Raw genomic sequence first — 111190 nt, 5'->3', positions numbered from 1 at the left:
AGCCCGGCTTGGTGATCTCGCCGCGGAAGAGGAAGCGTTCGCCGCGGCCGGGCGACATCAGGTTCACCTTGAACTCGATGGTGAGGATCGAGGCGTCCGGATCGATGACCGTATAGGCGGCATAGCCGCAGGCGGAATCGAGCGCGGCGGAGATGACGCCGGCATGCAGGAAGCCGTGCTGCTGGGTGAGTTTCTGATCGAAGGGCAGCTCGATCTCCACCAGGGCCGGTTCGACGCGCGTCAGTTCGGCGCCGAGCATCGCCATCGCACCCTGCTTGTCGAAGCTCTGGCGCACCCGCTCGCGGAAATCGCCTGTGTCTCTCCCGTTCATCTTTCCGTTCCTTTCGCAGATGCGAAATTGGCATGGGGAAATGTGTTCGGCAAGCCGCCGCGACGGGTTTGGGAGAGAGTTAAGAACCTATGCGGACGATATGCTGGTCCCAGGCGACCTGGCTATGGGTGTCGTTGAACTGCCCGTCGTAGGAGGAAACGGCGATGCCAAGCGCTGCGGGAGCGACACCCGCCGCATCGCGGACCTTCTCTTCCCTGAGCACCGCCCCGGTCTTCGCATCGAGGGTCACGGCCGCGCCGCCGACCGGGGAGGTGAGGCCGACAAGTCCTTCGCGGCGGTTGACGGCGATCGCGCCGACATAATTGCCGAGCCGGATCGTCGTCTCCTGCGGCAGCGAGACGAAGGACAGGTCCTCGCCATGCCCGAACCAGCCCGCGAGCGGCGGCAGCGCGTTGCGCGGTCCTTCCCACTGGCAGGCGAACCAGATGCGGCCGTCATCGGCGATGTCGAGATGCCGGGTCGAAAGCTGACGGAGCGCCGATGGCAGGCCGTGCCGCTGGATGAGTGCGCCCGTCTTCGCGTCGAGCAGCACGAGCGACGGCTCCATGCGGTCGAGATTGAGTTTGGTGCGGCCGAAATCCGGATGGGTCTCGATGCCGCCATTGGCGATGACGAGAAACCGGCCGTCGTCGGAGACGGTCATGTCGTGGGTGCCGATGCCATGGGCGTCGAACTCGCCGACGCGCCGGAATTCGTCGCGTGCGTCGTAGATGCCGATCATGCCGCGATTGCCGTCGAAATCGTTCTCGCTGGCATAGAGCAGCGTGCCGTCCGGCGAAAAATGCCCGTGTCCGTAGAAATGCCGGCCTTCCGGCGAGGTGATGATCACCGGTTCGGCCTGCCCAGACGGATCGAAGACCATGGCGAAAGTGCCGGGACGGCGGGCGAAGGCGACGGCGCGGCCGGTCGCGGCGCTATAGGCCATGCCATGCGCGCGGGCGGGCAGCGCCACGCGGTCGACGATCTCGCCGCGTTCCGAAACGGTGGCGATGCCGAACGAGCCGTCCGGCGCGCGGAAACCCGAGGCATAGACGGCATCGGCGCGTTCGAGCGCCATCAGCGCGCCCGGCGAAAGCGTGGCGGTGAAGGCGATACCCACCGCCTTCAGGAAATCGCGCCGGTCGATGGCCTCGCCGCGCCAGGTCATGAAATCAATCCCCGTCCGCGAAGGAGAAGCCGGAGCTGAGGCCGATCGCGCCGCCATAGCCGTCGTTCAACCTGGTGATGACGTTCTTGCCGTCGGCCAGCAGCGTATCGAGCTTCCCGCGTTCGGCTTTGTCGGACACGGCCTTTTCGAGATCGGGCGTGATGGTGCCGGAAAGCTCGATCATCGATTTCAGCGTGGACTGGATTTCGGTAACGACCGGCCGGTCCTTCTCCTGCAGCAGTTCCACCATGCCGGATGTCTCCAGCAGCGCCGAAAGGCCTTCGAGATTGCCCTTCACGCTCGGCCAGGTGCTTTCGGAGCGCCAGAACAGCGCCTGCTTCGGAAATTTCGCCTTGTCGGCGCCCTTGTAGAAGGTCTCGATGCGCTGGTCGCGCACGGCCTCGGCGCCGTGCACGAGGATGCCGAGCAGCGCGGTGACCGCCTCGCCGCCGGTGCGGAAGACCGGATTGTCCGGCTCCGGCTGTTCCCAGGCCTTCTGGATGCCGTCCGGTTCGTCCCAGATGCCGGAAAGCTCGCGGGCGACATTGGCGATATTGCCGGCGACGGCCGCGCCGTAGCGGCAGCGGAAACCGTTCTTTTCGCTCGAAAGCGTCTCGGAACCGGTGCCGAAGAGGAGATATTCCAGCGCTCCGAAACCTTGCGTCGCCACGCTCTTGGTGGCGAGCGTGGCGGGATCGGCCGCCGTCTCGTCGGATTTGGAAAGCACGGCCTGCACCTGCTTCAACCCCGTGCTCTTGCGGTCGGGATAGAAGAGGATGCGCTCGAAACGGTTCTGCTCGATCACCGGGCCGACGCGCACCACCTCGATATGCGCCCAGCTCACCGCCGTATCGCGGAAGGCCGCCCTGGCGGCATCGTAATGAGCCGGGGAGGGCGCCTCGCAGAGCGTCTTCATGGCGGCGGTCATCTTTTCGGCCGATTGCCGGAAGGCGTCGTAGCCCGGCCGGATGAAGCCGTCGACCGCCGCCGTCATCACCTTCGTCACCGCCGCGTCGGGAAGCGTGACGGCGGGCGCGGTGTCGGCCTCCTGGGCGGATGTCACGGCGGGCAGGAGCAAGATGAGCCCGGCGGCAAGAATTGTGCGCATCAGAGTGACCCCTTAAAGAGACCCGAGGAATTTGACGAGGGCGGCTCGGTCGTCCTTCGAAAGCGCGGCGAAGGCGTCGCGTGCCTTTTGCGCTTCCCCGCCATGCCAGAGGATGGCTTCGGTGAGATTGCGCGCCCGCCCGTCATGCAGGAAGAAGGTATGGCCGTTGACGGTCTCCGTCAGCCCGATCCCCCAGAGCGGCTGGGTGCGCCATTCGCGGCCGTCCGCCACGCCGACCTGCTGCCCGTCGGCGAGGCCTTCGCCCATGTCGTGCAGCAGGAAATCCGAATAGGGCCAGATGAGCTGGAAGGCATGCGCCTTGTTGCCGGCATCGCGGCGGGTGACGAATTTCGGCGTATGGCAGGCGATGCAGCCGGACTGCTGGAAGAGCTGCTTGCCCTTCAGCACCGTCGGATCGGCGAGGTTGCGCCGGGCGGGTACCGCGAGGTTTTCCGAATAGAACGTCACGAGTTCCATGACCGGATCGGGCGCCTCGACGGGGCCCAGCCGTTCCTGCACGCCGGTCGGCATGGCGAGGCATTCGGCCTCCGCCTTGGTGCAGTCGCCATGGCTGTAAGGATTGTCCGGGGTGGAGATGCCCATGTCCCCGGCGAAGGCGGACGCGCTCTGGTCGCGGATCGTCGCGTTCTGCGCCTTGTAGCCGAAACGGCCGAGTTTCAATTCTCCGCTCCGGTGGTCGCGCACCAGCGCCGGCTTGCCGGAAATGCCATCGCCGTCCCTGTCGTCCGGATCGGCCTTGGCGAGGATGTCGCTTTCGTGGATCGCCTGGATGAGGCCCATGCCGATCATCGGCGGGGCGACGCGCGGCGAAACCGTCACGTCGCTCTCCAGAGGACCGTGGCTGAGACCGGCAACGGAATAGGCGGGTTTGCGCAGATGCACTACCTCGCCGCCGGCCAGCGTCACGGGGATTTCCTCATAGGAGATCTGCATCCGCCCCTCGGATTTGAGGCCCGGCACAGCAAGATCCTGCAACTGTTCGCCATAGGTCGCATCTGGGAAATTGAGCTTCCGGTAATCCGCGACGGCCTCTCGCTCCTCGTCGGTGCGGGCCGGGCGGGCGAGACGGAGGAACATCGACGTCGCGTCCGCGGAGCCTTCCGGCGGATGTCCGCGGCCGTCCTTCAGATGGCAGCTCTGACAGGCGCGGGCGTTGAAGAGCGGGCCGAGCCCGTCGGAGGCCTGCGTGGAGGAGGGCGCCGAAATCCAGAGCTTGGTGAAGAGCGCATTGCCGAGCTTGAAGGTCTCCTCCTCCTCGAAGGTGAGGTTGGCGAAAAAATGCGAGAAGGCGTTGCCGTTGACGATCGCCCGGCTGGTCGCAGCCCCGCCCTCCATCAGCTCGAACTGCTCCGGCTTGGAAAAATCCGTCGTCGGGCGCGTGACGGCCTCGACGCGCTTCTGGTCCTTCGGATTGAGGTCCGAGCGCGTCGTCGGGAAGATCGGATCGCCGCCCGCCGCGATCAGCGGGGTCAGAAGCAGGGCGCCCGAAAGAATCGGTAGGAAGAAAATCGGGATGGATTTGCGACGTATTGCAGGGGTCATGGATTGCCGGGACGATGCCCCTCCCCAGCCTCTCCACTCCGAGGGGAAACCATTGCACGTGAGCGACGAGGAGGGCGGCAAGCTCCCTCTGATCTCCCCCCTTGAGGGGGAGATGTCACGAGAGTGACAGAGGGGGGTGACAACGTCGTATCGAAGCCGGTCGATGAATGTGGCGGGAAAATACCCCCCTCTGCCCTGCCGGGCATCTCCCCCTCAAGGGGGGAGATCGGTATGCCGCGCAGTTTTCCGCCATAGGTCACCGGCTCGCCCTCGTCAGGAAGGCAGCCGGAAGGCCAGACGGAATGGCGGCTTGCTTTTCGCACGTTCATCGACGTTCGGGCCGCACACTCTTCGCCGCGGCCCGCCTTTTTCAGTTCATCATTTGAAGACGGCGTCGGGATTGTCGAGGCTGTCGGAACCTTCAAGCTCGACCGTGCCGAGATCCAGCGCCGCAATGACGCGCTCGATGCTCTTGGTCTGGTCGACCAGGCCGTCGATCGCCTTCTGCACGACCGCATTGCCCTGGGTGTTGCCCTCGCCGATCATCTGGTCGTAGGCCTCCACCTTCTGGGCGCGGTCGGCCATGGCGTTCATCGCGTCGAGCGTCGCGTCGAGCTTGCCCCTGACTTCCGTGTCGAGCGCCTTGTCCTTGGCGGCGACCAGTTCCGAAAGCGACGGGCCGGTCATCTTGGTGCCGTCGACACGGACATATTCGCCGGTATAGGCCGACTTGATGCCGATCGCGTCGTTGAGATGCGAGGCATAGGTATTATCGGAGAAGCAATCGTGCTCTTCTTCCGGATCGTGCAGCAGCAGGCCGAGCTTCATGCGCTCGCCGGCGAGCTCGCCATAGGAGAGCGAGCCCATGCCGGTCAGGATCGCGGTCAAGCCGGCCTTCGGATCGGCCTCGACATTCTTCGTGGCCTCGCCGTCCGGCGCCCAGGCCTTCACCATATCCTCGAGATCGGCAACGAGCAGCGTCGAGGCGGCCTTGAGATAGGCCGCGCGGCGGTCGCAATTGCCGCCGGTGCAATTGGCCTTGTCGTAGTCGGTATAGGGCCGCTCGCCGGCGCCCGGTCCGGTGCCGTGCAGATCCTGGCCCCAGAGCAGGAATTCGATGGCGTGATAGCCGGTCGCGACGTTCGCCTCGATCTCGCCGGCTTCGTTCAGGCCCCGGAGCGTCTCGGGCGTGATATCGGTCGCGTCGTAATCCTCGCCGTTGATCTTGATCTTCGGATTGGCGATCACGTTGGCGACGTAGAGCGGGTTGGAATCGCTCTCCGTGCCGTAGGATGGGTCGACATAATCGATCAGGCCCTCATCCAGCGGCCAGGCATTCACCTTGCCTTCCCAGTCGTCGACGATCGGGTTGCCGAAGCGATAGACTTCCGTCTGCTGATAGGGAACGCGCGCCTTGATCCAGGCCTCCTTGGCGGCCTTGAGGGTCGCCTCGCCCGGCGTGGCGATCAGCGCGTCGATCGCGGCGTCCAGGGCCTTGGCGGTGGTGAGCGAGTCCTGATACTTGGCTTCCGCGAGCTCGGCGTAGTGCTTCACCACGGAGGCGGAGTCGGCGGCTTCGGCCGGCGTGACGGTGAACGCCGCGGAAGCGGCGAGAAGCGCCAGCGTGGCGCCGAAAACGGTCTTGCGGATCATGTCCCTCTCCTTCGGCGGCCAGGCTTCCTGCCGCCCAAGACGCGTTCTTCGCGCAAATGGAAACTGGTGTCAAATGATCTAGTTTAGAATATTTTGAAAGAAGAAAGCATGCCTCGACCGCATTTGGGCCTGTTCAAACCTTGCGTTGCATGCGGCAGAAAAAGAATCCGTCCGTATCGGTACTTGCGGGCGTCAAAGTAACGGTCGATGCATCCTGCGATCGCGGCCGCAGAGCGTCCTTTCCGAAGATATCGTGCCAATGTGCCGCGGCGGGAGCGATGGAGAATTCGGGATTGTCGGCGCAGAAGCGCGAAACCTGCGCGTCGTTTTCCTCCGGCAGGATGGAGCAGGTGACATAGAGCAGCGCGCCGCCGGGTTTCACGAAGGCTGCCGCTTCCGCCAGCGCCTCCTGCTGCTGGGCGATGCGTTCGTCGAGGTTTTTCGGCGTCAGGCGCCATTTGGTATCCGGCCGCCGGCGCCAGGTGCCGGTGCCCGTACAGGGAGCGTCGACCAGCACCGCGTCGAGCTTGCCTTTCAGCGCGTCGAGCTGCCGGGCATCGTCATGGACCTGGACATTGCGGGTGCCGGCGCGGCGCAGCCTTTCGATGATCGGCGCCAGCCGCTTGCGGTCGGCGTCATAGGCGTGGATCTGTCCCTTGTTGTGCATGGCGGCCGACATGGCGAGCGTCTTGCCGCCGCCGCCTGCGCAATAGTCGAGCACCTGGTCGTGCTCTCCCGGCTGCACGAGATCGGCGACGATCTGCGAGCCCTCGTCCTGAACTTCGAACCAGCCCTTCTGGAACGAAAGCTCGGCTGTGACGTTCGGCAGCCGGGACGCTCCTTCGCCGGCGGCAATCCTGATGCCGTTTCTGGCGATGCGCGAAGGTTTCGCGCCGGAGCGTTCCAGCGCCTTGACGACCTTCTCCCGGCTTGCCTTCAGTGTATTGGCGCGGAGATCGAGGGTCGGACGGCCGGCCAGCGCCTTGGCCTCCAAAAGCCAGTCCTCGCCGAAATTGGCTTCGAAGGACGGCTGGATCCAGTCCGGGATGTCGCCCTGTACGTGTGTGGGCGCGTCTTCGAGATTGCGGGAGGCAAGCGCCGAGAGGTTCGCCTCGGTAAGCGCCGGCGGCGCGAAGCGGTCATCGGCGAACTCGGCCTGGAGAGCTTCAGGGGTGAGGCCCCATTGCCGGATGAGGACCGCGTGGGCGAGGGCAGTGGGGCTTTCGTCGTCCATGAGCCATGCATGCGAGAGCCGCATGCGCAGCGCGTCGTAGACGATGTTGCCGATCGCGGCCCGGTCGCCGGAACCGGCGAAACGATGCGCCAGGCCCCAGTCCTTGAGGGCGTCGGCGACAGGACGCTTGCGCGTCTCGATGTCGGCCAGCACCTCGATGGCTCCGGCCAATCGCCCGCCCAGTCGCATGTCGCTCTCCGTTTCGGTTGCACCCGTATGACTTGGGTCCTAACCGCTATCGGGCGGAACGGCAAGGGGCGGTGCCTTGCGGTCTCAGCCGTCGATGTCCTTCAGGCCCTTGCCGGCGACCTTCTGGTTCTCGGCGGCAACGATCTGGTAACAGACCTGCGCCGTGCCGGAGCGGACCATGCCGATGTTCTGCGCCGCGGCTTTGGAGACGTCGATCACCCGCCCGCGGATGAACGGACCGCGGTCGTTGATGCGCACGATGACGCTTTTGCCGTTTCGCTTGTTGGTCACCCTGACCTTGGTGCCGAAGGGCAGCGAACGATGTGCCGCGGTCAGTTTGGAAGGGTTCATCCGTTCGCCGGATGCCGTCTTGGAAGTCAGAGCGTACCAGGATGCGTGGCCGCACCCGGGCGCAGCGTTGGCCTGCGCGGAGCCGAGAAGAGCAAAGGTTGCAGCGGCGGCCGCGGCGCAAATCGAGCGTCGGATTTTTTTCAAAGTCGTCGTCCCCGTCGTTTGTCCCTGCACGTTGCGTGCAAAAACGGCTAAGCACGGCGAAAAATGGCGAAAAAGTGGGGTTTGTGATCACGGAACGTTACAGACTGTAACATTTGTGATTAGATTGCTTGCCATATTTTTAGGAAGCCAGCTAAATTGTGACAGAAGAAAACATTTAAAAACAGAAGGAAAGCGGAATGGAATTCCAGCCCGACTCGGAGCGGTGCCGCGATCACGAAAATTGCAGAAAAAAATTCATTGCGATGCAGGATTCTCTGCACGATTTGCGCAAATTCTGTGATGCCTTGTCCAAAATATTAAGAAATAATGATCGGGCAGGCCACGTGGATGGAAATTTCATCCGTTCCAAAGGGAAAATTCACCCTCTCCAGCGGTCCGTGGACCACATTTCGGCGAGCGACATCCGGTAGTTCGGAAAGCGGAATTGGTAGCCCGCCGCGCGGATCTTGGCGTTCGAAACGCGCTTGTTGGCGCCGTAGAAGGAGCGCGCCATCGGCGTCATCTCGGCGGTCTCGAAATCCTGTTCCGGCGGCGGCACGACGCCCATCAGGCGGGCCGCCTCGACGATGACGTCCTGCGGCGGACCGGGCTCGTCGTCCGTGACATTATATATACCGCCCATCTTCCCCTTCGCGAGGAAGAGCGTGGCGCCCGCAATGTCCTCGACGCGGATGCGGTTGAAGACCTGGCCCTGCTTTATGATGCGCCGCGCCGTGCCGCGCGCGAGATTGACGAAGGCGTTGCGCCCGGGGCCGTAGATGCCTGAAAGCCGCAGGCTGGCGAGCGGTATGCCGGCGGCCTCGCCCTCCGCCGCCCAGGCTTCCTCGGTATCCACCCTTTCGATGGAACGGCCCTGTATGGGCCTGCCGGGTGTCTCTTCCGTCACCCAGCCGCCGCCGTGATCGCCATAGACGCCGACGGTCGAAAGATAGCCGACCCATTGAAGCTTCGGGCAGAGCTTTTCGAGCTTGCCCGCGATCAGTTTGAGGATGGGGTCGCCTTCCTGGCTGGATGGTGGGGTTTCGGAGGGCGAGGCCCCCTCATCCGACCCTTCGGGCCACCTTCTCCCCAAAGGGAGAAGGCGAGATGCCGCGCCGTCGCTATTCCCTTCTTTCTCTGCGGGGAAAAGAGAGGAGGCTGGGAGGCCACTATTCCCTCCTCTCCCCTGGGGAGTCCGGAGGACGGGACGGGGCCGTCGACCCGTCCCCGGTTGGTGGCCGAGCGGAGCGGAGGCCGGGTGAGGGGGCGGCTCGCTCTTGACCTTTGTTGGAGGAATCGACTGAACGAGGTGCGTTACCTCTTTGAGCTCCACCAACAGTTCGTCATCGAACCCGCTGCCATCAAAAACAAACCCATTGATGCCCAGCGCCTCAAGTTCCGCGACCTTTTCCGCCGTCCGCGCCGTGCCGGAAACCCGGGCGCCTTCCGCCTTGAACGCTGCCGCGATCGCCTGGCCCGAATAGCCGCATCCGAAGATCATCACCCGCATCAACCCGCTCCCGCCAGTCGCCATTCTTCCCGCACGTCCGGATCGTCCTCCACGTCGCGCGTTTGCGCAAACCGGGCGAAGTCCTCCGGCCGCATCAGGCGTTTCAGAGCCCATATAGCCATGCCGCGTACCACAGGCGAGGGGTCGCGGGCGAGTTCGAGGCACTGCCCGACCAGAGCCGGATCGCCGGAATTGCCGGCCGCGATCAGCACGTTGCGGACGAAGCGGTCCCGGCCGATGCGCTTCACCGGCGAGCCGCTGAAGAAGGTGCGGAAAGCGGCATCGTCGAGCGTCAGCAGGAAGGCGATCGAAGGCTCCTTCAGATCCTCCCGCGCGCGGAGCTTCATTTCGGAAGCACTTGCCGCGAACTTGTTCCACGGACAGGCGGCGAGACAGTCGTCGCAGCCGTAGATGCGGTTGCCGATCAGCGGCCGGAATTCCGGATCGATCGGCCCCTTGTGCTCGATCGTCAGATAGGAGATGCAGCGCCGCGCATCGAGCCGGTAAGGTGCGGGAAAAGCGGCCGTCGGGCAGGCGTCCAGGCAGGCGCGGCAGGAACCGCAATGGTCGGTCTCCGGCGCGTCCACGATAAGCTCGGCGGTGGTGAACAGGCTGCCGAGGAAGAGCCAGGAGCCGTGCGTGCGGCTGACGAGATTGGTGTGCTTGCCCTGCCAGCCGAGGCCGGCCGCCTCCGCGAGCGGCTTTTCCATGACGGGCGCCGTATCGACGAAGACCTTGACGTCCTCGCCGGCACGGGCGGCAAACCGCGTGGCGATTTCCTTCAGCCGGCCCTTGATGACGTCGTGATAGTCGCGGTTGCGGGCATAGACGGAGATCGCCGCCCTGTCCGGCCTGTCGAGAATGCCGCGGGGATCTTCGTCCGGACCGTAGTTCAGGCCGAAAAGGACGATGGATCTGACCTCGGACCAGAGCGCCTTCGGATCGGCGCGGCGCTCCCGCGTCTCCGCCATCCACGCCATCGTGCCGTGGTGGCCCTCGTCGAGGAAGGTCTGAAGCCTCTCCGGCGCCCGCGGAATGCTGTCCGGTCCGGTGATGCGGCAGAGGTCGAAGCCTTGCGCTTCCGCTTCCTCGCGAATGAAGGCGGTCAGCTTCTCCCGCCGCCGGAGCGCCTTTTCGTCCTCTTGGTCCTGGTCAGAAATCAAGGTCCGCATAGTGGGATACCGGGGTCAGGCCGCGGATGCGCTCGGCAAGCAGCGGCCGGAAGGATGGGCGGGATTTCAGCCGCTGGTACCAGTCCTTGGCGACGGGGGTTTCGGCCCAGTCGATCTCGCCGAGATAGTCGAGCACCGAAATCGAGGCGGCTGCGGCGAGATCGGCATAGCTCAGCCGGTCGCCTGCGAGCCAGGGCCGCGAGCCGGCGAGCCAGGAGAGATATTTCATGTGCTGGCGGATATTGGCGCGCGACGTGCGCAGCACTTTCGAATCCGGCGCGCCGCCGCCATGCGCCGCGCTCATCTGCAGCTTGTAGATGCGCTCGCGGGTGAGCGGCCGGGTGACGTCCTGCTCCATCTTCTGCAGGAACCATTCGGTGAGGCGGCGGATTTCGGCCCGCTGCCAGGGGTCTTCGGCGAGCAGCCGGCGGTCGCGCTTCAGCACGCCGTGCGTCTCGTCCAAAAATTCCAGGAGCACGGAAGGGCCACAAAGTACCCGCATGCTGTCGTCCACATAGACGGGAAGTGTGCCCGCCGGGTTGAGCGTCAGGAATTCCCTCCGCTTTTCCCAGGGCTGCTCTTCGACCAGTTCCGCCTGAAAGCCGTATTCTGCGAGGATCAGCCGGACGAACCGCGAGGCCGAAGACATGGGATGATGATAGAGGGTGGGCATGGATAACTTCACGAATGGTGTATAGGGAGGATGTGGTCGCTTCGCGCGCCCGCCTGACATATGCCAGCTATATGGATTTGGTAGGGCCAACACAAGCAACGGCTCATAAAGTACCTCAAACTGCCCATATCTGCTCAATAAAGGATTAAGAATGGCGGATCAGTCCATTATCAGCGCCCTCGTTCTTGGCTTGATCGAGGGGCTTACGGAATTTCTTCCCGTTTCCTCAACTGCTCACGTCCTGCTCGCCGGCCATTTTCTCGGTTTCCAGTCCCCCGGCAACACTTTCGCCGTCCTGATCCAGCTCGGGGCGATCCTGGCGATTCTGCTCGTCTATGCCCAGAAACTGCTGGGGATCGCCATGGACTTGCCGACCAGCCCGAAGGCAAGGCGCTTTGTGCTGACGGTGCTGGTCGCCTTCCTGCCGGCGGCGGTGATCGGGGCGCTCGCCCACGATTTCATCAAGACCGTGCTGTTCGAGACGCCGATGCTGTTCTGCGTGGTGTTGATCCTCGGCGGCTTCGTGCTGCTTGCCGTCGACAAGATGAAATTCCAGCCGAAATATCACGACGTGATGGACTATCCGCTGTCGCTCGCCTTCAAGATCGGCCTCTGCCAGTGCGTGGCCATGATCCCCGGCACGTCGCGTTCGGGCGCCACCATCGTCGGCGCGCTGCTCATGGGCACGGACAAGCGCTCGGCGGCGGAATTCTCCTTCTTCCTTGCCATGCCGACCATGCTCGGCGCGTTCGTGCTCGATCTTTACAAGAATCGCGATGTGCTGAGCTTCGATGATGGTGCGGTGATCGCCGTCGGCTTCGTCGCCGCGTTCGTCACCGCGATCCTCGTGGTGCGCTCGCTGCTCGATTTCGTCTCAAGCCGCGGCTACGCGCCCTTCGCCTACTGGCGGATCGTGGTCGGCATCATCGGATTGATCGCCCTTCTTCTGGGCGCCTGAAGGGAAAGGCGGCTTCATGGCCGCCTGTTCTCCCGCTTATCTGTTTAGTGCAGGACGGAAGCCGTGCTGCAGGGATCGACGCCATAGGCGGGCGCGCATTCGCTCTTGCCGGCTGCGCCCGTTCTCGGGGCAATGAAGGAGCCCGCGAGAATGACCAATGCTGCGCACGCAAAAAAGAGCGCGATGGGCTTGCCCATGGAGGAATGCCTTTCAAAGGATGATTTGATCGTCACGGTTGCGTCTGTTCCGCGAAGGAGGGTGTATGGGTGGAACCGAAAGATTTCAATATAAGATTTTACTGAATCCGCCGTTAACGCGCGAGGATTTGAAACTGCGGCCTTTGTGCCACAGGCGCTGCCCGGAAAATGTGCGCAGAAATATCGCTGCCCGCTTTTTGAGCGGACTAACGCACTGGTTTGACGGCGATATAAGTGATTCCTAAAATGAAAGGATCAGGCGGCGCGGCCCGATCCCGTATACTGGCCGTGCGGCCTGTATTGTACCAGATAGGAGGGAAGGATCGAGGCGGCGAGCGTCGGGCGGATACCCATTCCTTCAAGCGTGCGGCCTTCCTTGGCGGCGGCCTCGGAAACGATATTGTCGACCTTTAGCAGCTTCACCTGGTCGGGGGTGATGGGCGGCTGAACGAAGGGGACGAGGGAGGCGAGGCTGCCGATCAGCGACGCGATGCCGAAGGGCAGCGAGATGAGCGCGCGCTCCCGGTTGGTGATGCGCTGCATGGTCTCGAGACACTGGCGGAAGGTCATGACCTCCGGACCGCCGAGCTCGTAGACCTTGCCCGGTGCGATCGTTCCGTCGACGGAACGGGCGACGGCTTCCGCAACGTCCTCGACATAGACCGGCTGGAACTTCGTCTTGCCGCCGCCGACGAGCGGCAGGGCGGGGAAGATGCGCGCCATGGCCGCGAACTTGTTGAAGAAGCTGTCTTCCGGGCCGAACATGATCGACGGCCGCAGGATCACGGCATCCGGCAGCAAAGAGAAGATCGTGGCTTCCGCACGGCCCTTTGTGCGGGCGTAGGATGATTCCGAATTCGGATCGGCACCGATTGCGGAGATATGGGTCAGCCTGGCGCCGGCGGCGCTGGCTGCTTCCGCGATCGAACGGGCGCCGAAGTCCTGCACGGCATCGAACGTGTTGCGGCCGCTTTCGAACATGATGCCGACGCAGTTCACCACATGGGAGGAGCCTTCGACGGCGCGGAAGATCGACTGGCGGTAGCGAAGGTTCGCCTGGACCAGCGAAATCTGCCCGACATAGCCCGCCGGCAGCAGGAAGCCCGCGAGATCGGGACGGCGCACCGCGACGCGCACGCGATAACCGCGTTTGGCGAGCGCCCGCACCACATGCCGCCCGACGAAACCCGATCCTCCGAAAACGGTGACGAGTGGCGGAAGGTTGCTGACGGTCATGATCTGCTCCGGGAGCTGCAAGGGAAGGATTGGCGCCTGTTTAACCGAATTGCGGCACGGGTGGAAGTGTCTCCGGTGCCGCAGCAGGTGCGGTTTTCGGGACTTTAAACGCCGTCCACGACGACCAGTTCGCCGTCGGCCGCTTCCTGGCGGATTTTTGCGGCGATCTGGTATTCGGGCGAATAGTAGCAGTCGACGGCTGCCTGCCGGGAGGGGAATTCGATCACCACGTTGCGGGCGCGCGCCTTGCCTTCCAGCTCGGTGATCTCGCCGCCGCGGGCGAGAAACTTGGCGCCGTATTTCTCAAAGGGCACCTTCGTGGCCGCGACATAGTCCTTGTAGCGTTCCGGGTCGCGGATATCGATGCGGGCGATCCAGTATCCCTTTGCCATGATGTTCCTCCAATGTGTGTTCGGATAAGCTGACTTCGGTCAAATCATGGGGCAAGTCAATATGATGCGTATCACCGCAGGCGCCCTCGCCGTAGCTCTTCCGGTTGTGACGGCGGTCGTCATGTCGCATCCCGCGCGTGCCGAAGCGGGAGCCTGTTCCGCCGATATCTATTCCGCTCTCCGCAAACTCGCCCCGGAAAAGGTAAAACCGGTGGAGATCGCCTGCGACCTGACCCTCGCGAAGACGGACGCCATCACCCGGCCCATCGCCTTTTCCGGCAGCGCGGCTTCCGGCGCGACGCTCGATTGTAAGGGCGGCACGCTGGACGGGAGGACGGCCAAAGCCCGGACGGTATGGATCCGCTCGGTCCGCCGGGCGGACGGAAGCTGGGATGCGCCGCGCAATATCCAAATCCGCAATTGCGTCATTGAGGGCGATGTCCGCATCGAGGGCCTCGGCAGCAACGGTCAGGCGGAAGAGGTTCGGCTGTCGTCCCTCGAAGCCGGTCATACCGCGCGGGCCCAGGCTGCGGCGCCAAGCGGCATCACGCTTGATGACATCACCTTCGTGGCGAGCGGCGGCATTCCGCTTTATGCGGCGCCGGGCGTGACGGAAATGACCGTCGAAAACTCCCGCTTTACCGGCAACACCAACGGCACGGCGATCTATCTGGATGCGGAATCTGCCCGAAACCGGATCATCGGCAATATGTTCGACATCCGCACGGCCCGGCGCGAGATGATCGCGGTCGACGGTTCGGCGGACAACCGCATCGAAGGCAATATCTTCGAGAACCCGATCAAGGGCGGCATTTTTGTCTACCGCAATTGCGGCGAGGGCGGCACGATCCGTCACCAGAAGCCGGAGCGCAACGTGATCACCGGTAACACGTTCCGCTACACGAATTTCTGGGCGGCGCGGCCGGCGGTCTGGCTCGGCAGCCGCCAGGCAACGAGCACCTATTGCTTCTCGCGGCCGGACCGGCCGTTCGGCAGCAGCCTCAGCCCCTATGACTACGCGCAGTATAATATCGTCACCGGCAACCGCCTGCCCGGGGGAAGGCCGGGCCTCATCGTCGATCACGACGAGCACAACACGGTTTCGGACAATCGTTAGAGGACGGACGCCATCTCGGCGAGGATGGCTTGCGCCGCCGCTTTCGGATCGGGTGCCTTGACGATCGGCCGCCCGACGACGAGATGGCTCGAACCGGCGCGGAGCGCGTCGGCGGGCGTCATCACCCGCTTCTGGTCGCCCGCGTCGGAGCCTGCGGGGCGGATGCCGGGCGTCACGACCGCCATGTTCGGCCCGACGATCTTGCGCACGGCGGCGGATTCTTCCGCCGAGCAGACGATGCCGCCCATGCCGGCGGCAAGCGCCTGTTCGGCGCGGCGCAGCACCAGCGTGTGCGGATCGTATTCGTAGCCGGCATCGACGAGATCGGCCTCGTCCATGGAGGTGAGCACCGTGACCGCGAGCAGGCAGAGATCGGAGCCCTTTGCCGCGTCGACTGCGGCCCGCATCGCCTTCGGGTAGGCATGCAGGGTGAGCATCGTGACGCCCATCTTGACGATGTTCTCGACGCCCTTCGCCACCGTGTTGTCGATGTCGAGCAGCTTCATGTCGAGGAAGACCTGCTTGCCGTCCTTGACGAGGTCGCGGGCGAATTCCAGTCCGCCGGCGAAGGCGAGCTGATAGCCGATCTTGTAGAAGGAGGCCGTGTCGCCGAGCCTGGCGACCATCTTTTCCGCTTCCGCGATGGTCGGGATGTCGAGGCCCACGATCAAACGGTCACGTGCGTTCATGCCCTGATTCCTTCCCATTTTTCGATAGGGGTCCAGTCGCACGAGACGGCGCGATCCGCAAGGGTAAAGCAGAAGAGATTTCCGCCGCCGGGCGGCTGGTCGCGATCGCGGGCGATCGGAATGCCGAGGAGGCGGCATTTCAGCAGGGTCCCGACGCCGCCATGGCCGACGAACGCGATCGGCACGTGCGGGTCATGATCCGCGAGGATGCGGTTGACCGCCGAGACCATGCGCCCCTGAGCATCGATCGCACGCTCCCAGCCTTTGAAGCTTTCGTCGGGGTGGGCGAAGAACCGGTTCGCGGCTTCCTCGAACGCGGGCGGCGGCAGAAAGCCGGTCGCCGAACGGTCGTTCTCATGGGTGTCTTGGGCGATCTCGATCGTGAGACCGGATGCGGAGGCGAGGATTTCGGCGGTTTCGATCGCCTTCGTCTCGCCGCTGGAAACGATCCGGCCGAGTTGCCTTGCCCATGATGATTTCGCCGCGGCCTCGGCACGGGCGCGGCCGATATCGGAAAGGCACCATTCCGGCACCGGGATATCCGGGTCGATCCGAACCTGCGGATGGGTGATGTAGAGGCCGAAGGTCATGTCAGGTCACGCTCGTGAACGGCCGGAACTTCGAGCCGGTTATCACCTAGGCGCGCGTATAGGTCCAGAGCTGCGCCGGCGGGATGTTGCGGACCACGAAATCGTAATGCTTGATCCTGTAGCGGTCCGGATTGGCGATGATCGGGGAAACGGGACCGTAGGTGATCTGCATCACGGGCCGCCCGGCGGGAATGCGGTCGAGCAGGTCTTCGAGCAGCGCGATGCGCCGTTCCATCGGGAAGCTCAGGAGCGGGATCGCCGAGACGACGCTGTCGAAGGTCTTGTCCTTCCAGGCGCCGAGCGTGCGTTCGAGATCGAAGGCGTCGCCGTTGATGAAGTTGACGCCCGCGAACGTGCGGACGAGATGCTGGTAGAAATCCGTCGAATATTCGATCGAGACGAGATTTTCCGGCGACACACCGTGCCTCAGGATCGCCTTGGTGATGATGCCGGTGCCGGGTCCGAGTTCGAGCACCGGCAGGCCGGAAGCCGTATCGATGACGCTTGCCATGCGTTTCGCCGTGACCGAAGAGGTCGGGCAGATCGCGCCGACGCGCTTGGGACCGTCGATCCAGCCCTTGAAGAACCGGATTTCCTCATCGAACTTGCGGCCAAGCCGCTCCTTCAGGCGCAACTCCATGGATATGTCCTCTCCCTTTCTGCCCCTATGTGGCCCCGCATGCCGCAAAAGCAAGAGAAAATGTCGCTGCGGGAAAATGCAAGGAAAAAGGCGGCTGGAATTTTCCCAGCCGCCTCAAATGGTTAGACGCGCATCGGCATCAGGACGTAGAGAGCGTCGTCTCCCGCCGTGTCGCGCACCAGCGTCGGTGAACCCGCATCCGCCAGCATGAAGATCGCGTCCTCGCCGGAAAGCTGGGCGGTGATGTCGAGGAGGTATTTGGCGTTGAAGCCGATCTCCATCGGGTCGGCGTCGTAGCCGACGGCCACTTCTTCGGTGGCGCTGCCGGAATCCGGATTGTTGACCGTCAGCATGAGCTGACCGTCCGTCAGCGACAGCTTCACCGCGCGGCCGCGCTCGGAGGAAATCGTCGAGACGCGGTCGACGGCCTTGGTGAAGCTTTCGCAATCGACCCGCATTTCCTTGTCGTTGCCGGTCGGGATGACGCGCTGGTAATCCGGGAAAGTGCCGTCGATCAGCTTGGAGGTCATCACGATCGTGCCGATCGTCAGGCGGATCTTGGCGTCGGACACTTCGACGGTGACGGCTGCTTCCGGATCGTCGACCAGCTTCTGGAGTTCGCCGACCGTCTTGCGCGGGATGATGATGCCCGGCATGCCCTCGGAGCCGGACGGCGCCTGGACGTCGGCGCGCGCCAAGCGGTGCCCGTCGGTCGCGACGGCGCGCAGCTTCAGGTCGCCGCCCGCTTCGATCGTATGGAAGAAGATGCCGTTCAGATAGTAGCGGGTCTCCTCCGTGGAGATCGCGAACTGGGTGCGGTCGATCAGCATCTTCAGATCGGTCGCCTTCAGCTTGAAGGTATGCGTGAAGCTGCCGGCGGTCAGATCCGGGAAATCCGATTCCGGCAGGCATTGCAGCGAGAATTTCGACCGGCCGGACTGCACGGTCATCGAGGCGCCGTCGGAGGTGGTGGCGAGCAGCACTTCCGATCCGTCGGGCAGCTTGCGGACGATTTCGTAGAGCAGATGCGCCGGCACCGTCGTGGCTCCGGCATTCTCGACCATGGCCGGAACGGATTCGGTGATTTCGAGATCGAGGTCGGTCGCCTTGAGATCCAGGCTGTTGCCGGAGGCGCGCATCAGCACGTTGGAGAGGATGGGGATCGTGTTCCGCCGCTCGACCACGCGATGCACGTGGTTCAGCGATTTTAAGAGGTTGGACCGCTCAAGAGTAATACGCATGGACGCTACCGCTTTCGACCGTGGCGGTCCGGCAAGACCGGACCCCGTATTTTTTGTCGGGTTTGTAGGCCGACTGTATGATGTGGACGGGCAAAATGGCAGACAACGGCGGCGAAAAGCAAGAGGTGAACGAGAGGTTACCGGACCAATTCCGCATCGCGGCCGGCACTTGCACACAGAAAAACATGCCATCGCCCCGCCGCCGGGCTTCACTTGCCGAAGCAGGCCGGCTCCATCATAAAGAGCCATGATTATCCGACCCCGCGTGACAGCCCGTGACCGATGACCTGAAGACCGCGCAGCGCGGCTATCGCGTCGCCAATACATTCGTGCCCGCAAGGCCGCTGGAGCCGGCGCTCTATCTGGTCGCCACCCCGATCGGCAATCTCGGCGATATCACGCTGCGTGCGCTCGAAACGCTCTCCGGCGCCGACGTGCTCGCCTGCGAGGATACCCGTGTGACCCGCGTGCTGCTCGACCGTTACGGCATCGTCAACCGGCCCTTCGCCTATCACGAACACAATGCCGAAGAGGCGGGGCCGAAGCTCATCGCGGCGCTGGAGGAGGGCAGATCCGTGGCGCTGGTCTCCGATGCCGGCACGCCGCTCGTCTCCGATCCCGGCTACCGGCTCGGCCGGATGGCGATCGAGGCGGGCCACAAGGTCGTGCCGGTCCCCGGTGCTTCGGCGCCGCTCGCAGCACTCGTGGGTTCCGGCATGCCGTCCGACGCCTTCCTCTTCGCGGGCTTCCTGCCGGCGAAGGACAAGGGAAGAAGGGACCGGCTGGCCGAGCTTTCGAGGGTGCCGGCGACGCTGATCTTCTTCGAATCCCCGCATCGCATCGGCGCGACCGTTGCCGCCGCCGCCGAGGTTCTCGGAAAGAGCCGCCGTGCCTGCGTCTGCCGCGAACTGACGAAGACCTTCGAGGAGTTCCGGCGCGGCACTCTGGAGGAGCTCGCCGCCTATTATGACGACGACCGCGCCGTGAAGGGCGAGATCGTCCTCATCGTGGCGCCTCCCGAGGCTGAAGAAGCGCCGGGCGAGATGGAGGTGGACGCGCTGCTGCGCGAGCTTTCTTCCGCCATGCCAGCCGCCAGGGCGGCGGCGGAAGCGGCCAGGATCACGGGGCTTGCCCGCAAGGACCTCTACCAGCGGCTCCTGGAACTGAAGGCCGGGGGCTGAGGGTGGCGGCGGACGACGACGCGGACCTGAAGCGCCGCAGGGCCGAGCGCCGGAAAGCCCAGCGCCAGAGAGCCCAAAGACGTGGCCGCGTCTCCGAATATCTCGCCGCACTTTATCTCATGGCCAGGGGATATCGCATCCTGGCGATCCGCTATCGAACCAGGCTCGGAGAGATCGATCTCATCGCCCGCAAGGGCGACCTCGTCGTGTTCGTGGAGGTCAAGGCGCGGATCGGCGAACGGGAGGCGGTCGACGCAGTCGGTTTCACGACCCAGAAGCGCATCCGCTCCGCGAGCGATCTCTGGCTGGCGAAACGAAAGGATGCCGCGCGATTGTCGCAGCGCTACGACGTCGTCGCCGTGCTTCCGGGCCGTCTGCCCCGGCATTTTCCGGATGCTTTCTGATGCCTCCGTGAAATTGCTGCATGGCTGTGCAATGTAACAAATCTGACATGAAACTGTTAAGGGGCTGTCACAGCCGGGCCCTATTGCGATCCTCGACCCCAACAAAGGTGGAGAGGACGTCAACATGTTCAAGAAGCTTTCGATGGCCGCATTCGCGGTTGCTCTGTCGGCAACCTCGTCGCTTGCTGCGACCGAAGTGACCTGGTGGCATGCCATGGGCGGTGAGCTCGGCAAGAAGCTCGAGGAGGTCGCCCAGAAGTTCAACGAAAGCCAGAGCGATTACAAGGTCGTTCCGGTCTACAAGGGCTCCTATCCGGAAACCCTGACCGCTGCGATCGCGGCTTTCCGCGCCAATCAGCAGCCGGCGATCGTGCAGGTCTTTGAAGTCGGCACCGGCACGATGATGGCCGCCAAGGGCGCCGTCTATCCGGTCTACAAGCTGATGGCCGATCAGGGTGAAAGCTTCGATCCGAAGTCCTTCCTGGCGCCGGTCACCGGTTACTACTCGGACACCGAAGGCAATATCCTGTCGCTGCCTTTCAACTCCTCCACGCCGATCATGTACTACAACAAGGATGTCTTCAAAAAGGCCGGCCTTGATCCGGAAGTCGCTCCGAAGACCTGGAAGGAAGTCGAGGAATTCTCAAAGAAGATCGTTTCCTCCGGCGCGGCCAAGTGTGGCTTCACCTCCGCCTGGATCACCTGGATTCAGACGGAAAACCTGTCGGCCCTGCATGACAAGCCGTTCGGCACGCTCGAAAATGGTTTCGGCGGCTTCGACACCAAGTTCGAATTCAACGGTCCGCTGCAGGTCAAGCACTGGGCGAACCTGAAGAAGTGGCAGGACGAGGGCCTCTTCAAGTACGGCGGTCCCGTCGGCGGCGACCAGGCCGCGACGATGTTCTACAGCCAGGAATGCGCCATCACGATGAATTCGTCGGCTGGCCGCGCCGGCGTCATCAACAATGCCAAGGATTTCACGCCCGGCTTCGCTCCGCTGCCGTACTACGAGGACGAGATCAGCGAGCCCAAGAACTCGATCATCGGTGGTGCCACGCTTTGGGTCCTGAACGGGAAGGACGATGCCACCTACAAGGGTGTTTCGAAGTTCTTCGCCTATCTCTCCAAGCCGGAAGTCCAGGCTGACTGGCACCAGGCCACCGGCTACCTGCCGATCACCAATGCCGCCTACGAACTCGGCCGGAGCCAGGGCTACTACGAGAAGAACCCGGGCTCCGACGTTTCGATCAAGCAGATCATGCGCGGCACGCCGACCCCGAACTCCAAGGGTGTCCGCTTCGGCAACTTCGCTCAGGTCCGCACCGTCGTGGACGAGGAATTCCAGGCGCTGCTGGCCGGCAAGAAGGACGCCAAGCAGGCGCTCGACAGCGCCGTCAAGCGTGGCGACGAGCTTCTGCGCGAGTTCCAGGCCGCCAACTGATCCTCAATTTCAGAATGCGGGAGGGGGCCGGCTCGCCGGTCCTCTCCTTGTTTGCAAGATTGTTTGCAAGACCTCGCGACGGCAGGCGGACGCATGGATACCAAACGCACGACATTCCAGAACCGCTGGCTGCCCTACGTCCTGCTGGCGCCTCAGCTGGCCATCACGCTGATCTTCTTCATCTGGCCGGCGGGCCAGGCGGTGAAGTCGTCCTTCGAGCGTGAAGATCCTTTCGGCTTCTCCACCGTCTTTGTCGGTTTTACCCATTATGCGCGTCTGATGCAGGATCCGGCCTATCTGGATTCGTTCATCAGGACCGCCGTTTTCGCGGTCGCCGTCACCGTCGTATCGATGGTGCTCGGCCTGCTCTTTGCGGTCGCCGTCGATCGCCTGATGCGGTCCGCCCGCCTCTACACGACGCTTCTCGTCTGGCCTTACGCCGTGGCGCCCGTCGTCGCCGGCGTCCTCTGGTTCTTCCTCTTCAACAGCACGACCGGGATCATCCCCTATTATCTGTCCTTCTTCGGCGTCCGGTGGGACCACACCCTCAACGGAACGCATGCGATGATCCTGATCATCATCGCCGCCGCCTGGAAGCAGATTTCCTATAATTTCCTGTTCTTCCTGGCGGGGCTTCAGTCGGTTCCGAACACCCTGATGGAGGCTGCGGCGATCGACGGCTCGGGACCCGTGAAGCGATTCTTCGATATCTCGTTGCCGCTGCTGTCGCCGACCACGTTTTTCCTTTTCATCGTCAACGTCAACTACACGATGTTCGACACGTTCAGCATCATCGACGCGACCACGGAAGGCGGTCCCGCCCAGTCCACCAATATTCTGGTCTACAAGGTCTACCAGGACGGCTATCTTGGCCTAAATCTCGGTTCGTCTTCGGCGCAATCGGTCCTGCTGATGCTGATCGTCATCGTCCTCACCGTCGTCCAGTTCCGCTTCGTCGAGCGGCGCGTACAGTATTGAGGAGCCGAGGCTCATGGTTGAGAACCGCCCTTTCCTGACGTTCCTCACGCATCTCTTCCTGATCTGCGGTTTCATCGTCGTCGCACTGCCTGTCTATGTGGCGATCATCGCCTCCACGCACGATGCGCAGACGCTGATGAGCAGCGCCGTCCCGCTTCTGCCGGGATCGCATTTCCTTGAGAACTACACGCAGATTTTCACCAACGTCTCGGCCGCCAACGGTTTGCCGTCCTATCCGCTGATGGCGGCGAACTCGCTGATCATGGCCGTGGTCATCACCGTCGGCAAGATCGCGATCTCCATCCTCTCCGCATTCGCCATCGTCTATTTCCGGTTTCCCTTCCGTCTTCTCGCCTTCTGGATCATCTTCATCACCCTGATGCTTCCGGTCGAGGTCCGGATCATGCCGACCTACAAGATCGTCGCCGATCTCGGCATGCTGAATTCCTGGGCGGGTCTGGTCATTCCGCTGGTGGCATCGGCGACCGCCACCTTCCTGTTCCGGCAGTTCTTCATGACCGTTCCGGAAGAGATGATGGAGGCTGCCCGGGTGGATGGCGCGGGTCCGATGAAGTTCTTCAGGGACATCCTGCTTCCCCTCTCGCGCACGAATATCGCGGCGCTCTGCGTCATCCTCTTCATCTACGGCTGGGTCCAGTATCTCTGGCCGATGCTGGTGACCACCGATCCCAGCTATTACACGCTGATGATGGGCATGAAGCGCATGGTCGCTGTCCAGGATGGCGAAATCCGGTGGAATCTCGTGATGGCCGCTTCGGTGCTGGCCATGCTGCCGCCGATCGTCATCGTCATCTTCATGCAGCGCCTGTTCATCCGCGGCCTCACTGAAACGGAGAAATAGCAATGGCTTCCATCGATGTCGAAAGCGTCGGCAAGATCTATACCGGTGGCGTGCGCGCCGTCACCGACATCAGGCTGAACATCGCCGATGGCGAGTTCATCGTGCTGGTCGGCCCGTCGGGCTGCGGCAAGTCCACGCTGCTCAGGATGATCGCCGGCCTGGAGACCATCTCCGAGGGCGAGGTGAAGATCGGCAGCCGCGTCGTCAACAATGTCGAGCCGGCCGATCGCGACATCGCCATGGTGTTCCAGAATTACGCGCTCTATCCGCATATGACGGTCTACAACAATCTCGCCTACGGCCTGAAGAACCGCGGCACGCCGAAGTCCGAGATCGACGCCCGCGTCGCGGAAGCAGCCCGGATGCTGGAAATCACCCAGTATCTCGACCGCAAGCCGCGTGCCCTTTCTGGCGGCCAGCGCCAGCGCGTCGCCATGGGCCGTGCGATCGTCCGCAAGCCGGCCGCCTTCCTCTTCGACGAGCCGCTTTCGAACCTGGATGCCAAGCTGCGCGTTTCCATGCGCGGCGAGATCAAGCGCCTGCAGCGCCGCCTCGGCACCACCTCGATCTACGTCACCCACGACCAGCTCGAGGCGATGACGCTCGCCGATCGCCTCGTCGTGCTGAACGGCGGCCAGATCGAGCAGATCGGCGCGCCGCTGGAAGTCTATCACGCGCCAGCCTCCACCTTCGTCGCGAGCTTCATTGGCTCGCCGGCCATGAATCTGGTCAAGGGCGAGCTGCATGGCGACAGGCTTGCGATCGGGCCGGCGGTGATCGGCCTCAAGGGTTTTGCGCCGACCTCCGGCGCGGTCACCGTGGGTATCCGCGCCGAGGACCTGCGTGTCGCGCGTGCGGATGAGGAGGCTTTGCCCTTCCGCCTCGAATATACCGAGGAGCTGGGCTCCCAGCGCCTTATCCACGGTGCGGTGGGCGATCAGCAGGTCACGGCTGCCGTTTCTCCCGAGACGGAGCTCGCGTCCGAGATGCGCATTGCCGTCGATGCGAGGCGCCTGCATTTCTTCGCGGCCGATACCGGCAGGCGACTGCCCGGCAACGTGCCGGCCGAAGCGAAGCTGGCGCCGGCCGAGCCGGTCGTTTGACGGCGAGCATCTGCCGGCTGCGCGGCGCTTCGGGCCTCAGGTCGGCCTTGCCGGCCGATAAACGGGTTGACCGGTTGCCTTTGAGGGCTCGCCATCCTACATCAGGCGAGCCAATTCTAGGGGACTGAAGTCATGGCGAAAATCCGCAAGGTCGCATTCCAGATGGACCATATCTCCGGCATCAACATTGCCGGCGATTCCACCTTCGCCATGGCGCTGGAGGCGCAGGCGCGCGGTTTCGAGCTCTTCCATTATACGCCGGACCGGCTGACGATGCGCGACGGCAGGATCTTTGCCGCCGTCGAGCCGCTGCAGGTGCGCGACATCAAGGGCGATCATTTCACGCTCGGCGAAAAGGAGCGCGTCGACCTGTCGGCGATGGACGTCGTCCATCTGCGCCAGGATCCTCCCTTCGACATGGGATACATCACCTCGACCCATCTGCTCGAACGCATCCACCCGAAGACGCTGGTGGTGAACGACCCGGCCTGGGTGCGCAACTCGCCGGAGAAGATTTTCGTCACCGAGTTCGCCGACCTGATGCCGGCGACCCTGATCTCCCGGGATCCGGCGGAGATCGCCCGCTTCCGCGAGGAGATGGGCGACATCATCCTGAAGCCGCTCTACGGCAATGGCGGCGCCGGCGTCTTCCATTCGGCCCGCGACGACCGCAATTTCACGTCGCTTCTCGAAATGTTCGGCCAGATGTATCGCGGCGAGCCCTATATAGCGCAGGCCTATCTGCCTGCCGTGCGCAAGGGCGACAAGCGCATCCTGCTGGTGGACGGCGAGCCGGTCGGGGCCATCAACCGCGTGCCGGCCGAGCACGACAGCCGCTCCAACATGCATGTCGGCGGCCGCGCCGAGCCGACCGAGATCACCCCGCGCGAAAAGGAAATCTGCGAACGGATCGGACCTGCTCTCCGTGAAAGGGGCTTCCTCTTCGTCGGCATCGACGTGATCGGCGACTATATGACCGAGATCAACGTCACGTCCCCGACGGGCATCCGCGAGGTGAAGAAGTTTGGCGGGGCCGACGTCGCAAGCCTGCTCTGGGATGCAATCGAAGCCCGGCGCGCCTGATAAAGCGGCTGCCGGCGAAGTGTGAAGCGGCTTTCCGTCCGTGATTGCGTAGAATAGGAAAGACTATTCCGCGGCCTGGACGGAAATTCTTTCGCCTCGTTTCGGATACGGATCGCCTTTGTTCCACGGATGCAACCGCATGCAACCCGGTTGCACCGGCGGCGCGAAATTGTTCGATCAATGTTCTTGTTTTATTCCTGATTCCATGCCAGATTGCAATCGCTGGCGCGGAAAGCGTGTATCGCCGACGTCCAGAAGGGGCTTGGGGGCAGGTTCATATGGTCGCGCGTGTCGGCACGGTTGCATTTCAGGGCATAGAGGGCGTTCCGGTCGACGTGCAGGTCATGGTCGGGCCGGGCAAGATGAACATGCATATCGTCGGCCTGCCCGACAAGGCGGTGGCCGAAAGCCGGGAGCGGGTTCAGGCCGCGCTGCATGCATCCGGGCTTGCGATGCCGCCGAAGAAGGTGACGGTCAATCTGGCGCCCGCCGATCTGCCGAAAGAGGGCTCGCATTTCGACCTGCCGATCGCGTTGGGCTTGATGGCGGCGCTCGGTGCCATTCCCCCCGATGCGCTTGCCGATTATGTGGTGATCGGCGAGCTGAACCTCGATGGAACGCTGGCAGCCGTGGCCGGCGCCCTGCCGGCGGCGATCGGCGCCAATGGGCTCGGCAAGGGCCTCATCTGCCCGGCGGACAGCGGCGCGGAAGCGGCCTGGGCCGGCGCTGAGATCGATATCGTGGCACCCCGCAGCCTGATCGCGCTCGCCAATCATTTCCGCGGCACCCAGGTGATCTCGCGGCCGCAGCCGGCGATCCGCGCGAACCCCGCCAATCTCCCGGATCTCGCCGATATCAAGGGCCAGGAAAGCGCCAAGCGCGCGCTGGAAGTCGCTGCGGCCGGCGGGCACAATCTCCTGATGGTCGGGCCTCCGGGTTCCGGAAAATCCATGCTGGCGGCGCGCCTGCCTTCCATCCTGCCGCCATTGTCGGCCGCCGAGCTTTTGGAAGTCTCGATGATCCATTCGATCGCCGGTCAGTTGTCCGGCGGCAAGCTTTCGGACCGCCGGCCCTATCGCACGCCCCATCATTCCGCCACCATGGCGGCACTCATCGGCGGCGGCACGCGGGCGAAGCCCGGTGAAGCCTCGCTCGCCCATCACGGCGTGCTCTTCCTCGACGAATTCCCGGAATTCTCGCCGCAGGTGCTGGATGCGCTCCGCCAGCCGCTGGAATCCGGCGAATGCGTCATCGCGCGCGCCAATCACCGTGTGTCCTATCCGGCCAACATCCAGCTCGTCGCCGCCATGAATCCGTGTCGCTGCGGCATGGCCGGCGAGCCGGGCCATTCCTGCGCCCGCGGGCCGCGCTGTGCTGCCGATTACCAGGCACGCATCTCGGGTCCGCTGATGGACCGTATCGATATCCGCATCGACGTGCCGGCCGTCTCCGCGGCCGATCTCATCCGCCCCGTGCCGGCGGAAAGGAGTGCCGACGTCGCCGGGCGGGTCGCGGCGGCACGGGAAAGGCAGCGCGCGCGTTTCGCGCGCGCCGGCTCTCCGGACATCCTCACCAACGCGCGGTGCTCCACGTCGCTGATCGAGAAATTCGCGGAGCCCGATCCGGGCGGCCTGCAATTGCTGCGCGATGCGGCCGAGAAGCTGAAGTTCTCCGCCCGCGGCTATCATCGCGTGCTGAAGGTGGCCCGCACGCTCGCCGACCTCGACGGCAAGGACATCGTGGGCCGCATCCATCTCGCCGAGGCGATCTCCTACCGCATGGCCGGCGAGCGGCTCGCCGTGGCGGTGGCGTGATTGCGAGAAGCGAATGGTAACGAGAAGCGAATAGTAAGTAGCGAATAGCGAATAGAATTCTCTCCAGCCGCTTGCGCACGGTTGTTTCTTGAGAAATCCTATTCGCTATTCGCTATTCGCTATTCGCTATTCGCTATTCGCTATTCGCTCATTTCACCCGCCCAGCCCCTCGAACAGCGCCGTCGAAAGATAGCGTTCGGCGAAGGAGGGGATGATGACGACCAGGTTCTTGCCGGCGTTTTCCTCGCGGCTGCCGACTTCGACTGCGGCGGTCAGCGCTGCACCGGAGGAAATGCCGACCGGCACGCCTTCGAGCCTGGCGACGAGACGGGCCATCTCCATGGCTTCCGGGCCGCTGACGGTGACGATCTCGTCATAGATGTGCGTGTCGAGGATTTTCGGCGCGAAGCCGGCACCGATGCCCTGGATCTTGTGCGGACCGGGCTCGCCGCCGGAAAGCACGGGTGATTCCTCCGGCTCGACGGCAACGACCTTGAGGTTCGGATTGCGGCCCTTCAGCACCTGGCCGGCGCCGGTGATCGTGCCGCCCGTGCCGATGCCGGAGACGAGGATGTCGACCTTGCCTTCGGTGTCGTTCCAGATTTCCTCGGCCGTCGTCCTGCGGTGGATTTCCGGGTTCGCCGGATTTTCGAACTGCTGCGGAATGATCGCGTCGGGCAGCGTGGCGGCGAGTTCCTCGGCCTTGGCGATCGCGCCCTTCATGCCCTTAGGCCCCTCGGTCAGCACCAGTTCGGCGCCGAGCAGCGCCAGCATCTTGCGGCGTTCGACCGACATGGTCTCGGGCATGGTGAGGATCAACCTGTAGCCCTTGGCGGCAGCGGCGAAGGCGAGCGCGATGCCCGTATTGCCCGAGGTCGGCTCGATCAGCACCGTCCGGCCGGGGGTGATCCTTCCCTCTGCCTCCAGGCTCTCGATCATCGCCACGCCGATACGGTCCTTGACCGAGGCGATCGGGTTGAAGAATTCCAGCTTGGCGAGGAGATTGGCCTTGACGCCCTTTTCCCTTGCGAGCTTGTCCAGCCGCACGATCGGGGTATCGCCGATGGTCTCGGTGATGGAGGAATAGATCCGGCCGCGGCCCGGCTTCTTCGACATGAGGCTTCTCCCTGGAAAGTCATCGAGATGCCGGAAGATATGTCCAAAGGTTCCCTGAGGCCAGCGGCTTTGCATCCGCAAGCCGTGCCCTTTCGCGGGTGCGACAGAAAATCGCTGCCGAAATATGGATGGGCGGCCATTGAAAAAGTGCCGGGGGGCGGCAGTTATTTCGAGATCGCGGGCTCCCGGTAGGCTCCGCATCCGACCTCGAAGGGGATTGATCCATGTCTGACAGCACTGCCAAGAACCGCAAGCTTGCCCCGCTCGCCACGCCTTCCGACCTCGGAACGAACGCGGTCAGGGATATCGCAGCCGCGCTCACGACGCTGCTTGCCGACGTCTTCTCGCTTTACCTCAAGACCAAGAATTTCCATTGGCACATGTCCGGGCCGCATTTCCGCGATTACCACCTGCTTCTGGACGAGCATTCCGACCAGATATTCGCGATGACGGACGAGCTGGCGGAGCGGGCCCGCAAGATCGGCGGCACCACCCTGCGCTCGATCGGCCATATCTCCCGCCTGCAGCGCATCCCCGACAACGACGCGGATTTCGTGACGCCGGAAGACATGCTGGCGGAGCTCCGGGAGGACAACAAGCAGCTCATTTCCCTGATGCGGGAAACCCACGATCTCTGCGACGAGCACAACGACGTGGCGACCGCCAGCCTGCTCGAGAACTGGATCGACGAGGCCGAACGCCGGACCTGGTTCCTCTTCGAGATCACCCGCCGCGAAAGGTGAGAGATCGCGACCGCCACGATGCCGGTGGTTGGGCTTCGGGTTTAGACGCCCGTTGACCCGAAGCCGCCGGCGCCGCGTGTCGTCGCCGTCGCTTCGGTGATTTCGGCGACGCGCACCCGGGTCACCGGCGCGATCACCATCTGGGCGATCCGCATGCCGCGGGTGATCACGAAATCCTCCTCGCCGAGATTGATCAGCAGTACCTTCACCTCGCCGCGATAATCGCTGTCGATCGTGCCCGGCGTATTGAGGCAGGTGATCCCGTGCTTGAAGGCGAGGCCGGAACGGGGCCTGATCTGGGCCTCGAAACCATCCGGGATCTCGAAGATGAAGCCCGTCGGCACCAGCGCGCGCCGGCTCGGGGCGATCGTCAGCGGCGCATCTTCCGGCACCGCGGCGCGAAGGTCCATTCCCGCCGCTCCTGCCGTTTCATAGGACGGCAGTTCGAGGCCCGCGCCGTGCGGCAGGCGGACGAGATTGAGCTTCGGCGGGGATGGGGCATGGATGTTCATGCGCCATTACTTTGTCCTCGCCGCCGGCAGGTCAATTGCAATGCGGTTCTTTAATCGCTAGATAGCCGGCAATTCACAGGATTTACGATATGCCCGAAACCATTGCCGAGGCGGTCGCCCGCCGTCGCACATTCGCGATCATTGCCCATCCGGACGCTGGCAAGACGACGCTCACCGAAAAACTGCTGCTGTTCGGCGGCGCGATCCAGCTCGCCGGCGAGGTCAAGGCCAAGAAGGACCGCATCCAGACGCGTTCCGACTGGATGAAGATCGAGCGCGAGCGCGGCATTTCGGTCGTCACCTCGGTCATGACCTTCGAATATGACGGCAACGTCTTCAACATTCTCGATACGCCCGGCCACGAGGATTTCGCCGACGACACCTACCGCACGCTGACGGCGGTGGATGCGGCCGTCATGGTCATCGATGCCGCCAAGGGCATCGAGCCGCGCACGCTGAAGCTCTTCGAAGTCTGCCGCATGCGCGACATCCCGATCATCACCTTCGTCAACAAGATGGACCGCGAAAGCCGCGACCCGTTCGAGATCCTCGACGAGGTGGAAGAGAAGCTGGCGCTCGATTGCGCGCCGGTCACCTGGCCGATCGGCCGCTCGAAGACCTTCTGCGGCTCCTATCACCTCGCGGACAACACGGTGCGCGGCTCCGATACCGAGGTGACGCCGACAAAAGTCAACGGCCCGCAATCGGTGGCCGACCGCCTGCCGGAAAACGAGCGGGCCGCCTTCGTAGAGGAGACGGAACTGGCGATCGAGGCCTGCAAGCCCTTCGACCGGCAGGCGTTTCTGGAAGGTCACCTGACGCCGGTCTTCTTCGGCTCGGCGCTGCGCAACTTCGGCGTCCGCGACCTGATCGATGCGCTCGGCGAATTCGCGCCGCCCCCGCGCGACCAGGTGGCGGACATCCGCAAGGTGCATGCGGACGAGGACCGGATGACGGCCTTCGTCTTCAAGATCCAGGCGAACATGGACCCGAACCACCGCGACCGCATCGCGTTTGCCCGCATCTGCTCCGGCAAGCTGGAGCGCGGCATGAAGGCGCGCCTGTCACGCACCGGCAAGCAGCTCGGCCTCACCGCGCCGCAATTCTTCTTCGCCTCGCAGCGCCAGCTGGCGGATACCGCCTATGCCGGCGACGTGGTCGGCATCCCGAACCACGGCACGCTCCGGATCGGCGACACGCTGACGGAAGGCGAGCCGCTGGTCTTCCAGGGCGTGCCGAACTTCTCGCCGGAAATCCTCCGCCGCGTGCGGCTGGAAGATGCCATGAAGGCCAAGAAGCTGAAGGAAGCCCTGCAGCAGATGGCGGAAGAGGGCGTCGTGCAGCTCTTTTCGCCGGAAGACGGGTCGCCGGCGATCGTCGGTGTCGTCGGTGCGCTGCAGCTCGACGTGCTGAAGGAACGCCTGTCGGCGGAATACGGCCTGCCGGTTTCCTTCGAGATGTCGCGCTTCTCCGTCTGCCGCTGGATCTCGTCGGACAATCCGGCCGATCTGGATAAATTCCTCAACGTCAAGCGCGGCGATATCGCCCGCGACCTCGACGGCGACCCGGTCTTCCTGGCCCAGGACGCGTTTTCGCTGCGCTACGAGGCCGAGCGCTACCCGTCGATCAGGATGGCCGCGATCAAGGAATATCACGTCGCCAAGGCGGCGTGAGGGGCGTCGGAAAATAGGGGTGGTGCTTATTTCCATAGCAAAGCGCTACCGTGTGATACCCCCCTCTGCCCTGCCGGGCATCTCCCCCACAGGTGGGGAGATCACGAGTGGCACGGCCACTCTCTCCAAGCCGACCGCTCATCATGTAGCAACCGAAGCCTTCGATGCCGGAGTCATTGTTTGGGGAAGCCGGTGCACCCAGCCGATCTCCCCCCTTGTGGGGGAGATGCCCGGCAGGGCAGAGCGACTGTCTTGCCGGTCAAGCGTTTTGCCATGGCTTATTGTCCCGGATGATGGCGTTGAGGATGGTGAGGAGCTTTCGCATGGTGGCGACGATGGCGACGATCCTGGGTTTGCCAGCGGCGACCAGACGGTCGCGGAATACCTTGAGCATCGGGTTGTGGCGGCTGGCGACGAGGGCCGCCATGAACAGCACGGCCCGTACCTTGCCCCTGCCGCCGCCGATGAAGCTTTTGCCCTTCCACTGGCCCGATTGCCGCGTCCAGGGCGCAAGCCCCGCCAGCGAGGCGATCTGTCGTCGGTCGAGACTCCCCAGTTCAGGCATCTCGGCCAGAAGCGTGCGCGCCGTGGTCGATCCCACGCCCGGAACCGAGACCAGCAGCCTCTCGCGCACACGCCATATCGGCGACTTGCGGATCTGCTCGTCGAGATCGGCATCCAGGCTGTCCAGCTCTCGCCGCAGAGCCGCAAGCAGCCGCTTGATGCTCTTCTGCGCCTGCGTCTCCACAACCATGCGCAACCGGTTTTCTTCGGCCACGATCATCTGCATGATCTGCCGCCGGCGGTCGACAAGCGCCGAAAGCGCCTGGGTTTCAGCATCCCGCAGGGGCCGGATTTCCGGCCGCGTCGCAGCCACGAAGGCCGCAATGACTTCGGCATCGATCGGATCGGTCTTGGCACGACGGCCGATCGCGTTGGCATATGCACGCACTTGCGCCGGATTGACCACGATGACCGCAAACCCGGCAGACGACAGCTCTGCAGCCGCCAACATCTCGAAGCCGCCGGTTGCTTCCAGAGCCACCACACAGGGGCCATCTGCAGAATGCTTCGCCTTCAGGCGATCGACCAGAGCCTCGATGCCGGCATGGCCGTTCCCCACATGGAACACTTCACCGGACGGAACGATTGGAATGTCCAGCCGGTCTTTCGAAACGTCGATGCCAACGATGATATCCATCCTGTCCCATCCTTGCCTAAGCGGGCTTTGCCTGCGCGAGCGGCCCTGGCGACTGTTCGGGTTCGATGGAACGGCGGACGGAGACCCGGGCTCTGCCACGGGCTTGGTGTCCCAAGGGAGGTTCGGTCTTCCATCCGCCACCGCACCGGGAACTAAACCCCCAAATGCGGATAAAGGGAAGTTACAAGGGGGCTGGATCGGCACGTCCTGGAAGGCCATCCGGTCATCCATCCTGTTCACCCAAGCCTGCTCGAACGCCGCCGGCTGTCCTCACCGGAACCTCGAACAGCACCATCGCCGCTTGAAAATGGAAGCGGCGAAGCCTCAACCGAACTTCACCGCCGTCGTATTCCCGCCGCAGACGAGGACGCAGACGCGCTCGGTAGGGGCGGGCACGTATTTGCCGGAAAGAAGCGCTGCGAAGGCGGCGGCGCCGCCGGGTTCGGCGACGATGCGCGCGCCGTTCCAGAGCGCCTTTTGGGCGGCGAGGATTTCGTCGTCCGTCACCAGCACCGGCGGCTCGACATATCTCTGCGCCAGCGGGAACATCAGCCGGCCGACCTGCCTCGGGGCAAGGGAGTCCGCAGCGATGCCGCCGGCCGGCGCATCGACCGGCCTGCCCGCCTTGAACGCCTCGTAAAGCGTCGGCGCGCCGTCGGATTCCACCGCAACCACCTTCACCCGGCCGCGGAACCAGGCGGCGATGCCGCCGATCAGCCCGCCGCCGCCGACCGCGACCAGCAGCGTCGTCATCTCGGGCAGGTCCTCCTCGATCTCCTTGCCGAGCGTGCCCTGGCCGGCGAGCGTCTCCATCTGGTCGTAGGCGTGGACGGCAAGTGCGCCGCTCGTCGCCACATAGGCTTCGCTGGCGGCCAGCGCATCCGCGTAGCGGTCGCCGCCGATCACCAGGTCCGCGTCATAAGAGCGGATGCGTTCCGCCTTGGCGGGCGAGGTGACGCTCGGCACGAAGATCTTGGCCGGCACGCCGAGCCGCATCGCGGCATAGGCGACCGCCGCACCGTGATTGCCGCCGGACGCCGCCACCACGCCGGCCTCCGGAACCTCGCGGGTGAGCAGGTTCGTGAAGGCGCCGCGCGCCTTGAACGAACCGGAATGCTGCAGGAGTTCGAGCTTCAGGTCCACCGGCAGCGCGCTTCCCCCGAAGTCGCGCATGTCGGCATGCATCACCGGCGTGCGGCGGATATGCGGGCGGATCAGCTTTTCCGTTTCGGCGATGCGCTCGGGCGTAACAAGATCGGCGGACATGGCGGTCTCCTTCGGGATTGACTTCATTTCGTTACTTGGCAAAATAACGAAATGCAAGACGTGGATATCTTGAAAGCCTTGGCCAACGACCGGCGGCTCGCCATTCTCGAATGGCTGAAGCGGCCGCGCGAGCATTTCCGCCCGCAGATCGACGGCGATCTGGAGGAGGACGGCGTCTGCGCCGTGCTGATCGCCGAAAAGCTGAACATCACCCCGGCGACGCTGAGCGAGCATATGCGCATTCTGGTGCAGGCGGAACTGGTTCATGCCAAGCGCATCAAGCAATGGATATTCTACCGCCGCAACGAGGAACGGATTGCCGAGCTGAAGCAAGGCCTGTTCGCTGCCTTGTAACGCGGTTCAGAAGTTTCCAAGCCGCTCGCTCAGGAAGTCGACGACGGCGCGCACGGCCGGCAACTGTCCGCGCCGGTGCGGCATCAGGATCGTGGTGGTGATGCTGCCGGCCGTCCAGTCGGGCAGCAGGCGCACGAGCCGGCCTTCGGCAAGCGCGCCGCGGCAGACGGAGGTGGGCAGGCAGCTCACGCCAAGCCCGGCCATCGCCGCCTTCATCATCACCATCGGCTCGTCGGCGACGATCACCGGCTCCGGCGTCACCGCAACCGCGTCCCCCTCTATGGAGACGAGCCGCCAGGGCTCACCGTGGAAATCGGCGGTCACGGCCTTGTGCCCGGCGAGATCCTCCGGCCGCTGCGGTTCGCCATGCGCGCGGACGTAATCCGGAGACGCGACGACGAAGAAGGGATGCGTGGCGAGCTTCCTCTGCAGAAGCGTCGAATCCGGCAGGGGCGCCTGATGGCTGCGCAAGGCGATGTCGAAACCTTCCTGCACCAGATCGACGAACCGGTCGCTGACATGCAGCGAGAGCCTGAGTTTCGGATAGCGGACGGAAAGCTCGGCGAGATGGTCGGCGAGCACGAACTGCGCGGTGGGCACGGCGGCCGTCATCCGCACCGTGCCGCTCGGCTCGCCGAGATGGGTGCGCACGGTCGCCTCCGCCATTTCCGCTTCGATGACCGAGGCCTGCGCGTGCCGGAAGAAATCCCGGCCGAGTTCGGTGAGCGAAAAGCTGCGCGAGGTGCGCTGGATCAGCCGCACGCCGAGCCGGCTCTCCAGCTCCGCCACGCGCTTGCTGACCGTGGATTTCGGCACCCCGAGCCGGCGCCCGGCGGCGGAAAACCCGCCATGCTCCACGGCCTGGACGAAGAAATGCAGGTCGTTGAGATTGAGCGGCGCGGCCATGTCATCTTCCAGATTTGTGAACTTTGGAATGCAATTTAGACGCCTACCGCAAGATCGTCCACGAAATCATATTCACGGCACCACAAGGTTCAGTTCCCAAGGAGTGAAGATATGACACCGATCCTGTTTTATGGCGTGCCGGAAGGATGTTCGTTCGGCTCGATCGTGGCGCTCGAATGGACGGGCGCCCCCTATCGCCTTTGCCGCGTCGACATGCCCGGCGTGGTTTCGAGCGCCGCCTACAGGCCGGTCAACCCGGTGGGCGAAACGCCGTCGCTGATGCTGCCGGACGGCCGGGTGATGAGCGAGAGCATGGCGATCCTCAACCACATCGCCGCTCGTTCGGTCGGCAAGGGTTTCGGCTTCGATCCGAAGTCGGAAAAGTTCGACCGGCTGAACCAGATGCTGGCTTTCCTGAACACCGGCTTCTTCAACGCCTTCAGCCCGCTCTGGCATACGGTCGAACACGAGCTGGAGCCGCAGGCGAAGGAAGCGCTCCGTGCCTATGGCATCGCCAAGGTGGAGAAGGCCCATGCCCATCTCGAAAAGCTGCTCGGCGGCCGCCAATGGCTGCTCGGCGACGAGAAGAGTTTTGCGGACGCTTACTTTGCCGGCATCGCCCGCTGGAACGATTTCCATCAGGCCGTCGACCGCAAGAAATTCGCAAACCTCGACGCGCTCTATGAACGCCTGCAGGAAGACCCGGCGGTGCGTTTCGCCTGGGCGATCGAGCATGGGGAGGATGCGAAGACGGCCGGGCAGTTCCTCGGTCACGTGAGCCTCGAAGAGGCGCTTGGCGAGATCAGGCAGGCGGCCTGACGTTGAAGGCGAGATATTCCAAGCGGCTCGCCCCCCCCACGGCGTCATCCTCGGCCTTGTGCCGAGGATCTAAGCCATTTCAATACATTAGACGGTTGCAGATGCTCGGCCCGAGCATGACGGAAGAGGCGCGGTTCGTCGGAAGCCTTGACGACCGCATAGGCGTTCAAGCCGCGGTGAGGTCCTTGAGGAAGTCGTCGCACCAGCGGGTCACGTCGTGTTCCAGAAGGTGCTCCATCATGCGGCCCCAACGTTCCTTGCGCTCTTCGAGCGGCATGTTGATGCCGCGTGCGATCGCGTTTGCCGTGCCTTCTATGTCGTAGGGATTGACCAGCAGCGCGCCCCGCAATTCCCGGGCAGCACCGGCGAAGCGCGACAGCACCAGCACACCGGGGTTTTCCGGGTCCTGGGCGGCGACATATTCCTTGGCGACGAGGTTCATGCCGTCGCGCAGCGGCGTCACCAGCCCGATCCGCGCCAGCCGGTAGAGACCGGCCAGCACCGGCCGGCCGATCGAACGGTTGATGTAGCGGATCGGCACCCAGTCCACCGTGCCGATCGCGCCGTTCACGCGGCCCGCCTGCTCGGCCACCATGCGCTGCATCTGCTCGTATTCCGGCACTTCCGACCGGGATTTCGGCGTGATCTGCAGATAGGTGACGCGGTTGTGGTGGCCGGGATTGGATTTGATGAAGTGCTCGAAGGCGTCGATGCGCTGGGTGATCCCCTTGGAATAGTCGAGCCGGTCGACGCCGATGATGAGGTCGCGGCCCTCGACGCTCTGGCGCGCCTTCCGCACGATCGCGTTGTTGGCGGCGTTGCGGGCGAATTCGGCAAAGGCCGCGGTCTCAATGCCGATCGAATAGAAGCCGCCTTTGAAGGTCCGGCCATAGGAGGTGAACTTCCCCTCGCTGAGCCGCTCGCCGATCCCCTCGCGCACCAGCCCGCCGCCGAAATTGTCGAGGTCGTGGTCGGTCTGGAAGCCGACGAGATCGTAATGCGAGAGCCCGCGCATGATCTCCTCGTGGACGGGCATGGTGAAGAGCACGTCGGCCGGCGGCCAGGGGATATGCAGGAAGAAGCCGATGCGGTTCTTCAGGCCCATCTGGCGCAGTTCCGCCGCAAGCGGAATGAGATGGTAGTCGTGCACCCAGATGATGTCGTCCTCTTCGAGAAGCGGCGCCAGCCGGTGCGCGAAGAAACGGTTGACGCGGAAATAGCCGGCCATCTCCTTGCGTCCGTATTCGGCGAGATCCAGCCGGTAGTGACAGATCGGCCAGAGCACCCGGTTGGCAAAGCCGTGATAATATTCCTCCACGTCGGTCTTGGTGAGGTCGGTCAGCGCATAGGTGATGTTGCCGTGTTCCTGCAGGCTGAGGGGTGCCGGCTCACCCGCCCCGCTCGATTTGCCGGACCAGCCCATCCAGATGCCGCCGCGCTCCTCCAGCGCCGCCTGCAGAGCGACCGCGAGGCCTCCGGCCGGCGCATCGCCGCTCTTTTGCGGAAGGGTGACACGGTTCGAAACGACGACAAGTCGGCTCAAGGTCTTTCCTTTCGGTTCATGCGGAAACGGATTTGCCGCTATCTGCGAGCGCCGCGATGATGGTGCGCAAGGCATGCGCCGAGGGGAGGATGAATTTCGCGTCCGTCGCGGCCTCTGTTTCGGCGATGCGGATTGAATGCCCGCCGAGCTCGTTCGCCACCCGGAACATCGCCTCGTCGGTCACGTCGTCGCCGATCGCGATCGGCCTGCGGCCCTTGAACGGCGCTTCGTCGAGGAAGGCTTTGAGCGCATGGCCCTTGCTTGCCCGTGCGGGGCGGATTTCGGCCACCATCTTGCCGCGCTGGAGCGTGAAATCCGCGCCGGCCATGTCGAGATAGCGGGGCATCGCGGCCTCGACCGTCTCGCGTTGCGCGGGTGCCTGCCGGTAGTGGGCGGCGACGGCGGAGCCCTTGTCCTCGATGAGGACGCCCGGCCAGGCCCTGGCCTCCTCGGCAAGCGCGGCCTTCAGGTCTTCGAAGGCCTTGCCGGTCTCGATGCGGCTGACGGCGCCGGAAGCGCTGCGCCGTTCCGATCCGTGCAGGCCGGCGAGCGGAAATTCGTAAGGGGCGAAAAGCCGGTCGGCATAGGCGAGCGCCCGGCCGGTCACCAGCGCCAGCGCACCCCCGAGCTTGAAGGAAAGCCCATGCAGGTTTTCAGGCAGATCCGGCGGAACCACGATGCCGTCGGGTGTCTCGGCAAGATCGATCAGCGTGCCGTCGATATCGAGAAACAGGGCCCAATTCCGGGGTTGCAGCGTAAGCCTGGAGAGGACTTCCTCGGCGGATCGGGCAGAAGCCTGCTCGTCCTCTTTTGGGTGTTCCTGGTACGACATGACGCCTAATTTAGGCCATAAATCCGCTCCGGCAACCTCGGAAAGCTACATCCTGTTGCAAAAAGTGATCGGCCCTCCGCCGGGAAACGGTCATGATGCCGGAGGTTATGGTGCCCCTAAGTCTTTGGCGTCACAAAGTTCTTTGTGTTTGAAGATGGCATGCGGAACTACTTCAGCTTGGACGCGATCAGGGCGGCGAGGCGCTCGGCCACCTCGTCCTTGCCGAGATCCGGCCATTCGTCGACGCCCTTCGCGCTGATGATCTTCACCCGGTTGCGGGCGCCGCCCATGATGCCGGTCTCGGGCGAGACGTCGTTGGCGACGATCATGTCGGCGCCCTTGCGTTCGAGTTTCGCGCGGCCGTTCTTCTCGACGTCCTGGGTCTCGGCGGCAAAGCCTACCACCAGCCGCGGCCGCTTCCCGTGATGGCCGACGGTCTTCAGGATGTCCGGGTTTTCGGCAAGCTGCAAGGGTGCCGGCGCTTCGCCCGGCTGCTTCTTGATCTTCTGGCCGGCGGAACTCGAGACGCGCCAGTCGGCGACGGCGGCCACCATCACGGCGATATCGGCGGGCAGGCGGGAGACGACCGCCTCCAGCATTTCCTCAGCCCGCTCCACATGCACCGTCTTCACGCCGGCGGGATCGGGGATCGTCACCGGTCCGGAAACCAGCGTCACATCCGCCCCGAGCTTTGCGAGCGCGGCGGCGATGGCATGGCCCTGCCGGCCGGAGGATCGGTTGGCGATGTAGCGCACCGGGTCGATCGGCTCGTGCGTCGGGCCGGAGGTGACGATCGCCGTTTTGCCGGCGAGCGGCTTCGGCGCGCCGTCGAGCAGTTCGGCGATGGCTGCGACGATCTCCAGCGGCTCGGCCATGCGCCCCAGTCCCGCCTCGTTGCTTTCCGCCATCTCGCCTGCCATCGGGCCGATGAAACGGATGCCGTCGCCCTTCAGGGTTTCGACATTGCGTTTCGTTGCCGGCGCGGCCCACATCTTCGGGTTCATGGCCGGCGCGATCAGGACCGGCCGGTCGGTGGCAAGCAGCACGGCGCTGGCGAGATCGTCGGCAAGCCCATGCGCCATCTTCGCCATCAGGTCGGCGCTCGCCGGCGCGACCACCACGAGATCGTTGTCGCGGGCGAGCCTGATATGGCCGACATCCTGCTCGTCCTCGCGGGAAAAGAGGTCGAGATAGACATGGCTGGCGGAGAGCGCGCCCACGGCAAGCGGCGTGACGAACTCCTGCGCCGCGGCGGTCATGATGGGGCGCACAGCGGCGCCGCGTTCGCGAAGCCGGCGGATGAGGTCGAGGCTCTTGTAGGCCGCGATGCCGCCGGAAATGATCAGAAGGATGCGCTTGCCCGAAAGTTCCATGCCCGTATCCGCGATGAGAATGGCCGGGAAGCTAAGCCTTTGGACGCCGACTTGCAATTCCCATCCTCCGGCTGCCTCGTTCTCCCGCTTGCACGCAATTCCCTCCTGCGTTACTCCTGTTCATGGCCGGATGCGGCCAGCCGCCCGCGGGTCCTCGACCATGGTGAACGCATCTCAACCGCCTCTCATCCTTTGCCGATCCGGCCGATGATGACGAACGGATCAGCAATGCGGGTCCTGATCTTGCCGTTCGTCCGTTGAAAGGATGATGAGATGCGCGATTTCCGCGATGCGAAACTGATGGCGAAAAGCCTGCGTGAAGCGCTTGCAGAGCGTAAGGTTGACGTTACGCACAGCGAGACGCTGGAACTGGTGGCAGCCCAGTTCGGCTACGACAACTGGAACATTCTCGCTGCAAAGATCGATGCGGCGGAGCCGCGGCAAAGGAAGGCGGAAGCGGTTTCGATCCAGCCCGCGATCCCGATCTTCCGGATCTTTTCCGTCGACAAGGCGATGGAATTCTACCGCGGGTTCCTGGGCTTCAATGTCGATTGGGAGCACCGTTTCGGCGAGAATTCCCCGCTCTACTGCCAGATCTCCCGCAGCGGCATGCTGATGCACCTTTCCGAACATGCGGGCGACGCATCGCCGGGTGCCAGGGTTTTCGTGCCCATGCAGGGCATCCGCGCGTTCCATGCGGACCTGATTGGCCAAAACTATCCCTACATGCGGCCGGGGCTTGAACAGGCGGATTGGGGCCTGGAAGTGACGGTCATCGACCCCTTCAGCAACCGCATCACCTTCTGCGAGCGGGAGATCAAAGGGAGCTGATCGGCGGCATGTCGCGCAAAGGCGTGCATCGGTTTTGCGATGGCGACATGCGAAAAGGACCTAGAGCGCCGTGCCTCCGAACGGACGCACGGCGCTCTAACTTATTGAATCTACGCATCGTGCTTACCGAAAATCGATTCCGATTTTCGGGCCGATGCTGTAGACCAGCTCCATCAGGTTGAGCGCGATCGGGGAGCGCTGTGCCTTCAGCATGGCGAGCCCCAGCCGGGCGATCAGCGGCGGACCCTCGATCGGCCGATAGACGACGCCCTCGGTCGCGAGCTTCGCGATCGAGGCGGGCACGATGGAGACGCCAAGGCCCGCGGCCACGAGGTTGACGACGGAGGGGATCTGCGGCGCTTCCTGCGTCACGGTGAGCTCGAAACCGGCTTCCCGGCAGCCGCGCAGGATGTCGTCGTAGAGGCTGAGGCCCACCGTGCGCGGAAAGAGGATGAAGGGCTCGCCGGCGAGCGCCGCGAGCGGCACCTGCGCCTGACCCGCAAGCGGATGATGGGCGGAAAGCGCGATCAGCATGGGCTCGTCGGGCAGCCGTTTGAGCCGTACCTCCTTCGGGTCCTCCAGGCCGGGGCGGATGAAGGCGGCGTCGATTTCCCCGCGAACGAGCTTTTCCATCAGCCAGTTGCTGTTCATTTCGCTGAGCGCCAGCGCCACGTCCGGCCAATGGTTGCGGAAACGGCGGATCGCGCCGGTGACGAGAGGATTGAAGGCTGCGGAAGCCGTGAAGCCGAGCGCCAGCCTGCCCGTCTCGCCGCGGGCCGCGCGTTGTGCCGCGAGCCTGGCGTTGTCGGCCGCCGCCAGCGACGCCTTCGCCTCGGCAAGGAAGGCCGTCCCCGCTGCCGTCAGCTCGGCGCCGTGCGGAACCCGATGGAACAGCATGGCGCCGATCTCGGTTTCGAGATCGCGGATCTGCTGGCTGAGCGGCGGCTGGCCGATTCCGAGCCTGGCGGCGGCGCGGGTGAAATTGCCCTCTTCGGCAACGGCCAGAAAATATCGGAGATGCCGGAGCTCCATCTGTAAAACCTATCGAGATCGTCTCTTTCATATATTGGACAAATCGACGGCTGCTGGCTACCTGTTTCATAACGAAAGGCTTTTCGATCATGTCCCGCGCCGCCGATCTTCTGGCAAACATCCCCGCTTCATCCGATATTCACCAGGTCAAATCCGCATCCGGGGAGAAGGAGAAGCGGTTCCTGGTGCGCGGCACGCCGGCTTACCGCCGCGCCAGCCTGGCCTTCTTCCTCTCGGGTTTCTCGACATTCGCGCTGCTCTATTGCGTGCAGCCGCTGATGCCGATCTTCTCGGAGGATTTCGGCGTCAGCCCGGCCGCGAGCTCCCTGTCGCTTTCCCTCTCCACCGGCTTCCTGGCCTTTGCGATCTTCTGCGCCGCGCCGGTTTCGGAGCGTTTCGGCCGCCGCAGCCTGATGTTCGTCTCCCTACTCGGCGCCTCGCTCTGCACGATCGCCTGTGCGGTGATGCCGGATTGGCGCATGCTGCTCGTCATCCGGGCGCTGGAAGGTTTTCTGCTCGGCGGCGTGCCGGCCGTCGCGATGGCTTATCTGTCGGAAGAGATCGATCCGAAGGGTCTCGGCGCCTCGATGGGGCTTTATATCGCCGGCAATGCCTTCGGCGGCATGGCGGGCCGCGTCTTCACCGGCATGCTGGCGGAATATTTCTCATGGCGGCTGGCGCTTGCCGGCATCGGCGTGATGGGCATTCTCGCGGCGGTCGGCTTCCTGATCCTCCTGCCGCCGTCGCGGAACTTCATTCCCCGCAGGTCGGATATGCGCTACCACGTCGATGCCTGGCTCGGGCATCTTAAAAACCCGGCGCTCGCTCTGCTCTTCGCCATCGGCTTCCTGATGATGGGCGCCTTCGTGACGATCTATAATTACGCCGGTTTCCGGCTGGTCGCGGCGCCCTACGGTCTCAACCAGACCGAATTGGGCCTGATCTTCACGGTCTATCTCTTCGGCATCGCCGCCTCCTGGGCGGCCGGTCACCTGAGCGATCGTTTCGGCCATTTCCTGGTCATGCCGGTCGGCGTCGTCATCGCGATCATCGGCGTGGCCACGACCCTCGCGACGCCGCTCTCGGCGATCATCCTCGGCATCGTGCTCCTGACCTCCGGCTTCTTCATGGCCCATTCGGTCGCCAGCGCGCTGGTCGGCAAGCTGGCGCGCGGCACCAAGGGCCATGCCTCCTCGCTCTATCTGCTCGGCTATTATCTCGGCTCCAGCGTGGCGGGCTCGCTCGGCGGGCATTTCTGGAGCGCCGACGGCTGGTGGGCGGTCGCGGCCTTCACCGGCGTCATGCTGCTCCTTTCGCTTTTCGCTGCCCTGCAGTCGAGGCGGATCGCGAAGGAAACGCTCTAGCTCTTCTTCGCCGTCGCGACCGGCTCGGTCGTCAGCTTGAAATCGGCCATTTCCTTCGGCGTCAGGTAGTAGAGCCGGTCCGGCGGCGTTTCGAGCGCGTTGATCCACAGCCCCGCGCCGATGCCCATCTGGTCGAGATGCCGCGCGACCCGCGCGGTGGTCGCCTGCGCGGCGGCCATGGCCTGTTCCGCCGTCGGCCGCTCGCGGCTGCCGTTGAAGACCTGATGCACGCCGACCACCGCATCCTTCTCGGCTGTCCGCCCGACGCCGCCGGCAAAGACGATCGGGCAGGAAGAGGCGCAGAGCGCTTTCGAAGCCACCTTGGTGTCGAGCTTCTTCTCGCGGATCAGCTTCGACATGGCGATCGCGTCGTCCACGGAACCGCCGGGGGAGTTCAGCGCCACCGTCTTCACATATTCGCCGCGCGCCTCGATTTCCTTGGCGAAGCGTTCCGCCGCGCCCGGTTCGATCGTTCCCTCGGCCAGCAGTATCCCGCCGGAGACGAGTTCGAATTTCACCGGCTGGCGCAGCACCTCCTTCGGGCTTGCCGGCTGCACCGGCGGGGCCGCGGGAACGCCTTCGGTCAGAGCAGGCGGCAGCACCGGCTGATCCTCATGCGCCGGATCGTAAACCGGCAGGGCCGCGTTCATCGCGGTGATGTCGCGCACGTCGATGAGGAGGAACACGGCCGCGGCCGACAGCAATATGTAGAAGGCGCCGCGCATCAGCACGCCGTCGTCGAGCCGCATCAGCGCCTTGATCGGCTCATCGATCCTCATGCGACCGGTCCCTCGTGCGCGATTTCAGGTCGAGATTGGTGATGTTGTTCGGCTCCTGCGCCTCCGCCTCGGCGACCGCCTCCTCGATATCGATGCCTTTGGCCGAGACGGCGCGCTGCACCTCCAGCGCCTGGAGAAGCTCGGCTGCGGTGATCCGTTCGGCAAACGGCAGCTTCTCCTCCTGTTTGCGGATCGCGCCGTGCACGACGGCGAGGATGAAGACCATCACGCCCGGCAGGAGATCGATCGAGATGGCGCCGGCCCAGGCGGGAATGAAGTCGGAAGCGTAGCGCAGCACGGCCTCGGCGGAGGAGAGCGGCACGAAACGCCGCTCCGGCACGGCGGGGCGGGCGAGGATTTCGTCGGCCGCCTGCGACAGTACCTTCGATTGCGCCGCAACCGATGCCCGCACCGTTTCCATGACCTGGTCCTGGCGGTTGACGAGATCGGCGTTGCCGCCGTCGGCGACGGGCGCGATGAACCCGAGCGACAGGTCGTCGGCCGCGCGGCGGATCGAGGGTGCGATCGAGGTCTGGCCGAGCGAGGCGATGACGCCGGTCAGCGCCACGACTTCGGACGAGAACTGGTCGGCCCTTGGCTCGACCTGGCCCGGCGCCGAGACCAGGGTGCGCATGGTCTCCAGCCGCTTCTGCCCTTCGTTGAAGAGATTGGTCACCTGCTCGCGCGACGCGTTGATGCCGCTTTCCAGCTCCTTGAGCTGCGCCGACATCTGCGAAAGCAGCGCCACGACGCTGCCCGAACCGGTCGTGCCCGTCAGCGCGCCCGACTGCTGCTCGGAGGCGGCGAGCTGCCCGAACCGCTCCGAAGCCCGCCGGATGTCGGGCAGCAGGCTCTGGGCGGCCAGCGCGTTCTGATGCGCCTGGTCGAGATCGGTCGTGTAGTCCTCCACCGTTTCGGCGAGGTGCTGTTCGAGTGCCGCCGAGCCGGCAAGGGCCGCGGCATTCAGCCAGCTCGACATGGCGATGATCATCGCGGCGCCCAGCGCCATGACGCCCAGCATGGCGGTGCGCCCGGTATGCGTCGTTATATGCGGATAGAAACGCGCCATGTAGGACCAGAAGGCGTAGATGCCGACCGAGACCGAGGCCGAATAGATGATCGCCGCGAAGAAGACCGCGGTCGGCGATCCGTCGAGGAGCGAACGCACGCCGAGATAGGTATAGACGCCGGATGCGAGCGCCAGCACGGCGAGCGCGAAACGCGTCATGGTTTCGACGGCCGCGACGCCGTCGGATAAGCGTTGGGATGCGCCGAGCGCCATGGGCCGTCTCCGAAAGGAATGTATTCCTTAACAGAGAATGAAGAAACCGGCGGAATAAAGGCCGGTTGCGGATCGTATGAGACGATCCCCGCGGGGGCCTCAGCCGAATGCGAAAGCGAAGTAAACCAGCGAAAGCGCGATGATCCAGAGCGCCACGCGGCCGGAGCGGTTGTGCCGCGCTTCTGCCTTGCCGATGGCTTCGGCCGTTTCCGGATCGAAGCGCAGGCCGTGCTCGCTCATGCGCAGCAGCTCTTCGTGGAACTTCTCCGTCTTGACGGCGATCTCGGGCACGGCCTCGGCAAGCTTCACCGCCGCCTTCAGCCCGTCGCGCAGGTCGGAGACCACGCGCTTCGGCCCGAGATTGTCGCGGATCCAGGCGCCGACCACCGGCTCGGCGGCCTTCCACATGTTGAAGCGCGGGTTCAGCATGCGCGACACGCCTTCGACGACGACCATGGTCTTCTGCAGCAGGATGAGTTCCGGCCGCGTCTGCATCTCGAAAAGGTCGGTCACCTCGAAGAGCAGGGCGAGCAGCCGCGCCATGGAGATCGTTTCGGCCGGCTGGCCGTGGATAGGCTCGCCGATCGCCCGGATCGCCTGCGCGAAGGCGGCGACGTCGTGATGGGCGGGAACATAGCCCGCCTCGAAATGCACTTCGGCGACGCGCATGTAATCGCGGGTGATGAAGCCGTAGAGGATTTCGGCGAGGAAGCGCCGCTCCTTTTTGCCCAGTCTCCCGACGATGCCCATGTCGACCGCGACGATCGTGCCGGCGGCATCGACGAAGAGATTGCCGGGATGCATGTCGGCGTGGAAGAAGCCGTCCCGCAGCGTATGGCGCAGGAAGGACTGGATCAGCACCTCCGCGAGCCTTTCGAGGTCGTGCCCGGCGGCCTGCAGGGCGGCCAGGTCCGACATCTTGATGCCGTCGATCCACTCCATGGTGAGGACGTCGCGGCCGGTACGCTCCCAGTCCACCTGCGGCACCCGGAAGCCCGGATCGTCCTTCGTGTTCTCGGCGATTTCGGAAAGCCCGGCCGCTTCGAGCCTGAGGTCCATCTCCACCTTGGTGGTCTGTTCGAGCGTCCGCGTCACCTCGACCGGCTTCAGGCGCCGGCTGGAGGGGACGAAGCGCTCCTGCATGCGCGAAAGCAGGTACATGCTCTCGATGTCATGGGCGAAGCGCTGGCGCACGCCCGGGCGCACCACCTTCACGGCCACCTGCCTGTCGCCGATCATGCAGGGGTGCACCTGCGCGATCGAGGCGGCGGCGATCGGTTCGCCGAAGGAGGAATAGAGATCGGCGATCGGCCGCCCGAGCGAGCCTTCCACGGCGGCCTTGGCGGCTTCGGTCGGGAAATAGGCCATCCGGTCCTGCAGGAGCGCTAGATCGACCGCCCAGTCGACGCCGACCACGTCCGGGCGCGTCGCGAGGAACTGGCCGATCTTCACATAGGACGGGCCGAGCCGGTCGACCGCGCGCGTCAGCCTTTCGCTCCGTGCCTGTTTCAGCGAGCGCTTGCGCGCAAGCGGCTCGATCAGCGATTTCATGAGGCCGACGGAAGGCGGCAGGCCCTGGGAGGGCAGGGCGGAGACCACGCCCTCGCGCACAAGGACCCAGCCCACGCGGGCAAGCCGGAAATAGGCGCCGATCGTGCTCATGCGCAGGCACCTCTCCCTTCTCCCCAGCGGGGGTCCGAAGGACGGGTCGAGACGAGTGGCTCGACCCCGGGCAAGGTGGTCCGCCTTTCGATAGATTCGGGAGACCGGATGAGGGGGGCGGAGCCATCCGAAGCGCGAAGAGTGTGCCGCATGTACACCCCCTCGTCGCCTCGCTGCGCTCGGCACTTCTCCCCGCCGGGGAGAAGAGGGCACATGCCTGAACGTACGAGCAAAACCATCCCTTACAGCTTCCAGCCGGAATGCAGCGCCGCGATGCCGCCGGTGTAATTGGTATAGGTCACGCGCGAGAAGCCGGCATTGCGGATCATCGTCGCGAAATTCTCCTGGTTCGGGAACTTGCGGATGGATTCCACGAGATATTGATAGGGCTCGGCGTCGCCGGTGATGAGCTTGCCGAAACGCGGAATAGCCTTGAACGACCATTCGTCGTAGAACCGTTCCAGCAGCGGCATCTCCACCTCGGAGAATTCCAGTATCAGCAGCCGTCCGCCGCGCCTGAGCACGCGATAGGCTTCCGAGAGCGCCACGTCGATATGCGGCACGTTGCGGATGCCGAAGGCGATCGTATAGGCGTCGAAGGAATTGGCTTCGAAGGGCAGGGTTTCGGCATTGGCTTCGACGAAATCGAGGTTTTCCGAAAGCCGCCTCTTCACCGCCCGCTCGGCGCCGACCGAAAGCATCGAGCCGTTGATGTCGAGCACGGTTACATGCGCCTTGCGGTCGGAGGCCTCGACGATGCGGAAGGCGACATCGCCCGTGCCGCCCGCCACATCCAGGGTTTTGTAGCCGGCATCCCTGCGCGGATTGAGAGCGGCCACCATCGCATCCTTCCAGACCCGGTGCATGCCGGCCGACATCACGTCGTTCATGACGTCGTAGCGCTTGGCGACCTTGTGGAAGACGTCGTTGACGAGGCCCTGTTTCTCGCCGTCCGCCACCTTGCGGAAGCCATAGGATGTCTCCATGCCGCCGTCGGCGCTGGTACGGGCTTCGGTCATCGGTGAACTCCTTAACGTCTATTCCGGCCGACCATAGCGAAATCGGTCGGGCCTCGCTATCTGTGGCTCACTCATTATGGATACCAATATGAATGACGGCGCATCCGGTCCGGTCTATAGAGCAGGAACGGTGCGGTTGGAACAGGAAGTTAGGAACAGATGCCCGAATTGCCAGAGGTTGAAACCGTCCGGCGCGGCCTTGCCCCGGCGATGGAAGGCGCCGTCATTGCGAAGCTCGAGCTGAACCGTCCGGATCTGCGCTTTCCCCTGCCGGAGAACTTTGCCGAGGCGGTTCGGGAGCGGCGAATTGTCTCGCTCGGCCGCCGCGCCAAATACCTGCTGATCGATCTGGAGGACGATCTGACCGTCATCAGCCATCTCGGCATGTCCGGATCGTTCAGGATCGAGGACGAGATGCCCGGCGCGTTCCATCATCCGCGCTCGAAGGACGGCAGGCACGACCATGTCGTCTTCCATCTGGCGCGCGAGAAAGGACCGCTCAAGGTCATCTACAACGATCCGCGCCGCTTCGGCTTCATGCATCTGTGGAAGCGCAGCGAACTCGATCTTTATCCCGCTTTCGCCGAGCTCGGGCCGGAGCCGACGGGCAATGCGCTCGACGCCGGTTATCTAGCCGGGCGGTTTTCGGGCAAGAACCAGCCGCTCAAGGGGGCTCTTCTCGACCAGACGGTCGTGGCGGGCCTCGGCAATATATATGTGTGCGAGGCGCTGTGGCGGTCGCATCTTTCGCCGAAACGGGCGGCCGGCAGCATCGTGACGAAGACCGGAAAGCCGAAGAAGGAGCTTGCGCTTCTCAACGATGCGATCCGCGACGTCATCGCCGATGCGATCGCCGCCGGCGGCTCGTCGCTGCGTGATCATATCCGGACGGATGGCTCGCTCGGTTATTTCCAGCATTCCTTCTCCGTCTACGATCGAGAGGGAGAGGCTTGCCGTACGCCGGGCTGCGGCGGTACGGTCGCCCGCATCACCCAGGCGGGCCGTTCCACGTTCTATTGCCCCACCTGCCAGAAATAAGGCCTGCCAGAATAATAAGGCCCGCCAGAATAAAAGGAGACGCCGGATGAGCTACGAGACCCTGCTGACCGAGATGCGCGGCCCGGTGGCGCTCGTCACGCTGAACCGCCCGAAGGCGCTGAACGCCCTGAATTCGACCGTCATGGCCGAACTGAAGGACGTGCTGGCCGCCTTCGGCAAGGATGACGGCGTCGGCGCGATCGTCCTGACGGGCTCGGAGAAGGCCTTTGCCGCCGGCGCCGATATCAAGGAGATGCAGGGCATCGATTTCGTCGACGCCTATGTCGGCGACTTCATCTCCGGCTGGGAAGCGATCGCTGCGACCCGCAAACCGATGATCGCCGCCGTCTCCGGCTTCGCGCTCGGCGGCGGCTGCGAGCTTGCCATGATGTGCGACTTCATCATCGCCTCGGAGACCGCGAAATTCGGCCAGCCGGAAATCACGCTCGGTGTCATCCCCGGCATGGGCGGTTCGCAGCGCCTGACGCGCGCCGTCGGCAAGGCGAAGGCCATGGACCTGGTGCTGACCGGCCGGATGATGGATGCCGCGGAAGCGGAAAGGGCAGGGCTGGTGGCCCGGATCGTCGAGCCCGGACGGCTGATCGAAGAGGCGGTCGGGGCGGCGGAGAAGATCGCCTCCTTCCCGCGCGCGGCGGTCCTGATGGCGAAGGAGGCGGTCAACCGTTCCTTCGAGACGACGCTTGGCGAAGGCCTGCGTTTCGAGCGGCGGCTTTTCCATTCGCTGTTTGCCACGGCCGACCAGAAGGAAGGCATGGCGGCCTTCATGGAAAAGCGCAAGCCGCAGTTCTCCAACCGCTGAACGGCGGCCGCCTTCGATCAAATTGCGCGTTGCCGAAGCCTGCGCCGGCAAAATCTGCGTTGACGGGGGCGGCCATTCCGGTTATATGCCCGCCCACAGTTGGGAAAGCCTGATCACGGCTTCCTCTATTGCTCCCGAATTGCTGGATGAAGGGTCGCAGGACCGGCGCGGCAGTGGCGGAGTTTGGTTCGAATTCGTAGAGAGGCATAAATGGCCAATACAACTTCGGCGAAAAAGGCGACCCGCAAGATCGCTCGCCGTACCGCAGTCAACAAGGCTCGCCGTTCGCGCGTCCGTGGCTTCATCCGCAAGGTCGAGGAAGCCATCGCATCCGGCGATCTCGCTGTTGCTGCCGAAGCGCTCAAGGCTGCCCAGCCGGAGATCCAGCGCGCAGCCTCCAAGGGTGTGCTGCACAGCAACACGGCATCCCGGAAGGTCTCCCGTCTTGCGGCGCGTGTGAAGGCCCTCTCGGCCTGATCGATCTTTAAAATTGTATCATGACGAAGCCTGGTCTGATTGACCGGGCTTTTTGTGATTCTCTCAGGTTTCCATATGCTTATCCGGCTCATTAACATTTTCGTGTCAGGGCCGTGACATAAAATATCACATAAAATCAAAGGCTTGTGAGAGGTGCATGAGTCTTCGTGTGACTTTTTGAGGGCCGGAGATCTGCCCGGATGAGTCAAGAAGATTTTTATTTTTTCTGTGAACAATGGCCGGGAATGTATGTCATTTTTGAATCCCATTGATTCAACAGCGATTCTCCATGAATGCCTCTGTGACATTCAAATCACGCTTCCCGAGTCAACGCCCGCCTCTTAATTTTGCGTAAAATTCATCATTGATCTTGGCATTTGATCCTGCCTAAATGGGTTCCAGCAAAGGGCGCGGGGATTACTTCAGAGGCTGCCGGCAACCGTCGATTTACGACGGCGCGTAGACTTTTTGCCCCTTGCTACGGGAGACCTTTTCCCGTTTTCCAGATTTACCATCGGTTGCAGCCGGAAAAGAGGTATTTTCCGGAGAGGGTCGATTTTTGTCAACTTGAACCCGGTCCTGGTGCCGGATGAAGGAGGAAAGAGGTTCGGGCGGCTCATGATGAGGATGAGGCGTTCGTTTGCGCGGGGTGGCTTCCGCGAGCTTGGCCGCATGCGAAGCGGACCGGGCAATGCTTTCGATCGGCTGCGAGGCGGGAGAAAGTTTTGAAAAAGGGGACGGGCGGCGACGGTTCTCAATGAGTGGGAATGGTTTGCGTTGCCTTGAAACGAGGTTTGTTCTGGCGGCAAAACAAAGTCCGCCGGGCTATTATTTGGAAGGCGGCGAATAATGCAGATGAATACCGTATCGGCCCGTGCAGGTAATGGGGACCACGCACGGAAGGCACTCGATTCAATTTGCCCCCAGGCGGCAGGGGAAACATCCGAAATGAAGCATGATGCTCTTTTTGAGCGGTTCAGCACACGTTTGAAAGCACAGGTCGGTCAGGACGTTTATGCAAGCTGGTTCGGGCGTTTGAAGCTGCATTCGATTTCGAAGAGCGTGGTCAGGCTCACGGTGCCGACGACCTTTCTGAAATCCTGGATCAACAACCGGTATCTCGATCTGATCACGTCCATCTTCCAGGCAGAGGATTCCGAGATTCTCAAGGTGGAAATCCTGGTGCGCAGCGCAAGCCGCAGCACCCGCGCTCCCGCCGCGGGCGAGGAGCGTGCTCTTTCACCGGAACCGGCGCCGGCCCAGTCCTTCCAGCGTCCGCAGGCGCCGCGCGAGATCGGCAAGATAGCCGCCTTCTCGCCGCCGGCCGCCGCCTCGGCCCGTCCCTCCCAGGCTCCGGGTCCGCTCTTCGGCTCGCCGCTCGACAGCCGCTTCACCTTCGACACCTTCGTCGAAGGCCCGTCGAACCGGGTCGCGCTCGCCGCCGCCAGGACGATCGCCGAAGCCGGCGCGGGCGCCGTGCGCTTCAATCCGCTCTTCATTCATTCCGGCGTCGGCCTCGGCAAGACGCACCTCCTCCAGGCGATCGCCAATGCCGCCGTCGGCAGCGAGCGCATGCCGCGGGTGGTCTATCTGACGGCGGAATATTTCATGTGGCGCTTCGCGACCGCGATCCGCGACAATGACGCGCTGACGCTGAAGGACTCGCTGCGCAACATCGATCTCCTGATCATCGACGACATGCAGTTCCTGCAGGGCAAGATGATCCAGAACGAGTTCTGCCATCTCCTGAACATGCTGCTCGACAGCGCCAAGCAGGTCGTGGTCGCCGCCGACCGCGCTCCCTGGGAGCTGGAATCGCTCGATCCGCGCGTCCGGTCCCGTCTTCAGGGCGGTGTCGCGATCGAGGTCGAGACGCCGGATTACGAGATGCGTCTGGCGATGCTGAAGGGGCGGCTGGCGATTGCCCGCCAGGACGATCCGTCTCTCGACATCCCGGTGGAAATCCTCTCCCATGTGGCGCGCAACGTGGCGAGCAGCGGCCGTGAACTGGAAGGTGCGTTCAACCAGCTCCTTTTCCGCCGCTCCTTCGAGCCGTCGCTGTCGATCGAGCGGGTGGACGAACTGCTCGCCCATCTGGTCGGCGCCGGCGAAGCCAAGCGCGTCCGCATCGAGGACATCCAGCGCATCGTCGCGCGGCACTACAATGTCTCGCGCCAGGAACTGGTCTCGAACCGGCGCACCCGCGTCATCGTCAAGCCGCGCCAGGTCGCCATGTATCTGTCGAAGACCATGACGCCGCGCTCCTTTCCGGAAATCGGCCGCCGTTTCGGTGGTCGCGATCATACGACCGTGCTGCATGCGGTCCGCAAGATCGAGGAGCTGATCTCGGGAGACACCAAGCTCAGCCACGAGATCGAGCTTCTGAAGCGGCTGATCAACGAGAACAACGCGTAAGGGCAGGTCAGGCGACATTGCGGAGCGTCTTGCGTCCGCAGTCGCGTGAAGGCGAAAAACAGAAGTGACATTCCTTCTCTCCGTCGCAACGATCTGGGCCGTGGCGTGCATTACGCCGGGGCCCAACACGCTGCTGGTCATGCGCTATGCGCTGACCGCGCCACGGCGGGTCGCGATCGTTGCGGCCTGCGGCACCATCACGGGCACGTGTCTCTGGGGCCTCGCCGGCTGGCTGGGGATCAACGTCCTTTTCCAGGCCGCACCCTTCGCCTATCTGGCGCTGAAGATCGTCGGCGGACTTTATCTGGTCTGGCTGGGCTGCAGGATCTTTCTGGACGTGCGCAAATCCCGGCAGGCCGCCGATCTGGGCACGCAGAAGGCCGACGTGCCGCTCCCGACCGCCTACCGCATGGGGCTCGCCACCAATCTCGCCAATCCCAAGTCGGCGCTTTTCGTCGCGAGCCTTTTTGCCGCGACCATGCCGGCCGGCACGCCCTTCCTCTATGGGCTCGTGGCGGTCGCCGTGATGATCACTGTTTCGACGGTCTACTATACCTGCCTGATCGGCCTCATTACCCACCGGAGGGTCGCGGCGGCCTATCTGAAGGCCAAGAGGAAGATCGATCTCGGCGTCGGCCTGGTTTTCGTCGGTTTCGGCACGAGGCTCTTGCTGTCGCCGCGATAGGGGGCGTTCAGCACGCCAGATCGGCGACAACCGCATCCAGGATCAGCATGCCCGACGGCGTGCAGCGCAGCCGCGAATTGCCGAGCCGCTCGATGAAGCCGTGCTCCAGGAGACGTTCCTCGCGGATCGGGTCGGGGTCGCGGCCGGAAAGCTGCTGCCAGCGCGCCAGGTCGACGCCTTCCCTGAGCCTGAGGCCCATGAGCAGCAGTTCGTCCGCCTGTTCCTCGAAGCCGAGGATTTCCTCGTCCAGCAAGCCGTGGCCGACGCGTTCCACCTGTTCGAGCCAGGTTTCCGGCCGCCGCTCCGTGGAGGTTGCGATCTTGTTGCGGCCGCGGGTCAACCGGCCATGCGCGCCGGGACCGATGCCGGCATAATCGCCGTAACGCCAGTAGGTCAGGTTGTGCCGGCTTTCGGCGCCGGGCTGCGCATGGTTGGAAACCTCGTAGGCCGGCATGCCGTGCCGCGCGGTAATCTCCTGCGTCGCCTCGTAGAGCGCTGCCGACTGGTCGCCGTCCGGCACGATCAGCTTGCCCGCCTTGGCGAGCCCGAAAAAGGGCGTCCCCTCCTCGATCGTCAGCTGGTAGAGCGACAGGTGGTCCACCGCGTAGGAAATGGCTTCCTGCAGCTCCCTTTCCCAGGCCTCCACCGTCTGGTTCGGCCGGGCGTAGATGAGGTCGAACGACATGCGCGGAAAGATGTCGCGCGCCAGCCGGATCGCCTTCAAGGCGTCGGCGACGTCATGCAGCCGTCCGAGGAATTTCAGGTCCTGGTCGTTCAGCGCCTGCACGCCGAGCGAGACGCGGTTGACGCCGGCGTTCCGGTAGCCGCGGAAACGCGTGGCCTCCACGCTGGAGGGATTGGCCTCCATGGTGATCTCGATGCCGTTAGGCACATGCCAGTGCTTCGCGATGCCGTCGAGGATCGCCGAGACCGTCGCCGGATCCATCAGCGACGGGGTGCCGCCGCCGAGAAAAATGCTGGTGACGGTCTTCGGCCCGCTCATCTTCCGCATCGTTTCCATTTCTCTGAGGAAGGCAGCGGTAAAACGGGGCTGGTCCACCGGCTGGTGGCGCACATGGCTGTTGAAGTCGCAATAGGGGCATTTGGCCGCGCAGAACGGCCAATGCACGTAAACCCCAAATCCGGGCTCCCCGGTATCGGGCAGGAGCGTATCGGGCAGAAGGGGGCTAGTGGCGTTCAAAGGAACTCAGGCCTCCAGGCAGGTTTCGACGAAGCGCTTGAAGGCGCGCGCCCGGTGGGAGAGCGCCTGCGGCTTGCCGATGTTCCAGCCATGCTTTTCTTCGGAACTCATTTCGCCAAAGGTAGTCTCGTAGCCGTCCGGCTGAAAGACGGGATCGTAGCCGAACCCCTGCGTCCCGCGCGGCGGCCACACGACGGTGCCTTCCACCTCGCCGCGGAAGAATTCGGTATGCCCGTCCGGCCAGGCGAGGCAGAGCACGCTGACGAAGCGGCTGGTGCGCTGCTCGGGTGCCGTGGCCCCTTTTTCCTGAAGCGCCTTTTCGACCTTCTCCATCGCCATGTAGAAGTCGCGCGTGCCGTCCTCGCGTTCGGCCCAGTCGGCGGTATAGACCCCCGGCGCGCCGTCGAGCGCATCGATCACGAGGCCGGAATCGTCGGACAGCGCCGGCAGGCCGGAAGCCCTGGCCGAGGCGAGCGCCTTGATCGCGGCATTTTCCTCGAAGGTCGTGCCGGTCTCGTCCGGCTCCTCGAACTTCAGCTCGGCGGCCGATTTCGCCGAAAAGCCGAGCGGCCCGATCAGTTCTGCGATCTCGCGGATTTTTCCGGCATTGTGGCTGGCGACGACGATGGTCTTGGTATCGAGCTTGCGCATAAAATTCCTATTCGAGATGTCAGAGCCCCCAGAGCCTCGGCTCTGCGCATTCCAGGCTGTTGCCGGCGGGATCGCGGAAATAGATCGAGCGGGCGCCGTTCGGCCAGCGGAAATCGCTTTCGATGGCAATGCCTGCCTTGTTGAGCTTTTCCTTGAGCCTGTCAATCGCCTCGTCGCTCATGCGGAAACAGACATGTCCGGGACCCGTCGTGCCGTGCGGCGGCACGGGCAGCGCGTCGGCCGGCGGCGGCTTTATCGTTTCAGCCGGATTGAAGATCAGCAGGATGCCCGGCCCCGAGCGGAAGAAGACGTGCCGGTTGCCGGCGCGCAGCACCTTTTCGAGCCCGAGCACACCGCCGTAGAACGCCTCCGCCGCATCGAGGTCGTCGGCATAGAGCGCGGTTTCGAGAATGCCTTCGATCATAATTTCCCTCTCCTTGCCGCGGCCCCTCATCCGCCTGCCGGCACCTTCTCCCCGCACGCGGGGAGAAGGGTATTTGCCGCGCCGTTTTCCGCAGATACGACGTTTCGCGGGGCACGTTCCCTCTCCCCGTCAGAACGGGGAGAGGGTTAGGGTGAGGGGCAATATCTTATGCAATCGCCTGTTTCTGCAGCGCCACCAGTTCCTGCGTGCCCGCCTGCGCGAGCGCCAGAAGCTGCAGGAATTCTTCCTGGCTGAAGGGCGCGCCTTCGGCCGTGCCCTGCACCTCCACGATGCCGCCCGCGCCGGTCATGACGAAATTGGCATCCGTCTCGGCCGCGGAATCTTCGAGGTAATCGAGGTCGATCACCGGCTGGCTGGCGAAGATGCCGCAGGAAATCGCCGCCACGTGATCCTTCAGCACCTTCTCGACCTTGATCATCGAGCGGGCTTCCATCCATTTCAGGCAGTCGTAGAGCGCCACCCAGCCGCCGGTGATCGAGGCGGTGCGCGTGCCGCCATCCGCCTGGATGACGTCGCAGTCGACGGTGATCTGCCGTTCGCCGAGCGCTTCGAGATCGACGACGGCGCGCAGCGAGCGGCCGATCAGCCGCTGGATTTCCTGCGTGCGGCCGCCCTGCTTGCCGGCTGCGGCCTCGCGCTTCATGCGCTCGCCGGTGGCGCGCGGCAGCATGCCGTATTCCGCGGTCACCCAGCCCTTGCCGGAATTCCTGAGCCACGGCGGCGTCTTGTCTTCGAGGCTTGCGGTGCAGAGCACGTGCGTGTCGCCGAATTTGACGAGGCAGGAGCCTTCTGCGTGCTTCGAAAAATTGCGCTCGAAAGAGACCTTGCGCATCTGGTTCGTCTGTCTGCCTGAAGGCCGCATTTTTTGCTCCCTGGATTTCGGTTTCTGCCTTCTAAAGCAATTCCAGGAAAAGTGCGAAGCGGTTTTCCGTCCGGAATTGCGAAAACTGAAAATCTCCAATTCCAGGAAAAGTGCGAAGCGGTTTTCCGTCCGGAATTGCGAAAACTGGAAATCCCGCGGGAACCGCCGCCGGGAGGGAGCCTGCTTTTTGAATGGCCGTGATCATCGCCCGGGCGATTTCCCTTTTGCGAAGACGCGGGCGAATGATTATATTTTCCGTGGGATCAACGGATTGGTGAAGGTTTAGATGGGTTTTTCGGCACCGGCGGGTAGGGAGAGCGGCTCTGTGCTCGATGACCGTTCGCGCGAAATTTTCCGCCGCATCGTCGAGAGCTATCTTGAGACGGGCGAGCCGCTCGGCTCCCGCAGCCTGTCCCGCCTGCTGCCCATGTCGCTCTCGCCGGCCTCCGTGCGCAATGTGATGAGCGATCTGGAGGAACTGGGCCTCATCTACTCGCCGCATATCAGCGCCGGCCGGCTGCCCACCCAGTCGGGCCTCAGGTTCTTCGTCGACGCCTTCATGCAGGTGGGTGACCTGTCGGAGGAGGAGCGGGCCAGCATCGACCGGCAGATCCGCCCGGCGGACCGCGACCAGCCGATGGAGAGCCTGATGGCGGAGGCGAGCCTGGTGCTGTCCGGCATGTCGCGCGGCGCCGGCCTCGTCATCACCGCGAAAAGCGATCCGGTGCTGAAACATGTCGAGTTCATCCGCCTGGAGCCCACCAAGGCGCTGGCGGTGCTGGTCGGCGATCACAACCAGGTGGAAAACCGCATCATCGAGCTGCCGGCGGGGGTCACGTCGTCGCAGCTCACCGAGGCGGCCAATTTCCTGAACGCCCATCTGACCGGCCAGACGCTGCCGGACCTGCGCGGCCAGTTGAAGAAGCTCAAGGACGAGGTGCAGGGCGAGCTTTATGCTCTCTCGCAGGATCTCGTCGAGCGCGGACTGGCCGTCTGGTCGGGCGACAACAGCGAGGAAGGCAAGCCGAGCCAGCTTATCGTGCGCGGCCGCGCCAACCTGCTTCAGGGCCTCGACGACGCGGCCGATCTGGACCGCCTGCGCCTTCTCTTCGACGATCTCGAAAAGAAGGACAGCCTGCTCGAGATCCTCGATCTTGCCGAGCGGGGGCCGGGCGTGCGCATCTTCATCGGCTCGGAAAACAAGCTCTTTTCGCTTTCGGGTTCCTCGCTCATCGTGGCGCCCTATCGCGACGGAGAGGACCGCATCATCGGCGCCGTCGGCGTCATCGGCCCGACGCGGCTCAATTATTCCCGCATCGTGCCGATGGTGGATTACACCGCCCAGCTCCTGGCGCGGCTGTCGCGGTGATCTCCGCGGACCTCAGCCCCAAGTTTCCCGCCAAGCCTTGATTTTTTCGCTTTAAACCTCGATATCGGGCACGAATCCGAGCCCAGAAATCCAAGCAAGAATAACCGGAGACCGTCATGACCGACGAAACCAAGAAGAACGGACCTGACGCAACTGCCGCCGAAAACACGGCGGAAGCCGTGGCGTCTGCTCTCGAGGAGACGGCCGCGGAGAATGCCGCAGAAACGCCGGCCGCAGAGGCAGTCCAGGAGCCCGATCCGCTTGACGTGCTGAAAAACGAGAATGCCGAATTGCGCGATCGCTTCCTGCGGCTTGCCGCCGAGATGGACAACCTGCGCCGCCGCACCGAGCGCGACGTGAAGGATGCCAAGTCCTATTCCGTGGCCGGCTTCGCGCGCGACATGCTCGCCGTTTCGGACAACCTGCGCAGGGCGCTGGACGCCGTGCCGACCGAAATGCGCGCCGGCGCCGATGCCACGTTGAGCACGCTTCTCGAAGGCGTGGAAATGACCGAGCGTTCCATGCTCTCGGCGCTGGAGCGGCACGGCGTGAAGAAGATCGAGGCGGAAGGCCAGAGGTTCGATCCGAACTTCCACCAGGCGATGTTCGAAATCCCGGACACGGCCGTGCCGAACAACACGGTGGTTCAGGTCGTCCAGGCCGGCTTCACGATCGGCGAACGCGTTCTGCGTCCGGCCATGGTCGGGGTCGCCAAGGGCGGTCCGAAGCAGGAAGCTCCGGCGGCCGAAACCGCAGGCGAAAAGAACGCGTGATTGGCGCTAGAGCAATTCCAGGAAAAGTGTGAAGCGGTTTTCCGTCCGGAATTGCGTAAAATCAAAAGGTTAGAGCGGTTCTGCGTTTCCATGAAAAGCTGAAACGCTCTAACTGCCGCGTGCTTCTGGGAATTTGCCCCTCACCCTAACCCTCTCCCCGCATGCGGGGAGAGGGGACGCGCCGAACTTTCCGGTTGCGGTTAAGGAAGCCGGCGCGGCATATCCCCTTCTCCCCGTAAGGGCGGGCAATCGCATATGAGGAACCGAGCAAGTTCGGCTTGCGCCCTCTTCTCCCCAGCGGGGAGAAGTGCCGAGCAAAGCGAGGCGATGAGGGAGTGTACACGCGGCAAACGCATCGCTGGAGTTTGGCTTCGCCCCCCCTCATCCGGTCCTTCGGACCACCTTCTCCCCGCTGGGGAGAAGGTGAGCGCGCTGCCGCCTCGTCTTTCCACAGAAGCATCAGCATATTTTGCTCAGATGCAATTGCCCTGCCGCTCGCGGGGAGAAGGTGCCCGGCAGGGCGGATGAGGGGCAGCGCGGGAGCGCATCCAATCCAAAACCAAAGCCGCCCGGCGCCGTTTCGGCAGCCGGGCGGCTTCGTCTCGTCCCCACGAAAATCCGTTTGCCGTCACGCGGCGTGGTTGGCCTGTTCCTCGTTGAGGAAGGCGTAGATCGCCGAGGCGGAATCGGTCTTGCGCAGCTTGGCCACCAGTTCCTGGTCGCGCAGTACGCGGGCAATCCGCGACAGCGCCTTCAGATGGTCGGCGCCGGCGCCTTCCGGTGCGAGCAGCAGGAAGACGAGGTCGACCGGCTCGTCGTCGAGCGCTTCGAAATCGACCGGCGCTTCCAGGCGCGCGAAAATGCCCTTGATCGAGGAGATGCTGTTGAGCTTGCCGTGCGGAATGGCGATGCCATGGCCGACGCCGGTGGAGCCGAGCCTTTCCCGCTGCAGGATGACGTCGAAGATTTCCCGTTCCGCGACGCCGGTGATTTTGGAAGCTTTCGCCGCCAGTTCCTGCAGGAGCTGCTTTTTGGAATTCACTTTGAGGGCAGGAATAATCGCATCTTGCTGCAGCAAATCTGCCAATGCCATTCTCGTCATCCTTTGTGCCGCAAGAGCTTTGCTCCAGGCGAAGGGGAGCGCCGTCCCCGACGCTCTCCCCGAGATTGTTCAGTTCTTGATATTGGTGGAATCGATCCAGCCAATATTGCCGTCGTTGCGGCGGTAAACGATGTTCAACTCTTCCTTGCCGGGGCTGCGGAACAGGAGAACCGGTTCGTCGGTCATGTCCAGCGCCATCACGGCGCTTGCCACCGACATTGTCTTCAATTGCTTCGAGCTTTCGGCGACGATGGTCGGCGCGAAATCCTCGGGCAGTTCATCCGCTTCATCCGGTATGCGGTCCATGACGGTGTAGGCGACTTCCGCGTGGCCGTTCATGTGGTTGCCCGCATGATGATCCTTGAGCCGCCGCTTGTAGCGGCGCAGCCGCTTCTCGATCCGCTCTGCCGCGGCATCGAAACTGCCCTGCGGATCATTCGCCTCTCCCGCCGCATGCAGGACGATCCCGGTGTCGAGATGCACCTTGCAGTCAGCCGAAAAGCGCGAACCGGACTTTTCCACGATGACCTGGCTGGCATACCCCCCGTCGAAGTACTTGGCCACTGCCTCACCGATCTGCTCCTCGATCCTTTGACGGAACGAATCGCCAATTTCCATATGCTTACCGGATACACGCACACTCATGGAATTTTTCCTTCTTGTCGTGACTTGCGTGTTTCAGTCTACGCCAAGCCGCCCCCTCATCCAAGCCATTCGCATGCGACAAGGCCAAATTGCTGCAATCGATGCCTGCTGGATAGTGGGATTGTCCGTACCATGTTCCGTGCAATTGCGGCGGGCTTCTAGCGTCCGGGGCCGGGAATGTCAACGGTCGCGGGCATCAGGAATTCGACGTAGTCCGGGAGAGGCTTCGGCGCGCGGGTGCGCGGCCTAGAAAGCCGCGACCTTGGCAAGCGCGCGTTTCTCCCGCCGGCGCTGTACGGAGGAGGGGATGTTCATCGCCTCGCGGTATTTCGCGACGGTGCGGCGGGCAAGCTCGACGCCGCCGCGCTTCAGGCTGATCACGATGTCGTCGTCGGAAAGCACGGCGTCCGGCGTCTCCTGGGCGATCATCTGGCGGATGCGGTGACGCACCGCTTCGGCCGAATGGCTGTCGCCGCCTTCCTCGGCCGAGCCGATCGAGACGGTGAAGAAATATTTGAGCTCGAACAGGCCTCTGGGCGTCAGCATGTATTTGTTGGAGGTGACGCGGCTCACCGTCGATTCATGCATTTTGATCGCCTCGGCGACCGTCTTCAGATTGAGCGGCCGCAGGTGGTCGACGCCGTGCATCAGGAAGGCGTCCTGCTGCCGGACGATTTCGGCCGCCACCTTCATGATCGTCTTTGCCCGCTGGTCGAGGCTGCGGGTCAGCCAGTTGGCGTTCTGCAGGCATTCGGAGAGGAAATTGTGGTCCTCGCCGTTCTTCGGGCAGTTCTTCGCGACCTTCTGGAAATAGGCCTGGTTCACCAGCACGCGCGGCAGCGTGTCGGGATTGAGCTCGACCATCCAGCTTCCGTCCGGCGCGGCGCGAACGACGATATCGGGCGCGATCGTCTCGGAAACGCCGCTTTCGAACCCGGCGCCCGGCTTCGGATTGAGCCCGCGGATTTCCGCCAGCATGTCGATCAGGTCCTCGTCGTCGACGCCGCAGATTTTCCTGAGCGACGCGAAGTCGCGCTTGGCAAGCAGTTCCAGATGGTTGACGAGCGCCTCCATGGCCGGGTCCAGCCTGTTTTTCTGACGAAGCTGTATCGCCAGGCATTCGCTGAGCGAGCGGGCGAAGACGCCCGGCGGGTCGAGCGTCTGCAGCGCCTGCAGAATGGCCTCCACGTCCTCGGCGCGCTTGCCGAGGCGGGCCGCGATTTCCTGGAGGTCTCCCTGCAGGTAGCCGGCCTCGTCGAGCTGGTCGACCAGGTGCTGGGCGACGAGGCGGTCGGCCGCGCCGCCGAGAAGAAAGGGGACCTGCTGGTTCATGTGGTCGCGCAGCGTCACCTGGCCGGCGACGAAGTCGTCCAGGTCGTAATCCTCGCCGGCTTCCCCGCCCGGCATGCTTTTCCACTGGCTGAGCAATTCCGGTGCGTCTGCGCGCCGCGCCGGGCCGTCGTCGGGAAAGACGTTTTCGAACCCCGTATCGAGCCCTTCGTCGAGCCGTTCTGCCGTGATGGAGGAGGAGGTGCCTTCGTACCAGTGCCCGTCGGTCGCCCCGTCGGTGCCGTCGCCCCCGCTTTCGGAATCGGAAAAGGCCTGGTTGTCCTCAAAGCCCGTTTCGGCGCCGTTTTCGCCGCCGTCTGACGCGATTTCGAGCAGCGGATTCTTCTCGACTTCCTGGGCGATGAACTGGGTGAGCTCGAAATGCGTCATCTGCAGCAGCTGGATGGATTGCATCAGCTGCGGCGTCATCACCAGCGATTGAGTCTGCCTCAGGAAAAGGCTGGCGGATAAACCCATGACGGACGCGAAACTCCCCTGGAATCTCCCTGCGCCGCTCCTTCATGAAGCGGCGACCCACGCTTCCGGCCATGCCCCTTCGACGGCCGGATTTCGCAACTGGCACAAGAATTGCTTTTTTAGAAGATTTGGTCAAGCGCTGCCGTGCGGAGAAGGTAAACTTCTTTGCCGCACGGGATGCTTTGCGGCACGCCACTACAGGCTGAACTTGTCGCCCAGGTACAAGCGGCGGACGTCCGGGTTGTTGACGATATCGTCAGCCCGGCCGTGCGTCAGCACTTCGCCCGCGTGGATGATATAGGCCCGGTCGATAAGGCCGAGCGTCTCGCGGACGTTGTGGTCCGTTATCAGAACGCCGATCCCGCGCGCCGTCAAGTGGCGCACGAGATTCTGGATATCCGAGACGGAGATCGGATCGACGCCGGCGAACGGCTCGTCGAGCAGCATGAAGGCCGGATCGGTCGCCAGCGCCCGGGCGATTTCGAGGCGCCGCCGCTCGCCGCCGGAAAGCGCCACCGCCGCGGATTTGCGAAGCTGGCCGATATGGAACTCGTCCAGAAGCTCGTCGAGCTTGCTTTCCCGCTTGTCCCTGTCCGGCTGGTGCACTTCGAGCACGGCGCGGATATTCTCCTCCACCGTCAGCCCGCGGAAGATCGAGGCTTCCTGCGGCAGGTAGCCCACGCCGAGCCGTGCCCGGCGGTACATCGGCATCCGGGTGACCTCGTTGCCGTTGATGGCGATCATGCCTTCGTCGACCGGTACGAGCCCGGTGATCATGTAGAAGCAGGTGGTCTTGCCGGCGCCGTTCGGTCCGAGCAGCCCGACGGCCTCGCCGCGGCGCACGACGAGCGACACGCCGTTGACGACGCGGCGCGTATCATAGGTCTTGGAAAGGCCGTGCGCGACGAGCGTTCCCTCGTAGCGCGCTTTGTCGCGTGCGACGAAGGGTTCGGGCGCGGACGGCTTCCTGGCCGACAGACTGGAGAGCAGCGGTATTTTCACGTCGGGCGTCTGTTATCGGTTTTGTTGCTGCTGCCGTGATTTCGGATCGAGCATGATCTCGACGCGCCCGCCGCAGCTGTCGAGCTTCGCCTCTCCGGTTGCCATCAGCACGGTGAGCTTGCAACCCTTGAATACGTTAGGCCCTTCGGAAAGCACGACCTGCTTGCCGGAAAGCACGAAAGTCTGGGAGGCCATGTCGAACTCGCCCTTTTCGGCGGTCGCCTGTTGCGTGCCGGAGCTCAGGAAGACCGTGCCGTCCAGGAAGATCTTGTCGATATTGGCATTGCCGGCGGTGACCGACGCGCCTTCCTGGCCCGTATAGAGGACGGTCATCTTGCCCGCCTTCATCGTGGTCGAGCCTTGCACGACCTGGACGTTGCCGGTGAAGAAGGCCTTCTTCTCCTGCTCCTTGATCTCGAGCTGGTCGCTCTGGATCTGGATGGGCTGGTCGCCGGAAAGCTTGAGGCCTTCCATCTGGCTGGTGGTCGATTGGGCGTGTGCAGCGGCGGCGAGACAGGACATCAAGCCTGCCGCGATCAGAACTGCGGTATTCCGGGTAAGAAGGCGGCGATACATCATGGCGGCCGGGCTCTATTTGCCTTGGTTGCGGATTGCGGCAGGGTCGAGATGGACGCGAACCTGGCCTTGGAATGTGATAGTGCGTCCCTTATCCGTTATCTTTAAAGACTCTGCAACAATCGAACCTTCCTTCATGGAGATATCGACGGGGTCGGGCGTGTCCATGGTCCCTCCGGGGATATCCATGCGGGCGGATTTGAAGCGGGCGGTGATGCCGTTCGACAGGTTGACGTCGAAAGGCGCGGTGAGGTTGAGCTTGTCGGAACCGCGGTCGAAGTCGGCGCCGGTCGCCGTCACCCGCGCGATCACGTCGTCGTTGATCGGCACGGCGGCCTTCACGTCCTCGAGCGTGATCATGTTGGGGTTCTGGATGTCCTGCAGCGCGCGGGTGGCGATCATCGAATAGCTGATGCCGTCGCTGTTGCGGCCCGAGATCGCCGGACGCTCCATGACGATCTTGCCGTTCTCGATGCGGGCGTTCTCGATGGAGAGGTTCTCCGGCAGATAGGCGCGGATGATCGAAACGCCGATGAAGAGGGCCGAGATCACGGCGGCGCCGACGGGCAGCAGGACTTTCAGCTTCCGCACCAGCGTGGAATGGGCGAGCGCTGCCTGATAGGCGTCGGCATGCGGATCCAGCGCCGCCACGAGGCCTGCCGTCTTTCGAATATGCTGCAGCATGGTTGCCGGATCGATCCTTGTTTGCCTTTCGCCGTCCCCTCCGCCGTTCGGCCGGAATCGGAACGGAAGCGGCTTTGCTTGTCCGCCAATATGGTTTTTATTCATCAACAAACAATAACGGACAACATAAAAACGTGATGTGCCCTGCTGCAAAACGCGCTAGAGAGCCTATTTAGCAGCGCGCAGCGCATCTCGAAAGGTGGTCTCATGGATCAAATGGCAATCGCGGACCGGCGTTCACTGCGCCGCAAGCTGAGCTTCTGGCGCATCGTCGCCCTGGTCTTTCTGATCGGCATCGGGTTCGCGCTCTACCGGTTCGCCGGCGGCGACCGCGTGGGGGCGGCCGGGCCGCATGTCGCCCGCATCGAGATTTCCGGCATGATCACCGACAACAAGGAGCTTCTGGAGCGGCTCGACCGGATCGCCGGCAGCAGTCAGGCCAAGGCGCTCATCGTGTCGATCTCCTCGCCGGGCGGCACGACCTATGGCGGCGAGCGCATCTTCAAAGCGCTCCGCCATGTCGCGGAAAAGAAGCCGGTCGTCTCCGACATCCGCACGCTCGCGGCCTCCGCCGGTTACATGGTCGCCGCCGCCGGCGACCAGATCGTCGCCGGAGAAAGCTCGATCACCGGCTCGATCGGCGTCATCTTCCAGTACCCGCAGATCGCCGAGATGATGCAGAAGATCGGCGTCTCGCTGGAGGAGATCAAATCGGCGCCGCTGAAGGCCGAACCGTCGCCCTTCCACCCGGCGAGCGAGGAAGCCAGGACGATGATCCGCAACATGGTGATGGACAGCTACGGCTGGTTCGTCGATCTGGTCGCCGACCGCCGCAAGCTGCCGCGCGAAGACGTCCTGAAGCTGGCCGACGGGACGATCTTCACCGGGCGCCAGGCGCTCAACGTCAAGCTGGTCGACAAGCTCGGCGGCGACGAGGACATAAGGGCCTATCTGGAATCGCGCGGCGTCTCGAAGGACCTGCCGGTCGTCGATTGGAAGGAGCGCGGATCCTCCTCGTCCTTCTGGTTCGCGAGCGCCATGGCCGAGTTCGTCCGGCAGACCGGTTTAGGTGAGGCGATCGCTCCCTATGCCTTTCGGATATTCGGGACGGACAAGTTGTTTCTTGACGGTCTGGTCTCCGTTTGGCAGGTTGGGCGCGGATGAAAATCTAATTTTTTCAGGGGACAACCGTGATCAAGTCAGAACTGGTTCAGATCGTTGCAGCCCGCAATCCGCATCTCTACCATCGCGACGTCGAGAACATCGTGAACGCCGTGCTCGACGAGATTACAGATGCTCTGGCCGCCGGAAACCGCGTTGAACTGCGCGGCTTCGGCGCATTCTCGGTGAAGAATCGCCCCTCCCGCTCCGGCCGCAATCCCCGCACCGGCGAAAGCGTCTTCGTCGAGGAGAAGTGGGTTCCCTTCTTCAAGACCGGCAAGGAGCTGCGCGAGCGCCTCAACCCCGACCTCGCCGACGAGGACGATTGATCCCGCTGCGCGGTCGTCCGTCGCCCTTGAAACCCCCTGAAGTGCGCCTATTCTGCAACGGACGCCGATAAAACGGCAGGTCGCCTGTTGCCGGAGAATCCCATGGACAAGTTCAAACGGATCGTCTCTCTCGTCATCTTCGTGCCGCTCGGCATCGTGCTGATCGTGCTCGCGGTGGCGAACCGCCAGGTGGTGACGTTGGCGCTCAATCCTTTTCGGCCGGAAGACGGCGTTCTATCGGTAAGCGCGCCCTTTTTCCTGTTCCTGTTCCTGGCCGTCTTGGTCGGCATGCTGGTCGGCTCGGCGGTCACCTGGTGGAGCCAGGGCAAGCACCGAAAGCAGGCCCGCGCCGAGGCGCGCGAAGCCGTGAAGTGGCAGAACGAGCACAAGGCCGCCGTCGCGGGACGGTCGGCCTCGTCGCAACTGCCTTCGAAATAGGATCAGGCCTCGCCGGCCTTGGCGACCACGGCCTTGTTGAAATCCGCGAAGAACTGGGCTGCGAGCTTCTGCGAGGTCGAATCGATCAGGCGCGAGCCGAGCTGGGCGAGCTTGCCGCCGACCTGCGCCTTGGTGGAATACCGCAGCAGCGTGTCGGTGCCGTCTTCCACTAGCGTCACGGTCGCCGAACCCTTGGCGAAGCCCGCGATGCCGCCCTTGCCTTCGCCCGAAATCGTGTAGCTTTCCGGCGGGTTGATATCGGAAAGGGTGACTTCGCCGGAGAAGTTGGCCGAGACGGGGCCGATCTTCAGCTTGACGGTGGCGGCGAGTTCCGTTGGCGATTTCTGCTCCAGCGTCTGGCAGCCGGGAATGCACTGCCGCAGGATTTCCGGATCGTTCAATGCCTGCCAGACCACTTCGCGGGGTGCTGCAATACGTTCTTCGCCGCCCATGTCCATGTGATGATCCTCCGAAAATGCATGTTGAAGGCTTATTGCAAGCCCGATGTCGTTTGCCAAGTGGGACAGATGCAGGGACAATAGACGAATGTAGTACCGTATGACAATAATGAAAACGTCACTTTCTTCGATTTGCCCGGCTTTGAAGAATTCCCGGTAAATGTTATCTGCTGCCGCACGACAGGAATTTCCCAGGCGGACGAACGCATTGAAGAACAAGGAAAGGCGGCCGGGCGCGAAGCTCCGGGCCGAGGCCGGAAAGCGGCCGGCGCGCGAACATGCCGCCGCCAGGCCCGCATCCCGGCCCTTCGAAAAACCGGCTAAACCCGTGCCCGCCACGCCGCAGGCCGAAACCCGCGCGCTTGTTCCGCGTGAGGGGGACCGCCCGGCCGAACGCGTGCCGGTCATCCTGGAATCGGCCGGTGCCGGCGATTTCCACCTGATCGACAGCGGCAACGGTTTGAAGCTCGAACAATACGGACCTTACCGCATCGTCCGGCCGGAGGCGCAGGCGCTCTGGCAGCCGGCGCTGGCCTCCCATGTCTGGGAAAAGGCGGATGCGGTCTTCACCGGCGATACGGACGAGGACGGCATGGGCCGCTGGCGTTTTCCGAAGGAGGCGCTCGGCGAGACCTGGCCGCTCTCGCTGCTCGGCGTCGATTTCCTCGGACGCTTCACGGCCTTCCGCCATGTCGGCGTCTTTCCGGAGCAGATCGTCCATTGGGACTGGATGAAGACCCGCGTCGAAGAAGCCGGACGGCCCTTAAAGGTGCTGAACCTTTTCGGCTATACGGGCGTCGCATCGCTCGTCGCGGCAGCGGCCGGCGCGGAAGTCACCCATGTGGATGCCTCGAAGAAGGCGATCGGCTGGGCGCGCGAAAACCAGTCGCTTGCAAGACTCGACAAGGCGCCGATCCGCTGGATCTGCGAGGATGCCATGAAATTCATCCTGCGCGAGGAACGCCGCGGCAACCGCTACGACATCATCCTCACCGATCCGCCGAAATTCGGCCGCGGCCCGAACGGCGAGGTCTGGCAGCTCTTCGACCATCTCCCGCTGATGCTCGACATCTGCCGCGAGCTGCTGTCGCCGAGAGCGATCGGCCTTGTCCTGACCGCCTATTCGATCCGCGCGAGCTTCTATTCCATCCACGAGCTGATGCGCGAGACGATGCGCGGGGCAGGCGGCGCGGTGGAATCGGGCGAGCTCGTCATCCGCGAGGCCGGCCTCGACGGCAAAAGCCCCGGCCGCGCGCTCTCCACCTCCCTTTTCAGCCGTTGGGTGCCTGCATGACCGACGATCATCACAAATCCGGGCCGAGACGGGTGGGGCAGGTGAAGGAAGTCACTTCGCTCGCCAATCCGATCATCAAGGATATCAAGGCGCTCACCAACAAGAAGGACCGTGAGGAAAGCGGCACCTTCATGGCCGAAGGCCTCAAGCTCGTCATCGACGCGCTGGAGCTCGGCTGGTCGATCCGCACCCTCGTCTACGCCAAGGCCGCCAAAGGAAAACCCCTGGTGGAGCAGGTGGCGGCAAGGACGGTCGCCCATGGCGGGCTGGTGCTGGAAGTCAGCGAAAAGGTGCTGTCCTCGGTCACCCGCCGCGACAATCCGCAGATGGTGGTCGGCATTTTCGAGCAGCGCTGGAAGAGGCTCGACGACCTGAAGCCCGTGAAGGGCGAGACCCTCGTGGCGCTCGACCGGGTTCGCGATCCCGGCAATCTCGGCACCATCATCCGCACCGCGGATGCGGCCGGCGCTTCGGCCGTCGTCCTGGTCGGAGAATGCACCGATCCCTTTTCGCTGGAGACGGTCCGCGCCACCATGGGCTCGGTCTTCGCCATGCCGGTCGTCAGATGTTCGGCGGAGGAATTCCTCGCCTGGCAGAAGCGCTCGGGCGCGGAGGTCGTCGCCACCCATCTTGCCGGCGCCGTCGACTACCGCACTGTGGACTATGCGAAGAAGCCGGTCGTCCTGCTGATGGGCAACGAGCAGTCCGGCCTGCCGGACAATCTTGCTGGGGCGGCCGACCGCACCGTGCGCATCCCGCAGCAGGGCAGGGCCGATTCGCTGAACCTCGCCGTCGCGACCGCCGTCATGCTCTTCGAGGCGCGGCGCCATCTTCTGAGCCTGGACGAGAAAAAATGACCGGACGCGCTTTTCTTTCAAGACCGCTGACGGCCCTGATCGTCATCGTCATGGCGGTTCTTCTCGATCAGGCCGTGAAGATTGCGGTGGAAGCCTATCTTCCTATGCATGAGGCGGTGCCCCTCCTGCCGGTTCTCGCTCTCTACCGCACCTACAATCTCGGCGTCGCCTTCTCGCTTCTTTCGGGCATGGAGCGCGAGTTCATCGTCGGCATGCGCATTGTCATCGTCGCCTTCGTGCTCTGGCTCTGGCGCCGCACGCCGAAGGATCGCCCCTTCGCGCATGCGGGTTTCGCGCTGATCATCGCCGGCGCGATCGGCAACCTGATCGACGGTTTCATCTACGGCCATGTGATCGACTATATCCTGTTCCACACCGCCACATGGTCGTTCGCGGTCTTCAATCTGGCGGACAGTTTCATCACCGTCGGCGCCGGTTTGGTGATCCTCGACGAGCTTTTCGGGCCGAAAAGCAAACCGGAAACGACCGATCGGTAAAATTTTACCTGGTTGGTCTAAGGATTGGGAAAGAAACCCCGGCTAGTCTTTCCCCATGCGCGACATTGCCGAAATACATGAGCGTATTGTCAAAGCGTTCGCGTCTCCCGCCTCGGCCGAAGCCGGCGAGCCGGAGGTCGAGAATATCGTGCCCGCACTGGGACTGCGGTCGCGGGAGGAACCTTCTGCGCCGGCCAATGCCTTCGTCGCGTTCTTTTCCCGCATGGCGGAGTGGCGCCGCAACCGCTCGGCCGCCCGGTTCCACCGGGCCTGGAAGGAGGCCGAAGCCGCAAGCGCCGCCAAGTCGCGCCAGATCGCCACGGTCGTCCACGAGATCCGCACGCCGCTGAACGGCATCCTCGGCATGACGCATCTCCTCTATCAGACCAAATTGACGGCGGAGCAGCAGAACTATCTGAGCGGCATCCGTCAGTCGGGTCACGCTCTGGCGCAGCTCGTCGAGGACCTCCTCGACTATTCGACGCTGGAGGCCGGCCGCTTCCGGCTCAACAACCGGGCGGAAAACCTGCGCCACCTGATCGAAAGCGTCGTCGAGATGCTGGCGCCCCGGGCGCACGAGAAGCGCATCGAGATCGCGGCGACGGTCGAGGCCGACCTGCCCGATCTTCTCGATTTCGACCCCGCGCGCATCCGGCAGGTGCTTTTCAACGTCATCGGCAATGCGGTGAAGTTCACCGCCGAAGGCGGCGTTCTGGTGCGGGCCTTCGTCGAAGACGATCATGTGACGATCGCCGTCATGGATACCGGTCCCGGCATGACGGCCGAGGAGCAGGCGCGGATTTTCGGCGAGTTCGAGCAGGCGGGTTCCGCCGAAGCGCGCAGCGGCGGCACCGGCCTCGGCCTCGGCATCGCATCCCGCATCCTCACCGAATTCGGCGGTTCGCTTTCGGTCGCCAGCCGCAAAGGGATCGGCAGCACGTTCACGATCCGCTTCCCTCTGTGCCTTGCGGAGACCGCCCCATCCGGAGGCGTGGCGCGCGACCAGTTGCTGGCCCGCTCCCGCGTCCTGCTGCTGGCGCCCGACGGTCCGGCGGCGGTAGCGACCGTGTCGAGCATCGAAACGCTCGGCGGCCGCTGCCGGCATGTCTCGAACCCGGTCGACGTCCAGATGCTGATCGACCGCGCCGAAGCGGGTTCCGTTCCCTATACCGACCTCATCGTAGACCACCGGCTCGCCTCCGATTATGCCAACGAAAAGGCCCATGCCCGCCTCCACCGCATCCTGCTCGTCAATCCGGAGGAACGGGCGTCCCAGCCGCAGGATTTCTTCGATGCCTGGCTCATCCGGCCGCTTCGGGAAAAGTCGCTGATCGACGTGCTGAGCGGCCGCCTGCGCGGCTTCGGCACCCGCGACACGTTCGGCGACAACGGCCCGGCCCCGGCTGCTCCCGTGGTCGAGAGGCCCGCCGGCGGGCTCGACGTGCTCCTGGGGGAAGACGATCCGGTCAACGCCCTCCTCATCCGCGCCGTGCTCGGAAAGGCGGGCCATCGCGTCCGGCTCGTGGAGGATTTCCCGGCGCTGATCGACGCGGCGTTGGAAGAGGAGCCGCGCACCGATCTCATCGTCTCCGACATGCACATGCCGGGCGGCACCGTCTTCGACCTTCTTTCGGCCTTGCGCGCCGGCGGGCGCCAGGACACCCCTCTCCAGGTTCCCGTGATCGTCCTGACGGGCGAAGGCCGCGAATCGGCCCGGCAGGAAGCGCTTCTCCAGGGCGCGGCTCGCGTGCTCGCAAAGCCGGTGGACCCCCTCAAGCTCCTTGAGGAAATCAGGGCCGTGTGCGCTCATCGCAACGAGCGTCAACAGGTCCGTTGACGCCGTCATCGGTGGAACCTATTGTGACAGAAACTGTCACGATCCTGTCGCAGAGAAGTGATTTATGGCGGTGATCCAACCGGGACGGGACGAATCACCATGACAATTGAACTCCTGAACCGTGAATTGACCCCTGAAGCAAACCAGGCGCCGGCCTCAATCCCGGCAGGCGGCGATACATTCGGCCGCATCGGCACGCTCGAAACGCGGCTGGCCCGCAGCGAGCGCGAGATCGACGCCGCGCAGGCGGTCCGCTACCGCGTCTTCGTCGAGGAGATGAACGCCAGCTTGAACCCCGAGGCGATGCGCCTGCGGCGCGACGTCGATGCCTATGACGCGATCTGCGACCATCTTCTCGTCATCGACAACGCGATCGAAGGCGACATCGAAGACCAGATCGTCGGCACCTATCGCCTGCTCAGGCAGGACGTGGCGCTCGCCAACGGCGGCTTCTATTCGGCCTCCGAATTCGACATCGAGCCGCTGCTCGCGCGTCATCCCGAAAAGCGATTCATGGAGCTCGGCCGCTCCTGCGTGCTGCCGGATTACCGCACCAAGCGCACGGTCGAGCTGCTCTGGCAGGGCAATTGGGCCTATTCGCTGAAGCACGGCATGAACGCCATGTTCGGTTGCGCCTCCTTTCCGGGCGTCCAGCCGGAAGAGCACGCACTGGCGCTTTCCTTCCTGCATCATACGGTTTCGGCCAAGGGGGAGTGGGCGGTTTCGGCCCGTCCGGAACTCCGTCGCGACATGGACCTCATGCCCTTCGAAGGCGTCAATGCCCGCAAGGCCCTGTCGGCGCTGCCGCCGCTCATCAAGGGCTATCTGCGCCTCGGCGCGATGATCGGCGACGGCGCCGTCGTCGACCACGCCTTCAACACGACCGACGTGCTGGTCGTGCTGCCGATCGCCTCGATCTCCAGCCGCTACGTCAACTACTACGGCGCCGACGCCGGAAGGTTCGCGAGCTGAGGGGATATTCCCGAAACGCTTCTAACGGACGAGCCGGATCGGCGCGTTATATTGCGCGATCGTCTCATCCGAAGTCAGCAGCAGCATGCCTTCCCACATGGCTTGCGCGATCAGGATTCGGTCGAACGGGTCCTTGTGGATCGGTTGAAGCATATCGACTTCCAGCGCGTGAGAGGCGGTGACCGCCAATTCCTTGAAATCGCTTTCGATCAGCACCCGATGGAGCATGCGGGGCGGAAGCTCGAGTCCGATCTTTCCGGAAGAATATTTGATCGACAGTTCCCATATGCTGGCTGAACTGAAGAAAATGTCGTTGTCGACATTTTCGATGATTTCGCGCGCCTCCGGAGGCAACCTGTCGGATGCACCGACAAGCCACACCAGAAGGTGAGAGTCGAGCAGTATCCTCATTCGTGATTACCGTAGAAGAGGTCCTCGATCTCCTTATCCATTCCCTGATCGAGATCGTCGGGAATGAAAAACTGGCCGTCGAGAACTCCGATGCGCCGTTTCTTCGGCGCCTCTTCCAGCGGAACCACCTTCACCATCGGCTTCCCGGCCTTGGCGATGACGAAGGGCTTGCCCTTTGCCGCATCCTCGACGAGGCGCGACAAGTGTGTCTTGGCATCATGGATATTGACGGTCTTCATGGTTTCCACCCCGAGTGGACTTAGTCCGATGAACTTAGTCCACTCGGGAGATTTTTTCAAGCGGCCTCACGTCCCCGCATTGTAGGCCGCGATCGCCGCCATGTTGACGATGTCGCTGTCCTTCGCGCCCATCGATGTGATCTGCACGGACTTGTCGAGGCCGACGAGCAGCGGGCCTATAACCGTCGAGGCGCCGAGTTCCTGCAGCATGCGCGTCGAGATCGAGGCGGAATGGATCGCCGGCATGACGAGCACGTTGGCCGTGCCGGAAAGCCGGCAGAACGGATACTGCTCCATCCGGTGCGGATTGAGCGCCACGTCGGCCGCCATCTCGCCGTCGTATTCGAAGTCGACGCGCCGCTGGTCGAGGATCTTCACCGCTTCCCGCACCCGCTCGGAGCGCTCGCCGATCGGCTGGCCGAAGGTGGAATAGGCAAGCAGCGCCACGCGCGGCTCGTAGCCCATGCGCTTGGCGACGCGGGCGGCCTCGACGGCGATATCGGCGATGTCCTCCGCATTCGGCATGTCGTGCACGGCGGTATCCGCCACGAAGATCGTCCGGCCGCGCGAGATGACGAGCGACACGCCGATCACCTTGTGCCCCGGCTTGATGTCGATGCAGCGGCGCACGTCGGAAAGCGCGGTCGCATAGTTGCGGGTCGTGCCCGTCACCATCGCGTCCGCGTCGCCCACGGCCACCATGGTGGCGGCGAAATGGTTGCGGTCGTTGTGGATCAGGCGCTGCACGTCGCGGTGCAGGAAACCCTCGCGCTGCAGGCGGGCATAGAGGTGGTCGATATAGGCGTCGACGCGGTTCGACAGGCGCGCGTTGACGATCTCGATCCCCGGCCGGCCGAGATCGATGCCGGCTTTCTCGGCGGTCGCGCGGATCACGTCGTCGCGGCCGAGCAGGATCGCGGTGCCGAGCTCCTGCTGGCAGAAGGAGATCGCCGCGCGCATGACCTGCTCTTCCTCGGCTTCGGCGAAGACGACGCGCTTCGGAAAGCGGCGGACGCGTTCGTAGATGCTCTGCGTCGTCGCGGCGATCGGATCGCGGCGGGCGGAAAGCTCGCGGCCATAGGCGGCGAGGTCGGTGATGTTCTTGCGCGCCACGCCGCTTTCCATCGCCGCTTCCGCCACCGCCACCGGAATTGCCGAGATCAGGCGCGGATCGAACGGCACGGGGATGATGTACTGCGCGCCGAAGCGCGGCCGGTTGCCCTGATAGGCGGCCGCCACGTCGTCCGGCACGTCCTCGCGGGCGAGCGCCGCGAGCGCCTGGGCCGCTGCGATCTTCATCGCGTCGTTGATCTGGGTCGCCCTGACGTCGAGCGCGCCGCGGAAGATGTAGGGGAAGCCGAGCACGTTGTTGACCTGGTTCGGATAGTCCGAACGCCCGGTCGCCATGATCGCGTCGTCGCGGATGCGGGCGACTTCTTCCGGGGTGATCTCCGGATCGGGGTTCGCCATCGCGAAGATGATCGGCCTGTCGGCCATCGAGCGGATCATCTCCTCCGTGAAGGCGCCCTTCTGGGAAAGACCGAACACCACGTCGGCCCCTTCCATCGCTTCGGCCAGCGTCCGCCTGGTCGTCTTCACCGCATGCGCCGATTTCCACTGGTTCATGCCCTCGGTGCGGCCCTGGTAGATGACGCCCTTGGTGTCGACCAGGATGATGTTTTCCGGCGCAAAACCCATCGCCTTGATGAGCTCGACGCAGGCGATCGCCGCCGCCCCCGCGCCATTGCAGACGAGCTTCGTGGTCTTCAGGTCGCGGCCGGTCAGTTCCAGCGCGTTGATGAGGCCCGCGGCGGCGATGATCGCCGTGCCGTGCTGGTCGTCATGGAAGACCGGAATGTCCATCAGTTCGCGCAGCCGGCTTTCGATGATGAAGCATTCCGGCGCCTTGATGTCCTCCAGGTTGATCCCGCCGAAGGAGGGGCCGAGATAGCGCACGCAGTTGATGAACTCGTCGACATTCTCGGTATCGACTTCGAGGTCGATGGAATCGACGTCGGCGAAGCGCTTGAAGAGGACCGACTTGCCTTCCATGACGGGCTTGGAGGCGAGCGCGCCGAGATTGCCGAGGCCGAGGATCGCCGTGCCGTTGGAGATGACGGCCACCATGTTGCCGCGCGTCGTGTAGTCGTAGGCCGTTGCCGGATCGGCGGCGATCGCCTTCACGGGCACGGCGACGCCGGGCGAATAGGCGAGCGACAGGTCGCGCTGCGTCGCCATCGGCTTGGTCGGGTTGATCTCGAGTTTCCCCGGCCGGCCTTCCGAGTGGAAATCCAGCGCTTCCTGTTCGGTCACCGAAGCGCGCGCACGGGCGGCCTTGTCGTTGGCAGGCATATCTCCTCCAGCTTTTTGTGGGCAGCCGTCCTTGAGGCCGCGGCAGATGTTGTCTTTCAGGGGTCACCATCGATAGTGTCGTCAATTCCCTTGCGCAACAAAAATTCGGTTCCGTGACCCAGTTTGAAAGATTCTCCACCGACGTCCAAAAGGGCGAAGCCCTGAACGCCGCCGTGCTCGCCTCGGAGGAAAGCCGCGCGTCCGCGACGCCGATGATGGAGCAGTATATCGAGATCAAGGCGAACAATCCGGGTTCGCTGCTTTTCTACCGCATGGGGGATTTCTACGAACTCTTCTTCGAGGATGCGGTGGAGGCGTCGCGCGCGCTCGGCATCACGCTGACGCGGCGCGGCCAGCATATGGGTCAGGACATCCCGATGTGCGGCGTGCCGGTCCATGCGGCCGACGACTATCTCCAGAAGCTCATCGCCCTCGGTTTCCGCGTCGCCGTCTGCGAACAGGTGGAAGATCCGGCGGAAGCGAAGAAGCGCGGCTCGAAATCGGTGGTGAAGCGCGACGTGGTTCGTCTCGTGACGCCCGGCACGATCACCGAGGAAAAGCTGCTTGTCGCCTCCGAGTCCAACTATCTCATGGCGCTCGCCCGTATCCGCGGTTCATCCGAAGCGCAGATGGCGCTTGCCTGGATCGACATCTCCACGGGCGTCTTCCGGCTGGCGGAAACCGATCCTTCCCGCCTGCTCGCCGATATCCTGCGCATCGATCCGCGCGAACTGATCCTGCCGGACACGATCTTCCATGATGCCGAGCTGAAGCCGGTCTTCGATGTGCTCGGCAAGGTGGCCGTGCCGCAGCCCGCCGTGCTCTTCGACAGCGCCAGCGCCGAAGGCCGCATCGCCCGCTATTTCGGCGTCGGCACGCTGGACGGCTTCGGCACCTTCTCCCGCTCCGAGCTCGCGGCGGCGGCCGCCGCCGTCGCCTATGTGGAGAAGACGCAGATTTCCGAGCGCCCGCCGCTCGGGCATCCGGAGCGGGAAAGCGGCGCCTCGACGCTCTTCATCGATCCGGCCACGCGCGGCAACCTGGAGCTCACGAAGACGCTTTCCGGCGACCGCGACGGCTCGCTCCTGAAGGCGATCGACCGCACCGTCACCGGCGGCGGCGGGCGTCTGCTCGCCGAGCGGCTGATGTCGCCGCTGACCGATCCGGACCGCATCAACCGGCGTCTCGATTCCATCTCCTTCCTTCTGGAAGAGCCCGGCCTTTGCAGCGAGTTGCGCGGGGCGCTGAAACACGTGCCGGACATGCCGCGTGCCCTGTCGCGCCTGGCGCTCGACCGCGGCGGCCCGCGCGATCTCGGCGCCATTCATCGCGGCCTCGAAGCGGCGCGCGGCGTTGCGGCTTTCCTCGACCGTGCGATGCTGCCGGAAGAACTCGGCGAGGCGCTGGCCGACCTCAAGGCCCTGCCGCTGCAGCTCGAATCCATGCTCGCCAACATGCTGGCGGACGAACTGCCGCTCCTGAAGCGCGACGGCGCTTTCCTGGCGGAAGGCGCGATTTCCGAGCTGGACGAGGTCCGCGCGCTGCGCGACCAGTCGCGCAAGGTCATTGCCGGCCTGCAGCTCCAATATGCCGAGGAGACCGGCATCAAGTCGCTGAAGATCAAGCACAACAACGTGCTTGGTTATTTCATCGAGGTGACGGCCGGCAATTCCGGCACCATGACCGATACGCCGGAGGGCAAGGCGCGCTTCATCCACCGCCAGACCATGGCGAGCGCCATGCGCTTCACCACGACCGAGCTTGCCGATCTCGAAAGCCGCATCGCGAACGCCGCCGACCGGGCGCTGACGATCGAGCTCGAAGCCTTCGGCAGGATGGTTGCGGCAGTCACCTCTGAAGCCGAGGCGATCAAGGCCGGCGCCCGCGCGCTCGCCGTCATCGACGTGGCGGCCGGTCTCGCGATGCTGGCCGAGGAATGGGACTACCGCCGCCCGGCCGTCGATGCGTCCCGCATGTTCGCGATCGAGGGCGGCCGCCATCCGGTGGTCGAACAGGCGCTGCGCCGCCAGTCTTCCGGCCCGTTCATCGCCAACGACTGCGACCTCTCCCCTGAAGGCGGTGAATTCGGCGCTCTCTGGCTGCTCACCGGCCCGAACATGGGCGGCAAGTCGACCTTCCTGCGCCAGAACGCGCTGATCGCCATTCTCGCCCAGATGGGCTCCTTCGTGCCGGCGGCTTCGGCCCATATCGGCATCGTCGACCGGCTCTTCTCCCGCGTCGGCGCATCGGACGATCTCGCCCGCGGGCGTTCCACCTTCATGGTCGAGATGGTCGAGACGGCCGCGATCCTCAATCAGGCGACCGATCGCTCGCTGGTCATCCTCGACGAGATCGGCCGCGGCACCGCGACCTTCGACGGCCTCTCCATCGCCTGGGCCGCCGTCGAGCATCTGCACGAGGCGAACCGCTGCCGCGGCCTCTTCGCCACCCATTTCCACGAGCTGACGGTGCTTTCCGAAAAGCTCAACCGCCTCTCCAACGCCACGATGCGGGTGAAGGAATGGGACGGCGAGGTGATCTTCCTCCACGAGGTCGGCCCCGGCGCCGCCGACCGTTCCTACGGCATCCAGGTCGCCCGCCTTGCCGGCCTCCCGGACTCCGTCGTCGCCCGCGCCCGCGACGTGCTGACCAGGCTGGAAGACTCCGACCGCAAGAACCCCGCGAGCCAACTGATCGACGACCTGCCCCTCTTCCAGGTCGCCGTCCGCCGCGAGGAGGTCAAGCGGGCCGGTTCGTCCAAGGTGGAAGAAGCGCTGAAGGCGATCAATCCGGACGACATGACCCCCCGCGAGGCCTTGGATGCGCTTTACGCGCTGAAGAAGCAGCTCGGGTAGTCGATTCTTGGACGGACTTGAACTTCGTCTCGGGAGGAAACAACTTTGAAACGGCTGGCGGTGATAATCGTTGGTCAAGGTGCCGCAAAAGGGCTATAGCCTCCCCGCAGCCGGCGCCGGCAGGATAACATGGCCAGACACGACATCGATTTCTCCGAACTTCTCGACGTGGCCCGCCTCCGGGCCGAATGCAGGGCGATCGCCGGCGACCGGGATCGCCCGCAGCTCGAACTGCGCGCCGCGCTCCTTCCGGTCCTGCGCCGGGCAAGCGCCGAGGGCCGGGAGAAGGCCCGCGCGCTTCTTGGCCGGGACGGCAGCGGATTGAACTGCGCCCGCCGTCTTTCCTGGCTGCAGGACCAGATCATCACCGTCCTCTACGAGGTCATCGTCGAAAGCATCCATCCCGAAGGAGCCGATATCGCGGTCGCCGCCGTCGGCGGCTATGGCCGCGATACGCTGGCGCCGGGTTCGGATATCGACCTTCTCTTCCTGCTGCCGGAAAAGAATTCCGACGCGATGCGCAAGGCGGTCGAGTTCCTGCTCTATGTGCTGTGGGACATGGGCTTCAAGGTCGGCCACGCGACCCGCACCGTCGAGGAATGCATCCGCCTGTCGAAGACCGACATGACCATCCGCACGGCGATCCTCGAAAGCCGCTATATCTGCGGCCACGAGGCGCTGGTGACGGAGCTGGAGACCCGTTTCGACCGGGAGATCGTCGCCGATACCGGGCCGGAATTCATCGCCGCCAAGCTTGCCGAGCGCGACCAGCGCCATCAGAAGGCCGGCGACACGCGCTATCTCGTGGAGCCGAACGTCAAGGAGGGCAAGGGGGGCCTGCGCGACCTCCACACGCTCTTCTGGATCGCCAAATATTATTACCGCGTCCGCGACACGGCCGAGCTCGTCAATCTCGGCGTCCTGTCGCGCGAGGAGTCCCGCCTCTTCGAAAAGGCCGACGATTTCCTCTGGGCGGTGCGCTGCCACATGCATTTCCTGACCGGCAAGGCGGAGGAGCGGCTTTCCTTCGACATTCAGCGGGAGATCGCCGAAAGCCTCGGCTATCACACGCGCCCCGGCCTTTCGGCCGTCGAGCGCTTCATGAAGCACTATTTCCTCGTCGCCAAGGATGTCGGCGATCTCACCCGCATCCTCTGCGCGGCCCTTGAGGACGAGCAGGCCAAGGATGCGCCGGGCCTCACCAGACGCGTCATCTCCCGCTTCACCAAGCGCGTCCGCAAGATCCCCGGCACGGTGGATTTCGTCGAGGACCGCGGCCGCATCACGCTTGCCGATCCGAACGTCTTCAAGCGCGACCCGATCAACCTCATCCGCTTCTTCCATGTGGCCGATATCAACGGCCTGGAACTGCATCCGGATGCCCTGAAGCGCATGACCCGCTCGCTTTCGCTGATCGACAACGACGTGCGCGAGAACGAGGAGGCGAACCGGCTCTTCCTCTCCATGCTCACCTCGCGGCGCGATCCGGCGCTGATGCTGCGGCGCATGAACGAGGCGGGCGTGCTCGGCCGCTTCATCCCGGAATTCGGCAAGGTCGTGGCGATGATGCAGTTCAACATGTATCATCACTATACGGTCGACGAGCACCTGATCCGCTCCGTCGAGGCGCTGTCGGAGATCGACAACGGCAAGGCGGCCGACATCCATCCGCTTTCCAACAAGCTGATGCCGACGATCGAGGATCGCACGGTGCTCTATGTCGCGGTCCTGCTGCACGACATCGCCAAGGGCCGGCAGGAGGACCACTCGATCGCCGGCGCCCGCATCGCGCGCAAACTCTGCCCGCGCCTCGGCCTCAACGCCAAGCAGACCGAGCTGGTCGTCTGGCTGATCGAGGAACACCTGATCATGTCGATGACGGCCCAGACCCGCGACCTGCACGACCGCAAGACGATCACCGACTTCGCCGAGAAGGTGCAGTCGATGGACCGGCTGAAGCTGCTCCTGATCTTGACGATCTGCGATATCCGCGCCGTCGGCCCGGGCGTCTGGAACGGCTGGAAGGGCCAGCTTCTGCGCACGCTCTATTACGAAACCGAGCTGCTGCTCTCGGGAGGCTTTTCGGAACTGTCGCGGAAGGAGCGGGCCCGGCAGGCGGAGGAGGAACTTTTCGGCACGCTCTCCGACTGGAGCCAGAAGGACCGCCGCACCTATTCGAAGCTGCATTACCAGCCCTATCTTCTGTCGGTCTCGCTGGAGGACCAGGTCCGCCATGCGAAGTTCATCCGCGAGGCGGACAAGGCCGGCCAGGCGCTCGCCACCATGGTCCGGACGGACAGCTTCCACGCGATTACCGAGATCACGGTGCTGGCGCCCGACCACCCGCGCCTCCTGTCGATCATTGCCGGCGCCTGTGCGGCCGCCGGCGCCAACATCGCCGACGCGCAGATCTTCACCACCTCCGACGGCCGGGCGCTCGACACCATCCTCGTCAACCGCGAATTCGCCGTGGACGAGGACGAGCTGCGCCGCGGCGGCACGATCAGCCGCATGATCGAGGATGTGCTGTCGGGCAAGAAGCGGCTGCCGGAAGTGATTGCCACGCGCGCCAAATCCCGCAAGCGCAACAAGACCTTCACCATCCCGCCCTCGGTCATCATCTCGAACGGCCTGTCGAACAAGTTCACCGTCATCGAGGTGGAATGCCTCGACCGCACCGGCCTGCTCGCGGATATCACCGCCGTGCTCGCCGATCTCTCGCTCGACATCCATTCGGCGCGCATTACCACCTTCGGCGAGAAGGTCATCGACACCTTCTACGTCACCGATCTCGTCGGCCACAAGGTCGTGAACGAGAACCGCCAGGGCAACATCACGGCGCGGCTGAAGGCGGTCATGGCCGAACAGGAGGACGAGCTCCGAAGCGGCATGCCCTCCGGCATCATCGCCCCGGCCCCCGTCCCCGCCCCGGCTCCTGCCCCCTCGCGCAGGACCAAGGCCAGCGTGTGAGGCTCGTCCGATGATGAGCTTTGATGCAGGGCACGGTCGTATCACCCCCCTCTGCCCTGCCGGGCATCTCCCCCACAAGGAGGGAGATCACAAGCGGGCTGGCCTTCCTGCCTCGCTAGCCATTTTGCAAATAGAAACGTCGTCTGTTTCGGGAAGCCGGTGCGTCCATCCGATCTCCCCACCTGTGGGGGAGATGGCCGGCAGGCCAGAGGGGGGCCTCCTTGCCGAGACCGACATGACTTCACGCAACCCAGTGAGCCCCGCCCCATGAGCCCCGCCCCATGACCCTCGTCAAGAAATTCGCTACCGTCGGCGGGGCGACGCTCGGCAGCCGCATCTTCGGTTTCGCCCGCGAGACGCTGATGGCCGCCGCGCTCGGCACCGGACCGATGGCGGACGTCTTCTATGCCGCCTTCCGCTTTCCCAATCTCTTCCGCCGGCTGTTTGCCGAGGGCGCGTTCAACGCCGCCTTCGTGCCGCTCTTCTCGAAGGAGATCGAGGCGAACGGCGTCGAGGGCGCCAAGCGTTTTTCGGAGGAGGTCTTCGGCGTCTTGTTCTCCGCACTGCTGCTCATCACCATCGTCATGGAACTGATGATGCCCTGGCTGGTGGAATGGGTCATCGCGCCGGGTTTCGCCGACGATCCCGAAAAGACCTCCATCACCATCCGCATGGCGGCGGTGATGTTCCCCTATCTCATGTGCATGTCGCTGACGGCGATGATGAGCGGCATGCTGAACTCGCTGCACCATTTCTTCGCCGCGGCAATCGCGCCCGTCTTCCTGAACGTGGTGATGATCGGCGCGCTCTTCTACGGGCTCTGGATCGGCGCCGACCCGCTGACGATCGCCTGGTATCTTTCCTGGAGCGTGCTCGCGGCCGGCGTCCTGCAGCTTGCCGTGGTTTATGTCGGCGTGCGCCATGCGGGCATCAATATCGGCTTCCGCCGTCCGCGTCTGACGCCGAACGTCAAGCGCCTGCTGGTGCTCGCCGTTCCCGCCGCCGTCACCGGCGGCATCACCCAGATCAACCAGATCATCGGCCAGGCGATCGCGTCGGGCAAGGAAGGCGCGATCGCCGCACTCCAATATGCGGACCGCATCTACCAGCTTCCGCTCGGGGTCGTCGGCGTCGCGGTCGGCGTCGTCCTCCTGCCGGAGCTTGCGCGCGCGCTGAAGGCCGGCCATGTGAAGGAAGCCGCCAATACCCAGAACCGCTCGATCGAATTCGTGCTGTTCCTGACGCTGCCGGCCGCCGCCGGCCTCTGGATCCTGTCGGACGCGATCATCCGCGTGCTTTACGAGCGTGGCGCCTTCTCGGCGGAAAACACCTCGGTCGTCGCCTCGATCCTGGCGATCTACGGCATCGGCCTGCCCGGCTTCGTGCTGATCAAGGCGCTGCAGCCGGGCTTTTACGCCCGCGAGGACACCAGGACCCCGATGCGCTTCACCATGCTGTCCGTGGTCGTCAACACGGGCCTGGCGATCACGCTCTTCCCGCTGATCGCCGAGCGCGGCATCGCGACGGCCGAAGCCGCTGCCGGCTGGATCAACACGATCCTGCTTTTCTCGACGCTTCTGTGGCGCGGCGATCTCGTCTGGGAATGGGCGCTGGCGAAGCGCACCGCGCTGCTTCTTGCCGCGACGGGCATCATGTCGGCGGCGCTCGTCTATGCGCTCCCCTATGCCGCTCCGTGGCTGGCGCCGGAAGTATCGCTTCTTTATCAGGTCGCCGCACTCGGCTGCCTGCTCTCACTCGCGGTGGTCGTCTATTTCGCGTCCGCCTTCCTGATCGGCGGCGCCGATATGGGCATGATCCGCCGGAATCTGAAGCGCAAGCCGAAGGCGGCGCCGGAGACGACGGAGTAGCGCGTTCCTCAGGAACGGGCGCGGCGCTTGAGGTTGGCCAGGCCCTTCGCCTTGCCGCAATAGGCCCATGTGCGCTTCGGGCCGATGTCGACATGCACGATGCCGTTGCAGTAGCGACCGACGCCGCCGATGCCGGGCGCGCTCCGCGCGGCTGCGAGGATCCTCTGTTCGGGAACGCCGGGAACCCGGATGTCGGCAGCATAGCAGCGGCTGTGCTGCGACCGGCCGGAACGGGGCCGGTGGCCGGACGTCACCATCGGCTTGTGCCCGGTCTGCTTGGCGATGTGGGCGAGGATCGCGCCGAGCTTTTCCGGAAAGCAGCTTGTCCGGACGCTGACCCGTTGTACCGTGTAGAAAGCCGAGTAATCGTGCTTGAAGGACGTGCTGCGACGCTTCTGGCTCTGGCCCGCTTCGGCTTCGGCATTGACGTTGAGGCTGAGCGCCATGAGGCAGGACAGCGCGATGCGGAAAATCATGCGCATGGTATCCCCCGTGAAGAGACCGGCCTTCATGGCCGGTTAACCGTGATAACGGCCGGGTATTTCTTTTCTAAAAGAGGCGGGAATAAGGAGGCTTTTGCTCAAAAATGGGAATTTAGCCGCCTAAAAGGCTAATATCCGTTAATCTTTTCGGAGAGAGGCGGGTAGAATTTACTACTTGAGTCTCGAAGCCGCGCCGGAAGCGGTAGCGATTTTGCCCTGAGCGGTACACGCGGGAGCCGGAGCGGCCTGCGTTTGTACCCAACGCAATTGGACCGCCACACCCCCCTCTGTCCTGCCGGACATCTCCCCCTCAAGGGGGGAGATCACAAGCGGCATGGCCTTCCCATCAAGTCAATGGCTCGCCGACCTGCACCGCAGTTGTTTGAGGAAGCCCGCGCCCCCACCCGATCTCCCCCCTTGAGGGGGAGATGCCCGGCAGGGCAGAGGGGGGTACCACAAGGGAAATCAAAGCCTTGAAAAAAACCGCCAGAAAAAATCCCCTCCGTTCATCCCCGCCCTCCAAACCCGTGCCATCATTTCCCCGTTCCGTTTCGGCTACACCGGTTCAAGCATCGCCGGCGAGGCGGGACCGGTGCCCTGACGGTCTGCCGTTGATGCAGGCGGGCCATCAGGGGCTGCGCAGAAAATGGTCCCCCTCTCGCCTCAAGGCGGGGCGTGCGTGTGTCGCACACAACCCGGTTGGCACCCGCAAGGACGTAAGACCATACCGCCGCAGAGGGACCGGAGTTGCGCGGAAAAACTGACCGAACGGGACACGTCGCGTGTCACATATAAAAACTCAAATCGAGGCACACGACGTGTCCCGGCCGAAACAAGAATAATCGAGATCGCCAAGGGCGTAGTGTATCCATCGTCACGCCCGTCTTTCAAAAAGGGAGCTGTCTTTTCCGATCCTTACGGCAACACCCGGGATTTGATTGAGCATACGGTGCGTGAGCCCTTGATTGCGCCCCACCCGCCGTGCATAAGCCCGCCCGTTAGCTACATGGCCCGCGGGGCGCGATCGCCGGGAGACGCTCAAACCTCCCGGAATTGCGCAATCCAGGGCCTGGGGCCTTCCACCAGCCTGTTCGAGGACGATATGAATACGTTCAAACCGCTTGTCTTTTCCGGCGTTCAGCCGACCGGCAATCTCCATCTCGGCAATTATCTCGGCGCCATCCGCAAGTTCGTCGCGCTGCAGGAGAACAACGACTGCATCTATTGCGTCGTCGACCTGCATGCGATCACCGCCCAGCTCGTGCATGACGACCTGCGCGGCCAGATCCGCTCGATTGCCGCCGCCTTCATCGCTTCGGGCATCGATCCGAAGAAGCATATCGTCTTCAACCAGTCGGCCGTGCCGCAGCATGCGGAACTCGCCTGGGTCTTCAACTGCGTCGCCCGCATCGGCTGGATGAACCGCATGACCCAGTTCAAGGACAAGGCCGGCAAGGACCGCGAGAACGCCTCGCTCGGTCTGCTCGCCTATCCGAGCCTGATGGCGGCCGACATCCTCGTCTACCGCGCCACCCACGTGCCGGTCGGCGACGACCAGAAGCAGCACCTGGAGCTTGCCCGCGACATCGCCCAGAAGTTCAACATCGACTTCCAGGAAAAGATCAGGGCCACCGGCACCGGCGTCGACATGGTCGTCGGCGAGGAGAAGATCCACGGCTATTTCCCGCTGGTCGAGCCGCTGATCGAGGGGCCGGCGCCGCGCGTTATGTCGCTGCGCGACGGCACGAAGAAGATGTCGAAATCCGACCCGTCGGACCTTTCGCGCATCAACCTGATGGACGACGCGGACGAGATCGCCAGGAAGATCCGCAAGGCGAAGACCGATCCGGAAGGCCTGCCGGGCGAGGTCGAGGGCCTCCAGGGCCGGCCCGAAGCCGACAACCTCGTCGGCATCTATGCCGCGCTCGCCGACAGGACCAAGGCGGACGTGCTCGCCGAATTCGGCGGCCGGCAGTTCTCGGTCTTCAAGCCGGCGCTCGCCGATCTCGCCGTGCATGTCCTCTCGCCGATCAGCGCAGAGATGCGTCGCCTGATGGACGACACGAGCCATATCGACGCGATCCTCAGGGATGGCGGCGAACGTGCCCGCGCCCGCGCCGAAAAGGTGATGAACGACGTCTTCGATGTCGTCGGCTTCCTGCGCTGACCTCAGCCCGCTTTTCTTGGGCCGTCATCCTCGGGCTTGTCCCGGGGATCTGCCGCGCGTCAGTTATATCGAACCGACGCGGATGCTCGGAACAAGCCCGAGCATGACGGCTGGGCAGCGAACCACCGCAATATCTTCGTGGGTTTTCATTTTCTGCCGAACGCTCTAAATTCCGCATCACGACTGCTTCGGTCGAGTACGTGCTAGATAGGGGGCAGGCATGGTTTCGAAACGGCTTTCGCGGCTTGAGGGACACCGGCGCAAGTTCATGGCCGTCATCGATGCCACGCCGGAATGCGAGAAGGCGGTCCATTATGCCGGCCGCCGCGCCAAGAATTCCAACGGCGGCCTGGTGCTCCTGTTCGTGATCCCGGAAGGGGATTTCCAGCAATGGCTCGGCGTCGAGCAGATCATGCGCGCCGAGGCCCGCGAGGAGGCCGAAGCGGTGATGGCCAAGGCCGCGCAGAAGGTGCGCGAGACGATCGGCATCGATCCGGAAATCGTCATCCGCGAAGGCAGCGCCACCGAACAGATCAACCAGCTTGTCGAGGAAGACCGGGATATCGCGATCCTGGTCCTGGCGGCGGCCTCCGCCAAGGAAGGCCCCGGGCCGCTGGTCTCCGCCGTCGCCGGACGCGGCATGACTTTCCCCATCCCCGTCACCGTGCTCCCTGATACACTGACCGACGAGGAAATCGACGCCCTTTGCTAGCTTTCTCTTGACCCGGAAAGGGCAAAGGCGCACTTGAACGAAAAGCTGATAAGGCTTATCTTCTTTTGAAGAATTCTAAATTTGCAAGGCGCGCCTTGAACCCAGGCAAGCCCAGGAGAGACGAGATGTTCATTCAGACGGAAGCCACGCCCAACCCGGCGACGCTCAAGTTCCTGCCCGGCAAGGTGGTCATGGAGCGGGGAACCGCGGATTTCCGCAATGCCGGCGAGGCGGAAGCCTCTCCGCTCGCATCCCGCCTCTTTTCGGTCAGCGGCGTGAGCGGGGTCTATTTCGGCTACGATTTCATCACCGTCACCAAGGACGATGCCGAATGGCAGCACCTGAAGCCGGCGATCCTGGGTTCGATCATGGAACATTTCATGTCCGGCCAGCCGGTCATGGGCGGAGCCTCGACGCTTGCCGAGGACCTCGACCAGGACGGCGAGTTCTTCGACGAGGAGGATGAAACCCTCGTCGCGACGATCAAGGAACTGCTGGAGACCCGCGTCCGTCCCGCTGTCGCCCAGGATGGGGGCGACATCACCTTCAAGGGTTTCCGCGACGGCACGGTCTATCTGAACATGAAGGGCGCATGCTCCGGCTGCCCGTCTTCCACCGCCACGCTGAAGCACGGCGTGCAGAACCTGCTGCGCCATTTCGTCCCGGAAGTTCAGGCGGTCGAAGCGCTCTAAGGCCCGGCCGCCCCGTTTATGATCGTTTTGGCCATCGATACCGCCGGAGTGGATTGCTCCGCCGCGCTCTATGACAGTGCGGCGGGCAAAGTGCTTTCCGCGGTCACCGAAACGATCGGCAAGGGGCATGCCGAACGGCTGATGGCGGTGATCGACGAGGCGCTCGCCGCCGCCAATCTCCACCTCGCCGCCGTCGAACGGGTCGCCGTCGTCATCGGACCGGGTTCCTTCACCGGCATCCGCGTCGGCGTCGCCGCCGCCCGCGGACTGGCGCTTGCGCTCGGCGTCGGATCGGTGGGCGTGACCACGCTGGAGGTCCTGGCGCGCAGCCATCTTGCCGAACATCCCGGCCAGCCGGTGGTCGCCGCCATGGATGCGAAGCGCAGCGAAGTCTATGCCCAGGCCTTTGCCGCGGACGGCCTGCCTCTGAACGAACCCGCTGCACTATCCCCGGAAGAAGTATCGAAGCTCGTCGAATCCTTATCCGCAGCCCCGGTCGGTTCCTGGGCAGAGCACTCCCTTGGTAAGGGAGCGGCCGAGTTCGAGGGGCGGGACCGTTTCGATATCGCCTTGGTCGCGCGGATCGGTGTGGAAAAAGCCGAGGATGCAGGCCGGCCAAAACCGTTGTATCTTCGCGGACCCGATGCGAAACCGCAAACCGGATTCGCCCTTGCCCGTGCCCGTGCCCGTGAATGACCGATGCTCGACGATTACCTGAGTTGGAAGCCGTTTTTCGAAGTCGTGCCGATCGAGATTGCCGATTGCGCCGAAATATCCGAATTGCATGGCATGCGTTTCCCCCGCAGGTGGAGCGACGGCGAATTCCAGAACCTGCTTCTGCAGCATAGCGTCTTCGGCTTCGTCGCGCGCCAGACCAACGCTTTCTTTTCGAGGCCGCTCGGCGGTTTCGTGCTGTCCAGGGAAGCGGCCGGCGAGGCGGAGATCCTGACGGTCGCCGTCAACGAGAAATTCGGCCGCCAGGGGCTCGGCTGGCGCCTCATGCAGGCGGCCTTGCGGGAGGCTGCGGCACGCGGCGGCGAGAGCATGTTCCTCGAAGTCGAGGCGGAGAACCGGGCCGCGGTCCAGCTCTACCGCAAGCTCGGATTCGAAAAGGTCGGCGAGCGGCCGGCCTATTACACCGGCCCGGGCGGGACGCGATCCACGGCGCTTGTCATGAGCCGCGTTCTTCGCTAGTCCGTGTCTTGTACTGGAACGTTTCGAAGGCCAAAACGACATGACAGACCTTTCCAAAACCCTGGAGGAGCTGTGTGCGGAAAAGGGCATGCGAATGACGGACCAGCGCCGCGTGATCGCCCGCATCCTGCAGGACTCCGACGACCATCCGGATGTCGAGGAGCTCTACCGGCGTTCCTCGAAGGTCGATCCGCGCATCTCGATCTCCACCGTCTACCGAACGGTTAAACTGTTCGAGGACGAGGGAATCATCGAACGGCACGATTTCCGCGACGGCCGCTCCCGCTACGAGACGGTGCCGGAAGAACATCACGACCACATGATCGATCTCAATACCGGCAATGTCATCGAGTTCCGCTCGGCGGAGATCGAGGCGCTGCAGGAGCGTATCGCCCGCGAGCACGGCTTCCGTCTCGTCGGCCACCGGCTGGAGCTTTACGGCATCCCGCTGGATAAGGACGATAAGTGATCACCTGGGTTCGGATCGGCATCGTCGTCCTCGTCCTTCTCGCGGTCACGCTGATCATCCTGCCGTTCCAGCTGATCGGTCTTGCCTTCGATCTGAAGATCCGCCGCTATCTTCCGCGTTACTGGCACCGGACGGCCTGCTTCCTCCTCGGCATCCGCATCCATGTCCACGGAAGGATCGACCGCCGCCGGCCGCTGATGCTCGCTTCCAACCATGTCTCCTGGAAGGATATCCTGGTGCTCGGCGCGATCGCCGACGTCGTCTTCATCGCAAAGATGGAAGTGGCGGAATGGCCGATCTTCGGCACGCTCGCCAAGCTGCAGAAGAGCATTTTCGTCGTCCGCGAACAGAAGCGCCGCACCGGCGACCAGGTGAACGAGATTGCCGAACGCATGTCGGCGGGCGAGATCGTCGTGCTCTTCCCCGAGGGCACGACGTCCGACGGCAACCGGCTTCTCGAAGTGAAGTCCTCGCTTTTCGGCGCGGCGGCGGCCGCCGTCCCGCATACGAAGGAGGGCGTGGTCCACGTCCAGCCGGTGGCGATCGCCTATACCCGCGTCCACGGCATGGCCATGGGCCGCTATCACCGGCCGATCGCCGCCTGGCCGGGCGATATCGAGCTCGGCCCGCATCTGCTCGGCATCCTGAAGGAAGGCGCGATCGACGTGGACGTGGCGTTCGGCGAAACGGTCGATTTCCGCGCCGGCGACAACCGCAAGCATCTGAGCCAGGCCGTAACGAGCCGGATGCGCCGCATGCTGGTGAAGCACCTGCGCGGCAGGGATTATGAGACGCTTTAATCACTGAGGTCCGGCCGATCCGGCCCCCCTCTGCCCTGCCGGGCATCTCCCCCACGGGTGGGGAGATTGGATCGGCGCATCTCTTTCCTCAAACAACAATCGTTGCCAAGCAGCATGAGGTCCGCTTGGTGGGAAAGCCATGCCGCTTGTGATCTCCCCACCTGTGGGGGAGATGCCCGGCAGGGCAGAGGGGGGCCGGATCGGCACAACGTTTCCGCAAACCACATAAATCACGAAACGCTTCATTTCCCGGCTTTCTTGCGGTATGGAAGCGCCCATGAACGAACACGTCTCCTTTTCCGCCGCTGCCGCCTCTGGGGCCGAAGAGCCTGTCCGGGGCCTGAACGGCCGCCCCAACACGCGCAAGGTCTTCATCAAGACCTACGGCTGCCAGATGAACGTCTACGACTCGACCCGCATGAGCGATGCGCTGGCGGGCGATGGTTACGTCACGACGGAAGACATGGGCGAGGCGGACCTCATCCTCCTCAACACCTGCCATATCCGCGAGAAGGCGGCGGACAAGGTCTATTCGGCGCTCGGCCGCCTGCGCGAGATGAAGAAGGACCGTGCCGCCGAAGGCAAGGAACTGATGATCGGCGTCACCGGCTGCGTCGCCCAGGCGGAAGGGGAGGAAATCCTCCGCCGCTCTCCGGCCGTCGACGTGGTGATCGGACCGCAGACCTATCACCGCCTGCCGGAAGCGCTGAAGCGCGCCCGCGCCGGAACCCGCGTGGTCGATACGGAATATGCCGTCGAGGACAAGTTCGAGCACCTGCCGGCGACCGAAAAGGCGAAGATCCGCTCCCGCGGCGTCACGTCCTTCCTCACCGTCCAGGAAGGCTGCGACAAGTTCTGCACCTTCTGTGTGGTGCCTTACACTCGTGGCTCGGAAGTCTCCCGTCCCGTCCGCCAGATCATCGACGAGGCCGAGCGGCTGGTCGATGGCGGCGTGCGCGAGATCACGCTGCTCGGCCAGAACGTCAATGCCTGGCGATCGGCCGGCCCGGACGGCGGCGAATGGGGCCTCGGGGACCTTCTCTACCGGTTGGCGGAAATTCCGGGCCTCGCCCGGCTGCGCTACACGACCAGCCATCCGCGCGACATGGACGACAGGCTGATCGCGGCGCATCGCGACCTGCGTGCCCTGATGCCCTACCTGCATCTGCCGGTGCAGGCCGGGTCCGACCGCATCCTGAAAGCCATGAACCGCCGCCACACGGCCGCCGAATATCTCCGCCTCGTCGAGCGCATCCGGGCGGCCCGGCCGGACATCGCCATGTCGGGCGATTTCATCGTCGGCTTCCCGGGAGAGACCGACAGGGATTTCGAGGACACGCTCCGCATCGTCGAGGAAGTGAACTACGCGCAGGCCTTCTCCTTCAAATATTCCACCCGCCCCGGAACGCCGGGTGCGGAGCTTTCCGACCAGGTGCCGGAAGAGGTGAAGGCCGAGCGGCTCGAAAGATTGCAGGCGCTGCTCTTGAAACAGCAGGCGGAGTTCTCCAAATCCTGCATTGGGAAGGTCATCGAGCTGTTGCTGGAAAAGCCCGGCCGCATGCCGGGTCAGGTGATCGGGCGCTCGCCCTGGCTGCAGTCTGTGAATGTTGATGCAAAAGCATCGCAAATCGGTGACATTATCCAAGTACGAATCATCGGAACCGGCCCGAACAGCTTGTTTGCCGAACCGGCAGGAAGTTTAATAGGGGCCTAGACTTGCTGAGGAGCTAGCCTGCTTGAACGGACGTGAATTGGTTTCTTCATCTGCGCGCCAACCCCGATCCGCCGCGACCGACGCCAATCACTTCGTCCTGACGTTCGAGAACAACAGGTTCGCAAGCGAGCTCTTCGGTCAGTTCGATCAGAACCTGAAGCTGCTGGAAGAGCGGCTTCACATCGATGCGCGGCCGCGCGGCAATTCGGTCGCGATCTCCGGCGACGTGACGGCCACCAACCAGGCGCGCCGGGCGCTGGATTTCCTCTATGAGCGGCTTCAGAAAGGCGGTTCGGTCGAAACGTCCGACGTCGAAGGCGCGATCCGCATGGCCCAGGCGGCGGACGATCAGCTCACTCTCCCCACCCTGGAGCGCAAAGCAAAGCTTTCGATGGCGCAGATTTCCACCCGCAAGAAGACGATCGCGGCCCGCACGCCGACCCAGGATGCCTATATCCGCGCGCTGGAACGGTCCGAGCTGGTCTTCGGCGTCGGCCCGGCCGGTACCGGCAAGACCTATCTCGCCGTCGCCCATGCAGCCCAGCTCCTGGAGCGCGGCGCCGTCGACCGCATCATCCTGTCGCGTCCCGCCGTCGAAGCCGGCGAGCGGCTGGGCTTCCTGCCGGGCGACATGAAGGAGAAGGTCGATCCCTATCTGAGGCCGCTCTATGACGCTCTCTACGACATGATCCCGGGCGACAAGGTGGAGCGGGCGATCACCGCCGGCGTCATCGAGATCGCGCCGCTCGCCTTCATGCGCGGCCGGACGCTCGCGAATGCCGCCGTCATCCTCGACGAGGCGCAGAACACCACGTCGATGCAGATGAAGATGTTCCTGACCCGTCTCGGCGAGAATGCGCGGATGATCGTCACCGGCGATCCGAGCCAGGTGGACCTGCCGCGCGGCGTCAAGTCCGGCCTGGTCGAGGCGCTGCAGGTCCTGAAGGGCGTCGAGGGCATTTCGGTGGTCCGCTTCAAGGACACGGACGTCGTGCGCCACCCGCTGGTCGGCCGCATCGTCCAGGCCTATGACGCGCAATATGCCGTCCATGAGGAAAGCGAGGACCCCGACCGCTGAAGGCCGGGACCGAAGCTCATGTCCAAACTCGACATACAGATCACCGTGGAAAACGAGGGCTGGCCCGATGAGGCCGACCTTCTTCTGCTGAGCGAAAGGACGTTGGGCACGGCGGCGGACCTTTTGGCGGACGAGGAAGGACAGCCCTTCCCGCAGACGGCCTCGGAACTGTCGCTGGTCTTCACCGACGATGCCTCGATCCAGGAGATCAACGCCGAATGGCGCGGCAAGGACAAGCCGACCAACGTGCTCTCCTTTCCCGCCTTTCCGCTCGAACCGGGCAAGATGCCGGGCCCTATGCTCGGCGATATCGTTGTCGCCCGCGAGACCGTCGAGCGCGAGGCGGTTGATCTCGACAAGAGTTTCGAGGATCATCTGACCCATCTGCTCGTCCACGGTTTCCTGCATTTGTTCGGCTACGACCACATGGAAACCGGCGAGGCGGAAAAAATGGAAGCGCTGGAGACTCGCATTTTGGCGATACTCGGCCTATCTGACCCCTATGCGGGACAGGACCCGATAGTATAGTATTGGAACCATGAACGATTTATCGAGCAATGTTGCCCGAGAGGGCAAGGACGCCGACTCCACGTCCTCGGAAGAGGGCAGTAGTCCTTCAAGAGCCGAAACCCCAAGTAGACAAAGCTCTTTCTGGTCGCGCGCCTTGAGGCTGCTCCGCCCGTCCCAGGGCGAGAAGCTCCGCGAGGATCTCGCCGACGCGCTGATGACCGACGCCAATGTCAGCAGCGCCTTTTCGCCCGAAGAGCGGGCGATGCTGCACAATATCCTGCGTTTCCGCGAGGTCCGCGTCGAGGACCTCATGGTGCCGCGCGCCGATATCGAGGCGGTCGACATGACCATGACCATCGGCGAGCTGCTCATCCATTTCGAGGAGACGGGCCGCTCCCGCATGCCGGTCTACTCGGACACGCTCGACGATCCGCGCGGCATGGTGCATATCCGCGACCTGCTCTCCTATCTCGCCAAGCAGGCGCGCAACAAGCGCCGGACGAGCGCAAGGGCCGTGCCGTCGCAGCCGATGCCGCTTGCCGGCGACAAGCCGGAAAAGGCGGAAAAGGCCGTCCGCACGCCGCGGCCTGCCTTCGATCTCGGCCGGGTCGACCTCGAACAGACGGTCGCGGAAGCCGGGCTGATCCGGAAGATCCTGTTCGTGCCGCCCTCGATGCTTGCCTCCGACCTGCTGCAGAGCATGCAGGCGGCGCGCACCCAGCTTGCCCTCGTCATCGACGAATATGGCGGCACCGACGGCCTCGTCACCCATGAGGACATCGTGGAAATGGTGATCGGCGATGTCGAGGACGAGCACGACGACGAGGAAGTCATGTTCTCCCGCGCCGGCGAGGATATCTTCATTGCCGATGCCCGCATCGAGCTGGAAGAGATCGCCGAGGCGATCGGCCCGGACTTCGACATCAAGGATCGGCTCGAGGATGTCGACACGCTCGGCGGCTTGATCTTCTCCGCTCTCGGCCGCATTCCCGTGCGCGGCGAAGTGGTGCAGGCGGTGCCCGGCTTCGAATTCCAGATCCTGGATGCCGACCCCCGCCGCATCAAGCGCGTGCGCATCATGCGCAAGCGGATGCTCGCCCGCCGCCGCCAGAAGGAAGGCGAGGTATTTCTCACCGACCAGACGCCGGCTGCCCTGTTGCCGCCGCCGTCTTCCAAACCGCCGGAAGGCGACCGAGCCGGCCAGTGATTTCGATTTGCCTCTCACCCTGGCCTGACCGGGGTTGAGCCACCCGTCTCAACCCGTCCCGACGGACCTCCGCAGGCGGGGCGAGGGGACTGGAGCTTGCGGCTTGCGTCCTTCTCCCCGTTTGACGGGGAGAAGGTGGCGGCAGGCCGGATGAGGGGCAGGCGCTGCCCCCTGTCATGCTTCCATACCCCGGTGCTTTTTCACCTCACGACAAGCCCGTCGTTTTTTGGAAGACTGCGGCGGCTGATTCGGGGCAGAAGGGGACATCCATGGAGCGGCTGGCGGGCAGGATCATGCTTCTCTGGGGCTTTCCCCGCGCTGTGATCGCGTTTCTCGCCGGCGCCGTGGGTGCGCTGGCCCTGCCGCCCTTCGGTTTCTTCGCGGCATTTTTCATTTCCTTCACGCTGCTCGTCTGGCTGATGGACGGGTCGACCGGCAATCCGGACGGCGGCATCTGGGCGCGGTTCCGTTCCGCTTTCTGGCTCGGCTGGGTCTTCGGCTTCGGCTATTTCGTGGCGGGCCTCTGGTGGCTCGGCAACGCGCTCCTGGTGGAGGCCGACGAGTTCGCCTGGGCCCTGCCGCTCGCGGTGTTCGGCCTGCCGGCCTATCTCGCGCTCTTCTACGGTCTGGCGACGGCGCTCGCCCGCATCCTCTGGTCGGACGGTTTCGGGCGGATCGCGGCGCTCGCCTTCGGCTTCGGGATCGCGGAATGGCTGCGGGGTTTCGTCGCCACCGGCTTTCCCTGGAATGCAATCGGCTACGGCGCCATGCCGATGCCGCTGATGATGCAGTCGGCGGCGGTGCTCGGCATTTTCGGCGTGACGGTGCTTTCCGTTTTCGTCTTCTCGGCCCCGGCGCTGATCGGCACGAGAAAGGGCATGCGCACCGGCCTGACGCTCGCGGCGCTGCTCTTTTGCGCCCATCTCGGCTACGGCGCCTACCGGCTCCACGCCGCCGACGCCGTTCCCGCGGCACCTGCCGAAGGTGGCACGACCGTGCGCATCGTCCAGCCGGTGATCGACCAGGCCCGCAAGCTGGACGACGCGGAACGCGCGGCGATCTTCGAGGAGCATCTGGCGCTTTCCGCCCTGCCGCCCGAAAACGGAGGCAGGCGGCCGGACATCGTCGTCTGGCCGGAGACCTCCGTGCCCTTCATCATCACGCAGAACCCGGATGCGCTGACCCGCATCGCCGAAGTCCTGCAGGACGGCCAGGTCCTCGTCACCGGCGCGGTGCGCTCGGAGGATGCCGGCGCAGGATTTGCACCCCGCTTCTACAATTCGATCTATGTGATCGACAGCGAGGGCCAGATCGTCTCCGCATCCGACAAGGTGCATCTCGTGCCGTTCGGGGAATACGTGCCCTACGAGGACCTGCTGCGCAGTCTCGGCATTTCCGACGCCATTGCCATGCCGGGCGGCTTCACCGCCGCGCCGGCCCGCGCCATGCTGACCCTGCCGGGCGGCCGGACCTTCTATCCGCTGATCTGCTACGAGGCGATCTTTCCGGACGAGATCGGCGACGACGTGGAGCGGACGAGCGCGCTCCTGAACGTCACCAATGACGGCTGGTTCGGGGCGACGCCGGGTCCCTACCAGCATTTCCAGCAGGCCCGAATCCGCGCCGTCGAAAACGGCCTGCCGCTGATTCGCGGCGCCAATACGGGAATTTCGGCCGTTGTCGACCCCTACGGAAGGCTAATAAGGGGGCTCGACTACAATCAAAAAGGTGTGATGGACGCAACCATTGCGGGCGGCGCAGTTCCTCATTGGAGCCGGAGCACTCGTGAAGGGTACTTCTGGTTGGTGCTGCTGTCTATGTTGTTGATTGCAGCCGTCTCGCGTGTGGGTTTTAATTTCCGGACGAATTGACCGAAAACCCCTAAAATTGCATAGTGGTGTCAGCCTTTCGTCTCGACATATGCTTCAACAGGTTGAGCCAATTGTGACCAATCGCGCGAAGTGTAGCTCCACACGCAGACCGGGTTGTGAGGATTGAACAGGAAACTTCGTCAGGACATCGTTATGATTGAAAACAAGAAGAAGCCGAACCCGATAGACATCCATGTCGGGAGCCGGATTCGCCTTCGCCGGACCATGCTTGGGATGAGCCAGGAGAAGCTGGGCGAAAGCCTCGGCATCACCTTCCAGCAGATTCAGAAATACGAGAAGGGCACGAACCGCGTCGGCGCAAGCCGCCTGCAGAACATTTCCAGCATTCTCAACGTACCGGTTTCCTTCTTCTTCGAAGATGCGCCGGGCGAGCAGTCGGGAAATCCGGGCGGCATGGGGGAAGCCTCGAGCTCGAATTATGTCGTCGACTTTCTCTCCTCCTCGGAGGGCCTGCAGCTCAACCGGGCTTTCGTGAAGATCTCCGATCCGAAGGTGCGCCGGCGTGTGGTCGATCTCGTCAAGGCGCTCGCGGCGGATGCCGAGGTCGAATAGGACAAAGGGAGCATTCTCCTGAAAGCGGCCTCAGGGCCGCTTTTTTATTGCCGTCTTTTTTCTGCACCCTTCTGCCCGCAAGAAGGTTGTGATTGTACACATAAAGATATATTTATGTCGTTGTGCGCTTGTTTTTGTCGACGGAAATCACTAACACAGGCGCGTTCGTTTCTTTGAGGGGAATCCCGTAATGCGCGCAAGTTACCTGTTCACCAGCGAGTCCGTAGCCGAGGGTCATCCGGACAAGGTTTGTGACCGTATTTCCGATGAAATCGTGGATCTTGTGTATCGCGAGGCAGCCAAGACCGGCGTCGATCCGTGGACGGTGCGCATCGCCTGCGAGACGCTCGCGACCACCAACCGCGTGGTCATCGCCGGCGAGGTGCGCCTGCCGCCGAGCCTGATGAAGAAGGACAAGGACGGCAAGGACGTCATCAATCCTTCGAAGTTCAAGTCGGCTGCCCGCAAGGCGATCCGCGACATCGGCTACGAGCAGGACGGTTTCCACTGGAAGACGGCGAAGATCGACGTGCTCCTGCACTCCCAGTCCGCCGACATCGCCCAGGGCGTCGACAGTGCTGCCGACCAGCAGGGCGACGAGGGCGCCGGCGACCAGGGCATCATGTTCGGTTACGCCTGCAAGGAAACGCCGGACCTCATGCCGGCACCGATCTACTACTCCCACAAGATCCTGCAGCTCCTCGCCGCCGCCCGCAAGAAGGGCGATGGGGAAGTGGCCAAGCTCGGCCCGGACGCCAAGAGCCAGGTGACCGTGCGCTATGCCGACGGCAAGCCGGCCGAAGTCACCTCGATCGTCCTTTCCACCCAGCATCTCGACGAGAAGTGGGATTCCAAGAAGGTCCGTTCCGTCGTCGAGCCCTACATCCGCGAAGCGCTAGGCGATCTGAAGATCGCCGGCGACTGCAAGTGGTACATCAATCCGACCGGCAAGTTCGTCATCGGCGGCCCGGACGGTGACGCCGGCCTCACCGGCCGCAAGATCATCGTCGACACCTATGGCGGCGCGGCTCCGCATGGCGGCGGCGCCTTCTCCGGCAAGGACACGACCAAGGTCGACCGTTCCGCAGCCTATGCCGCCCGTTATCTGGCGAAGAACGTCGTCGCCGCAAGCCTTGCCGACCGCTGCACGATCCAGCTCTCCTACGCTATCGGCGTTGCGCAGCCGCTGTCGATCTATGTCGACCTGCACGGCACCGGCAAGGGTGTTTCCGAGGACCAGATCGAGGCCGCGATCCGCAAGGTCATGGACCTGTCGCCGTCGGGCATCCGCCGTCACCTCGACCTCAACAAGCCGATCTACGCCAAGACCTCGGCCTATGGCCACTTCGGCCGCAAGGCCGGCCGCGACGGTTCCTTCTCCTGGGAGAAGACGGACCTCGTGAAGCCGCTCAAGGACGCGCTGAAGGAAGAGACGCTCAAGGCCGCCGCCTGATCGGCCTTTACGGATCGCCTGAGAAGACTGTAAAGCGGGTGCCTCCCGGCGGGGCACCCGTTTTTCGATTGAAGAGAATAGCTCATGACCGATCAGCCGCACCCGAGCCGTGCCACCGAAGCCTTCTTCGGGCGTCGCAAGGGAAAGCCGTTGCGGGAACGTCAGGCGGAAGGTCTGGCAACGCTGCTGCCGGTGCTGACGCTCGATCTTGAAGCGCCCGCGCCCGCAAGGCTTTCGGAACTCTTTCCTGTTCCGGTGGAGGAGCTGCGGCTGGAGATCGGCTTCGGCGGCGGCGAACACCTCGTCCATCGTGCGCAGGAAAGCCCGAAGACCGGGTTCATCGGCGTCGAGCCCTTCGTCAATTCCATGGCGAAGCTTCTGACGCGCGTGGAGGAGCTCGGCTTAAAGAACATCCGGGTTTTCGACGACGACGCGACGCTGGTGCTGGATTGGCTGCCGGATGCCTCTCTCGACCGCATAGACCTGCTTTATCCGGACCCCTGGCCGAAGCGGAAGCATTGGAAAAGGCGGTTCGTCTCCGAGGTCAATCTCGACCGCTTCCACCGCGTGCTGAAGCCGGGCGGACTGTTCTGCTTCGCATCCGACATCGACACCTATGTCAACTGGACGCTGATCCATTGCCGCGATCACGGCGGCTTTGAATGGCAGGCGGAGCAATCGTCCGACTGGCTGACCCCCTTCGCCGGCTGGCCAGGGACGCGATACGAGAACAAGGCCCGCCGCGAAGGCCGTTCCTCGGCCTATCTGACGTTTCGAAAGGTATAGGGCCGGAAGGCGTCAGTGCAGGCTGACGGTTTTCAGGTCGTCTTCAGCAGCCTTGAAAAAGGTGCTGGAGCGGTTGTCGGTCAAGAGGATCGGCGTGCCGTCGGCGCCGAACAATGCCCAGAGGTCGAGATTCGGATCGATTTCCGGGGCTTCGGGGAAGCAGCGGGACACTTCGTCCGACCGCATCTTGCGAATATATCCGACCTCTCCGGCACCAAGGTGAGCAAGTTCGGACTGCGACAAACGCGCATTCGCTTCTTTCAGGAGCATTCCAGCCTCCAGCATTGAGGACGCAACGGCATTAACGCCGCTGACCTACTGTGAGACGGAAATGTTAATTTTTCGCACCATTCGCTCCGGCTCGGGCCGGATCAGGTCGACGGAGAGGAGCCCGTTCTTCAGCGAGGCGCCGGAAACCTGCATCCCGTCGGCCAGCACGAACACGCGCTGGAACTGGCGCGCCGCGATGCCGCGATAGAGATAGTCCCGTTCGCCCTGTTCCACCTGGCGCCCGCGGATGACGAGCTGGTTCTCCTCGGTCGTCACGTCGAGCTCCGCTTCCGAGAAGCCGGCGACGGCGAGCGTGATCCTCAGCCGTTCGGGGGCGTCGGCATCCGCGCGGAGGCGCTCGATATTGTAGGGGGGATAGCCGTCGTTCGCCTTGGCAAGGCGTTCGAGGGTCTTTTCCATGGCGTCGAAGCCCAGAAGCAGAGGGCTCGCAAACGGCGTCATTCGGCTCATCGTCCAGTCCTTGTAGCAAGCGACCATATCGGCGTCCGAATTCGGCCCGCCAACTCGGAAACCTATATGGGGAGTTGCAGCGCCGACCGCAAGAATGCTTCTGGTCACGATCGTTCCATGCGGGCCGGGCGATATTTGGCAGGACGCAGGATCGAAGACCGCGGCGGCCGGGAACCGGAGCACCGGAAGCTGCCGGAAAGAGCAAAGCCGCCGGAGGGCGGCGGCTTTCAGACTGCTGACAAAGGTTCGAAAATCTCCGATCGCCATGCTCGGGCCTGTCCCGAGCATCTGCAAACCCCCGAACATCTGCAAACCATCGACGTCTATAGATCCTCGGCACAAGGCCGAGGATGACGCCGAGCAAGGCATGAGGTTTGTCGTTAAGCTGAAAGCCGCCGGAGGGCGGCGGCTTTGTTTTTAGAAGGGCTCGATCAGAATTCCTGCCAGTCGTCTGTCGCGGCGGCTGCCGCCGAACCGTAGCCGGCGGCTGCCTTCGGTGCCGGTCTGGCGGCGCGAGGTGCGGGCAGCGGCTGGCTTGCGGTCGGCGCCCGCATCGTCTGGGCGACCTGGCGCAGCGCCTGCGGTGCGGTCTGGATGCTGCCGGCATGCGCGGAGACGCGGAAGCGGGCGACCAGCGACCTCAGCGTCTCCGCCTCGGTGCTCAGCACGGTGCTCGCGGCGGTGGTTTCCTCCACCATCGCGGCGTTCTGCTGGGTGACCTGGTCCATCTGGTTGACGGCGGAGTTGATCTCCTTGAGGCCGGCCGCCTGTTCGCTGGCGGATGCCGAGATCTGCCGGATCAGCCCGTTGATCTGCATGACCTGCACAGCGATCTTCTGCAGCGTGTCGCCGGCCTTGCCGACCAGTTCCACGCCCTCGCCGACCTGCGTGGTCGAGGCGTTGATGAGCGCCTTGATCTCCTTCGCCGCATTGGCGGAGCGCTGGGCGAGTTCGCGCACTTCCTGGGCGACGACCGCGAAACCCTTGCCGGCCTCGCCGGCACGGGCTGCCTCGACGCCGGCATTGAGCGCCAGCAGGTTGGTCTGGAAGGCGATCTCGTCGATGACCCCGATGATGCGGGAGATTTCCTGAGAGGATTGGGCGATGCCCTGCATGGAGGCGACCGCCTTCTGCACCACTTCGCCGGATTTCTCCGCGTCGTCGCAGGCGAGATTGACGGTCGAGGCGGCGGAGCTCGCGTTTTCGGCGCTGGAATTCACCTGTGCGGTGAGTTGGTTGAGGGCGGCGGCCGTTTCCTCCAGGCTCGATGCCTGCTGTTCGGTCCGGCGCGACAGATCCTGCGCGCTGGCGGCGATTTCGCGGGTGCCGTTGCCGATATTGTGGACGGTGGAATTGACCGTCGCGATCGTCTCCTCTAGGCTTTCGAGCGCCTTGTTGAAGTCGACCTTCAGCTTGGCATAATCGCCCGGAAACTCGTCCTCCATGCGGTAGCCGAGATTGCCGGCGGAGAGTTCCGCCAGGCCCTTGGCGAGCGAGCCGACCACGCGCTGCTGCTGCCGGGCGTTGGCTTCGCGTTCGCTTTCGGAGCGGCTGCGCTCGGTCTCGGCGGCGGAGCGCTGGGCCTCGGCCTCCGCTTCCAGACGGCGGCCGTCGGCCAGCGTGTGGCGGAAACCTTCGAGCGACTGGGCGAGCCTGCCGATCTCGTCCGTGCGGTCCTGGCCTTCGACCGGTTGCTCGAAGCGGCCCCGGCTCAGAAGATCGACGCTGCCGAGCAGCGCGCCGAGAGGGCGGCGCACGAACGCGCTGCTGCCGAAATAAAGGGTCGCGATGCAGGCGCCGAGGACGATGAGGCCGCCGAGTACCATCATCAGGGTCTGATCGTGAACCGGTGCCGTGATCACGCTCTGCGGCACGTCGACGACGATGGCCCAGGTGGCGTTGAGGTCCGGCACCGTGAACGGATAGACGACGCGCTCGTAGGGTTCGGCGGCGTCGGCCGTGAGGTTGTCGAGCTGCGCGGGGGTATTGGCCTTCAGCGCGGCGAGGGTCTCAGCTGCCTTTTCGCCCTCCACCGGCTTCATCAGCCGGTCGGGGCTGACCGGAACGATCCAGTTGCCGCCCTGGGATATCAGCAGGACGCGGCCGGAGCCGAAGGGGCGCATGGTCTGCAGCTTCCTGGAAAGCGTGGCAAGCGAGACGTCAAGCCCTGCAACGCCGATGAGCGTCGTGCCGGAAAAGACCGGATAGGCGGCCGAACTCATGGCCGTTGCGTCGCCGGTCGTGCTCTCCACATAGGGCTGGGTCAGCGATCCCTTCTTCGAATTCGCGGCCAGCGAATACCATTCCGCCTGGGTATCGATATCGAAGACGCTGTAGGCGATCTCGCCGGAACGGCTCTTGGTCCAATAGGGGGCGAGCTCGCCCTTCTTGTTGGCGCCCAGCTCCTTGTTGCCGGCGAGCTCGGCATTCTTGCCGTCGAACGCGCCCGGCACTTCGGCGAACCAGCTTCCATAGGCGAAGGCATTCTGCTCCAGATTGGCTTTCAGCGCGTCCGTCACGCCCTTGCGGTCGAGATAGCCGCCGGCATGGCCGCGGCCGATGACGCCGGCGATCGAGCGGGCCGCGCCCGCGATCTGCCCCATGTCGACGGCCACCTCGTTGGCGATCGAACGGGCCTCGGCCTCGGCCTGCGCCATCGTGAGCGCCGCCACACGGCCGCGTGTCTGGGAGATCAGGAAGAGGTTCGAAATGACGAGCACGACGGCGATCGCCAGGCCCGTCACCAATATGAGCTTCGTCGAAAGGGATTTGATCTTCAGCGACAACATGGATTGCCTCGGATTGCGGATGGGGGGGAGGCCCCCTCATGGGGCAATGCGCGAGACGGATGTCGTGGCCGAATCCCAGTCCCCGCGGGAGATATCCGCTGCAACCCTAGAAGGCATGTCTTAACTTTGACTAAAATCGGACCGGCTCAGAGCCTGGCGTCGACCGCTTCGCCAAGGGGGATAGAGGGCTGGGCGCCGTGGGTGAGGCAGGCGAGCGATCCGGCGACGGCCGCCCGGCGCAGCACGGCGGGAAAGTCGAGACCCTGCTCGAGGCTCGCGGCAAGGTAGCCGCAGAACGTGTCGCCGGCACCGACGGTATCGACCGGCTCGATCTCGAGGCCCTGCGCGGAGATGGTCTCACCGTCGCGGATGGCGACGACGCCGTCGCCGCCGAGCGTCACCACGAATATCTGGCCGGCTTCCGCATGGAGCTTTTCCAGTGCCGCCTTGCGGGTCGCCGCATCCGGGATGGCGGTTCCCGAAAGCAGCTCGAATTCCGTCTCGTTGGCAACGACGATATCGGCCAGCCGGGCAAGCCGCGCGGCGTCGTCGGTCAGCGGCGCCGTGTTGATCATCGTTCGGATGCCCTTTGCGCGCGCAGCCTTGAGCGCTGCCTCCACCGCGGCCGCCGGGATTTCGAGCTGCAGCATGAGGATGTCTCCGGTCTGCATGGCGCCGACGGCGGCGAGCGCCTGCGCCTCGCTCACCGTGCCGTTGGCGCCGGGCACGACTGCGATCATGTTCTCGCCCGTGCCGCCGACGAGGATGAGGGCCGTTCCGGTCGGCTCGCCGACACGGGCGACGGCGGAAAGATCGACCCCGGCGTCATCGAGAAGCGCAAGGGCCGGACCGGCGAAGTTGTCCTGCCCGACAGCGCCCGCCATCTTGACCTTGCTGCCTGCCCGCCGTGCCGCCAGCGCCTGGTTGGCGCCCTTGCCGCCGGCCGCGGTCGAAAAACCCGACCCGGCGACAGTCTCGCCCGGCTGCGGCAGGCGTTCGGTCGTGGCGATGAGATCCATGTTGATGGAGCCGAAAACGGTGATCATGGGCAGGCCTGTCTGGTCGGTTCGAAGTCGCGCGACACTGCCCGAGAGCGTCACTCCTCGTCAACCACCCTGAGCTTCAGGAGGCCCGTGCGGCTTTCGACCACCTTCGCCTGCGGAATGTCCCGGGCCGTCTCGGCCTCGGCCGGCGCTTCCAGCTCCAGGGCGCCGATCTTCGCGCCGCGGCGGTTGAGCTTGTCGGTCGACGTGATGATCTGCTCGACATCCTTCTGGGCCGCGAGGAAATGCGCCTGCAGCTTGCGGGTCCGGTCGTCGAGCCGCGAAAGGTCCTCCATCAGCAGAGCGACTTCGCCCTGGATCAGATGCGCCTGCTCGCGCATCCGCTGGTCCTTGAGCACCGCCTGGATGACCTGGATCGACAGCATCAGAAGGGAAGGCGAGACGATGACGACGCGGGAGCGCTGCGCCTTCTGCACCACGTTCTCGAAATGCTCGTGAATCTCGGCGAAGATCGATTCCGACGGCACGAAGAGGAAGGCCATTTCCTGTGTCTCGCCGGCGATCAGGTATTTTTCCGAGACGTCGCGGATATGCACTTCGAGATCACGGCGAAAAGCCTGCGCGGCCGCACGTCTGGCTTCGGGCGCGGCAGCCTCGCGGAAGGCGTTCCAGGCTTCGAGCGGAAACTTGGCGTCGATCACCAGCGGCGGGGCGCCGTTCGGCATGCGGATCGTGCAGTCGGGCCGGGTGCCGTTGGAAAGCATGGTCTGAAAGGCATAGGCGCCGAGCGGCAGGCCGTCCGCGACGATCGCCTCCATGCGGCCCTGGCCGAAGGCGCCGCGCGTCTGCTTGTTGGACAATATCGCCTGAAGTCCGACGACGTCCTTGGCGAGCGTCTGGATATTGTTCTGGGCGGCGTCGATCACCGCGAGCCTCTCCTGCAGCCGCCGAAGGTTTTCATGCGTCGATCTGGTCTGTTCGGTAAGCGTCGCGCCGATCCGGTGCGTCATCCCGTCGAGCCGCTGGCTGACCGCCTGGTTGAGCTCCGACTGCCGGGCCGAGAGCGTCTCCGCCATGCTGGAGAGCCGTCCCTGCATCTCGCTCTGAACGCGGACGAGCTCGGAAAGCCGGGCTTCCGCCTCCGCCGCCCGCTGAAGGGCTTCCTGCCGGCGGCGGGCGGCGCCCCTGAGGAGGAAAGCGATCGTCAGCACCAGCAGGACTGCCGCCACGGCGGCAATGGCCATGGTCTGCTGCGCGGCCAGGAGCACGGGAAGGCGGTCGAGAAGATCATCCATTCCGCCAACCTAGCAGAATTCCTCGGCTTGAAAAGATCAAAACGTGAACATTCCGGGCCGGAACCTTGCGATTCCTGTTCCATCCGAAAAAAAGATGGGTTATGGGAGGCCATGACGATCAAGCCGCTGATTATTCTTCCCGACCCGATCCTGCGCCAGGTTTCCAAGCCCGTAGAGCAGGTGGATGACGACCTCCTGAAGCTCGCCGACGACATGCTGGAGACGATGTACGACGCGCCGGGCATCGGCCTTGCCGCGATCCAGATCGGCGTGCCGCGCCGGCTTCTCGTCGTGGACGTTGCGCGCGAAGGCGAGGAGAAGAACCCGCAGGTGTTCATCAATCCGGAAATCGTCAAATCCTCCGACGAGCGCTCCGTCTATGAGGAAGGCTGCCTTTCCATTCCGGAATATTATGCCGAGGTGGAGCGTCCGGCGATCGTCACGGTCAGGCATGTCGGCCGCGACGGCAGGGAGCATGTGGTCGAGGCCGACGGCCTGCTCGCCACCTGCCTGCAGCACGAGATCGACCACCTGAACGGCGTGCTCTTCATCGACCATATCTCGCGTCTGAAACGCGAGATGGTGATCAAGAGGTTCACCAAGGCTGCCAGGGCCAAAGCCGTCTGATCGCGTTGAAAACCGATGCCGGCAGGACTATGATATCAGTGATATCACAGGAGGTGCCTATGGGTGACTTGCTGATCCGGAATTTGGATGACGCTTTGAAGCGGGCGCTTCAGGAGCGCGCGAAGCAGAGTGGCCGAAGCCTTTCGGAAGAGGCCATTTATCTCATTCAGAGAAATCTCATGGCGGATCGTTCGGTTTCTGCCGGTGAATGGTTGCGCTCGGCGCTGGGCGATGAGCGCTTGACGGAAGAGGAGATCGCGGCAATCGATGCGCTGCGCCACGAACCCGAGCGTGAACCTCCACGATTCGACGAATGATCGTTCTTGACACGAACATCGTCTCCGAGCTTCAGGGGCGGCAGCATGGTGAGCATCTCCTGGTGTGGCTCTCTCAATATGAAGTGGAGGCATTGTTCCTGACGACGGTCGTCGTCGCGGAAATGCGTTACGGATTGGAATTGCTGCCGCAGGGGCGGCGACAAGCTGAACTGTTGAAAGCGTTCGATACTGTCCAAGAGCGGTTTCTTGGACGAATATTGGGGTTCTCAATTCAGGCGGCTAACTATTACGGCATCCTTCGCGCACGGCGTAAGAGGCTGGGCCGGCCGATCGAAGCCAAGGACGCGATGATCGCCGCGATCTGCCTTTCCCATGGCGCGACGCTGGCGACCAGGAACGTAAAAGACTTCGAAGGGCTTGATCTTCGGCTGGTAAACCCGTTTGAAGGCGCCTGAAACAGAACGGGCGGAAATCGCATCATGTCTCTTCGCATCATCTTCATGGGCACGCCGGAATTTTCCGTCCCGACCCTGCACGGCCTGAAGCAGGCGGGCCACGATGTCGTGGCGGTCTATACCCAGCCGCCGCGGCCGGGCGGACGGCGTGGCCTCGATCTCGTGAAATCGCCGGTGCATCAGGCTGCAGAACTGCTGGGGATTCCCGTCTTCACGCCGGTCAATTTCAAAGCCGAAGAGGATCGCGAAAGATTCCGCGCGCTGAATGCCGATGTGGCGGTGGTCGTGGCTTACGGCCTGCTGCTGCCGGAGGCGATCCTCACCGGGACGCGGCTCGGCTGCTATAACGGCCATGCGTCGCTCCTGCCCCGCTGGCGGGGGGCGGCGCCCATCCAGCGGGCGATCATGGCGGGCGACAGAAAGACCGGCATGATGGTGATGCGGATGGAGAAGGGGCTGGACACCGGCCCGGTCGCGCTCACCAGAGAGGTCGAGATCGGGGAGAACATGACGGCCGGCGAACTGCACGACAAGCTGATGCAGGTCGGCGCCCGCGCCATGGCCGAGGCGATGGACAAGCTGGAGGCGGACGACCTGCCGCTGACGCCGCAGCCCGAAGAGGGCGTGCTTTACGCCGCCAAGATCGACAAGGGCGAGACGCGTGTCGATTTTTTAAAGCCGGCGCGCGACGTGCACAATCACATCCGCGGCCTGTCGCCGTTCCCGGGCGCCTGGTTCGAGGTGGAGATCAACGGCAGGCAGGAGCGGGTGAAGGTCCTGTCCTCCGAACTGGGTGAGGGAAGCGGCGAAGCCGGCAAGGTGCTGGACGATGCGCTGACGGTCGCCTGCGGCGAGGGCGCAGTCAGGCTGCTGAAGCTCCAGAAGGCGGGCGGCAAGCCGCTCGCCGCGGCGGAATTCCTGCGGGGAACGCCGATCCCGGCCGGCACGCGGCTCGCGGCACAGACGGGATCGGCCTGATGCCGCGCTACCGCATGACCGTCGAATATGACGGCACTTCCTATGTCGGCTGGCAGATGCAGGAGAACGGCCACTCGGTACAGGCTGCGCTTCAGAAGGGCATCCTCTCGCTCACCGGCGAAACCGTCTCGGTCCGCGGCGCGGGCCGCACCGATTCCGGCGTGCATGCCGTGGGCCAGGTCATCCACGCGGATCTTTCGCGCGAATGGGCGCCTCACAAGCTGCGCAACGCGCTGAACGCCCATCTGATGATGGCGGGCGAGAAGGTCTCCGTGCTCGATGTCCAGGCGGTGGACGATACGTTCGACGCCCGCTTCTCGGCGATCCGCCGGCATTATCTCTACCGGATCCTCAACCGTCTGTCGCCGCTGGCGCTGGAGGCGAAGCGGGCCTGGTGGGTGGCGCGTCATCTCGATCACGAGGTGATGCACGCGGCGGCGCAGACGCTGGTCGGCCACCATGATTTCACGACGTTCCGTTCCGCCCATTGCCAGGCGACGAGCCCCGTCCGCACCCTCGACCGGCTGGATGTGACGCGCAACGGCGACCTCATCGAGATCCGCGCCAGCGCCCAGAGCTTCCTGCACAACCAGATCCGCTCCTTTGCGGGCACGCTGAAGCTCGCGGGCGAGGGCAAGATGACGCCGGCCGACGTGCGTGCCGCGCTCGACGCACGCGACCGCGCCGCCTGCGGGCCGGTCGCCCCGCCCGAAGGCCTCTATTTCATGAAGGTCGATTATCCATGAGGCGGCGAAGCCGCTCTCACGGGCGGCGAAGCCTCTCTCGGGGCGGCGGAACCGCCCCCCGTGACGCCTGGCCGGTTCAGAGCGGATAGATGCCGAGGAAGCGCTGCAGGGCTTCCGTCAGCAGCATGCCGGGCACGATCAGCACGAGCACGAGACCCGTGACCATCAGCGGCTGCGGCCCGCAGATCATCCGCATCACCCGCGACAGCGAGATCACCATGACGATCAGCAGGATGAAATGGATGAAGGCGAGCAGGGCGTCCAGGCCGGAGGGCAGCAGGAAGCGCAGGCTCAGCAGGCCGTAGAGATAGGCGAACGGAACCGAGAGCCAGTTGACGGTGACGACGACCGCCGGGAACTTCCGTCCGATGCCGATCAGCCCGCAGAGGAGGCCGGCGAGGATCAGCGGCATCATCCAGTTGAAGACTTCCAGCATCGCCATCCGGATGTAGAAAACTCCGCCGATGCGGGCGCCGGGGGGCATGCTTTCGAGCAGATAGGCCCGCCACCAGAGCCAGGAGAGCACCGCTGCCGGCAGGCACCAGACGAAGGCCCAGAAGGAGCGCATCATGCCGCGATCGGAAATGTCGAGCAGGCGGAATCCCTGGGCCTCGCCTCTGATCAACAGCCAGAGGCCGCTGAGATAGAGCCTGACTTCATGGTAGGAGGGCATTATCGAACCAGCGGGAAATGAAAGTCCCATAGATTTGGGTGAGCGTCTCCAGATCGGCAAGGGCCACGCGCTCATCTATCATGTGCATCGTCTGGCCGACGAGACCGAATTCCACCACCGGGCAGTAGTCCTTGATGAACCGGGCATCCGAAGTGCCCCCCGTGGTGGAAAGCTGCGGTGTTCTCCCCGTAACGCTTTCCACCGCCTCGGAAAGCGAGGCGATCAGCGCGTTGTTGCGGGTGAGGAAGACATGGCTCGGGCGCTCCGCCCAGGCGATCTCGTAGCGAACCGGCGCGCGATCGGGGCGAAGCGGGCTGTCGGCCGCGGCGGCATCGAGCCGGCGCAGGATCTCGGCCTTCACGGTATCGGCGGTCCAGGTGTCGTTGAACCGGATGTTGAAGGCGAAGGTCGCCCTGGCCGGGATGACGTTGGTTGCCGGATTGCCCACATCGACCGAGGTCACTTCGAGATTGGACGGCGGGAAATTGTCGGTGCCCGCATCGAAGGGCGGGTCCATGAGGGCGGATGCCAGCGGCAGGAGGCCGCGCACCGGGTTATCGGCCAGATGCGGATAGGCCGCATGGCCCTGCACGCCGGAGACGGTCACCTTGCCGGAAACCGAGCCGCGCCGGCCGATCTTGATCATGTCGCCGAGCGCATCCGGATTGGTCGGTTCGCCGACCAGGCAGGCATCCCAGCGCTCGCCCTTTCCGGCCGCCCATTTGAGGAGCTTTTCAGTGCCGTTGACGGCCGGGCCTTCCTCGTCGCCGGTGATCAGGAAGGAGACCGAACCTTTCGGCGGACCGTGCTTTTCGATGTGCCGGGCGACCGCCGCGACGAAACAGGCAATCCCCCCTTTCATGTCCACCGCGCCGCGGCCGAAAAGCTCGCCGTCCGCGATCTCGGCCGCGAAGGGCGGGTGGCTCCAGGTGGTTTCGTCGCCCGGCGGCACCACGTCCGTATGCCCCGCGAACATCAGATGCGGCTCCCCGGTCCCGAGCCGCGCATAGAGGTTCTCGATGTCCGGCATGCCGGGCTCCGTCGCCACCATGCGCTCTACCTTGAAGCCGAGCGGCAGGAGCATGGCCTCCAGCGCGGCAAGAGCGCCGCCCTCGGCGGGCGTCACCGAAGGGCAGCGGATGAGCGTCTGGAGATTGGCGACGGGATCGGATGCGGACATGGTTTCGCTCAGTCGCGGAGCAGCTCGTTGATGCCGGTCTTGGAACGGGTCTTTTCGTCGACCGTCTTGACGATCACGGCGCAATAGAGGCTCGGGCCCGGCTCGCCGTTCGGGAACGGCTTGCCCGGCATGGTGCCGGCGACGACGACGGAATAGGGCGGCACCTCGCCATAGCTGATCTCGCCCGTGGCGCGGTTGACGATCTTGGTCGACTTGCCGATGAAGACCCCCATGCCGAGCACCGAGCCTTCGCGGACGATGCAGCCTTCGACGACTTCCGAGCGGGCGCCGATGAAGCAATTGTCCTCGATGATGGTCGGGCCGGCCTGCATGGGCTCCAGCACGCCGCCGATGCCGACGCCACCCGAAAGATGGACGTTTTTCCCGATCTGCGCGCAGGAGCCGACGGTCGCCCAGGTGTCGACCATCGTGCCTTCGTCCACATAGGCGCCGAGATTGACGAAGGACGGCATCAGGACGACGTTCCTGGCGATATAGGCGGAGCGGCGGGCAACCGCGTTCGGCACGGCCCGGAAGCCGGCGGCGCGGAATTCGCTCTCGCCCCAGCTCTCGAACTTGGAAGGCACCTTGTCCCACCAGGTGGAGTTGCCGGGGCCGTTCTTGACCACTTCCATGTCGTTCAGCCGGAAGGAGAGCAGCACGGCCTTCTTCAGCCACTGATGCACGGTCCAGGCGCCGTCCGCGCCGCGGCTTGCGACGCGCGCCTTGCCGCTGTCGAGCAGGTTCAGCGCTTCCTCGACCGCATCGCGGATCTCGCCCTTGGTGGAAACCGTGACGCTCTCGCGGTTGTCGAAGGCGGTCTCGATGGTCTTTTCGAGGGAGGAGAAGTCGGGGCTGCTCATGGGAAATCCTTAAACGTCGCTCGATATCGTGATGGTGGGAGAGGTGGTTTTTGGCTTTCATTTGCTCTAAGCGACCGTCACTCAAGCGTCAATGTGAATTGGCGTCAACCGATGCTGGCGCCGGAAGGAACTGTAAAAATGGCAAGGGCGACAAAAGACGGACCGCGGCGCAAAGGCGGGATCTGGGATCCGCTGAAGGGCAATGTCGCGGACAAGCACGCAGCGGCGGGCCAGCCGAAGACCCCGCAGACGGAATCGCCCTCCTACCGGCTTGCCTATGCGGACGACGATTTCCTCAGCCGTGAGGAGCTGCGCCCGGTCCGCCTTCAGCTCGAGCTCATGAAGGTGGAAATGATGCTGGCCGAACGCGGCATCAAGTCGACCGTCGTGCTGTTCGGCGGCGCCCGTATTCCCGCACCCGGCCAGAACGCCTGGGCGGCCCGCAACGAAACGCAGAGCAACAACCTGGAGGCCGCCTCGATCTATTACGAGGAGGCGCGCAAGTTCGCGAGCCTCTGCGGCAAGCACTCCGCAGGTTCCAACTACCAGGAATATGTGGTGGTGACCGGCGGCGGCCCCGGCGTCATGGAGGCGGGCAACCGCGGCGCGACGGAAGCCGGCGCGCCCAGCATCGGCCTCAACATCATGCTGCCGCACGAGCAGGCGCCGAACCGGTTCGTGACCCCGGAACTCAGCTTCAATTTCCACTATTTCGCCATCCGCAAGATGCATTTCATGATGCGCGCCAAGGCGGTGGCGGTGTTTCCGGGCGGTTTCGGCACCCTGGACGAGATGTTCGAGGCGCTGACGCTCATTCAGACCAAGCGCATGGAGCGCATTCCGCTGATCCTGTTCGGCGAGAAGTTCTGGCGCGGCATCATCAATTTCGGCGCGCTTGCCGAATTCGGCACGATCGCGCCGGACGATCTGAACCTCATCAGCTTCGTGGAGACCGCCGAGCAGGCCTGGAAGATCATCTCGGATTTCTACGAGCACTAGACCAGATCGGCCTTCGGGATCGGATTCCGTTGCGATGTGCCGTCCGTTCGGCGGTGCAGCAGCAAAAGGCTGAAAAGCGTGCAGAAGGCGAAGATCGAGATCGCGAAGGCCAGCCACAGGGCGGCATGGGGGCCGGCAGACGCCACGATGGCGGCGAATGCCGGCGGCGCGGCGGCAAAGGAGAGGTTGAGCGGCACCGCGAGCCGCGCCGATGCGCGGGCATAGGCGCCGGTCGGGAAAATCTGCAGCGGCAGCGTGGCGCGGGTGACGGCGGTGATGCCGCTGGCAATGCCGTAGAGCGTGGCGAACAGCATGGCACCGACGAAGTTGCTGGTCAGCAGAAGGACGATGAAGCTCAGCGGGAACAGGACGGAGCCGGCAAGGCCGGTGACGAAGCCCGACCAGTGCCGGCCGCCGAGAAAATCGACCATGCGCC

108 protein-coding genes and 2 pseudogenes (2 of these 110 only partly in view) are annotated in these 111190 nt (G+C 64.0%); 56 read left to right on the top strand and 54 right to left on the bottom strand.

The window, feature by feature from the left end; genetic code table 11:
• From QTA58_RS06540 to QTA58_RS06510, 7 genes are all read right to left on the bottom strand, one after another.
• Window positions 1–331, bottom strand: partial view of a PaaI family thioesterase gene (locus tag QTA58_RS06540; RefSeq protein WP_085422057.1) — the 5' portion only. Its footprint begins 119 nt before the window's first position; 331 of the gene's 450 nt are visible here — the first part of the coding sequence; the start codon lies at window positions 329–331; its stop codon lies off the left edge, out of view.
• 79 nt (window positions 332–410) lie between these two features.
• Window positions 411–1499, bottom strand: coding sequence for a DUF1513 domain-containing protein (locus QTA58_RS06535; protein WP_289672152.1), 1089 nt, complete (start codon window positions 1497–1499; stop codon window positions 411–413).
• 4 nt (window positions 1500–1503) lie between these two features.
• A complete protein-coding gene (locus tag QTA58_RS06530; protein WP_289672151.1) occupies window positions 1504–2607 on the bottom strand; it encodes an imelysin family protein in 1104 nt (367 codons plus the stop codon).
• A 12-nt stretch (window positions 2608–2619) separates the two neighbouring features.
• Window positions 2620–4170, bottom strand: coding sequence for a di-heme oxidoredictase family protein (locus QTA58_RS06525; RefSeq protein ID WP_289672150.1), 1551 nt, complete (start codon window positions 4168–4170; stop codon window positions 2620–2622).
• Window positions 4171–4548: 378 nt separating this feature from the next.
• Entirely contained in the window at window positions 4549–5823 is a 1275-nt protein-coding gene (locus QTA58_RS06520; RefSeq protein ID WP_085422061.1) for an imelysin family protein, read from the bottom strand.
• 133 nt (window positions 5824–5956) lie between these two features.
• Entirely contained in the window at window positions 5957–7246 is a 1290-nt protein-coding gene (locus QTA58_RS06515; protein WP_289672149.1) for an RsmB/NOP family class I SAM-dependent RNA methyltransferase, read from the bottom strand.
• An 84-nt stretch (window positions 7247–7330) separates the two neighbouring features.
• Window positions 7331–7732, bottom strand: coding sequence for a septal ring lytic transglycosylase RlpA family protein (locus tag QTA58_RS06510; protein WP_289673041.1), 402 nt, complete (start codon window positions 7730–7732; stop codon window positions 7331–7333).
• Here QTA58_RS06510 and QTA58_RS06505 point away from each other — a divergent pair.
• On the top strand, window positions 7617–8042 hold the full coding sequence (locus QTA58_RS06505) for a hypothetical protein (protein WP_289673359.1): 426 nt from the start codon (window positions 7617–7619) through the stop codon (window positions 8040–8042). The genes QTA58_RS06510 and QTA58_RS06505 overlap by 116 nt on opposite strands.
• Before the next feature lie 78 nt (window positions 8043–8120).
• Here QTA58_RS06505 and QTA58_RS06500 read toward each other — a convergent pair whose 3' ends face one another.
• The 4 genes and pseudogenes from QTA58_RS06500 to QTA58_RS06490 form a co-directional block, all read right to left on the bottom strand.
• On the bottom strand, window positions 8121–8834 hold the full coding sequence (locus QTA58_RS06500; RefSeq protein ID WP_289672148.1) for an NAD(P)-dependent oxidoreductase: 714 nt from the start codon (window positions 8832–8834) through the stop codon (window positions 8121–8123).
• A gap of 189 nt (window positions 8835–9023) precedes the next feature.
• Window positions 9024–9251 (bottom strand): annotated as a pseudogene (locus tag QTA58_RS23965) (NAD(P)-dependent oxidoreductase); the annotation flags it as partial.
• Window positions 9251–10423 carry a tRNA epoxyqueuosine(34) reductase QueG gene (gene queG, locus QTA58_RS06495; RefSeq protein ID WP_289672147.1) on the bottom strand — a complete coding sequence of 391 codons (1173 nt, stop codon included), beginning with the start codon at window positions 10421–10423 and terminating at the stop codon, window positions 9251–9253. The gene queG and the pseudogene QTA58_RS23965, both read right to left, overlap by 1 nt.
• Window positions 10404–11096, bottom strand: a complete 693-nt coding sequence (locus QTA58_RS06490; RefSeq protein WP_085422065.1) for a glutathione S-transferase family protein — start codon at window positions 11094–11096, stop codon at window positions 10404–10406. The genes queG and QTA58_RS06490 overlap by 20 nt, the downstream gene beginning before the upstream one ends.
• 151 nt (window positions 11097–11247) lie before the next feature.
• On the opposite strand from QTA58_RS06490, the gene QTA58_RS06485 reads away from it, so the two are divergent.
• On the top strand, window positions 11248–12054 hold the full coding sequence (locus tag QTA58_RS06485; protein WP_289672146.1) for an undecaprenyl-diphosphate phosphatase: 807 nt from the start codon (window positions 11248–11250) through the stop codon (window positions 12052–12054).
• Window positions 12055–12506: 452 nt separating this feature from the next.
• On the opposite strand, the gene QTA58_RS06480 is transcribed toward QTA58_RS06485, so the two are convergent.
• Both QTA58_RS06480 and QTA58_RS06475 read right to left on the bottom strand, forming a co-directional pair.
• On the bottom strand, window positions 12507–13487 hold the full coding sequence (locus QTA58_RS06480) for a complex I NDUFA9 subunit family protein (protein WP_085422068.1): 981 nt from the start codon (window positions 13485–13487) through the stop codon (window positions 12507–12509).
• Window positions 13488–13591: 104 nt separating this feature from the next.
• Window positions 13592–13879 (bottom strand): DUF1330 domain-containing protein, encoded by a 288-nt coding sequence (locus QTA58_RS06475; RefSeq protein WP_085422069.1) that lies wholly within the window; start codon window positions 13877–13879, stop codon window positions 13592–13594.
• 61 nt (window positions 13880–13940) lie between these two features.
• Here QTA58_RS06475 and QTA58_RS06470 point away from each other — a divergent pair, with 61 nt between their 5' ends.
• On the top strand, window positions 13941–14996 hold the full coding sequence (locus QTA58_RS06470; RefSeq protein WP_289672145.1) for a right-handed parallel beta-helix repeat-containing protein: 1056 nt from the start codon (window positions 13941–13943) through the stop codon (window positions 14994–14996).
• Here the strand turns inward: QTA58_RS06470 and pyrF are convergent.
• The 4 genes from pyrF to dnaN all read right to left on the bottom strand — a co-directional run bounded on the left by pyrF (window position 14993) and on the right by dnaN (window position 18156).
• Window positions 14993–15685, bottom strand: a complete 693-nt coding sequence (gene pyrF, locus QTA58_RS06465) for an orotidine-5'-phosphate decarboxylase (protein WP_289672144.1) — start codon at window positions 15683–15685, stop codon at window positions 14993–14995. The two genes, QTA58_RS06470 and pyrF, sit on opposite strands and share 4 nt — an antisense overlap.
• Window positions 15682–16275, bottom strand: a complete 594-nt coding sequence (locus QTA58_RS06460; protein WP_289672143.1) for a histidine phosphatase family protein — start codon at window positions 16273–16275, stop codon at window positions 15682–15684. The genes pyrF and QTA58_RS06460 overlap by 4 nt, the downstream gene beginning before the upstream one ends.
• Before the next feature lie 46 nt (window positions 16276–16321).
• Entirely contained in the window at window positions 16322–16915 is a 594-nt protein-coding gene (gene pmtA / locus QTA58_RS06455; RefSeq protein ID WP_289672142.1) for a phospholipid N-methyltransferase PmtA, read from the bottom strand.
• A 122-nt stretch (window positions 16916–17037) separates the two neighbouring features.
• A complete protein-coding gene (gene dnaN / locus QTA58_RS06450) occupies window positions 17038–18156 on the bottom strand; it encodes a DNA polymerase III subunit beta (protein ID WP_085422074.1) in 1119 nt (372 codons plus the stop codon).
• 275 nt (window positions 18157–18431) lie between these two features.
• On the opposite strand from dnaN, the gene rsmI reads away from it, so the two are divergent.
• The 8 genes from rsmI (at window position 18432) to QTA58_RS06410 (ending at window position 27022) form a co-directional block, all read left to right on the top strand.
• Window positions 18432–19337: a 16S rRNA (cytidine(1402)-2'-O)-methyltransferase gene (gene rsmI, locus QTA58_RS06445; protein ID WP_289672141.1), complete on the top strand. Its 906-nt coding sequence runs from the start codon at window positions 18432–18434 to the stop codon at window positions 19335–19337.
• Between the two features lie 2 nt (window positions 19338–19339).
• Complete coding sequence (locus QTA58_RS06440) at window positions 19340–19741, top strand: YraN family protein (RefSeq protein WP_234811118.1); 402 nt, start codon at window positions 19340–19342, stop codon at window positions 19739–19741.
• Window positions 19742–19865: 124 nt separating this feature from the next.
• Window positions 19866–21182: a sn-glycerol-3-phosphate ABC transporter substrate-binding protein UgpB gene (ugpB, locus tag QTA58_RS06435; RefSeq protein WP_289672140.1), complete on the top strand. Its 1317-nt coding sequence runs from the start codon at window positions 19866–19868 to the stop codon at window positions 21180–21182.
• A gap of 93 nt (window positions 21183–21275) precedes the next feature.
• The gene (ugpA, locus tag QTA58_RS06430) at window positions 21276–22160 is read left to right on the top strand and encodes a sn-glycerol-3-phosphate ABC transporter permease UgpA (protein WP_289672139.1); all 885 of its coding nucleotides are present in this window, start codon (window positions 21276–21278) and stop codon (window positions 22158–22160) included.
• A 13-nt stretch (window positions 22161–22173) separates the two neighbouring features.
• The gene (gene ugpE / locus QTA58_RS06425; RefSeq protein ID WP_289672138.1) at window positions 22174–23022 is read left to right on the top strand and encodes a sn-glycerol-3-phosphate ABC transporter permease UgpE; all 849 of its coding nucleotides are present in this window, start codon (window positions 22174–22176) and stop codon (window positions 23020–23022) included.
• 2 nt (window positions 23023–23024) lie between these two features.
• Complete coding sequence (gene ugpC, locus QTA58_RS06420) at window positions 23025–24125, top strand: sn-glycerol-3-phosphate ABC transporter ATP-binding protein UgpC (protein WP_289672137.1); 1101 nt, start codon at window positions 23025–23027, stop codon at window positions 24123–24125.
• Window positions 24126–24257: 132 nt separating this feature from the next.
• A complete protein-coding gene (gene gshB / locus QTA58_RS06415) occupies window positions 24258–25208 on the top strand; it encodes a glutathione synthase (RefSeq protein ID WP_289672136.1) in 951 nt (316 codons plus the stop codon).
• A 278-nt stretch (window positions 25209–25486) separates the two neighbouring features.
• Window positions 25487–27022 (top strand): YifB family Mg chelatase-like AAA ATPase, encoded by a 1536-nt coding sequence (locus tag QTA58_RS06410; protein ID WP_289672135.1) that lies wholly within the window; start codon window positions 25487–25489, stop codon window positions 27020–27022.
• Window positions 27023–27175: 153 nt separating this feature from the next.
• Here QTA58_RS06410 and cysK read toward each other — a convergent pair whose 3' ends face one another.
• Entirely contained in the window at window positions 27176–28138 is a 963-nt protein-coding gene (gene cysK / locus QTA58_RS06405; RefSeq protein WP_085422082.1) for a cysteine synthase A, read from the bottom strand.
• 224 nt (window positions 28139–28362) lie between these two features.
• Here cysK and QTA58_RS06400 point away from each other — a divergent pair, with 224 nt between their 5' ends.
• Complete coding sequence (locus QTA58_RS06400; protein ID WP_085422083.1) at window positions 28363–28881, top strand: DNA starvation/stationary phase protection protein; 519 nt, start codon at window positions 28363–28365, stop codon at window positions 28879–28881.
• Between the two features lie 41 nt (window positions 28882–28922).
• Here the strand turns inward: QTA58_RS06400 and dut are convergent, their stop codons facing one another.
• Window positions 28923–29393 (bottom strand): dUTP diphosphatase, encoded by a 471-nt coding sequence (gene dut / locus QTA58_RS06395; RefSeq protein ID WP_289672134.1) that lies wholly within the window; start codon window positions 29391–29393, stop codon window positions 28923–28925.
• Between the two features lie 89 nt (window positions 29394–29482).
• On the opposite strand from dut, the gene QTA58_RS06390 reads away from it, so the two are divergent.
• The gene (locus QTA58_RS06390; RefSeq protein ID WP_085422085.1) at window positions 29483–31066 is read left to right on the top strand and encodes a peptide chain release factor 3; all 1584 of its coding nucleotides are present in this window, start codon (window positions 29483–29485) and stop codon (window positions 31064–31066) included.
• Between the two features lie 259 nt (window positions 31067–31325).
• Here QTA58_RS06390 and QTA58_RS06385 read toward each other — a convergent pair whose 3' ends face one another.
• Complete coding sequence (locus QTA58_RS06385; protein ID WP_289672132.1) at window positions 31326–32267, bottom strand: IS110 family transposase; 942 nt, start codon at window positions 32265–32267, stop codon at window positions 31326–31328.
• Between the two features lie 324 nt (window positions 32268–32591).
• Window positions 32592–33533 carry a threonine/serine dehydratase gene (locus tag QTA58_RS06380; protein ID WP_289672131.1) on the bottom strand — a complete coding sequence of 314 codons (942 nt, stop codon included), beginning with the start codon at window positions 33531–33533 and terminating at the stop codon, window positions 32592–32594.
• Window positions 33534–33584: 51 nt separating this feature from the next.
• Between QTA58_RS06380 and QTA58_RS06375 the strand changes: the two genes are divergently transcribed.
• On the top strand, window positions 33585–33887 hold the full coding sequence (locus QTA58_RS06375) for a metalloregulator ArsR/SmtB family transcription factor (protein WP_289672130.1): 303 nt from the start codon (window positions 33585–33587) through the stop codon (window positions 33885–33887).
• Window positions 33888–33893: 6 nt separating this feature from the next.
• On the opposite strand, the gene QTA58_RS06370 is transcribed toward QTA58_RS06375, so the two are convergent.
• Complete coding sequence (locus QTA58_RS06370) at window positions 33894–34793, bottom strand: LysR substrate-binding domain-containing protein (protein ID WP_289672129.1); 900 nt, start codon at window positions 34791–34793, stop codon at window positions 33894–33896.
• A 111-nt stretch (window positions 34794–34904) separates the two neighbouring features.
• Between QTA58_RS06370 and QTA58_RS06365 the strand changes: the two genes are divergently transcribed.
• On the top strand, window positions 34905–35612 hold the full coding sequence (locus tag QTA58_RS06365; RefSeq protein ID WP_289672128.1) for a glutathione S-transferase family protein: 708 nt from the start codon (window positions 34905–34907) through the stop codon (window positions 35610–35612).
• Between the two features lie 166 nt (window positions 35613–35778).
• Here the strand turns inward: QTA58_RS06365 and otsA are convergent, their stop codons facing one another.
• From otsA to coaBC, 3 genes are all read right to left on the bottom strand, one after another.
• Entirely contained in the window at window positions 35779–37155 is a 1377-nt protein-coding gene (otsA, locus tag QTA58_RS06360) for an alpha,alpha-trehalose-phosphate synthase (UDP-forming) (protein ID WP_085422090.1), read from the bottom strand.
• Between the two features lie 16 nt (window positions 37156–37171).
• Window positions 37172–37987: a trehalose-phosphatase gene (gene otsB / locus QTA58_RS06355; RefSeq protein ID WP_289672127.1), complete on the bottom strand. Its 816-nt coding sequence runs from the start codon at window positions 37985–37987 to the stop codon at window positions 37172–37174.
• A 167-nt stretch (window positions 37988–38154) separates the two neighbouring features.
• Window positions 38155–39360 (bottom strand): bifunctional phosphopantothenoylcysteine decarboxylase/phosphopantothenate--cysteine ligase CoaBC, encoded by a 1206-nt coding sequence (gene coaBC, locus QTA58_RS06350; protein WP_289672126.1) that lies wholly within the window; start codon window positions 39358–39360, stop codon window positions 38155–38157.
• A gap of 273 nt (window positions 39361–39633) precedes the next feature.
• On the opposite strand from coaBC, the gene QTA58_RS06345 reads away from it, so the two are divergent.
• On the top strand, window positions 39634–40191 hold the full coding sequence (locus tag QTA58_RS06345) for a glyoxalase superfamily protein (protein WP_289672125.1): 558 nt from the start codon (window positions 39634–39636) through the stop codon (window positions 40189–40191).
• A gap of 123 nt (window positions 40192–40314) precedes the next feature.
• Here QTA58_RS06345 and QTA58_RS06340 read toward each other — a convergent pair whose 3' ends face one another.
• Entirely contained in the window at window positions 40315–41223 is a 909-nt protein-coding gene (locus QTA58_RS06340) for a LysR family transcriptional regulator (RefSeq protein WP_289672124.1), read from the bottom strand.
• A gap of 89 nt (window positions 41224–41312) precedes the next feature.
• Between QTA58_RS06340 and QTA58_RS06335 the strand changes: the two genes are divergently transcribed.
• The gene (locus tag QTA58_RS06335; RefSeq protein ID WP_289672123.1) at window positions 41313–42587 is read left to right on the top strand and encodes an MFS transporter; all 1275 of its coding nucleotides are present in this window, start codon (window positions 41313–41315) and stop codon (window positions 42585–42587) included.
• Here QTA58_RS06335 and QTA58_RS06330 read toward each other — a convergent pair.
• From QTA58_RS06330 to ubiE, 4 genes are all read right to left on the bottom strand, one after another.
• Entirely contained in the window at window positions 42584–43366 is a 783-nt protein-coding gene (locus QTA58_RS06330; RefSeq protein WP_289672122.1) for a hypothetical protein, read from the bottom strand. The two genes, QTA58_RS06335 and QTA58_RS06330, sit on opposite strands and share 4 nt — an antisense overlap.
• Complete coding sequence (locus tag QTA58_RS06325; RefSeq protein ID WP_289672121.1) at window positions 43353–44648, bottom strand: hypothetical protein; 1296 nt, start codon at window positions 44646–44648, stop codon at window positions 43353–43355. Before QTA58_RS06325 ends, QTA58_RS06330 begins: the two co-directional genes overlap by 14 nt.
• A gap of 99 nt (window positions 44649–44747) precedes the next feature.
• Window positions 44748–46310 (bottom strand): 2-polyprenylphenol 6-hydroxylase, encoded by a 1563-nt coding sequence (ubiB, locus tag QTA58_RS06320; RefSeq protein ID WP_085422097.1) that lies wholly within the window; start codon window positions 46308–46310, stop codon window positions 44748–44750.
• A 242-nt stretch (window positions 46311–46552) separates the two neighbouring features.
• Window positions 46553–47329 carry a bifunctional demethylmenaquinone methyltransferase/2-methoxy-6-polyprenyl-1,4-benzoquinol methylase UbiE gene (gene ubiE, locus QTA58_RS06315; protein ID WP_289672120.1) on the bottom strand — a complete coding sequence of 259 codons (777 nt, stop codon included), beginning with the start codon at window positions 47327–47329 and terminating at the stop codon, window positions 46553–46555.
• A 159-nt stretch (window positions 47330–47488) separates the two neighbouring features.
• Between ubiE and mutM the strand changes: the two genes are divergently transcribed.
• The 5 genes from mutM to QTA58_RS06290 all read left to right on the top strand — a co-directional run bounded on the left by mutM (window position 47489) and on the right by QTA58_RS06290 (window position 52764).
• Window positions 47489–48367, top strand: coding sequence for a bifunctional DNA-formamidopyrimidine glycosylase/DNA-(apurinic or apyrimidinic site) lyase (mutM, locus tag QTA58_RS06310; RefSeq protein ID WP_289672119.1), 879 nt, complete (start codon window positions 47489–47491; stop codon window positions 48365–48367).
• A gap of 46 nt (window positions 48368–48413) precedes the next feature.
• Entirely contained in the window at window positions 48414–49187 is a 774-nt protein-coding gene (locus QTA58_RS06305) for an enoyl-CoA hydratase (RefSeq protein WP_085422100.1), read from the top strand.
• A 210-nt stretch (window positions 49188–49397) separates the two neighbouring features.
• Window positions 49398–49664 (top strand): 30S ribosomal protein S20, encoded by a 267-nt coding sequence (gene rpsT, locus QTA58_RS06300; RefSeq protein ID WP_085422101.1) that lies wholly within the window; start codon window positions 49398–49400, stop codon window positions 49662–49664.
• Window positions 49665–50513: 849 nt separating this feature from the next.
• Complete coding sequence (dnaA, locus tag QTA58_RS06295; protein WP_289672118.1) at window positions 50514–52079, top strand: chromosomal replication initiator protein DnaA; 1566 nt, start codon at window positions 50514–50516, stop codon at window positions 52077–52079.
• Between the two features lie 64 nt (window positions 52080–52143).
• The gene (locus QTA58_RS06290; protein WP_085422103.1) at window positions 52144–52764 is read left to right on the top strand and encodes a LysE family transporter; all 621 of its coding nucleotides are present in this window, start codon (window positions 52144–52146) and stop codon (window positions 52762–52764) included.
• A gap of 7 nt (window positions 52765–52771) precedes the next feature.
• Here the strand turns inward: QTA58_RS06290 and hemW are convergent, their stop codons facing one another.
• The 4 genes from hemW to rph form a co-directional block, all read right to left on the bottom strand.
• Window positions 52772–53965: a radical SAM family heme chaperone HemW gene (gene hemW, locus QTA58_RS06285; protein WP_289672117.1), complete on the bottom strand. Its 1194-nt coding sequence runs from the start codon at window positions 53963–53965 to the stop codon at window positions 52772–52774.
• 6 nt (window positions 53966–53971) lie between these two features.
• Complete coding sequence (rdgB, locus tag QTA58_RS06280; RefSeq protein ID WP_289672116.1) at window positions 53972–54616, bottom strand: RdgB/HAM1 family non-canonical purine NTP pyrophosphatase; 645 nt, start codon at window positions 54614–54616, stop codon at window positions 53972–53974.
• 19 nt (window positions 54617–54635) lie between these two features.
• Window positions 54636–55040 (bottom strand): VOC family protein, encoded by a 405-nt coding sequence (locus QTA58_RS06275; protein WP_085423340.1) that lies wholly within the window; start codon window positions 55038–55040, stop codon window positions 54636–54638.
• 166 nt (window positions 55041–55206) lie between these two features.
• The gene (gene rph, locus QTA58_RS06270) at window positions 55207–55923 is read right to left on the bottom strand and encodes a ribonuclease PH (protein ID WP_289672115.1); all 717 of its coding nucleotides are present in this window, start codon (window positions 55921–55923) and stop codon (window positions 55207–55209) included.
• A gap of 286 nt (window positions 55924–56209) precedes the next feature.
• Between rph and hrcA the strand changes: the two genes are divergently transcribed.
• Together hrcA and grpE are read left to right on the top strand one after the other, a co-directional pair.
• Window positions 56210–57292, top strand: a complete 1083-nt coding sequence (gene hrcA / locus QTA58_RS06265) for a heat-inducible transcriptional repressor HrcA (RefSeq protein ID WP_085422106.1) — start codon at window positions 56210–56212, stop codon at window positions 57290–57292.
• A 116-nt stretch (window positions 57293–57408) separates the two neighbouring features.
• Window positions 57409–58065, top strand: coding sequence for a nucleotide exchange factor GrpE (gene grpE, locus QTA58_RS06260; protein WP_289672114.1), 657 nt, complete (start codon window positions 57409–57411; stop codon window positions 58063–58065).
• 628 nt (window positions 58066–58693) lie between these two features.
• On the opposite strand, the gene ptsN is transcribed toward grpE, so the two are convergent.
• The 6 genes and pseudogenes from ptsN to lptC form a co-directional block, all read right to left on the bottom strand.
• A complete protein-coding gene (gene ptsN / locus QTA58_RS06255; RefSeq protein WP_085422108.1) occupies window positions 58694–59158 on the bottom strand; it encodes a PTS IIA-like nitrogen regulatory protein PtsN in 465 nt (154 codons plus the stop codon).
• A 78-nt stretch (window positions 59159–59236) separates the two neighbouring features.
• Window positions 59237–59812 carry a ribosome-associated translation inhibitor RaiA gene (gene raiA / locus QTA58_RS06250; protein WP_085422109.1) on the bottom strand — a complete coding sequence of 192 codons (576 nt, stop codon included), beginning with the start codon at window positions 59810–59812 and terminating at the stop codon, window positions 59237–59239.
• 246 nt (window positions 59813–60058) lie between these two features.
• Window positions 60059–61618, bottom strand: coding sequence for an RNA polymerase factor sigma-54 (gene rpoN / locus QTA58_RS06245; RefSeq protein ID WP_289672113.1), 1560 nt, complete (start codon window positions 61616–61618; stop codon window positions 60059–60061).
• A 195-nt stretch (window positions 61619–61813) separates the two neighbouring features.
• A pseudogene (gene lptB, locus QTA58_RS06240) lies at window positions 61814–62551 on the bottom strand (LPS export ABC transporter ATP-binding protein); the annotation flags it as partial.
• 81 nt (window positions 62552–62632) lie between these two features.
• Window positions 62633–63199 (bottom strand): LptA/OstA family protein, encoded by a 567-nt coding sequence (locus QTA58_RS06235; RefSeq protein WP_289672112.1) that lies wholly within the window; start codon window positions 63197–63199, stop codon window positions 62633–62635.
• A 12-nt stretch (window positions 63200–63211) separates the two neighbouring features.
• Complete coding sequence (lptC, locus tag QTA58_RS06230; RefSeq protein ID WP_289672111.1) at window positions 63212–63880, bottom strand: LPS export ABC transporter periplasmic protein LptC; 669 nt, start codon at window positions 63878–63880, stop codon at window positions 63212–63214.
• A 207-nt stretch (window positions 63881–64087) separates the two neighbouring features.
• Here lptC and sppA point away from each other — a divergent pair, with 207 nt between their 5' ends.
• The 3 genes from sppA to QTA58_RS06215 all read left to right on the top strand — a co-directional run bounded on the left by sppA (window position 64088) and on the right by QTA58_RS06215 (window position 65808).
• Window positions 64088–65044 carry a signal peptide peptidase SppA gene (sppA, locus tag QTA58_RS06225; RefSeq protein ID WP_289672110.1) on the top strand — a complete coding sequence of 319 codons (957 nt, stop codon included), beginning with the start codon at window positions 64088–64090 and terminating at the stop codon, window positions 65042–65044.
• Window positions 65045–65070: 26 nt separating this feature from the next.
• Window positions 65071–65370 (top strand): integration host factor subunit beta, encoded by a 300-nt coding sequence (locus tag QTA58_RS06220; RefSeq protein ID WP_085422114.1) that lies wholly within the window; start codon window positions 65071–65073, stop codon window positions 65368–65370.
• Window positions 65371–65472: 102 nt separating this feature from the next.
• A complete protein-coding gene (locus QTA58_RS06215; RefSeq protein WP_085422115.1) occupies window positions 65473–65808 on the top strand; it encodes a lipopolysaccharide assembly protein LapA domain-containing protein in 336 nt (111 codons plus the stop codon).
• A 2-nt stretch (window positions 65809–65810) separates the two neighbouring features.
• Here the strand turns inward: QTA58_RS06215 and QTA58_RS06210 are convergent, their stop codons facing one another.
• On the bottom strand, window positions 65811–66266 hold the full coding sequence (locus tag QTA58_RS06210) for a carbon monoxide dehydrogenase subunit G (protein WP_085422116.1): 456 nt from the start codon (window positions 66264–66266) through the stop codon (window positions 65811–65813).
• Window positions 66267–66474: 208 nt separating this feature from the next.
• Between QTA58_RS06210 and QTA58_RS06205 the strand changes: the two genes are divergently transcribed.
• The 5 genes from QTA58_RS06205 (at window position 66475) to QTA58_RS06185 (ending at window position 71723) form a co-directional block, all read left to right on the top strand.
• Window positions 66475–67560: a class I SAM-dependent methyltransferase gene (locus QTA58_RS06205; protein ID WP_289672109.1), complete on the top strand. Its 1086-nt coding sequence runs from the start codon at window positions 66475–66477 to the stop codon at window positions 67558–67560.
• The gene (locus QTA58_RS06200) at window positions 67557–68417 is read left to right on the top strand and encodes an RNA methyltransferase (RefSeq protein WP_289672108.1); all 861 of its coding nucleotides are present in this window, start codon (window positions 67557–67559) and stop codon (window positions 68415–68417) included. Before QTA58_RS06205 ends, QTA58_RS06200 begins: the two co-directional genes overlap by 4 nt.
• Window positions 68414–68914 carry a signal peptidase II gene (gene lspA / locus QTA58_RS06195; RefSeq protein WP_289672107.1) on the top strand — a complete coding sequence of 167 codons (501 nt, stop codon included), beginning with the start codon at window positions 68414–68416 and terminating at the stop codon, window positions 68912–68914. Before QTA58_RS06200 ends, lspA begins: the two co-directional genes overlap by 4 nt.
• A gap of 55 nt (window positions 68915–68969) precedes the next feature.
• Window positions 68970–70751, top strand: a complete 1782-nt coding sequence (locus tag QTA58_RS06190; protein WP_289672106.1) for an ATP-binding protein — start codon at window positions 68970–68972, stop codon at window positions 70749–70751.
• 99 nt (window positions 70752–70850) lie between these two features.
• Window positions 70851–71723, top strand: coding sequence for a GNAT family N-acetyltransferase (locus QTA58_RS06185; RefSeq protein WP_085422120.1), 873 nt, complete (start codon window positions 70851–70853; stop codon window positions 71721–71723).
• Window positions 71724–71744: 21 nt separating this feature from the next.
• On the opposite strand, the gene QTA58_RS06180 is transcribed toward QTA58_RS06185, so the two are convergent.
• From QTA58_RS06180 to QTA58_RS06170, 3 genes are all read right to left on the bottom strand, one after another.
• Window positions 71745–72134, bottom strand: a complete 390-nt coding sequence (locus QTA58_RS06180) for a type II toxin-antitoxin system VapC family toxin (protein WP_289672105.1) — start codon at window positions 72132–72134, stop codon at window positions 71745–71747.
• Window positions 72131–72373, bottom strand: coding sequence for a type II toxin-antitoxin system prevent-host-death family antitoxin (locus QTA58_RS06175; RefSeq protein ID WP_289672104.1), 243 nt, complete (start codon window positions 72371–72373; stop codon window positions 72131–72133). Before QTA58_RS06175 ends, QTA58_RS06180 begins: the two co-directional genes overlap by 4 nt.
• A 66-nt stretch (window positions 72374–72439) precedes the next feature.
• Window positions 72440–74725: an NADP-dependent malic enzyme gene (locus tag QTA58_RS06170; RefSeq protein WP_289672103.1), complete on the bottom strand. Its 2286-nt coding sequence runs from the start codon at window positions 74723–74725 to the stop codon at window positions 72440–72442.
• 212 nt (window positions 74726–74937) lie between these two features.
• Between QTA58_RS06170 and mutS the strand changes: the two genes are divergently transcribed.
• The 3 genes from mutS to murJ all read left to right on the top strand — a co-directional run bounded on the left by mutS (window position 74938) and on the right by murJ (window position 82418).
• Entirely contained in the window at window positions 74938–77580 is a 2643-nt protein-coding gene (gene mutS, locus QTA58_RS06165; RefSeq protein ID WP_289673039.1) for a DNA mismatch repair protein MutS, read from the top strand.
• Window positions 77581–77709: 129 nt separating this feature from the next.
• Window positions 77710–80550, top strand: a complete 2841-nt coding sequence (locus QTA58_RS06160; protein WP_289672102.1) for a [protein-PII] uridylyltransferase — start codon at window positions 77710–77712, stop codon at window positions 80548–80550.
• A gap of 281 nt (window positions 80551–80831) precedes the next feature.
• Entirely contained in the window at window positions 80832–82418 is a 1587-nt protein-coding gene (gene murJ, locus QTA58_RS06155) for a murein biosynthesis integral membrane protein MurJ (protein WP_289672101.1), read from the top strand.
• An 8-nt stretch (window positions 82419–82426) separates the two neighbouring features.
• Here the strand turns inward: murJ and QTA58_RS06150 are convergent, their stop codons facing one another.
• Window positions 82427–82900: a DUF882 domain-containing protein gene (locus tag QTA58_RS06150; protein WP_085423345.1), complete on the bottom strand. Its 474-nt coding sequence runs from the start codon at window positions 82898–82900 to the stop codon at window positions 82427–82429.
• Between the two features lie 1102 nt (window positions 82901–84002).
• Here QTA58_RS06150 and trpS point away from each other — a divergent pair.
• The 15 genes from trpS (at window position 84003) to trmB (ending at window position 98126) form a co-directional block, all read left to right on the top strand.
• On the top strand, window positions 84003–85067 hold the full coding sequence (trpS, locus tag QTA58_RS06145; protein WP_085422127.1) for a tryptophan--tRNA ligase: 1065 nt from the start codon (window positions 84003–84005) through the stop codon (window positions 85065–85067).
• A gap of 220 nt (window positions 85068–85287) precedes the next feature.
• The gene (locus tag QTA58_RS06140; protein ID WP_085422128.1) at window positions 85288–85779 is read left to right on the top strand and encodes a universal stress protein; all 492 of its coding nucleotides are present in this window, start codon (window positions 85288–85290) and stop codon (window positions 85777–85779) included.
• Between the two features lie 125 nt (window positions 85780–85904).
• The gene (locus QTA58_RS06135) at window positions 85905–86471 is read left to right on the top strand and encodes a NifU family protein (RefSeq protein WP_085422129.1); all 567 of its coding nucleotides are present in this window, start codon (window positions 85905–85907) and stop codon (window positions 86469–86471) included.
• Window positions 86472–86489: 18 nt separating this feature from the next.
• Window positions 86490–87167, top strand: coding sequence for a tRNA (adenosine(37)-N6)-threonylcarbamoyltransferase complex dimerization subunit type 1 TsaB (gene tsaB / locus QTA58_RS06130; protein ID WP_289672100.1), 678 nt, complete (start codon window positions 86490–86492; stop codon window positions 87165–87167).
• A 3-nt stretch (window positions 87168–87170) separates the two neighbouring features.
• Window positions 87171–87665 carry an N-acetyltransferase gene (locus tag QTA58_RS06125; RefSeq protein ID WP_289672099.1) on the top strand — a complete coding sequence of 165 codons (495 nt, stop codon included), beginning with the start codon at window positions 87171–87173 and terminating at the stop codon, window positions 87663–87665.
• Window positions 87666–87705: 40 nt separating this feature from the next.
• Entirely contained in the window at window positions 87706–88134 is a 429-nt protein-coding gene (locus tag QTA58_RS06120; RefSeq protein ID WP_007756061.1) for a Fur family transcriptional regulator, read from the top strand.
• Window positions 88131–88934 carry a lysophospholipid acyltransferase family protein gene (locus tag QTA58_RS06115; protein ID WP_289672098.1) on the top strand — a complete coding sequence of 268 codons (804 nt, stop codon included), beginning with the start codon at window positions 88131–88133 and terminating at the stop codon, window positions 88932–88934. Before QTA58_RS06120 ends, QTA58_RS06115 begins: the two co-directional genes overlap by 4 nt.
• Window positions 88935–89211: 277 nt before the next feature.
• On the top strand, window positions 89212–90648 hold the full coding sequence (gene miaB, locus QTA58_RS06110) for a tRNA (N6-isopentenyl adenosine(37)-C2)-methylthiotransferase MiaB (RefSeq protein WP_289672097.1): 1437 nt from the start codon (window positions 89212–89214) through the stop codon (window positions 90646–90648).
• Between the two features lie 22 nt (window positions 90649–90670).
• Window positions 90671–91726, top strand: coding sequence for a PhoH family protein (locus QTA58_RS06105; RefSeq protein ID WP_289672096.1), 1056 nt, complete (start codon window positions 90671–90673; stop codon window positions 91724–91726).
• 18 nt (window positions 91727–91744) lie between these two features.
• The gene (gene ybeY / locus QTA58_RS06100; RefSeq protein ID WP_289672095.1) at window positions 91745–92254 is read left to right on the top strand and encodes an rRNA maturation RNase YbeY; all 510 of its coding nucleotides are present in this window, start codon (window positions 91745–91747) and stop codon (window positions 92252–92254) included.
• A 10-nt stretch (window positions 92255–92264) separates the two neighbouring features.
• A complete protein-coding gene (locus QTA58_RS06095; protein ID WP_289672094.1) occupies window positions 92265–93443 on the top strand; it encodes a hemolysin family protein in 1179 nt (392 codons plus the stop codon).
• A 269-nt stretch (window positions 93444–93712) separates the two neighbouring features.
• Entirely contained in the window at window positions 93713–95314 is a 1602-nt protein-coding gene (gene lnt, locus QTA58_RS06090; RefSeq protein WP_289672093.1) for an apolipoprotein N-acyltransferase, read from the top strand.
• 153 nt (window positions 95315–95467) lie between these two features.
• Complete coding sequence (locus QTA58_RS06085; RefSeq protein ID WP_085422138.1) at window positions 95468–95887, top strand: helix-turn-helix domain-containing protein; 420 nt, start codon at window positions 95468–95470, stop codon at window positions 95885–95887.
• Between the two features lie 190 nt (window positions 95888–96077).
• A complete protein-coding gene (metK, locus tag QTA58_RS06080; protein WP_085422139.1) occupies window positions 96078–97340 on the top strand; it encodes a methionine adenosyltransferase in 1263 nt (420 codons plus the stop codon).
• 84 nt (window positions 97341–97424) lie between these two features.
• Complete coding sequence (gene trmB / locus QTA58_RS06075; protein ID WP_289672092.1) at window positions 97425–98126, top strand: tRNA (guanosine(46)-N7)-methyltransferase TrmB; 702 nt, start codon at window positions 97425–97427, stop codon at window positions 98124–98126.
• 12 nt (window positions 98127–98138) lie between these two features.
• Here the strand turns inward: trmB and QTA58_RS06070 are convergent, their stop codons facing one another.
• The 5 genes from QTA58_RS06070 to rmuC form a co-directional block, all read right to left on the bottom strand.
• Entirely contained in the window at window positions 98139–98396 is a 258-nt protein-coding gene (locus tag QTA58_RS06070; RefSeq protein ID WP_085422141.1) for a DUF1150 family protein, read from the bottom strand.
• 45 nt (window positions 98397–98441) lie between these two features.
• Complete coding sequence (locus tag QTA58_RS06065) at window positions 98442–98867, bottom strand: Hsp20 family protein (RefSeq protein ID WP_085422142.1); 426 nt, start codon at window positions 98865–98867, stop codon at window positions 98442–98444.
• Between the two features lie 431 nt (window positions 98868–99298).
• Window positions 99299–101656: a methyl-accepting chemotaxis protein gene (locus QTA58_RS06060; RefSeq protein WP_289672091.1), complete on the bottom strand. Its 2358-nt coding sequence runs from the start codon at window positions 101654–101656 to the stop codon at window positions 99299–99301.
• A 146-nt stretch (window positions 101657–101802) separates the two neighbouring features.
• Entirely contained in the window at window positions 101803–102702 is a 900-nt protein-coding gene (locus tag QTA58_RS06055) for a ribokinase (protein WP_289672090.1), read from the bottom strand.
• 50 nt (window positions 102703–102752) lie between these two features.
• Entirely contained in the window at window positions 102753–103904 is a 1152-nt protein-coding gene (rmuC, locus tag QTA58_RS06050; RefSeq protein ID WP_289673038.1) for a DNA recombination protein RmuC, read from the bottom strand.
• A 162-nt stretch (window positions 103905–104066) separates the two neighbouring features.
• Between rmuC and def the strand changes: the two genes are divergently transcribed.
• Genes def through truA form a run of 5 tightly spaced genes read left to right on the top strand, consistent with a single transcriptional unit; the run spans window position 104067 to window position 107039 of the window.
• Window positions 104067–104582 carry a peptide deformylase gene (def, locus tag QTA58_RS06045; RefSeq protein ID WP_289672089.1) on the top strand — a complete coding sequence of 172 codons (516 nt, stop codon included), beginning with the start codon at window positions 104067–104069 and terminating at the stop codon, window positions 104580–104582.
• Between the two features lie 59 nt (window positions 104583–104641).
• A complete protein-coding gene (locus QTA58_RS06040; protein WP_085422147.1) occupies window positions 104642–104899 on the top strand; it encodes a plasmid stabilization protein in 258 nt (85 codons plus the stop codon).
• On the top strand, window positions 104896–105315 hold the full coding sequence (locus tag QTA58_RS06035; protein ID WP_289672088.1) for a type II toxin-antitoxin system VapC family toxin: 420 nt from the start codon (window positions 104896–104898) through the stop codon (window positions 105313–105315). Before QTA58_RS06040 ends, QTA58_RS06035 begins: the two co-directional genes overlap by 4 nt.
• A gap of 24 nt (window positions 105316–105339) precedes the next feature.
• Complete coding sequence (gene fmt, locus QTA58_RS06030; RefSeq protein WP_289672087.1) at window positions 105340–106293, top strand: methionyl-tRNA formyltransferase; 954 nt, start codon at window positions 105340–105342, stop codon at window positions 106291–106293.
• Window positions 106293–107039, top strand: a complete 747-nt coding sequence (gene truA / locus QTA58_RS06025; protein WP_289672086.1) for a tRNA pseudouridine(38-40) synthase TruA — start codon at window positions 106293–106295, stop codon at window positions 107037–107039. The genes fmt and truA overlap by 1 nt, the downstream gene beginning before the upstream one ends.
• A gap of 76 nt (window positions 107040–107115) precedes the next feature.
• Here the strand turns inward: truA and QTA58_RS06020 are convergent, their stop codons facing one another.
• From QTA58_RS06020 to dapD, 3 genes are read right to left on the bottom strand one after another with little or no spacing between them, the layout of a single operon-like run.
• Window positions 107116–107712 (bottom strand): hypothetical protein, encoded by a 597-nt coding sequence (locus tag QTA58_RS06020; RefSeq protein WP_085422151.1) that lies wholly within the window; start codon window positions 107710–107712, stop codon window positions 107116–107118.
• Window positions 107696–108892 carry a succinyl-diaminopimelate desuccinylase gene (dapE, locus tag QTA58_RS06015; RefSeq protein ID WP_289672085.1) on the bottom strand — a complete coding sequence of 399 codons (1197 nt, stop codon included), beginning with the start codon at window positions 108890–108892 and terminating at the stop codon, window positions 107696–107698. Before dapE ends, QTA58_RS06020 begins: the two co-directional genes overlap by 17 nt.
• A gap of 8 nt (window positions 108893–108900) precedes the next feature.
• On the bottom strand, window positions 108901–109755 hold the full coding sequence (dapD, locus tag QTA58_RS06010; RefSeq protein WP_289672084.1) for a 2,3,4,5-tetrahydropyridine-2,6-dicarboxylate N-succinyltransferase: 855 nt from the start codon (window positions 109753–109755) through the stop codon (window positions 108901–108903).
• A 138-nt stretch (window positions 109756–109893) separates the two neighbouring features.
• Here dapD and QTA58_RS06005 point away from each other — a divergent pair, with 138 nt between their 5' ends.
• Complete coding sequence (locus QTA58_RS06005; RefSeq protein WP_289672083.1) at window positions 109894–110754, top strand: LOG family protein; 861 nt, start codon at window positions 109894–109896, stop codon at window positions 110752–110754.
• Here the strand turns inward: QTA58_RS06005 and QTA58_RS06000 are convergent.
• A protein-coding gene (locus QTA58_RS06000; RefSeq protein ID WP_289672082.1) for an MFS transporter crosses the window boundary here: on the bottom strand, window positions 110751–111190 show its 3' end. 826 nt of this gene lie beyond the right edge of the window; only the last 440 of its 1266 coding nucleotides appear in the window; its start codon lies beyond the right edge, outside the window — the gene reads right to left on this strand; it ends in the stop codon at window positions 110751–110753. The two genes, QTA58_RS06005 and QTA58_RS06000, sit on opposite strands and share 4 nt — an antisense overlap.

This window comes from Neorhizobium sp. CSC1952 (assembly GCF_030378245.1).
In the GTDB taxonomy this organism is placed as follows: Bacteria; Pseudomonadota; Alphaproteobacteria; order Rhizobiales; family Rhizobiaceae; genus Neorhizobium; species Neorhizobium oryzae_A.
This window is presented reverse-complemented; position numbering and strand designations above follow the sequence as displayed.

What these genes read in the sequence shown, in the direction of transcription:
- QTA58_RS06005 (WP_289672083.1), top strand. Translation starts at nt 109,894, where the DNA reads ATGGCAAGGGCGACAAAAGACGGACCGCGGCGCAAAGGCGGGATCTGG.
- QTA58_RS06235 (WP_289672112.1), bottom strand. Translation starts at nt 63,199, where the DNA reads ATGATGTATCGCCGCCTTCTTACCCGGAATACCGCAGTTCTGATCGCG.
- mutM (WP_289672119.1), top strand. Translation starts at nt 47,489, where the DNA reads ATGCCCGAATTGCCAGAGGTTGAAACCGTCCGGCGCGGCCTTGCCCCG.
- ptsN (WP_085422108.1), bottom strand. Translation starts at nt 59,158, where the DNA reads ATGGCATTGGCAGATTTGCTGCAGCAAGATGCGATTATTCCTGCCCTC.
- tsaB (WP_289672100.1), top strand. Translation starts at nt 86,490, where the DNA reads ATGATCGTTTTGGCCATCGATACCGCCGGAGTGGATTGCTCCGCCGCG.
- hrcA (WP_085422106.1), top strand. Translation starts at nt 56,210, where the DNA reads ATGGGTTTTTCGGCACCGGCGGGTAGGGAGAGCGGCTCTGTGCTCGAT.
- rpsT (WP_085422101.1), top strand. Translation starts at nt 49,398, where the DNA reads ATGGCCAATACAACTTCGGCGAAAAAGGCGACCCGCAAGATCGCTCGC.
- rdgB (WP_289672116.1), bottom strand. Translation starts at nt 54,616, where the DNA reads ATGCGCAAGCTCGATACCAAGACCATCGTCGTCGCCAGCCACAATGCC.
- QTA58_RS06070 (WP_085422141.1), bottom strand. Translation starts at nt 98,396, where the DNA reads ATGCTCCTGAAAGAAGCGAATGCGCGTTTGTCGCAGTCCGAACTTGCT.
- QTA58_RS06325 (WP_289672121.1), bottom strand. Translation starts at nt 44,648, where the DNA reads ATGGCGCTCGGCGCATCCCAACGCTTATCCGACGGCGTCGCGGCCGTC.
- QTA58_RS06525 (WP_289672150.1), bottom strand. Translation starts at nt 4,170, where the DNA reads ATGACCCCTGCAATACGTCGCAAATCCATCCCGATTTTCTTCCTACCG.
- trmB (WP_289672092.1), top strand. Translation starts at nt 97,425, where the DNA reads ATGACCGATCAGCCGCACCCGAGCCGTGCCACCGAAGCCTTCTTCGGG.
- QTA58_RS06470 (WP_289672145.1), top strand. Translation starts at nt 13,941, where the DNA reads ATGATGCGTATCACCGCAGGCGCCCTCGCCGTAGCTCTTCCGGTTGTG.
- QTA58_RS06170 (WP_289672103.1), bottom strand. Translation starts at nt 74,725, where the DNA reads ATGCCTGCCAACGACAAGGCCGCCCGTGCGCGCGCTTCGGTGACCGAA.
- QTA58_RS06520 (WP_085422061.1), bottom strand. Translation starts at nt 5,823, where the DNA reads ATGATCCGCAAGACCGTTTTCGGCGCCACGCTGGCGCTTCTCGCCGCT.
- QTA58_RS06175 (WP_289672104.1), bottom strand. Translation starts at nt 72,373, where the DNA reads ATGAAGACCGTCAATATCCATGATGCCAAGACACACTTGTCGCGCCTC.
- coaBC (WP_289672126.1), bottom strand. Translation starts at nt 39,360, where the DNA reads ATGGAACTTTCGGGCAAGCGCATCCTTCTGATCATTTCCGGCGGCATC.
- lspA (WP_289672107.1), top strand. Translation starts at nt 68,414, where the DNA reads ATGACCGGACGCGCTTTTCTTTCAAGACCGCTGACGGCCCTGATCGTC.
- dnaN (WP_085422074.1), bottom strand. Translation starts at nt 18,156, where the DNA reads ATGCGTATTACTCTTGAGCGGTCCAACCTCTTAAAATCGCTGAACCAC.
- cysK (WP_085422082.1), bottom strand. Translation starts at nt 28,138, where the DNA reads ATGTCGAAGAAGCCGGGCCGCGGCCGGATCTATTCCTCCATCACCGAG.
- QTA58_RS06370 (WP_289672129.1), bottom strand. Translation starts at nt 34,793, where the DNA reads ATGGCCGCGCCGCTCAATCTCAACGACCTGCATTTCTTCGTCCAGGCC.
- rpoN (WP_289672113.1), bottom strand. Translation starts at nt 61,618, where the DNA reads ATGGGTTTATCCGCCAGCCTTTTCCTGAGGCAGACTCAATCGCTGGTG.
- murJ (WP_289672101.1), top strand. Translation starts at nt 80,832, where the DNA reads ATGACCCTCGTCAAGAAATTCGCTACCGTCGGCGGGGCGACGCTCGGC.
- QTA58_RS06020 (WP_085422151.1), bottom strand. Translation starts at nt 107,712, where the DNA reads ATGCCCTCCTACCATGAAGTCAGGCTCTATCTCAGCGGCCTCTGGCTG.
- ubiB (WP_085422097.1), bottom strand. Translation starts at nt 46,310, where the DNA reads ATGAGCACGATCGGCGCCTATTTCCGGCTTGCCCGCGTGGGCTGGGTC.
- ugpC (WP_289672137.1), top strand. Translation starts at nt 23,025, where the DNA reads ATGGCTTCCATCGATGTCGAAAGCGTCGGCAAGATCTATACCGGTGGC.
- QTA58_RS06095 (WP_289672094.1), top strand. Translation starts at nt 92,265, where the DNA reads ATGAACGATTTATCGAGCAATGTTGCCCGAGAGGGCAAGGACGCCGAC.
- QTA58_RS06485 (WP_289672146.1), top strand. Translation starts at nt 11,248, where the DNA reads ATGGCGGATCAGTCCATTATCAGCGCCCTCGTTCTTGGCTTGATCGAG.
- queG (WP_289672147.1), bottom strand. Translation starts at nt 10,423, where the DNA reads ATGCGGACCTTGATTTCTGACCAGGACCAAGAGGACGAAAAGGCGCTC.
- QTA58_RS06190 (WP_289672106.1), top strand. Translation starts at nt 68,970, where the DNA reads ATGCGCGACATTGCCGAAATACATGAGCGTATTGTCAAAGCGTTCGCG.
- QTA58_RS06040 (WP_085422147.1), top strand. Translation starts at nt 104,642, where the DNA reads ATGGGTGACTTGCTGATCCGGAATTTGGATGACGCTTTGAAGCGGGCG.
- QTA58_RS06410 (WP_289672135.1), top strand. Translation starts at nt 25,487, where the DNA reads ATGGTCGCGCGTGTCGGCACGGTTGCATTTCAGGGCATAGAGGGCGTT.
- QTA58_RS06335 (WP_289672123.1), top strand. Translation starts at nt 41,313, where the DNA reads ATGTCCCGCGCCGCCGATCTTCTGGCAAACATCCCCGCTTCATCCGAT.
- QTA58_RS06305 (WP_085422100.1), top strand. Translation starts at nt 48,414, where the DNA reads ATGAGCTACGAGACCCTGCTGACCGAGATGCGCGGCCCGGTGGCGCTC.
- QTA58_RS06180 (WP_289672105.1), bottom strand. Translation starts at nt 72,134, where the DNA reads ATGAGGATACTGCTCGACTCTCACCTTCTGGTGTGGCTTGTCGGTGCA.
- rmuC (WP_289673038.1), bottom strand. Translation starts at nt 103,904, where the DNA reads ATGGCCATTGCCGCCGTGGCGGCAGTCCTGCTGGTGCTGACGATCGCT.
- grpE (WP_289672114.1), top strand. Translation starts at nt 57,409, where the DNA reads ATGACCGACGAAACCAAGAAGAACGGACCTGACGCAACTGCCGCCGAA.
- dapE (WP_289672085.1), bottom strand. Translation starts at nt 108,892, where the DNA reads ATGTCCGCATCCGATCCCGTCGCCAATCTCCAGACGCTCATCCGCTGC.
- QTA58_RS06365 (WP_289672128.1), top strand. Translation starts at nt 34,905, where the DNA reads ATGACACCGATCCTGTTTTATGGCGTGCCGGAAGGATGTTCGTTCGGC.
- QTA58_RS06210 (WP_085422116.1), bottom strand. Translation starts at nt 66,266, where the DNA reads ATGGACATGGGCGGCGAAGAACGTATTGCAGCACCCCGCGAAGTGGTC.
- pmtA (WP_289672142.1), bottom strand. Translation starts at nt 16,915, where the DNA reads ATGGAGTTGCGCCTGAAGGAGCGGCTTGGCCGCAAGTTCGATGAGGAA.
- QTA58_RS06160 (WP_289672102.1), top strand. Translation starts at nt 77,710, where the DNA reads ATGGCCAGACACGACATCGATTTCTCCGAACTTCTCGACGTGGCCCGC.
- dnaA (WP_289672118.1), top strand. Translation starts at nt 50,514, where the DNA reads ATGCAGATGAATACCGTATCGGCCCGTGCAGGTAATGGGGACCACGCA.
- QTA58_RS06135 (WP_085422129.1), top strand. Translation starts at nt 85,905, where the DNA reads ATGTTCATTCAGACGGAAGCCACGCCCAACCCGGCGACGCTCAAGTTC.
- otsB (WP_289672127.1), bottom strand. Translation starts at nt 37,987, where the DNA reads ATGTCGTACCAGGAACACCCAAAAGAGGACGAGCAGGCTTCTGCCCGA.
- QTA58_RS06185 (WP_085422120.1), top strand. Translation starts at nt 70,851, where the DNA reads ATGACAATTGAACTCCTGAACCGTGAATTGACCCCTGAAGCAAACCAG.
- pyrF (WP_289672144.1), bottom strand. Translation starts at nt 15,685, where the DNA reads ATGAACGCACGTGACCGTTTGATCGTGGGCCTCGACATCCCGACCATC.
- QTA58_RS06460 (WP_289672143.1), bottom strand. Translation starts at nt 16,275, where the DNA reads ATGACCTTCGGCCTCTACATCACCCATCCGCAGGTTCGGATCGACCCG.
- QTA58_RS06490 (WP_085422065.1), bottom strand. Translation starts at nt 11,096, where the DNA reads ATGCCCACCCTCTATCATCATCCCATGTCTTCGGCCTCGCGGTTCGTC.
- sppA (WP_289672110.1), top strand. Translation starts at nt 64,088, where the DNA reads ATGGATCAAATGGCAATCGCGGACCGGCGTTCACTGCGCCGCAAGCTG.
- miaB (WP_289672097.1), top strand. Translation starts at nt 89,212, where the DNA reads ATGAACGAACACGTCTCCTTTTCCGCCGCTGCCGCCTCTGGGGCCGAA.
- QTA58_RS06035 (WP_289672088.1), top strand. Translation starts at nt 104,896, where the DNA reads ATGATCGTTCTTGACACGAACATCGTCTCCGAGCTTCAGGGGCGGCAG.
- ubiE (WP_289672120.1), bottom strand. Translation starts at nt 47,329, where the DNA reads ATGACCGAAGCCCGTACCAGCGCCGACGGCGGCATGGAGACATCCTAT.
- dut (WP_289672134.1), bottom strand. Translation starts at nt 29,393, where the DNA reads ATGAACATCCATGCCCCATCCCCGCCGAAGCTCAATCTCGTCCGCCTG.
- QTA58_RS06400 (WP_085422083.1), top strand. Translation starts at nt 28,363, where the DNA reads ATGTCTGACAGCACTGCCAAGAACCGCAAGCTTGCCCCGCTCGCCACG.
- QTA58_RS06120 (WP_007756061.1), top strand. Translation starts at nt 87,706, where the DNA reads ATGACAGACCTTTCCAAAACCCTGGAGGAGCTGTGTGCGGAAAAGGGC.
- dapD (WP_289672084.1), bottom strand. Translation starts at nt 109,755, where the DNA reads ATGAGCAGCCCCGACTTCTCCTCCCTCGAAAAGACCATCGAGACCGCC.
- ugpA (WP_289672139.1), top strand. Translation starts at nt 21,276, where the DNA reads ATGGATACCAAACGCACGACATTCCAGAACCGCTGGCTGCCCTACGTC.
- QTA58_RS06200 (WP_289672108.1), top strand. Translation starts at nt 67,557, where the DNA reads ATGACCGACGATCATCACAAATCCGGGCCGAGACGGGTGGGGCAGGTG.
- ugpB (WP_289672140.1), top strand. Translation starts at nt 19,866, where the DNA reads ATGTTCAAGAAGCTTTCGATGGCCGCATTCGCGGTTGCTCTGTCGGCA.
- truA (WP_289672086.1), top strand. Translation starts at nt 106,293, where the DNA reads ATGCCGCGCTACCGCATGACCGTCGAATATGACGGCACTTCCTATGTC.
- QTA58_RS06345 (WP_289672125.1), top strand. Translation starts at nt 39,634, where the DNA reads ATGCGCGATTTCCGCGATGCGAAACTGATGGCGAAAAGCCTGCGTGAA.
- metK (WP_085422139.1), top strand. Translation starts at nt 96,078, where the DNA reads ATGCGCGCAAGTTACCTGTTCACCAGCGAGTCCGTAGCCGAGGGTCAT.
- QTA58_RS06515 (WP_289672149.1), bottom strand. Translation starts at nt 7,246, where the DNA reads ATGCGACTGGGCGGGCGATTGGCCGGAGCCATCGAGGTGCTGGCCGAC.
- QTA58_RS06390 (WP_085422085.1), top strand. Translation starts at nt 29,483, where the DNA reads ATGCCCGAAACCATTGCCGAGGCGGTCGCCCGCCGTCGCACATTCGCG.
- QTA58_RS06375 (WP_289672130.1), top strand. Translation starts at nt 33,585, where the DNA reads ATGCAAGACGTGGATATCTTGAAAGCCTTGGCCAACGACCGGCGGCTC.
- QTA58_RS06475 (WP_085422069.1), bottom strand. Translation starts at nt 13,879, where the DNA reads ATGGCAAAGGGATACTGGATCGCCCGCATCGATATCCGCGACCCGGAA.
- QTA58_RS06530 (WP_289672151.1), bottom strand. Translation starts at nt 2,607, where the DNA reads ATGCGCACAATTCTTGCCGCCGGGCTCATCTTGCTCCTGCCCGCCGTG.
- rph (WP_289672115.1), bottom strand. Translation starts at nt 55,923, where the DNA reads ATGCGGCCTTCAGGCAGACAGACGAACCAGATGCGCAAGGTCTCTTTC.
- QTA58_RS06275 (WP_085423340.1), bottom strand. Translation starts at nt 55,040, where the DNA reads ATGATCGAAGGCATTCTCGAAACCGCGCTCTATGCCGACGACCTCGAT.
- QTA58_RS06380 (WP_289672131.1), bottom strand. Translation starts at nt 33,533, where the DNA reads ATGTCCGCCGATCTTGTTACGCCCGAGCGCATCGCCGAAACGGAAAAG.
- QTA58_RS06065 (WP_085422142.1), bottom strand. Translation starts at nt 98,867, where the DNA reads ATGAGCCGAATGACGCCGTTTGCGAGCCCTCTGCTTCTGGGCTTCGAC.
- QTA58_RS06125 (WP_289672099.1), top strand. Translation starts at nt 87,171, where the DNA reads ATGCTCGACGATTACCTGAGTTGGAAGCCGTTTTTCGAAGTCGTGCCG.
- QTA58_RS06215 (WP_085422115.1), top strand. Translation starts at nt 65,473, where the DNA reads ATGGACAAGTTCAAACGGATCGTCTCTCTCGTCATCTTCGTGCCGCTC.
- QTA58_RS06085 (WP_085422138.1), top strand. Translation starts at nt 95,468, where the DNA reads ATGATTGAAAACAAGAAGAAGCCGAACCCGATAGACATCCATGTCGGG.
- trpS (WP_085422127.1), top strand. Translation starts at nt 84,003, where the DNA reads ATGAATACGTTCAAACCGCTTGTCTTTTCCGGCGTTCAGCCGACCGGC.
- ugpE (WP_289672138.1), top strand. Translation starts at nt 22,174, where the DNA reads ATGGTTGAGAACCGCCCTTTCCTGACGTTCCTCACGCATCTCTTCCTG.
- mutS (WP_289673039.1), top strand. Translation starts at nt 74,938, where the DNA reads ATGATGGAGCAGTATATCGAGATCAAGGCGAACAATCCGGGTTCGCTG.
- QTA58_RS06480 (WP_085422068.1), bottom strand. Translation starts at nt 13,487, where the DNA reads ATGACCGTCAGCAACCTTCCGCCACTCGTCACCGTTTTCGGAGGATCG.
- QTA58_RS06385 (WP_289672132.1), bottom strand. Translation starts at nt 32,267, where the DNA reads ATGGATATCATCGTTGGCATCGACGTTTCGAAAGACCGGCTGGACATT.
- QTA58_RS06055 (WP_289672090.1), bottom strand. Translation starts at nt 102,702, where the DNA reads ATGATCACCGTTTTCGGCTCCATCAACATGGATCTCATCGCCACGACC.
- QTA58_RS06060 (WP_289672091.1), bottom strand. Translation starts at nt 101,656, where the DNA reads ATGTTGTCGCTGAAGATCAAATCCCTTTCGACGAAGCTCATATTGGTG.
- gshB (WP_289672136.1), top strand. Translation starts at nt 24,258, where the DNA reads ATGGCGAAAATCCGCAAGGTCGCATTCCAGATGGACCATATCTCCGGC.
- QTA58_RS06340 (WP_289672124.1), bottom strand. Translation starts at nt 41,223, where the DNA reads ATGGAGCTCCGGCATCTCCGATATTTTCTGGCCGTTGCCGAAGAGGGC.
- fmt (WP_289672087.1), top strand. Translation starts at nt 105,340, where the DNA reads ATGTCTCTTCGCATCATCTTCATGGGCACGCCGGAATTTTCCGTCCCG.
- raiA (WP_085422109.1), bottom strand. Translation starts at nt 59,812, where the DNA reads ATGAGTGTGCGTGTATCCGGTAAGCATATGGAAATTGGCGATTCGTTC.
- QTA58_RS06150 (WP_085423345.1), bottom strand. Translation starts at nt 82,900, where the DNA reads ATGCGCATGATTTTCCGCATCGCGCTGTCCTGCCTCATGGCGCTCAGC.
- QTA58_RS06535 (WP_289672152.1), bottom strand. Translation starts at nt 1,499, where the DNA reads ATGACCTGGCGCGGCGAGGCCATCGACCGGCGCGATTTCCTGAAGGCG.
- ybeY (WP_289672095.1), top strand. Translation starts at nt 91,745, where the DNA reads ATGTCCAAACTCGACATACAGATCACCGTGGAAAACGAGGGCTGGCCC.
- QTA58_RS06330 (WP_289672122.1), bottom strand. Translation starts at nt 43,366, where the DNA reads ATGAGGATCGATGAGCCGATCAAGGCGCTGATGCGGCTCGACGACGGC.
- QTA58_RS06140 (WP_085422128.1), top strand. Translation starts at nt 85,288, where the DNA reads ATGGTTTCGAAACGGCTTTCGCGGCTTGAGGGACACCGGCGCAAGTTC.
- def (WP_289672089.1), top strand. Translation starts at nt 104,067, where the DNA reads ATGACGATCAAGCCGCTGATTATTCTTCCCGACCCGATCCTGCGCCAG.
- lptC (WP_289672111.1), bottom strand. Translation starts at nt 63,880, where the DNA reads ATGCTGCAGCATATTCGAAAGACGGCAGGCCTCGTGGCGGCGCTGGAT.
- lnt (WP_289672093.1), top strand. Translation starts at nt 93,713, where the DNA reads ATGGAGCGGCTGGCGGGCAGGATCATGCTTCTCTGGGGCTTTCCCCGC.